Source organism: Sulfitobacter sp. SK025, assembly GCF_003352105.1.
GTDB lineage: Bacteria > Pseudomonadota > Alphaproteobacteria > Rhodobacterales > Rhodobacteraceae > Sulfitobacter > Sulfitobacter pontiacus.
On sequence record NZ_CP025808.1, the window covers coordinates 657,434 to 768,735 of the forward strand.

109 protein-coding genes, 1 tRNA gene and 1 riboswitch (2 of these 111 running past the window's edge) are annotated in these 111,302 nt (G+C 61.8%); of the genes, 67 read left to right on the forward strand and 43 right to left on the reverse strand.

What is annotated here, in order from left to right:
• Both C1J04_RS03070 and C1J04_RS03075 read right to left on the reverse strand, forming a co-directional pair.
• Positions 1 to 30 carry the beginning of a TRAP transporter substrate-binding protein gene (locus tag C1J04_RS03070; protein ID WP_005851174.1) on the reverse strand. It extends 1,008 nt beyond the left edge of the window, so the window shows 30 of its 1,038 coding nt (coding positions 1-30); it begins with the start codon at positions 28 to 30; the stop codon falls past the left edge of the window.
• 195 nt (positions 31 to 225) lie between these two features.
• Entirely contained in the window at positions 226 to 1,080 is an 855-nt protein-coding gene (locus tag C1J04_RS03075; protein ID WP_009825912.1) for a helix-turn-helix domain-containing protein, read from the reverse strand.
• 93 nt (positions 1,081 to 1,173) lie between these two features.
• Between C1J04_RS03075 and pobA the strand changes: the two genes are divergently transcribed.
• Positions 1,174 to 2,343, forward strand: a complete 1,170-nt coding sequence (gene pobA / locus C1J04_RS03080; RefSeq protein WP_009825913.1) for a 4-hydroxybenzoate 3-monooxygenase — start codon at positions 1,174 to 1,176, stop codon at positions 2,341 to 2,343.
• Between the two features lie 101 nt (positions 2,344 to 2,444).
• Here the strand turns inward: pobA and C1J04_RS03085 are convergent, their stop codons facing one another.
• From C1J04_RS03085 to C1J04_RS03105, 4 genes are all read right to left on the reverse strand, one after another.
• Positions 2,445 to 3,425 carry a zinc-binding dehydrogenase gene (locus tag C1J04_RS03085; protein ID WP_009825914.1) on the reverse strand — a complete coding sequence of 327 codons (981 nt, stop codon included), beginning with the start codon at positions 3,423 to 3,425 and terminating at the stop codon, positions 2,445 to 2,447.
• Between the two features lie 21 nt (positions 3,426 to 3,446).
• Positions 3,447 to 4,040 (reverse strand): TetR/AcrR family transcriptional regulator, encoded by a 594-nt coding sequence (locus C1J04_RS03090; RefSeq protein WP_009825915.1) that lies wholly within the window; start codon positions 4,038 to 4,040, stop codon positions 3,447 to 3,449.
• Between the two features lie 770 nt (positions 4,041 to 4,810).
• Positions 4,811 to 4,886: transfer RNA gene (locus C1J04_RS03100), tRNA-Ala, on the reverse strand.
• Between the two features lie 116 nt (positions 4,887 to 5,002).
• Positions 5,003 to 5,329 (reverse strand): TIGR02300 family protein, encoded by a 327-nt coding sequence (locus C1J04_RS03105; protein WP_005851186.1) that lies wholly within the window; start codon positions 5,327 to 5,329, stop codon positions 5,003 to 5,005.
• A 112-nt stretch (positions 5,330 to 5,441) separates the two neighbouring features.
• Here C1J04_RS03105 and C1J04_RS03110 point away from each other — a divergent pair, with 112 nt between their 5' ends.
• Both C1J04_RS03110 and C1J04_RS03115 read left to right on the forward strand, forming a co-directional pair.
• The gene (locus C1J04_RS03110) at positions 5,442 to 6,140 is read left to right on the forward strand and encodes a M48 family metallopeptidase (RefSeq protein ID WP_037954100.1); all 699 of its coding nucleotides are present in this window, start codon (positions 5,442 to 5,444) and stop codon (positions 6,138 to 6,140) included.
• Positions 6,141 to 6,196: 56 nt separating this feature from the next.
• Positions 6,197 to 6,847, forward strand: coding sequence for a GntR family transcriptional regulator (locus C1J04_RS03115; RefSeq protein ID WP_005851189.1), 651 nt, complete (start codon positions 6,197 to 6,199; stop codon positions 6,845 to 6,847).
• Positions 6,848 to 6,868: 21 nt separating this feature from the next.
• Here the strand turns inward: C1J04_RS03115 and C1J04_RS03120 are convergent, their stop codons facing one another.
• From C1J04_RS03120 to C1J04_RS03130, 3 genes are all read right to left on the reverse strand, one after another.
• A complete protein-coding gene (locus C1J04_RS03120) occupies positions 6,869 to 7,831 on the reverse strand; it encodes an acetyl-CoA carboxylase carboxyltransferase subunit alpha (RefSeq protein ID WP_005851191.1) in 963 nt (320 codons plus the stop codon).
• 64 nt (positions 7,832 to 7,895) lie between these two features.
• Positions 7,896 to 8,495, reverse strand: a complete 600-nt coding sequence (locus C1J04_RS03125) for a LysE family translocator (RefSeq protein ID WP_254693847.1) — start codon at positions 8,493 to 8,495, stop codon at positions 7,896 to 7,898.
• 104 nt (positions 8,496 to 8,599) lie between these two features.
• Positions 8,600 to 9,559: an L-malyl-CoA/beta-methylmalyl-CoA lyase gene (locus C1J04_RS03130; RefSeq protein WP_037943086.1), complete on the reverse strand. Its 960-nt coding sequence runs from the start codon at positions 9,557 to 9,559 to the stop codon at positions 8,600 to 8,602.
• Positions 9,560 to 9,808: 249 nt separating this feature from the next.
• On the opposite strand from C1J04_RS03130, the gene dgcN reads away from it, so the two are divergent.
• Genes dgcN through C1J04_RS03145 form a run of 3 tightly spaced genes read left to right on the forward strand, consistent with a single transcriptional unit; the run spans position 9,809 to position 12,685 of the window.
• Positions 9,809 to 10,810 (forward strand): N-acetyltransferase DgcN, encoded by a 1,002-nt coding sequence (gene dgcN, locus C1J04_RS03135; protein WP_037954561.1) that lies wholly within the window; start codon positions 9,809 to 9,811, stop codon positions 10,808 to 10,810.
• A 45-nt stretch (positions 10,811 to 10,855) separates the two neighbouring features.
• Entirely contained in the window at positions 10,856 to 11,821 is a 966-nt protein-coding gene (dgcA, locus tag C1J04_RS03140) for an N-acetyl-D-Glu racemase DgcA (protein WP_009825921.1), read from the forward strand.
• A 3-nt stretch (positions 11,822 to 11,824) separates the two neighbouring features.
• Positions 11,825 to 12,685, forward strand: a complete 861-nt coding sequence (locus C1J04_RS03145) for a D-amino-acid transaminase (protein WP_005851201.1) — start codon at positions 11,825 to 11,827, stop codon at positions 12,683 to 12,685.
• A 31-nt stretch (positions 12,686 to 12,716) separates the two neighbouring features.
• Here the strand turns inward: C1J04_RS03145 and C1J04_RS03150 are convergent, their stop codons facing one another.
• Complete coding sequence (locus C1J04_RS03150; RefSeq protein WP_009825922.1) at positions 12,717 to 13,031, reverse strand: DUF1244 domain-containing protein; 315 nt, start codon at positions 13,029 to 13,031, stop codon at positions 12,717 to 12,719.
• A 280-nt stretch (positions 13,032 to 13,311) separates the two neighbouring features.
• Here C1J04_RS03150 and pyk point away from each other — a divergent pair, with 280 nt between their 5' ends.
• The 4 genes from pyk (at position 13,312) to rplT (ending at position 15,742) form a co-directional block, all read left to right on the forward strand.
• Positions 13,312 to 14,757: a pyruvate kinase gene (pyk, locus tag C1J04_RS03155; RefSeq protein WP_005851205.1), complete on the forward strand. Its 1,446-nt coding sequence runs from the start codon at positions 13,312 to 13,314 to the stop codon at positions 14,755 to 14,757.
• Between the two features lie 44 nt (positions 14,758 to 14,801).
• The gene (locus C1J04_RS03160) at positions 14,802 to 15,029 is read left to right on the forward strand and encodes a hypothetical protein (RefSeq protein ID WP_005851207.1); all 228 of its coding nucleotides are present in this window, start codon (positions 14,802 to 14,804) and stop codon (positions 15,027 to 15,029) included.
• Between the two features lie 131 nt (positions 15,030 to 15,160).
• Entirely contained in the window at positions 15,161 to 15,361 is a 201-nt protein-coding gene (rpmI, locus tag C1J04_RS03165; RefSeq protein ID WP_005851209.1) for a 50S ribosomal protein L35, read from the forward strand.
• A 15-nt stretch (positions 15,362 to 15,376) separates the two neighbouring features.
• Positions 15,377 to 15,742 (forward strand): 50S ribosomal protein L20, encoded by a 366-nt coding sequence (gene rplT / locus C1J04_RS03170; protein WP_005851211.1) that lies wholly within the window; start codon positions 15,377 to 15,379, stop codon positions 15,740 to 15,742.
• A gap of 72 nt (positions 15,743 to 15,814) precedes the next feature.
• On the opposite strand, the gene C1J04_RS03175 is transcribed toward rplT, so the two are convergent.
• Complete coding sequence (locus C1J04_RS03175) at positions 15,815 to 17,038, reverse strand: YbfB/YjiJ family MFS transporter (RefSeq protein WP_254655142.1); 1,224 nt, start codon at positions 17,036 to 17,038, stop codon at positions 15,815 to 15,817.
• A gap of 138 nt (positions 17,039 to 17,176) precedes the next feature.
• Between C1J04_RS03175 and pheS the strand changes: the two genes are divergently transcribed.
• The 6 genes from pheS to mscL all read left to right on the forward strand — a co-directional run bounded on the left by pheS (position 17,177) and on the right by mscL (position 22,997).
• Complete coding sequence (pheS, locus tag C1J04_RS03180; protein WP_037954562.1) at positions 17,177 to 18,250, forward strand: phenylalanine--tRNA ligase subunit alpha; 1,074 nt, start codon at positions 17,177 to 17,179, stop codon at positions 18,248 to 18,250.
• Positions 18,251 to 18,315: 65 nt separating this feature from the next.
• Positions 18,316 to 18,597 carry a YrhK family protein gene (locus tag C1J04_RS03185; RefSeq protein ID WP_037954103.1) on the forward strand — a complete coding sequence of 94 codons (282 nt, stop codon included), beginning with the start codon at positions 18,316 to 18,318 and terminating at the stop codon, positions 18,595 to 18,597.
• 8 nt (positions 18,598 to 18,605) lie between these two features.
• On the forward strand, positions 18,606 to 19,457 hold the full coding sequence (locus C1J04_RS03190) for an alpha/beta hydrolase family esterase (protein ID WP_009825926.1): 852 nt from the start codon (positions 18,606 to 18,608) through the stop codon (positions 19,455 to 19,457).
• An 83-nt stretch (positions 19,458 to 19,540) separates the two neighbouring features.
• Entirely contained in the window at positions 19,541 to 21,940 is a 2,400-nt protein-coding gene (gene pheT / locus C1J04_RS03195) for a phenylalanine--tRNA ligase subunit beta (RefSeq protein WP_009825927.1), read from the forward strand.
• A gap of 16 nt (positions 21,941 to 21,956) precedes the next feature.
• Entirely contained in the window at positions 21,957 to 22,406 is a 450-nt protein-coding gene (locus C1J04_RS03200; RefSeq protein WP_009825928.1) for a YtoQ family protein, read from the forward strand.
• 159 nt (positions 22,407 to 22,565) lie between these two features.
• On the forward strand, positions 22,566 to 22,997 hold the full coding sequence (gene mscL / locus C1J04_RS03205) for a large conductance mechanosensitive channel protein MscL (RefSeq protein WP_009825929.1): 432 nt from the start codon (positions 22,566 to 22,568) through the stop codon (positions 22,995 to 22,997).
• Positions 22,998 to 23,069: 72 nt separating this feature from the next.
• Here mscL and ald read toward each other — a convergent pair whose 3' ends face one another.
• On the reverse strand, positions 23,070 to 24,188 hold the full coding sequence (ald, locus tag C1J04_RS03210) for an alanine dehydrogenase (RefSeq protein ID WP_009825930.1): 1,119 nt from the start codon (positions 24,186 to 24,188) through the stop codon (positions 23,070 to 23,072).
• A gap of 141 nt (positions 24,189 to 24,329) precedes the next feature.
• On the opposite strand from ald, the gene C1J04_RS03215 reads away from it, so the two are divergent.
• Positions 24,330 to 24,791: an Lrp/AsnC family transcriptional regulator gene (locus tag C1J04_RS03215; RefSeq protein WP_005851227.1), complete on the forward strand. Its 462-nt coding sequence runs from the start codon at positions 24,330 to 24,332 to the stop codon at positions 24,789 to 24,791.
• On the opposite strand, the gene trhA is transcribed toward C1J04_RS03215, so the two are convergent.
• Positions 24,788 to 25,438, reverse strand: a complete 651-nt coding sequence (gene trhA, locus C1J04_RS03220) for a PAQR family membrane homeostasis protein TrhA (RefSeq protein ID WP_009825931.1) — start codon at positions 25,436 to 25,438, stop codon at positions 24,788 to 24,790. The genes C1J04_RS03215 and trhA overlap by 4 nt on opposite strands.
• Positions 25,439 to 25,593: 155 nt before the next feature.
• Positions 25,594 to 25,800: a 30S ribosomal protein S21 gene (gene rpsU / locus C1J04_RS03225; protein ID WP_005851231.1), complete on the reverse strand. Its 207-nt coding sequence runs from the start codon at positions 25,798 to 25,800 to the stop codon at positions 25,594 to 25,596.
• 115 nt (positions 25,801 to 25,915) lie between these two features.
• Between rpsU and C1J04_RS03230 the strand changes: the two genes are divergently transcribed.
• From C1J04_RS03230 to C1J04_RS03245, 4 genes are all read left to right on the forward strand, one after another.
• Positions 25,916 to 26,614, forward strand: coding sequence for a COQ9 family protein (locus C1J04_RS03230; protein ID WP_009825932.1), 699 nt, complete (start codon positions 25,916 to 25,918; stop codon positions 26,612 to 26,614).
• A gap of 84 nt (positions 26,615 to 26,698) precedes the next feature.
• The gene (locus C1J04_RS03235; protein ID WP_009825933.1) at positions 26,699 to 27,424 is read left to right on the forward strand and encodes an energy-coupling factor ABC transporter ATP-binding protein; all 726 of its coding nucleotides are present in this window, start codon (positions 26,699 to 26,701) and stop codon (positions 27,422 to 27,424) included.
• Positions 27,399 to 27,995, forward strand: a complete 597-nt coding sequence (locus C1J04_RS03240; RefSeq protein WP_037943106.1) for an energy-coupling factor transporter transmembrane component T family protein — start codon at positions 27,399 to 27,401, stop codon at positions 27,993 to 27,995. The genes C1J04_RS03235 and C1J04_RS03240 overlap by 26 nt, the downstream gene beginning before the upstream one ends.
• Positions 27,996 to 28,096: 101 nt before the next feature.
• Positions 28,097 to 29,089, forward strand: a complete 993-nt coding sequence (locus tag C1J04_RS03245) for an NAD(P)H-quinone oxidoreductase (RefSeq protein ID WP_009825935.1) — start codon at positions 28,097 to 28,099, stop codon at positions 29,087 to 29,089.
• A gap of 67 nt (positions 29,090 to 29,156) precedes the next feature.
• Here the strand turns inward: C1J04_RS03245 and C1J04_RS03250 are convergent, their stop codons facing one another.
• Together C1J04_RS03250 and C1J04_RS03255 are read right to left on the reverse strand one after the other, a co-directional pair.
• A complete protein-coding gene (locus tag C1J04_RS03250) occupies positions 29,157 to 31,709 on the reverse strand; it encodes a hybrid sensor histidine kinase/response regulator (RefSeq protein WP_254693848.1) in 2,553 nt (850 codons plus the stop codon).
• Positions 31,710 to 31,727: 18 nt separating this feature from the next.
• On the reverse strand, positions 31,728 to 32,207 hold the full coding sequence (locus tag C1J04_RS03255) for a molybdopterin-dependent oxidoreductase (protein ID WP_009825937.1): 480 nt from the start codon (positions 32,205 to 32,207) through the stop codon (positions 31,728 to 31,730).
• 213 nt (positions 32,208 to 32,420) lie between these two features.
• On the opposite strand from C1J04_RS03255, the gene C1J04_RS03260 reads away from it, so the two are divergent.
• On the forward strand, positions 32,421 to 33,041 hold the full coding sequence (locus C1J04_RS03260; RefSeq protein WP_005851242.1) for a response regulator transcription factor: 621 nt from the start codon (positions 32,421 to 32,423) through the stop codon (positions 33,039 to 33,041).
• On the opposite strand, the gene C1J04_RS03265 is transcribed toward C1J04_RS03260, so the two are convergent.
• A complete protein-coding gene (locus C1J04_RS03265) occupies positions 33,034 to 33,678 on the reverse strand; it encodes a ribonuclease T2 family protein (RefSeq protein WP_009825938.1) in 645 nt (214 codons plus the stop codon). The two genes, C1J04_RS03260 and C1J04_RS03265, sit on opposite strands and share 8 nt — an antisense overlap.
• A gap of 128 nt (positions 33,679 to 33,806) precedes the next feature.
• Here C1J04_RS03265 and C1J04_RS03270 point away from each other — a divergent pair, with 128 nt between their 5' ends.
• From C1J04_RS03270 to aspS, 4 genes are all read left to right on the forward strand, one after another.
• Positions 33,807 to 34,568: a DUF1013 domain-containing protein gene (locus C1J04_RS03270; protein ID WP_009825939.1), complete on the forward strand. Its 762-nt coding sequence runs from the start codon at positions 33,807 to 33,809 to the stop codon at positions 34,566 to 34,568.
• A 108-nt stretch (positions 34,569 to 34,676) separates the two neighbouring features.
• Positions 34,677 to 35,780 (forward strand): endonuclease/exonuclease/phosphatase family protein, encoded by a 1,104-nt coding sequence (locus tag C1J04_RS03275; RefSeq protein WP_009825940.1) that lies wholly within the window; start codon positions 34,677 to 34,679, stop codon positions 35,778 to 35,780.
• A 246-nt stretch (positions 35,781 to 36,026) separates the two neighbouring features.
• Positions 36,027 to 37,205, forward strand: a complete 1,179-nt coding sequence (locus C1J04_RS03280) for a type III PLP-dependent enzyme (RefSeq protein WP_005851249.1) — start codon at positions 36,027 to 36,029, stop codon at positions 37,203 to 37,205.
• Between the two features lie 193 nt (positions 37,206 to 37,398).
• Entirely contained in the window at positions 37,399 to 39,249 is a 1,851-nt protein-coding gene (aspS, locus tag C1J04_RS03285) for an aspartate--tRNA ligase (protein ID WP_009825941.1), read from the forward strand.
• Positions 39,250 to 39,367: 118 nt separating this feature from the next.
• Here aspS and C1J04_RS03290 read toward each other — a convergent pair whose 3' ends face one another.
• Positions 39,368 to 39,652, reverse strand: coding sequence for a hypothetical protein (locus tag C1J04_RS03290; RefSeq protein ID WP_009825942.1), 285 nt, complete (start codon positions 39,650 to 39,652; stop codon positions 39,368 to 39,370).
• A gap of 42 nt (positions 39,653 to 39,694) precedes the next feature.
• Here C1J04_RS03290 and C1J04_RS03295 point away from each other — a divergent pair, with 42 nt between their 5' ends.
• A complete protein-coding gene (locus C1J04_RS03295; protein WP_009825943.1) occupies positions 39,695 to 40,420 on the forward strand; it encodes a GNAT family N-acetyltransferase in 726 nt (241 codons plus the stop codon).
• A gap of 7 nt (positions 40,421 to 40,427) precedes the next feature.
• Here the strand turns inward: C1J04_RS03295 and C1J04_RS03300 are convergent, their stop codons facing one another.
• Positions 40,428 to 41,147 (reverse strand): response regulator, encoded by a 720-nt coding sequence (locus C1J04_RS03300; protein ID WP_009825944.1) that lies wholly within the window; start codon positions 41,145 to 41,147, stop codon positions 40,428 to 40,430.
• Between the two features lie 134 nt (positions 41,148 to 41,281).
• Here C1J04_RS03300 and mce point away from each other — a divergent pair, with 134 nt between their 5' ends.
• Positions 41,282 to 41,686, forward strand: a complete 405-nt coding sequence (mce, locus tag C1J04_RS03305; RefSeq protein ID WP_005851258.1) for a methylmalonyl-CoA epimerase — start codon at positions 41,282 to 41,284, stop codon at positions 41,684 to 41,686.
• A 2-nt stretch (positions 41,687 to 41,688) separates the two neighbouring features.
• Positions 41,689 to 41,982 carry a DUF1467 family protein gene (locus C1J04_RS03310; RefSeq protein WP_009825945.1) on the forward strand — a complete coding sequence of 98 codons (294 nt, stop codon included), beginning with the start codon at positions 41,689 to 41,691 and terminating at the stop codon, positions 41,980 to 41,982.
• Here the strand turns inward: C1J04_RS03310 and C1J04_RS03315 are convergent.
• The 4 genes from C1J04_RS03315 to trpS form a co-directional block, all read right to left on the reverse strand.
• A complete protein-coding gene (locus tag C1J04_RS03315; protein WP_009825947.1) occupies positions 41,915 to 42,649 on the reverse strand; it encodes an EI24 domain-containing protein in 735 nt (244 codons plus the stop codon). The two genes, C1J04_RS03310 and C1J04_RS03315, sit on opposite strands and share 68 nt — an antisense overlap.
• On the reverse strand, positions 42,640 to 43,212 hold the full coding sequence (locus C1J04_RS03320) for a nitroreductase family protein (protein WP_009825948.1): 573 nt from the start codon (positions 43,210 to 43,212) through the stop codon (positions 42,640 to 42,642). Before C1J04_RS03320 ends, C1J04_RS03315 begins: the two co-directional genes overlap by 10 nt.
• Positions 43,213 to 43,223: 11 nt before the next feature.
• Positions 43,224 to 44,330, reverse strand: a complete 1,107-nt coding sequence (locus C1J04_RS03325) for a class II histone deacetylase (RefSeq protein WP_009825949.1) — start codon at positions 44,328 to 44,330, stop codon at positions 43,224 to 43,226.
• A gap of 136 nt (positions 44,331 to 44,466) precedes the next feature.
• Positions 44,467 to 45,483: a tryptophan--tRNA ligase gene (gene trpS, locus C1J04_RS03330; protein WP_009825950.1), complete on the reverse strand. Its 1,017-nt coding sequence runs from the start codon at positions 45,481 to 45,483 to the stop codon at positions 44,467 to 44,469.
• Positions 45,484 to 45,558: 75 nt separating this feature from the next.
• Between trpS and C1J04_RS03335 the strand changes: the two genes are divergently transcribed.
• Positions 45,559 to 46,245 carry a rhomboid family intramembrane serine protease gene (locus tag C1J04_RS03335; RefSeq protein WP_037954107.1) on the forward strand — a complete coding sequence of 229 codons (687 nt, stop codon included), beginning with the start codon at positions 45,559 to 45,561 and terminating at the stop codon, positions 46,243 to 46,245.
• 87 nt (positions 46,246 to 46,332) lie between these two features.
• Here C1J04_RS03335 and murJ read toward each other — a convergent pair whose 3' ends face one another.
• From murJ to C1J04_RS03350, 3 genes are all read right to left on the reverse strand, one after another.
• Complete coding sequence (gene murJ, locus C1J04_RS03340; protein ID WP_009825952.1) at positions 46,333 to 47,925, reverse strand: murein biosynthesis integral membrane protein MurJ; 1,593 nt, start codon at positions 47,923 to 47,925, stop codon at positions 46,333 to 46,335.
• Between the two features lie 108 nt (positions 47,926 to 48,033).
• Positions 48,034 to 50,817 (reverse strand): [protein-PII] uridylyltransferase, encoded by a 2,784-nt coding sequence (locus C1J04_RS03345; RefSeq protein WP_009825953.1) that lies wholly within the window; start codon positions 50,815 to 50,817, stop codon positions 48,034 to 48,036.
• A gap of 13 nt (positions 50,818 to 50,830) precedes the next feature.
• Positions 50,831 to 52,015 (reverse strand): penicillin-binding protein activator, encoded by a 1,185-nt coding sequence (locus C1J04_RS03350; protein WP_009825954.1) that lies wholly within the window; start codon positions 52,013 to 52,015, stop codon positions 50,831 to 50,833.
• Positions 52,016 to 52,104: 89 nt separating this feature from the next.
• Between C1J04_RS03350 and rsmI the strand changes: the two genes are divergently transcribed.
• From rsmI to C1J04_RS03370, 4 genes are read left to right on the forward strand one after another with little or no spacing between them, the layout of a single operon-like run.
• Positions 52,105 to 52,965 (forward strand): 16S rRNA (cytidine(1402)-2'-O)-methyltransferase, encoded by an 861-nt coding sequence (gene rsmI / locus C1J04_RS03355; protein ID WP_037954564.1) that lies wholly within the window; start codon positions 52,105 to 52,107, stop codon positions 52,963 to 52,965.
• Position 52,966: 1 nt separating this feature from the next.
• Positions 52,967 to 53,356 (forward strand): YraN family protein, encoded by a 390-nt coding sequence (locus C1J04_RS03360; RefSeq protein WP_005851276.1) that lies wholly within the window; start codon positions 52,967 to 52,969, stop codon positions 53,354 to 53,356.
• A gap of 58 nt (positions 53,357 to 53,414) precedes the next feature.
• Complete coding sequence (gshB, locus tag C1J04_RS03365; protein ID WP_009825956.1) at positions 53,415 to 54,350, forward strand: glutathione synthase; 936 nt, start codon at positions 53,415 to 53,417, stop codon at positions 54,348 to 54,350.
• Positions 54,347 to 55,264: an alpha/beta hydrolase gene (locus C1J04_RS03370; RefSeq protein ID WP_009825957.1), complete on the forward strand. Its 918-nt coding sequence runs from the start codon at positions 54,347 to 54,349 to the stop codon at positions 55,262 to 55,264. Before gshB ends, C1J04_RS03370 begins: the two co-directional genes overlap by 4 nt.
• Here C1J04_RS03370 and C1J04_RS03375 read toward each other — a convergent pair.
• Together C1J04_RS03375 and C1J04_RS03380 are read right to left on the reverse strand one after the other, a co-directional pair.
• Positions 55,230 to 56,744 carry a YifB family Mg chelatase-like AAA ATPase gene (locus C1J04_RS03375; RefSeq protein ID WP_009825958.1) on the reverse strand — a complete coding sequence of 505 codons (1,515 nt, stop codon included), beginning with the start codon at positions 56,742 to 56,744 and terminating at the stop codon, positions 55,230 to 55,232. The two genes, C1J04_RS03370 and C1J04_RS03375, sit on opposite strands and share 35 nt — an antisense overlap.
• Positions 56,745 to 56,864: 120 nt before the next feature.
• A complete protein-coding gene (locus C1J04_RS03380; protein ID WP_009825959.1) occupies positions 56,865 to 57,446 on the reverse strand; it encodes a histidine phosphatase family protein in 582 nt (193 codons plus the stop codon).
• A 173-nt stretch (positions 57,447 to 57,619) separates the two neighbouring features.
• Between C1J04_RS03380 and C1J04_RS03385 the strand changes: the two genes are divergently transcribed.
• The 8 genes from C1J04_RS03385 (at position 57,620) to C1J04_RS03420 (ending at position 65,074) form a co-directional block, all read left to right on the forward strand.
• Complete coding sequence (locus C1J04_RS03385; protein ID WP_009825960.1) at positions 57,620 to 58,507, forward strand: RNA polymerase factor sigma-32; 888 nt, start codon at positions 57,620 to 57,622, stop codon at positions 58,505 to 58,507.
• Positions 58,508 to 58,613: 106 nt separating this feature from the next.
• Positions 58,614 to 59,807, forward strand: coding sequence for a bifunctional phosphopantothenoylcysteine decarboxylase/phosphopantothenate--cysteine ligase CoaBC (gene coaBC / locus C1J04_RS03390; protein WP_009825961.1), 1,194 nt, complete (start codon positions 58,614 to 58,616; stop codon positions 59,805 to 59,807).
• 64 nt (positions 59,808 to 59,871) lie between these two features.
• On the forward strand, positions 59,872 to 60,321 hold the full coding sequence (dut, locus tag C1J04_RS03395; protein ID WP_037954570.1) for a dUTP diphosphatase: 450 nt from the start codon (positions 59,872 to 59,874) through the stop codon (positions 60,319 to 60,321).
• Between the two features lie 99 nt (positions 60,322 to 60,420).
• Positions 60,421 to 61,230, forward strand: coding sequence for a phosphonate ABC transporter ATP-binding protein (phnC, locus tag C1J04_RS03400; protein ID WP_009825963.1), 810 nt, complete (start codon positions 60,421 to 60,423; stop codon positions 61,228 to 61,230).
• Between the two features lie 67 nt (positions 61,231 to 61,297).
• Positions 61,298 to 62,209: a phosphonate ABC transporter substrate-binding protein gene (gene phnD / locus C1J04_RS03405; RefSeq protein WP_009825964.1), complete on the forward strand. Its 912-nt coding sequence runs from the start codon at positions 61,298 to 61,300 to the stop codon at positions 62,207 to 62,209.
• A 71-nt stretch (positions 62,210 to 62,280) separates the two neighbouring features.
• Positions 62,281 to 63,165: a phosphonate ABC transporter, permease protein PhnE gene (phnE, locus tag C1J04_RS03410; RefSeq protein WP_009825965.1), complete on the forward strand. Its 885-nt coding sequence runs from the start codon at positions 62,281 to 62,283 to the stop codon at positions 63,163 to 63,165.
• Entirely contained in the window at positions 63,162 to 64,460 is a 1,299-nt protein-coding gene (gene phnE / locus C1J04_RS03415; RefSeq protein WP_009825966.1) for a phosphonate ABC transporter, permease protein PhnE, read from the forward strand. The genes phnE (C1J04_RS03410) and phnE (C1J04_RS03415) overlap by 4 nt, the downstream gene beginning before the upstream one ends.
• Complete coding sequence (locus C1J04_RS03420; protein WP_009825967.1) at positions 64,460 to 65,074, forward strand: chloramphenicol acetyltransferase; 615 nt, start codon at positions 64,460 to 64,462, stop codon at positions 65,072 to 65,074. The genes phnE (C1J04_RS03415) and C1J04_RS03420 overlap by 1 nt, the downstream gene beginning before the upstream one ends.
• A 12-nt stretch (positions 65,075 to 65,086) precedes the next feature.
• Here C1J04_RS03420 and phnF read toward each other — a convergent pair whose 3' ends face one another.
• Positions 65,087 to 65,800: a phosphonate metabolism transcriptional regulator PhnF gene (gene phnF / locus C1J04_RS03425; protein WP_114865244.1), complete on the reverse strand. Its 714-nt coding sequence runs from the start codon at positions 65,798 to 65,800 to the stop codon at positions 65,087 to 65,089.
• A 102-nt stretch (positions 65,801 to 65,902) separates the two neighbouring features.
• Here phnF and phnG point away from each other — a divergent pair, with 102 nt between their 5' ends.
• From phnG to C1J04_RS03475, 10 genes are all read left to right on the forward strand, one after another.
• Complete coding sequence (gene phnG, locus C1J04_RS03430) at positions 65,903 to 66,358, forward strand: phosphonate C-P lyase system protein PhnG (protein ID WP_009825969.1); 456 nt, start codon at positions 65,903 to 65,905, stop codon at positions 66,356 to 66,358.
• On the forward strand, positions 66,358 to 66,918 hold the full coding sequence (gene phnH, locus C1J04_RS03435) for a phosphonate C-P lyase system protein PhnH (RefSeq protein WP_009825970.1): 561 nt from the start codon (positions 66,358 to 66,360) through the stop codon (positions 66,916 to 66,918). Before phnG ends, phnH begins: the two co-directional genes overlap by 1 nt.
• On the forward strand, positions 66,918 to 68,066 hold the full coding sequence (locus C1J04_RS03440; RefSeq protein WP_114865245.1) for a carbon-phosphorus lyase complex subunit PhnI: 1,149 nt from the start codon (positions 66,918 to 66,920) through the stop codon (positions 68,064 to 68,066). Before phnH ends, C1J04_RS03440 begins: the two co-directional genes overlap by 1 nt.
• The gene (locus C1J04_RS03445; protein WP_009825972.1) at positions 68,063 to 68,932 is read left to right on the forward strand and encodes an alpha-D-ribose 1-methylphosphonate 5-phosphate C-P-lyase PhnJ; all 870 of its coding nucleotides are present in this window, start codon (positions 68,063 to 68,065) and stop codon (positions 68,930 to 68,932) included. The genes C1J04_RS03440 and C1J04_RS03445 overlap by 4 nt, the downstream gene beginning before the upstream one ends.
• Complete coding sequence (gene phnK / locus C1J04_RS03450; RefSeq protein ID WP_005851310.1) at positions 68,929 to 69,699, forward strand: phosphonate C-P lyase system protein PhnK; 771 nt, start codon at positions 68,929 to 68,931, stop codon at positions 69,697 to 69,699. Before C1J04_RS03445 ends, phnK begins: the two co-directional genes overlap by 4 nt.
• A 5-nt stretch (positions 69,700 to 69,704) precedes the next feature.
• Positions 69,705 to 70,388, forward strand: a complete 684-nt coding sequence (gene phnL / locus C1J04_RS03455) for a phosphonate C-P lyase system protein PhnL (RefSeq protein ID WP_037954574.1) — start codon at positions 69,705 to 69,707, stop codon at positions 70,386 to 70,388.
• Positions 70,385 to 70,960: a phosphonate metabolism protein/1,5-bisphosphokinase (PRPP-forming) PhnN gene (phnN, locus tag C1J04_RS03460; RefSeq protein ID WP_009825974.1), complete on the forward strand. Its 576-nt coding sequence runs from the start codon at positions 70,385 to 70,387 to the stop codon at positions 70,958 to 70,960. Before phnL ends, phnN begins: the two co-directional genes overlap by 4 nt.
• Complete coding sequence (locus C1J04_RS03465; RefSeq protein ID WP_009825975.1) at positions 70,957 to 72,099, forward strand: alpha-D-ribose 1-methylphosphonate 5-triphosphate diphosphatase; 1,143 nt, start codon at positions 70,957 to 70,959, stop codon at positions 72,097 to 72,099. The genes phnN and C1J04_RS03465 overlap by 4 nt, the downstream gene beginning before the upstream one ends.
• A gap of 181 nt (positions 72,100 to 72,280) precedes the next feature.
• Positions 72,281 to 73,330 carry a HesA/MoeB/ThiF family protein gene (locus C1J04_RS03470; protein ID WP_009825976.1) on the forward strand — a complete coding sequence of 350 codons (1,050 nt, stop codon included), beginning with the start codon at positions 72,281 to 72,283 and terminating at the stop codon, positions 73,328 to 73,330.
• A gap of 87 nt (positions 73,331 to 73,417) precedes the next feature.
• On the forward strand, positions 73,418 to 75,433 hold the full coding sequence (locus C1J04_RS03475) for a M3 family metallopeptidase (protein WP_009825977.1): 2,016 nt from the start codon (positions 73,418 to 73,420) through the stop codon (positions 75,431 to 75,433).
• 114 nt (positions 75,434 to 75,547) lie between these two features.
• Here the strand turns inward: C1J04_RS03475 and C1J04_RS03480 are convergent, their stop codons facing one another.
• The 6 genes from C1J04_RS03480 to C1J04_RS03505 all read right to left on the reverse strand — a co-directional run bounded on the left by C1J04_RS03480 (position 75,548) and on the right by C1J04_RS03505 (position 82,231).
• Positions 75,548 to 76,480, reverse strand: a complete 933-nt coding sequence (locus C1J04_RS03480) for a 2-hydroxyacid dehydrogenase (protein WP_009825978.1) — start codon at positions 76,478 to 76,480, stop codon at positions 75,548 to 75,550.
• 7 nt (positions 76,481 to 76,487) lie between these two features.
• Positions 76,488 to 77,627, reverse strand: a complete 1,140-nt coding sequence (rodA, locus tag C1J04_RS03485) for a rod shape-determining protein RodA (RefSeq protein WP_005851324.1) — start codon at positions 77,625 to 77,627, stop codon at positions 76,488 to 76,490.
• Entirely contained in the window at positions 77,624 to 79,567 is a 1,944-nt protein-coding gene (gene mrdA / locus C1J04_RS03490) for a penicillin-binding protein 2 (RefSeq protein WP_005851326.1), read from the reverse strand. Before mrdA ends, rodA begins: the two co-directional genes overlap by 4 nt.
• Positions 79,568 to 79,577: 10 nt before the next feature.
• Positions 79,578 to 80,213: a hypothetical protein gene (locus C1J04_RS03495; RefSeq protein ID WP_005851327.1), complete on the reverse strand. Its 636-nt coding sequence runs from the start codon at positions 80,211 to 80,213 to the stop codon at positions 79,578 to 79,580.
• Positions 80,210 to 81,115 carry a rod shape-determining protein MreC gene (mreC, locus tag C1J04_RS03500; protein WP_009825979.1) on the reverse strand — a complete coding sequence of 302 codons (906 nt, stop codon included), beginning with the start codon at positions 81,113 to 81,115 and terminating at the stop codon, positions 80,210 to 80,212. The genes C1J04_RS03495 and mreC overlap by 4 nt, the downstream gene beginning before the upstream one ends.
• 69 nt (positions 81,116 to 81,184) lie before the next feature.
• On the reverse strand, positions 81,185 to 82,231 hold the full coding sequence (locus C1J04_RS03505; RefSeq protein ID WP_037944896.1) for a rod shape-determining protein: 1,047 nt from the start codon (positions 82,229 to 82,231) through the stop codon (positions 81,185 to 81,187).
• 174 nt (positions 82,232 to 82,405) lie between these two features.
• Here C1J04_RS03505 and C1J04_RS03510 point away from each other — a divergent pair, with 174 nt between their 5' ends.
• Positions 82,406 to 82,990, forward strand: a complete 585-nt coding sequence (locus tag C1J04_RS03510) for a VOC family protein (RefSeq protein ID WP_009825980.1) — start codon at positions 82,406 to 82,408, stop codon at positions 82,988 to 82,990.
• A 145-nt stretch (positions 82,991 to 83,135) separates the two neighbouring features.
• The gene (locus C1J04_RS03515; protein WP_009825981.1) at positions 83,136 to 83,999 is read left to right on the forward strand and encodes a porin; all 864 of its coding nucleotides are present in this window, start codon (positions 83,136 to 83,138) and stop codon (positions 83,997 to 83,999) included.
• 82 nt (positions 84,000 to 84,081) lie between these two features.
• On the opposite strand, the gene C1J04_RS03520 is transcribed toward C1J04_RS03515, so the two are convergent.
• On the reverse strand, positions 84,082 to 85,653 hold the full coding sequence (locus tag C1J04_RS03520) for a 2-isopropylmalate synthase (RefSeq protein WP_114865246.1): 1,572 nt from the start codon (positions 85,651 to 85,653) through the stop codon (positions 84,082 to 84,084).
• A gap of 265 nt (positions 85,654 to 85,918) precedes the next feature.
• Between C1J04_RS03520 and C1J04_RS03525 the strand changes: the two genes are divergently transcribed.
• Together C1J04_RS03525 and C1J04_RS03530 are read left to right on the forward strand one after the other, a co-directional pair.
• Positions 85,919 to 86,584, forward strand: a complete 666-nt coding sequence (locus C1J04_RS03525; protein ID WP_114865399.1) for an SDR family NAD(P)-dependent oxidoreductase — start codon at positions 85,919 to 85,921, stop codon at positions 86,582 to 86,584.
• Positions 86,578 to 88,107 carry a cryptochrome/photolyase family protein gene (locus C1J04_RS03530; RefSeq protein ID WP_009825984.1) on the forward strand — a complete coding sequence of 510 codons (1,530 nt, stop codon included), beginning with the start codon at positions 86,578 to 86,580 and terminating at the stop codon, positions 88,105 to 88,107. The genes C1J04_RS03525 and C1J04_RS03530 overlap by 7 nt, the downstream gene beginning before the upstream one ends.
• On the opposite strand, the gene C1J04_RS03535 is transcribed toward C1J04_RS03530, so the two are convergent.
• Positions 88,104 to 89,627 (reverse strand): MORN repeat-containing protein, encoded by a 1,524-nt coding sequence (locus tag C1J04_RS03535; RefSeq protein WP_009825985.1) that lies wholly within the window; start codon positions 89,625 to 89,627, stop codon positions 88,104 to 88,106. The genes C1J04_RS03530 and C1J04_RS03535 overlap by 4 nt on opposite strands.
• 173 nt (positions 89,628 to 89,800) lie before the next feature.
• On the opposite strand from C1J04_RS03535, the gene C1J04_RS03540 reads away from it, so the two are divergent.
• The 3 genes from C1J04_RS03540 (at position 89,801) to C1J04_RS03550 (ending at position 94,356) form a co-directional block, all read left to right on the forward strand.
• Entirely contained in the window at positions 89,801 to 91,459 is a 1,659-nt protein-coding gene (locus tag C1J04_RS03540) for an NAD+ synthase (RefSeq protein ID WP_009825986.1), read from the forward strand.
• A 77-nt stretch (positions 91,460 to 91,536) separates the two neighbouring features.
• Complete coding sequence (gltX, locus tag C1J04_RS03545; RefSeq protein ID WP_037954110.1) at positions 91,537 to 92,862, forward strand: glutamate--tRNA ligase; 1,326 nt, start codon at positions 91,537 to 91,539, stop codon at positions 92,860 to 92,862.
• 96 nt (positions 92,863 to 92,958) lie between these two features.
• The gene (locus C1J04_RS03550; protein WP_009825988.1) at positions 92,959 to 94,356 is read left to right on the forward strand and encodes an MATE family efflux transporter; all 1,398 of its coding nucleotides are present in this window, start codon (positions 92,959 to 92,961) and stop codon (positions 94,354 to 94,356) included.
• Here C1J04_RS03550 and C1J04_RS03555 read toward each other — a convergent pair.
• A complete protein-coding gene (locus tag C1J04_RS03555) occupies positions 94,336 to 94,890 on the reverse strand; it encodes a gamma-glutamylcyclotransferase family protein (RefSeq protein ID WP_037944899.1) in 555 nt (184 codons plus the stop codon). The two genes, C1J04_RS03550 and C1J04_RS03555, sit on opposite strands and share 21 nt — an antisense overlap.
• Before the next feature lie 152 nt (positions 94,891 to 95,042).
• Positions 95,043 to 95,129, forward strand: a riboswitch (glycine riboswitch).
• Positions 95,130 to 95,282: 153 nt separating this feature from the next.
• Between C1J04_RS03555 and gcvT the strand changes: the two genes are divergently transcribed.
• The 3 genes from gcvT (at position 95,283) to gcvP (ending at position 99,697) form a co-directional block, all read left to right on the forward strand.
• A complete protein-coding gene (gcvT, locus tag C1J04_RS03560) occupies positions 95,283 to 96,407 on the forward strand; it encodes a glycine cleavage system aminomethyltransferase GcvT (protein ID WP_037954112.1) in 1,125 nt (374 codons plus the stop codon).
• A 19-nt stretch (positions 96,408 to 96,426) separates the two neighbouring features.
• Positions 96,427 to 96,786 (forward strand): glycine cleavage system protein GcvH, encoded by a 360-nt coding sequence (gene gcvH / locus C1J04_RS03565; RefSeq protein ID WP_005851355.1) that lies wholly within the window; start codon positions 96,427 to 96,429, stop codon positions 96,784 to 96,786.
• A gap of 67 nt (positions 96,787 to 96,853) precedes the next feature.
• Positions 96,854 to 99,697 (forward strand): aminomethyl-transferring glycine dehydrogenase, encoded by a 2,844-nt coding sequence (gene gcvP / locus C1J04_RS03570; RefSeq protein WP_009825991.1) that lies wholly within the window; start codon positions 96,854 to 96,856, stop codon positions 99,695 to 99,697.
• Between the two features lie 66 nt (positions 99,698 to 99,763).
• Here gcvP and C1J04_RS03575 read toward each other — a convergent pair whose 3' ends face one another.
• Genes C1J04_RS03575 through C1J04_RS03585 form a run of 3 tightly spaced genes read right to left on the reverse strand, consistent with a single transcriptional unit; the run spans position 99,764 to position 103,881 of the window.
• Positions 99,764 to 100,639 (reverse strand): inositol monophosphatase family protein, encoded by an 876-nt coding sequence (locus tag C1J04_RS03575; protein ID WP_009825992.1) that lies wholly within the window; start codon positions 100,637 to 100,639, stop codon positions 99,764 to 99,766.
• 33 nt (positions 100,640 to 100,672) lie between these two features.
• Positions 100,673 to 103,201 carry an ABC transporter permease gene (locus C1J04_RS03580; protein WP_009825993.1) on the reverse strand — a complete coding sequence of 843 codons (2,529 nt, stop codon included), beginning with the start codon at positions 103,199 to 103,201 and terminating at the stop codon, positions 100,673 to 100,675.
• Positions 103,198 to 103,881: an ABC transporter ATP-binding protein gene (locus C1J04_RS03585; protein WP_009825994.1), complete on the reverse strand. Its 684-nt coding sequence runs from the start codon at positions 103,879 to 103,881 to the stop codon at positions 103,198 to 103,200. The genes C1J04_RS03580 and C1J04_RS03585 overlap by 4 nt, the downstream gene beginning before the upstream one ends.
• Positions 103,882 to 103,929: 48 nt before the next feature.
• Here C1J04_RS03585 and C1J04_RS03590 point away from each other — a divergent pair, with 48 nt between their 5' ends.
• Positions 103,930 to 104,580: an arylesterase gene (locus C1J04_RS03590; RefSeq protein ID WP_009825995.1), complete on the forward strand. Its 651-nt coding sequence runs from the start codon at positions 103,930 to 103,932 to the stop codon at positions 104,578 to 104,580.
• Between the two features lie 66 nt (positions 104,581 to 104,646).
• Here the strand turns inward: C1J04_RS03590 and C1J04_RS03595 are convergent, their stop codons facing one another.
• On the reverse strand, positions 104,647 to 104,853 hold the full coding sequence (locus tag C1J04_RS03595) for a cold-shock protein (protein ID WP_005851368.1): 207 nt from the start codon (positions 104,851 to 104,853) through the stop codon (positions 104,647 to 104,649).
• Positions 104,854 to 105,137: 284 nt separating this feature from the next.
• Between C1J04_RS03595 and C1J04_RS03600 the strand changes: the two genes are divergently transcribed.
• Entirely contained in the window at positions 105,138 to 106,460 is a 1,323-nt protein-coding gene (locus C1J04_RS03600) for an NAD(P)-dependent oxidoreductase (protein WP_009825996.1), read from the forward strand.
• Positions 106,461 to 106,480: 20 nt separating this feature from the next.
• Positions 106,481 to 107,785: an NAD-dependent dihydropyrimidine dehydrogenase subunit PreA gene (gene preA, locus C1J04_RS03605; RefSeq protein WP_005851372.1), complete on the forward strand. Its 1,305-nt coding sequence runs from the start codon at positions 106,481 to 106,483 to the stop codon at positions 107,783 to 107,785.
• Positions 107,786 to 107,800: 15 nt separating this feature from the next.
• On the opposite strand, the gene C1J04_RS03610 is transcribed toward preA, so the two are convergent.
• The gene (locus C1J04_RS03610) at positions 107,801 to 108,436 is read right to left on the reverse strand and encodes a TetR family transcriptional regulator C-terminal domain-containing protein (protein WP_009825997.1); all 636 of its coding nucleotides are present in this window, start codon (positions 108,434 to 108,436) and stop codon (positions 107,801 to 107,803) included.
• A 168-nt stretch (positions 108,437 to 108,604) separates the two neighbouring features.
• Between C1J04_RS03610 and C1J04_RS03615 the strand changes: the two genes are divergently transcribed.
• A complete protein-coding gene (locus C1J04_RS03615) occupies positions 108,605 to 109,855 on the forward strand; it encodes a Zn-dependent hydrolase (RefSeq protein ID WP_005851376.1) in 1,251 nt (416 codons plus the stop codon).
• A 93-nt stretch (positions 109,856 to 109,948) separates the two neighbouring features.
• Positions 109,949 to 111,302, forward strand: partial view of a dihydropyrimidinase gene (gene hydA, locus C1J04_RS03620; protein WP_009825999.1) — the 5' portion only. The gene runs 107 nt beyond the window's last position; the window shows 1,354 of its 1,461 coding nt (coding positions 1-1,354); it begins with the start codon at positions 109,949 to 109,951; the stop codon falls past the right edge of the window.

Consider the following 111,302-nt stretch of genomic DNA (forward strand, 5'->3'; position numbering starts at 1 on the left):
GGTGCGACGGTTCATATTGCCTTTTGTCATTCTATTTCCTCCCAGAAACTTCGGTTTCTCTTATCTGCGCGGCACGGGTTGCGCAGGCTCCCTAACGTCACCTTCACGTATCATTTGGGGCAGGTCAAACGGCTGTTAGCGATAACGGATAATAATTCTGACATTTGTCAGTTTTGTGAGCACTGATTTGCCGAGACTTCAACCTGCGGTCCTTTGGCCGCGATCTCAGGTTACGAATTGCTGGCGGTATTGCGATGGGGTCACCCCCTGCACGGTGCGGAAACGGCGCGAGAAATATGACGGATCGGCGAACCCCAGACGGTAGCCAACCTCGGCCACCGACAGGCGTGTAAAGGCCAGCATGCGGCAGGCTTCCTCGACATGGCGGGCTTCGATGTAGGCGGTGGCGGACAGCCCCTTTGCCGCGCGGCACAGGCGCGACAGATGTCCGGTGCTGATCCCGAGGGTGCTGGCAAAGTCCTTGGCCGTCCAGCCCGCACTGCCCGGATCGCCGATAAGCTGGTCGAGCCGCAACAGGCGATCATCTTGCGGTGCGTCGTTGCTGCGGTTTTGCGTGGTCCCCCATGCCGCGATGCTGGCCAGAACCGCATGCCCCAAGCCCACGGCAATCTGCGCCCGAAACGGCGCACCCGTCTGGGCCGCCACGGTTTCCAGCTGGGTCATCAGCGCGATCAGCGGGCCCGCGGCGCGACCAACCGTCGGCTTGGTCAGCGCCTGTGCGACCTCGGCATTGACGGGCCCGATGCTGTGCAGGATCGCAATGGGAAAGGATTGCACCATGCCTTGGGTATTGGGCGCGAAGTCGAAACTATGCACCATGCGGGGCGGGATAAAGACGACCGATCCCTGCGTCAGGGCAAATCGGTCGCCATCTATATTCGCCGTGCCACCCCCCGAAAGGATGTAGAGCACCTGCGCCAATTGCGCGTGCCGATGTGGCGCGATGTGCCACGCGTGATCCGGTGCGCGGTCCTTGATCCGTTCGCAATGGAGAACATCGGGAAAGCCTTTGGTTTCGCCAAAAAGCGCATAGCTGGGGATCGGGGAAAGCTCTGTCATGCACGGATTGTACCAGCAATTGCGCTAGCGATCCATTCATCATGCACGTTCCGTACAATAGGTTAACCCGAAAATCGGGCAGGGAGCAGCTGTATGAAAACGGAAGTCGTCATTATTGGCGGCGGGCCATCGGGCTTGCTGCTGTCGCAATTGCTGAACGACGCAGGCGTCAGCACTGTCGTGCTTGAAAGGACCACCCGTGAACACGTGCTGTCCCGCATCCGCGCGGGCGTGCTTGAAGACGGCACAATGAACCTGCTGCGCCATGCCGGTGTCGGTGCGCGGATGGACCAGCAGGGCTTGCCGCACAAAGGCTGCTACCTGACCGACAACGACCTGATGGTGCATATCGATTTCCACAAGCTCATCGGCAAGAAGGTCATGGTCTATGGCCAGACAGAGGTCACCCGCGATCTGTACGACGCACAGGACCGGATGGGCACCACGATCATTCACGAGGTCGAGGATGTGGTGATCGACGGTGCGGACAGCAATGCGCCCACGGTATCCTTCACCAAAGACGGCAAGCGGCAAGAGATCAGCTGCACTTACGTCGCGGGCTGTGATGGGTTCCACGGTGTCAGCCGCGCGACGATCCCCGCTGCCAAACGTCGGGAGTTTGAACGGGTCTACCCCTTTGGATGGCTGGGCATTCTGTCGCGCACGAAACCGGTGAACGATGAATTGATCTATGCCAGTTCGGCGCAGGGCTTCGCTCTGGCCTCCATGCGCAGCGCAAGCCTGAGCCGCTATTACATTCAGGTGTCGTCGACCGAAAAGGTCGAGGATTGGAGCGATGACCGCTTCTGGGAGGCGCTAAAGCAACGTTTGCCGCGACCTGTATCAGAGGCGCTCGTGACCGGCCCGTCGATCGAGAAATCCATTGCGCCGCTGCGCTCTTTCGTGAGCGAGCCTTTGCGGTGGGGAAACCTGTTTCTGGTGGGGGATGCCGCGCATATCGTACCGCCCACCGGTGCCAAGGGGCTGAACCTCGCGGTGTCCGATGTCTTCTATCTGCATGACGCGCTGATTGCCGCGTTGAAGCGAGGGGATCACAGCGGGGTTGACGGTTATTCCGCCCACGCGCTGTCGCGGATCTGGAAGGCGATGCGGTTCAGCTGGCAGATGACAACAATGCTGCATCAGTTCGAGGGCGAAGACAGTTTCGCCCCGCAGATGCGGCGGGCGTCGCTGGCCCATCTGGCGCAAAGCGAAACAGCACGGCGCGATCTGGCAGAGAATTATACGGGGCTGCCGTTCTAAAGATCGCGGCCGCCCAAACTAGGGTGCCGAAATGAAAGCAGGGCGACCCTTGATCCCGGATCAAGGGCCGCCCCGTTTGGTGCTGTGGTATTCGGCTGCGTTTAGCCGCGGATCATCACCTTGCCGGGGCGGCCCGGTGTCAGCGAGGCTTTCAGCGCAGCGGAGAGATCATCCAGCCCGAACTGCCCACCGTCTTCCAACACCAATTCGCCTTTGGCGACCAGCGTGACCAGTTCAGTGATCAGGCGCTTGCGCTCTTCGGGGTCCATGTCGCCGCTCACGCGGGAGCCCCAGAAGCCTTTGACGGTGATGTGCTTCATGATCAGCGCGCCAGAGTTCAGCGGCATCGGCGCACCGGTCGCGGTGCCGAACACGACAAGCTCTCCGTCCAGTCCCAGCAGATCGACCAGATCAGCCGAGATATCGCCCCCTACGGAATCGATTGCGGATGCGGCCCCTTTTTCGCCGATGATCTCGCGCGCTTTATCCTGCCAGCCCGCTTCCGAGGTCGACAGCACGTTGTCGATGCCCAGATCCGTCAGCTCTTTCACAGCGTCTTCGCGCCGCACGAGGTTCAGCAGGTTGATGCCGCGGCTTTTGGCGAGCGTGGTCATGATCTTGCCGACGGCCCCGTTTGCAGCGGTCTGGACGATCCAGTCGCCTTTCTGCGCCTTGAGCGTTTCCAGCAGAGAGATGGCGCTGAAGGGCATCGCGATCAACTGTGCGCCAGCAACGTCCGAGATCACGTCCGGCAGGGGCAGAACACCAGTGGCGGGGGCGACGAAGTATTCGGCCCATGTGCCATGCACGCCCGCAATCGACACACGCTGGCCGATCATCGCGTCGTCCACGCCTTCACCGACAGCCTCGACGGTGCCAAGCGCTTCGCTGCCGGCAATCGCGCCGGGAAGCTCGGGCTTGTAACCGTAGTTCCCGCGGATGGTCCAAAGATCGTGGTTGTGGATTGGCGACAGGGTCATCTTGACCAGAACCTCGCCCGCCCCTGCGGTGGGGGTGTCGACATCGGTCGCTTCGATGACGTCGATCGGTTCGCCAAAGCTGTTGTGCACTGCTGCTTTCATGGTGGTCTCGCTTTCTTGTGGTTATCGTATGGTTAGAAAATCGGTGGTTTCTGACAAAGCCTGCTGCAACGGGACCTGATCCTGCGACAGTTTCGACAGGATCGCGGCCCCCAGAAACTTGGCATAGAGCATCTGCGCTGCTGCCCGCGGATCATCGACCGGCGGGACTGAGCCTTCTTCCGCCCCGGCAACCAGCAGCTGCGCAATGCGGCCGACCAACTGCGCCACGCCATCATCCAAGATGCGGCGCATGTCGTCGGACAGATCGGCAACCTCGGCCCCAAGCTTCACAACGAGGCACTGGTTGGCGATGCCTTCGGAATGGGCATGGGCCAGCCACGCCGACCAGAACGACAGCAGCTTGTCACGGGCAGAACCCGGCCCGCTGCACAGCGCATCCATGCGCGCCAGATAATCGTCGACATAGTCGTGCAACAAAGCCTGGCCAAAGACATCCTTGGACGGAAAGTAATAATAGAACGACCCCTTGGGGACATCGCTTTCCCTCAGGATGCGCGCCAGGCCAACCGCGCCAAACCCGTGCTTGCTGATCAGCGCACGTCCGGCGGTCAGGATTTTTTGCCGCGTTTGATCTGATTTCTTTTGCTCTGTCATACGGGGGAGGTAAGAAGTAATAGACCGGTCGTCTAGTGGTGCGGCCAATTTAATTTTGTGCGCGGCTGCTCCTTGCCGTACAGCTTGGGATGGGGCGGCGTTTCAAGGGGCAGGGTGCGCAATGGGAAAGGTGTCGGACCGAGCGGTCATATGGGTGTTTTGCGTCTCAGGCGTGCTTTGTCTTGGGATCATCGCATTCCTTGCGGTGCAGCACTGGGTCGAAAGCATCCCCTTCGCCGACACATGGGCCTATTTCCGCAATTATCACCCAATCCGGCACAAGCTGCTCGTGGCGTTCGGATGGGTCTTCGCCGCCGTCAGCGTGACCGCGGGCGTTGTATACGTAGGTAGGCTTGCGATGCGTCGAAAACGCTGACGCGCGTCAGTCAGCCGCGCGATGTGCGTGACGTGTGTGCTGGAATATAGGGGGAAGTTTGGTGGAGCCTAGCGGGATCGAACCGCTGACTCAGAGTGTCCGCCTCGCGGACGCGCGTCAGTCAGCCTCGCGCGGTGCGTGACGTGTATGCTGGAATGTAGGGTGGTGTTTGGTGGAGCCTAGCGGGATCGAACCGCTGTCTCAGAGTGTCCGCCTCGCGGACGCGCGTCAGTCAGCCTCGCGTGGTGCGTGCCGTATATGCTGGAATGTTCGGTGAAGGTTTGGTGGAGCCTAGCGGGATCGAACCGCTGTCTCAGAGTGTCCGCCTCGCGGACGCGCGTCAGTCAGCCTCGCGTGGTGCGTGCCGTATATGCTGGAATGTTCGGTGAAGGTTTGGTGGAGCCTAGCGGGATCGAACCGCTGACCTCCTGCATGCCATGCAGGCGCTCTCCCAGCTGAGCTAAGGCCCCATCGTGGATCAGAGATCCGGGAAGTGTATCAACCGTTCAAGGCCGATGCGCCGCTGAATAGGCGGTCGCGAAGGCGGGATCAAGAGGAAAATCTATCCCGCCCTCGCAAAATTCAATCAATCTTCGTCGTCGGATGCAACGTCGGCGATTTCTTCGAGTGGAACGGTATCATCATCGTCGTCGTCATCGTCCAGGATGTCGTCGTCCAGATCCACATCTACATCGTCGTCATCTACCAATGTCTCGTCATCATCCACATCGCCCTTTTTGGCTTTGGCGGTGACGGCATCTTCGGCATCTGCTGCGATCATGCGGGATTTGGAGTTATCCACCTCGACCACTTCGCCGGAGTAAGGGCTGATGATCGGATCTTTGTTCAGGTCGTAGAACCGCTTGCCCGTTGTGGGGCACAGGCGCTTGGTTCCCCATTCTTCATTGGGCATCGAAGTCCCCTTTTTGAAAGTGTTGTTGCGTATAGATGATTCAGGCCAAGTGCCATATGAGATAGGCACTGTCAAAGGCAATCGCCACCCCATCGCGACCCGGAACCCTGAAATGCCTGATCCTGTCCTGCCCGGAAACCCGCCTATCCCGCTGATCCTGCGCCGCTCTGCGCGGGCGCGGCGGATATCATTGCGGATATCGCAGTTGGATGGGCGGGTGACGCTTACCATGCCGAAACGCTTGAAAGAGGCAGAGGGAATCGCCTTTGCCCGCGAGAAAGAGGCGTGGATTCGGCAACATCTGGACGCGCGTGGCGCTGATGTTCTGGTGGGCATCGGGGCAGAGTTTCCCTTGGGCGGTCGGATGCTGCGGGTGGAGGCCGGGCAGGGCAGACGGGTGGTGCTGGGGACCGATACGATTTCCGTGCCCGGCCCGGCGGCACGTGTGCCGACCCGGCTCGCTGCGCATTTGAAAGAGCTCGCGCGGGACCGGCTGACCGGGGCCTGCGACGATTATAGTGCGCTGCTGGGGCGGCCGTACAGCAAGCTAACCTTGCGGGATACGCGGTCACGGTGGGGGTCTTGCACCTCGGACGGGGGGCTGATGTTTTCGTGGCGCTTGATCCTGACGCCGCCCGATGTGCTGGATTACGTCGCTGCCCACGAGGTCGCGCATCTGGCGCAGATGAACCATTCGCCCGCCTTCTGGGCCGAGGTCGAGCGGATTTATGGCCCCTATCAAGAGGCGCGCGGCTGGCTGCGCACCCACGGCAGCGACCTGCACCGGTTCAAGTTTACCACGCAGGCATAGACCTCGCCCGCGTTTGCGACATTGACGCAGCGGCGATTCGTGATCACAACGGCGATATGAACCTGAACCCTCGCCCCCTTGATGCGCATCCTTTGGCCCATGACCGTGTCTATCGGCAGTTGCGGACCCGCATCATGCACGGCGATCTGGCCCCGGGGCAGGCGCTGACCCTGCGGGGAATCGGCAAGGAATACGAGGTGTCGATGACCCCCGCCCGCGAGGCCGTGCGACGGCTGGCAGCGGAAGGGGCGCTGACCATGTCGGCCTCTGGCCGGATATCGACGCCGGAGCTGAGCAACGAACGGATCGAGGAACTGGCCGCTCTGCGTGCCCTGATCGAGGTGGAGCTTGCGAGCCGCGCCCTGCCGCGGGCCCACCTTGCGCTGATCGACCGGATGCAGGCGATCAACAATGCCATCTCGGATGCGGTGATCCACCGTGACGCGGTGAGCTATATTCGCACCAATCTGGAGTTTCATCGCACGCTGTACCTGCGGGCGCAGGCCCCTGCGATGCTGGCGATGGCGGAAACGGTCTGGCTGCAGATGGGCCCGACGATGCGGGCGCTTTACGGGCGGCTCAGACGGACAGAGCCGCCGCACTTCCACAAGCTGATTATCGCGGCGCTGCGCGCGGGCGACGAACCCGGTCTGCGGCTGGCAGTGCGCACCGACGTGACCCAAGGTCTGCGGATGCTGGCGACGTGACGCGCCAGCGGGCGGCGTAGATTACGCCGCCAGCCCCTTGGCCCCGAGGTCGAGGAATTTCTTGCGACGATCTGCCACCAGCGCCTTCGGGTCTTTGCCCGACAGGTCATCCAGCATCGCGGCAATCGCCTTGCGCACCGATGCAATTGCCTCTTTCCGATCCCGATGCGCGCCGCCACGGGGTTCGGGGATGATGCGGTCGTTGACGCCCAGCTGTTTCAGATCTTGCGCGGTCAGGCGCAGCGCTTCGGCGGCCTCGCGCATTTTCTCGGCATCTTTCCACAGGATCGATGCACAGCCCTCGGGCGAGATCACGGAATAGACGGAATGTTCCAGCATGGCGACGCGGTTCGCCGTGGCAAAGGCAACCGCCCCGCCTGACCCACCTTCACCGATGATGACAGACACCAGCGGCACACCGATCTGCAAACATTTCTCGGTCGCGCGGGCGATGGCTTCGGATTGGCCACGCTCTTCCGCGCCTTTACCGGGGTAGGCACCGGGGGTGTCCACCAGCGTGATCACGGGCAGCCCGAACTTGTCGGCCAGTTCCATGAGTCGCACGGCTTTGCGGTAGCCTTCGGGGCGGGCCATGCCGAAATTGCGTTCGATGCGGGATTTGGTGTCGTTGCCCTTTTCATGGCCGATCACGACGACAGGCGTGTCGTTGAACCGTGCCAGACCGCCCATGACCGCAAGATCATCGGCAAAATTCCGGTCCCCCGCCAGCGGGGTGTATTCGGTAAAAAGGGCCTCGATATAGTCTTTGCAATGGGGCCGGTCGGGGTGACGTGCCACCTGACATTTGCGCCACGGCGTCAACGACTTGTACAGATCGTCAAGCATTTGGTGGGCTTTTTCGTCCAGCGTTTTGGCTTCGGCGCTTACGTCCATCCCTTCGGAGGACCGCGCCAGAGCGCGCAGCTCTTCCGCTTTGCCTTCAACTTCGGCCAGTGGTTTTTCGAAATCCAGATACTGTGTCATCACCTGCTCCGCGCTTTGTTCAGGGCTATATGGCGTTGATTTGCGGTCTTTGCAACGGAACCTGTCAGCTGGCCGGCCAAAGGGCGGGCAGCAGCGACGCCACGAGCAGCGCGGCCATTGTCACGTTAAACACCCGCAAACGCCGGGGATTGGTTAGAAAACGGGCCATCTGCCCGCCAAGAAGGGTCCAAAGGGTGACCGACGGCAGCGCCATCACCGCCACGACAAGCGCCGTGATCACCAGCGGCAATATGCCGGCAGAGGGCACGTAGATCGTGATGACGCTGAGCCCGAAGGCCCAGGCCTTGGGGTTGACCCATTGAAACCCCGCCGCTTGCAGAAAGCTCAGCGGTTTGGCGTTGGGGTCTGCGCTTTGCACCGGGGCGGCGGTGGCGATCTTATAGGAAAGGTAGATCAGATAGATCAGGCTCAGGATCTTGAGCACCGAATAGATGACGGGAAAGGCGTCAAACACGCGGATCAGGCCAAAGCCCACCAGCAGCAACATGACCATGAAACCAAGGGTGATGCCCATCATATGCGGGACCGTGCGCGCAAAGCCGAAATTTGCGCCCGATGCCATCAGCATCAGGTTGTTCGGCCCCGGCGTGATAGAGGTGATCAGCGCGAAAAGCGCGAGCGCAGAGAGGACATCGATGGTCATGCTGCCTTGATGCCCCAAGCCGCGGGGCATGCCAAGCCCGCTTTGCAGCGGGGGAGATGGCGCGGCGCGAGGGTCGCCTCGCGCCGCTGCTCAGTAGTGCGGGGTTAGCGCGAGGCGATCATTTCGGACTGGCGCACGATGACTTCGGCCTGTTTGATGCTGGCGATATCGACCAAACGACCCTTGTAGACGGTCGCACCTTCGCCGTTGGCCTTGGCTGTTTCCATCGCGGCCAGAATTTCGCGCGCTTCGGCGACGGCCTCGTCAGAGGGGGTGAACACCTCGTTCGCGACGGCAATCTGCTTGGGGTGAATGGCCCATTTTCCGACCATGCCTAGGGTCGCCGACCGGCGCGCCTGCGCGCGGTAGCCTTCGTCGTCCGAGAAATCACCGAACGGACCATCGACCGGCAACACGCCGTGGGTCCGGCAGGCGGCGACAATGGCGGTCTGCGCCCAATGCCACGGATCAGACCAATGCTTCGCGCCGTCGCGCAGCATGTAATAGTTTTCCTGCGTGCCACCGATGCCGGTCGTCTGCATCCCCATCGAGGCGGCAAAGTCGGCGGCACCAAGGCTCATCGCTTGCAGGCGCGGGCTGGCGGCGGCGATCTCTTCGACGTGGGCGATGCCTGCGGCCGATTCGATAATCACCTCGAACGAAATTTTCTTGGTGCGGCCCTTGGCGGTTTCGATCGCCGTAACCAGCGCGTCGACGGTATAGACGTCAGCGGCGCAGCCGACCTTGGGGATCATGATCTGGTCCAGACGCTCGCCCGCCTGCTCCAGCAAGTCGACGACATCGCGGTACCAGTAAGGTGTATCCAGCCCGTTGATCCGCACGGACAGTGTTTTGTCGCCCCAGTCTACATCGCTGATCGCCTTGATGATATTGGCGCGGGCGCTGTCCTTGTCCGTGGGGGCCACACTGTCTTCCAGATCAAGGTTGATCACATCGGCGTCAGAGCTTGCCATTTTTTCGAAGATTGCCGGGCGCGAACCGGGGCCGAACAATTGGCAGCGGTTGGGACGTGCAGGTGCTGTAGGCTGGATGCGAAAGCTCATATGCGGAATCCTTGGGTAATAAAGTTACGACTTGATTGCCTTGGGTGGTATTAAATTGCGCTGCGCCCTGCAAGGGTGATCTCGCACCTGCAGCATCGGGGGCTGAATTTCTGTGCACAGTTCTTGCTCGCATTGGCCAATACCTGCAAAATTCCCGCGCCGTCTCTTGCGTCTACCACTCATTTGCAACCTTATCGCGCCGAAAGGCTGCGAAACTGAGCCAAAGCCAAATTGCAGGAGCATGTGATCATGATCAAAACACCTTATCTTCTTTTTCTGGGCGATGCGCCGGATCACCTTGCGGTTAAAGTGGCGCAGGGCATCAAGGACTGGCGTCCTGAAAACGCCGTCGGTCAGCTGCGGCTGGACGGGTGCAAGGCGGATCTGGGTCTGACCGATATGACGCTTGCGCAAGCGAAAGAGGCAGGCGCGCAGACCTTGGTGATTGGCGTCGCCAACCGCGGGGGCACCATCAGCGCCACATGGCGCGCCGTGCTGGTCGACGCGCTGGAGGCCGGCTTCGATCTGGCATCCGGCTTGCATAACCTGCTGCGCAACGAGCCAGAGCTCGTGGCCGCCGCCGAGAAGCACGGGCGCAGCTTGCATGACGTGCGTATCCCGTCGGTGCAGTACCCGATTGCGAATGGCGTCAAACGCAGCGGCAAGCGCGTGCTGGCGGTCGGCACCGATTGTTCGGTCGGCAAGATGTATACCGCGCTGGCGCTGGACGCGGCGATGAAAGAGATGGGGCTGAAAAGCAGCTTCCGCGCGACGGGCCAGACCGGTATCCTGATCACCGGCGAAGGTGTTCCTTTGGATGCCGTGATCGCGGATTTCATGGCCGGCTCGATCGAGTATCTGACCCCCGACAATGACGATGATCACTGGGATATCATCGAAGGGCAGGGCAGCCTGTTCCACGTGTCCTATTCCGGCGTCACCATGGCGCTGATCCACGGCGGCCAACCCGATGCGTTGATCCTGTGCCACGAGCCGACCCGCAAGACCATGCGCGGACTGCCCGACTACACGCTGCCCACGTTGGAAGAAGTGCGCGATGTTGCACTGACGCTGGCAAAGGTTGCCAACGCAGGCTGTCAGGTGGTCGGTGTCTCGATCAATACCCAGCATCTGTCGGAGGCAGAGGCAGACGCCTATCTGGCCGAGGTTGAACAACGCTTGGGCTTGCCAGCCGTGGACCCGTTCCGCCAAGGTGCCGCGAGATTGGCGGAGGCTTTGGCAGCCCTCTGATCGGCCCTTCGGGGAGAGTTTAAGTGGCAAAATGAAGGAGCGGATATGCGTATTGAGGTAAGCCGGGATGTCTTTCGGCTGGCGCAGGTCTTTACCATTTCGCGTGGATCGCGGACCGAGGCGCAGGTGCTCACGGTGCGGATCACCGATGGCGGCGCGACGGGGTGGGGCGAATGTGTGCCCTATGCCCGGTATGGCGAGACGCTGGAGTCGGTCACGGCAGAGATCGAAGCGCTGAGCGGGCCGCTGACGCGTGATGCACTGTATGACCTGCTGCCGGCTGGTGCCGCGCGCAATGCAGTGGATTGTGCCCTATGGGATCTGCAAGCCAAGCAGGCGGGCAAACCTGTGTGGGAACTGGCGGGGCTGGCGCGACCGGAGCCCGAGATCACGGCCTTTACCCTGTCGTTGGATAGCCCCGAAAAGATGCGCGAACAGGCTGCCTTGCATGCGCATCGCCCGCTGTTGAAGATCAAGCTGGGCACGCCGGATGATATGCCCCGCCTTGAGGCCGTGCGCGCCGGTGCGCCTGATGCGCAGATCATCATCGACGCGAATGAGGGCTGGTCGGCCGCGGTATACGCCGATCTTGCCCCGCATCTGGTGCGGCTGGGTGTGTCATTGGTTGAACAGCCTTTGCCCGCAGGGGATGACGATGCGCTCGTCGGGATGGAGCGGCCCGTGCCGGTCTGTGCCGATGAAAGCTGCCATGACCGTGCGAGCCTTGCTGCGCTGAAAGGCAAATACGATGTGGTCAACATCAAGCTGGACAAGACCGGTGGTCTGACAGAGGCGCTGGCGCTGCGCGATGCGGCTGTCGCGCAGGGCTATGAGGTCATGGTGGGGTGCATGGTCGGGTCGTCGCTTGCGATGGCGCCGGCGGTGCTGGTGGCGCAGGGGGCAAAGGTCGTGGACCTTGACGGCCCGCTGCTTCTGGCCGAAGACCGCGAGAACGCTTTGACATTTGACGCCGCCGGGGTGCATCCGCCTGCGGCCAAGCTTTGGGGATAAGACATGCGGACTGTATATGTGAACGGCGAATACCTGCCCGAGACCGAAGCCAAGGTTTCGATCTTTGATCGCGGGTTTCTGATGGCGGACGGGGTCTATGAGGTCACCAGCGTGCTGGACGGCAAGCTGATCGACTTTGACGGCCATGCCATCCGGCTCAGCCGATCGTTGAACGAGCTACAGATGCGCAACCCGATCTCGAAGGAGGACCTGCTGGAGGTCCACCGCGAGCTGGTGCGCGTGAACGAGATCGACGAGGGGCTGATCTATTTGCAGATCACCCGCGGATCGGACGGGGACCGCGACTTTGCCTTCCCCGATCCCGAGACGACAGAGCCGACGATTGTCTTGTTTACCCAGTCCAAGCCGGGTCTGGCCGACAGCCCCGCCGCCAAGAAAGGTGCCAAGATCATCAGCATCGAAGACATCCGCTGGGGCCGTCGCGACATCAAGACGGTGCAGCTGCTGTACCCGTCGATGGGCAAGATGATGGCCAAGAAGGCGGGCTGCGATGATGCCTGGATGGTCGAGGACGGTTTTGTCACCGAAGGCACCAGCAATAACGCCTATATCGTGATGGGCAACAAGATCATCACCCGCGCCCTGAGCAACGAGATTTTGCACGGCATCACCCGCGCTGCGGTTCTGCGTTTCGCCAAAGAGGCGCAGATGGTGGTGGAAGAGCGTAACTTTACCATCCACGAAGCGCAGCAGGCGGATGAGGCGTTTACCACCTCCGCCAGCGCCTTTGTCATGCCCGTGGTCGAGATCGACGGCGTGGCCTTGGGCGATGGAACACCGGGCAAGGTCGCGCCGCGTCTGCGCGAGATCTATCTGGACGAGATGCGCAAGGCGGCGGTCTAACCCGCCTTGCCAAGGGGCTGGCTGCGCGCGGTCAGCCCTTTTCGCCGACGTTCTGTTCGAAGGCGACCTTGAACGCCTCTTTCTGCGCGTCCTTCGCGTCGGTCTGATAGTTGGCTTTCCATGCGTCCATGGTCATGCCGTAGAACAGCTCGCGCGCTTCTTCCTTGCCCATGTCGATCCCGCGTTCGTTTGCGGCTTCTTGATACCAGCGCGACAGGCAGTTGCGGCAAAATCCGGCCAGGTTCATCATGTCGATGTTCTGCACGTCCGTGCGGTCTTGCATCAGGTGCTGTTGCAGCCGGCGAAACGCCGCAGCCTGAAGTTCGATTTCCTGTTGTGTGGGCATTATGCTCTCCTGCGTGTGGGGTGGGGCCAAGCTATGGGCTGGCCGGTTAGGGTTCAAGGCGGCGGGCCGTGAATGTGGCGCGGCCTTCCGCCGCCCGCTGTCATCGTGCTGTCATACTGTGGTGGGCATAGACGGGGCGGGCGATCTTCGCTAAGTGTTAACGCTAACACATGTTAACGCTAACTTATTTACTATCCACTCTGACCGCCGCGCGTGTTAGACCCGTGGCAATGAGCGCAGGGGCTGCCAAAGCCCGCAGATGAAAAGGGACGTCACCAGTATGAAACGCACGCGGAATGTCAAAGTAGTTGCCACCTTGGGTCCGGCCTCGGACACGCACGAGACGATATCGGCACTGTTTCACGCGGGCGCGGATGTGTTCCGGTTGAACATGAGCCACGGCAGCCATGACGAAATCCGGATCAAGCACCAGATCATCCGCCAGATCGAAGAGGAAACGGGATCCACGATCGGTATCCTTGCGGATCTTCAGGGGCCAAAGCTGCGTGTGGGTGTCTTTTCAGGGGACAGCGAATTGCTGGTCGAGGGCGCGTCCTTCCGGCTGGATCTGGACGAGGCAGAGGGCAATGCCCGCCGCGTGTGCCTGCCGCACCCCGAGATTTTCCAGGCGCTTGAACCGGGCGCATCGCTGTTGGTCAATGACGGCAAGATCCGTCTGAAGGTCAAGGAATGCGGCCCCGATTTCGCGGAGTGCGAAGTGATGATCGGCGGCGTGATCTCTAACCGCAAAGGCGTGAACGTGCCGGATGTGGTGCTGCCGCTGGCCGCCCTGTCGGAAAAAGACCGCGCCGATCTGGAATTCGTGTGCGAGCTGGGGGTCGACTGGCTGGCGTTGAGCTTTGTGCAGCGCCCCGAAGATGTGACCGAGGCGCGCGACCTGGCCAAGGGCCGTGCCGCATTGCTGAGCAAGATCGAAAAGCCGTCGGCGGTGGACCGGTTCGAGGACATCCTGGCGGTGAGCGACGGTATCATGGTTGCGCGCGGTGATCTGGGGGTTGAACTGCCGGTGCAGAACGTGCCGCCGATCCAGAAACGACTGGTGCGCAAATGCCGTGCGGCGGCAAAGCCGGTGATCGTGGCGACGCAGATGCTGGAATCGATGATCGAAAGCCCGATCCCCACCCGGGCCGAGGTATCGGATGTCGCGACCGCCATTTATGAAGGGGCCGATGCGGTGATGTTGTCGGCGGAATCCGCGGCCGGTGCCTATCCGGTCGAGGCTGTGCGCACGATGGATAACGTGGCCACCGAGGTAGAGCAGGACCCGACCTACACCCAGATTATCGAATCGTCGCGCAAGGTGGACCGCATGACCGTGGCGGATGGTATCGTTGCCGCCGCACGCGAGATTGCGGAAACCGCGAACATCAAGGCGATCTGTTGCTTCACCCAAAGCGGGACCACGGCGCTGTTGACCGCACGTGAACGCCCGCGGGTGCCGATCATCGCGCTGTCACCTCTGGTCAAGACCGCGCGCCGTCTGGCGCTCACCTGGGGCGTCAATTGCGTTCAGACCGGCACGCTGGAACGCTTCAAGATGGCCGTGGTCAGCGCCGCACGCGTTGCCCGTGACGAAGGCTATGCCGGGCCGGAGGATATGATCGTTGTCACCGCAGGCGTGCCTTTCAACGTCGAGGGCAGCACAAATATCCTGCGCGTCGCACCCTGCGACGAACGATTGATTTTTAATACCGATCCGGAATAACCTCTGGTCAGGTAACAAGAATATATCGAGCAAGGGCAGGAATAATGGATACTGATCTGATTTTGGTGATTGGTCTTGCCCTTGCTGTGCTTTCTATCCCCTCTGTCGTGTCGGCCTTCTCTGATGGCCGTGCGCCGCGCGCGTCGGCGTTGACGGTGCTGATCGCGGGCGGGATGATCGTCTATGCCATCAACACCCATCCGGGCGGTTATGCGTTGGAAGATGTGCCAGACGCCGTTTTGCATGTGATTGCGCGCTACAAGTTCTGGTAAGCGCAGGCGTTTCGCGCTTTTGCCCTTGCTTTGGGCCCCTGTCCCTCCTATACGCCAGCTTCGTTCCGCGCGTCCGGCCTTCGTGGCATGCCGAGTCGCGCACTTACCGAACTCAAGTTAAGGAGACGGAAATGCCCAAGATGAAGACGAAATCGAGCGCCAAGAAGCGCTTTAAGATCTCGGCGACCGGCAAGGTCATCGGCGGTCAGGCTGGCAAACAGCATGGTATGATCAAACGGACGAAAAAATTCATCCGTGACGCGCGTGGGACAACAGCTTTGTCTGCACCCGACGCCAAGATCATCAAGGGCTTCATGCCCTACGACCGCTAAGATAGGAGAGCCGATATGTCCCGTACAAAAGGTGGTGTCGTTACCCACGCCCGTCACAAAAAGGTAATCAAAGCAGCCAAAGGTTACTATGGCCGCCGCAAGAACACCTTTAAGGTCGCCCGCCAGGCGGTCGACAAAGCCAACCAATACGCCACGCGCGACCGTAAGAACCGCAAGCGGAACTTCCGCGCATTGTGGATCCAGCGGATCAACGCCGCTGTGCGCAGCCACGACGAAGCACTGACATACAGCCGCTTCATCAATGGTCTGTCCCTGGCTGGTATCGAAGTGGACCGGAAGGTTCTGTCCGACCTGGCCATCAACGAGCCCGAAGCATTCGGTGCCATCGTGAAGCAAGCACAAGACGCACTGGCCGCGTAAGCGCCCTTTGCCGACCCCAAGTTTTAGAACGCCGCCCTGACATCGGGGCGGCGTTTTTCGTTTGTGCGGTGATCAGCCGGGGTCTTGTTGCGGCAGCGGTTTTTGAAACGCCACCACAGCGGCCCCTGTCAGCAGGATCGCAGCGGCAGCCAGCAGGCTGGACCCGATATTGCCCGTCAGGTCGCCCAAGGCACCGGCGGCGAAGGGGCCTGCGGTCTGCGCGATGGCAAAGACCACGGTGAACAGGCTCATCGCGGCGGCCCAGCTTTCGGCAGGCAGGTTCTGGCGGATAAAGCTGGTGATCGCGCCGGGGGCCATGAAGACGCAAAGCCCGAACACCACGGCTGAAATCACCACGGCCCCACCCGCAGGCAGGACGAGCGGCAGCGCCGATCCGATTGCGATGCCGGTCAGGATCATCGCCAAGGGCTTGCCCGAGGCGTGCCGCGCCAATACCCCGCGCCAGACGAAGGGCGAGGCGATCAGCGCCACCCCCATGATGATCCACACCGCCGAGATCAGCAGCGCGGGTGCCTGTTGATCCGTCATCCACGCAGACAGGAACGTCAGATAGACGATATAGCCCATGGCAAAACCGATGTAGCCTGCAAGCTCTCTCCAGATCAGGTGCAGCTTGATGCCGCCGGCTGCTGTGTTGCGCTGTGCAGGGACCGACAGACGCGCCGCGGCCCATAGGGACAGGGGCAGGCAGGCCACGCTGATCACGCCGATGATATACCAGCCATAGCGCCATGATCCGGTGCCCCAGAGCTCTATCATCAGGGGCAGGGACGCGCCTGCCAGCATGATCCCGATACCGCCCCCTGCGCCGAACAGGATCGCGATTGCCAGCGCATTGCGGCGCGCGTCGCCGGGAAACAGCCGCGCGGTCAGAACCCCTGCGGTGGAAAAGGACATCGCCCCGAACACCCCCGCCGCGATCCGCCAGAAGGTCTGCCAGCCCATCGTCGCCTCGTACCCCGTCGCCAACAGCGTCAGCGTCGTGGTCACCATGCCGAACCCGAACAACCGCGCAGGCGCGATGCGCCCGATCAGCAGCAGCGTCAGCACCGCGCCGATGATATAGCCGATGGCATTCGCCGTGTTCAGCCAGCCCGCCTGTGCATAGGTCCAGTCCAGCTCGGTCTTCATCGCGGGCAGGATCAGCCCGTAGGCAAAGCGCGCGAACCCGTTGGTGACCGTCACCCCCAGCGTCAGGCCAAGCAGCGCCAGCCAGGGCCGTGTGACAGGTCGGGGCAGGGACGGGTTGCCGCCGGGTTGTAAAATCTCTGCCACGCGCGGCACCCCCTTGATGGTTTGCGCCACTATGTGCCCGCGGTTTCAGCATCACAAGACCCGCTTCAAATGGCCCTGCCGCTTGTATTCGGGGCCAATTCTGCTAGCACCGGCCCGAGCAAAAGACATGAGGCCGATATGGACGACCTGAAAGCGAAATATCTGGGCCAGATCGCTGGTGCCGCCGACGAAGCCGCGTTGGAGGACATCCGTCTGGCCGCCGTGGGTAAAAAGGGCGAAGTCGCCCTGAAGATGCGCGAGCTGGGCCGTATGACGCCCGAAGAACGCCAGACGGTCGGCCCCGCGCTGAACGCGCTCAAGGACGAGATCAACTCCGCCATTGCCGCGAAGAAAGCAGCACTTGGGGATGCGGCCCTTGATGAACGTCTGCGCAGCGAATGGCTGGACGTGACATTGCCCACGCGCGCGACGCGTCAGGGCACGATCCACCCCGTCAGCCAGGTGACCGAGGAAGTGACCGCGATCTTCGCCGAGCTGGGGTTTTCGGTCGCCGAAGGTCCGCGCATCGACACCGATTGGTATAACTTCGACGCGCTGAACATCCCCGGCCACCACCCCGCACGCGCCGAGATGGACACGTTCTATATGGCCCGTGCCGAGGGCGACGACCGTCCGCCCCACGTGCTGCGCACCCACACCAGCCCCGTGCAGATCCGCACGATGGAGGCCGAAGGCGCGCCCCTGCGCATCATCTGCCCCGGCGGCGTCTACCGTGCTGACTATGACCAGACCCACACACCGATGTTCCATCAGGTCGAAGGTCTGGCGATCGACAAAGACATCTCTATGGCGAACCTGAAATGGACGCTGGAGGAATTCTTTAGCGCGTTTTTCGAGGTCGAGGGCATCAAGACCCGCTTCCGCGCCTCGCATTTCCCCTTCACCGAACCTTCGGCAGAGGTTGATATCCAGTGTTCCTGGGTCGACGGACAGCTGCGCATTGGCGAAGGCGACGGCTGGATGGAGGTGCTGGGCTCCGGCATGGTCCACCCGAAGGTGCTGCAAGCGGGCGGGATCGACCCGAACGAATGGCAGGGCTTTGCCTTCGGCATGGGCATCGACCGTATCGCGATGCTGAAATACGGCATTCCTGATTTGCGGGCATTCTTTGATTCTGACCTGCGCTGGCTGCGCCACTACGGGTTTGCAAGCTTGGATCAGCCGACGCTGCATGGTGGTTTGAGCCGCTAATCGATCGGCGCGGTGTCCGTCGCTGGGCACCGCGCCGCTTGTCCGGTGAACAAGGGCAGGGCCCGATGAAAATATTTCGCAATGAACGTCGGGACCAATCCGAGACGCACCGCAGGCTTTATGCACGGTTCGAGTTGGCCCATACGGTTGTCGATTTCATGGCCGCTTTTTGCTTTATTGTCGGGTCGGTCATGTTCTTTAGCGACGCTTGGCTTACGCCGGGCACATGGCTGTTCCTGATCGGGTCGCTGCTGTTTGCTGCCAAACCAACCCTGCGTCTGATCCGCGAGATCAAGCTTTATCGCGTGGGCGATGTGGACGATCTCGCGCATCGGTTTGAGGATTAGAGAAACCCGTGAGCCTCTCCGCCTTTTTCCACGCGCTGACCGCGCGGCCAAAAGCACTTGTTCAGGCCGCGATGCTGGCCTGCGCGCTGTCTGCCGCGCCAATGGTTGCCACCGCCCAAACCCTCCCGCCCTGCGGTGGGGATACCGTCTGCGAAATAGGTGACCGCAGCTACAACATCCTGATGCCCGATGATTGGGACGGCGTGACGCCCCTGCCTGTCATGATGCACTTTCACGCTTTCCTGCGGCGCGGGCGGACGGTGATCCACCATCCGCGTATCGGGTCCGAGACAAAGCCCCGTGGCGTGATGCTGGTAGCCCCGTCAGCGCAGCATCGGGCGTGGCGGTTCTGGCAGGATGACCCTGCGGATATCGCCTTTGCTGATGCGGTGCTCGCGGATGTGGCGAAACGCTATCCGGTGGATCAAAGCCAGATCTATATCTCGGGGTTCAGCTTTGGCGCGGCGATGGCGTGGCGCTATGCCTGTGCGCGCGGCGACCGGATCGCGGGGCTGATGACCATGTCGGGCACGATCAAACAGTCCAGCACCTGCGCCAATCCGCCGCGTCAGGTCCGCCATGTGCACGGGCTCAACGACCTGTGGATGAGCCTGCCGCGCGGGCCCGAACATGATGCCACCAATGTCGTCGCCCTGTGGCGCAAGGCGTTCCGCTGTGGCAAGGGCCGGCTGGATGGCGCGCTGACCCTCGCCCCGGGGGTAGAGTTCGCGCATTTCACCTGGGACAATTGCGCCGGCGACCGCAGCGTGACGCTGGACATCCATACCGGCGGACATTTCATCCCGACCGGATGGCTTGGCTACCAGCTGGACGGGTTGATGCCCAAAACACCGGGCTAGGCGCAAAACGCAGCCGCACCGCATTGAAACCGCGCCGATTAAACGCTACGCCCTAGCGCAAGCATTGCATGAGGATCACCGCCATGAAATTCACACTGTCCTGGCTGAAGGAACATCTCGACACCACCGCGTCGATCGATGAAATCACCTATGCGCTGACCGATCTGGGGCTCGAGGTCGAAGGCGTCGAAGACCGTGGCGCGAAGCTGGCGGAGTTTACGCTGGGCTATGTGCAATCGGCAGAAAAGCACCCCGACGCGGATCGTTTGCAGATCTGTCAGGTGGATACCGACGAAGGCGTGCAGCAGATCATCTGCGGTGCCCCGAACGCGCGTCAGGGCATCACCGTGGTTGTGGCGAAACCGGGCGTTTATGTGCCGGGCATTGATACCACCATCGGCGTTGGCAAGATCCGTGGCGTCGAAAGCTTTGGCATGATGGCGTCAGAGCGCGAGCTTGAACTATCCGAGGAACATGACGGTATCATCGAGCTGCCCTCGGGCAATGTCGGCGACCGTTTCATCGACTGGCTGGCGGAAAACGACCCCGCCAAGGTTGACCCCGTGATCGAGATCGCGATCACCCCCAACCGTCCCGATGCCTTGGGTGTGCGCGGGATCGCGCGTGATCTGGCGGCCCGTGGTCTGGGCACGCTGAAACAGCGCGATGTGCCCGCGGTCGAGGGGCAGTTCCCGTGTCCGATCTCTGTTTCGATCGACGAAGACACGCTGGACCAATGTCCGGTTTTCTACGGTCGTGTGATCCGCGGCGTCAAAAACGGCCCGTCGCCGGCGTGGTTGCAGGACAAGCTGCGCGCCATTGGCCTGCGCCCGATCTCGTTCCTCGTCGATGTGACGAACTTCTTCACCTATGACCGCAACCGTCCTTTGCACGTGTTCGACGCGGATAAGGTCGCGGGCAACTGCCTGCGCATCCATCGCGCCAAGGGCGGCGAGACGCTGGTGGGACTGGATGACAAAGAATACACTTTCAACGAAGGCATGACGCTGATTTCGGACGCTGAAAAGGTCGAAAGCATCGCGGGTGTGATGGGCGGCGCGGAAAGCGGCTGTTCCATGGACACGGTGAATGTCTTTGTCGAAGCGGCCTATTTCGATCCGGTGCGCACCGCCTACACGGGCCGCGCGCTCAAGATCAACTCGGACGCGCGCTATCGCTTCGAACGGGGGATCGACCCCGAATGGACGCCATATGCCATCGAACATGCGACCCGGATGATCCTGGACATCGCAGGCGGTGAGGCGTCAGAGGTTGTTGTCGCGGGCAAGGTTCCTGACTTTTCGCGGGCTTACAAGCTGGATGCCGCGCGCGTGCAGTCGTTGGTGGGGATGACCATTTCGGAAAGCGAGCAGCGCAAGACGCTGACGGCGCTTGGCTTCCGTCTGGAAGGCGACATGGCGCATGTCCCAAGCTGGCGCCCCGATGTGCAGGGCGAAGCCGATCTGGTCGAGGAAGTCGCGCGGATTGCGTCACTCACCAAGCTTGAAGGGCGCCCCTTGCCACGCCTGACGCCCGGCGTGCCCAAGCCCGTCCTGTCGCCGATGCAGCGCCGCGAGGCCATCGCGCGCCGCGCCTGCGCCGCATTGGGCTACAACGAATGTGTGTCTTACAGCTTTATCGATCAGGCGTCTGCTGCGCTGTTTGGCGGTGGCACCGATGACACCCGTCTGGAAAACCCGATCAGCAATGACATGAGCCATATGCGCCCGTCGCTGTTGCCCGCCTTGCTGCAGGCCGCGGCCCGCAATCAGGCGCGGGGCTTTCCTGACATGGCGCTGTTCGAGGTCGGCCCCGTCTTCACCGGCGGGGAGCCCGGCGATCAGCATCTGCAGATCAGCGGCCTGCTGACCGGCAGCACCGGCCCCAAAGATGTGCATGGGGCATCGCGTCCGGTCGATGTGTTCGACGTCAAGGCGGATATCGAGGCGGTCCTGTCCGCCATCGGTGCCCCCGCCAAGGTGCAGATCAACCGCAATGGCGCTGACTGGTTCCACCCCGGGCGTCACGGGCAGATCTGCCTTGGCCCGAAAAAAGTGCTTGGCGTCTTTGGTGAAATTCACCTGCGGGTGCTGGCGGCACTGGATGTGAAAGGGCCCGCGATGGGCTTCACCATCTGGCCAGCCGAGGTGCCCTTGCCGCGCAAGTCCGGTGCCACACGTCCCGCGCTGAACACCAGCGCGCTGCAAGCGGTTGAACGCGACTTTGCCTTTGTGGTGGATGCCGATGTTGACGCGCTGACCTTGGTCAATGCGGCGATGGGGGCGGACAAGGCCCTGATCGACGATGTGCGCGTCTTTGACGAATTCATCGGCGGTGCCTTGGGCGAGGGGAAAAAATCGCTCGCCCTCACGGTACGGATGCAGCCAAGCGACAAGACACTGAAAGACGCGGATATCGAGGCGGTTGGCACCAAGGTCATCGACAAGGTGACCAAAGCCAGCGGCGGCGTACTGCGCGGCTAAAGCGAACGGAGGCGGTATGACACTGCATGTATATCTCTCGGGTGAAATCCACACCGACTGGCGCGATCAGATCATCGATGGCGCGGCTGGGTTGGATGTTGTGTTCACCGGCCCTGTCACCGACCACGCGGCCAGCGACGACTGCGGTGTGGCGATTCTGGGGGCCGAGGAAAACAAGTTCTGGCACGACCGCAAGGGCGCACAGCTGAACGCGATCCGCACCCGCAAGGGCATCGAAGAGGCAGATGTCGTCGTCGTGCGTTTTGGCGATCAGTACAAACAGTGGAACGCGGCTTTTGATGCAGGCTATGCGGCGGCTCTGGGGAAATCTCTGGTGATCCTGCATGGGGACGACCACGCGCACGCGCTGAAAGAGGTGGACGCCGCAGCTTTGGCTGTCGCCCAAGAGCCCGCGCAGGTCGTGCAGATCCTGCGCTATGTGCTGACGGGCACCCTGCCAGAGTAAGCACGCTTTGCGCCGGATTGCGCGGTTTTCGCCTCTGTAAGGGGGAAAACCGTGCTTATCCGACAAAAACCCATCGTTATCTGGAAAACTTGTGCTAGCGCATGCGCAGTATGTCGTGCGACGTAGCAGGCACGGCTTTCAATCATACGAGGGACAGACATGATTCAAGAATTCAAGGATTTCATTGCCAAGGGCAATGTTATGGACCTGGCAGTCGGTATCATTATCGGCGCGGCGTTTACGGCTATTGTGACCTCGCTGGTCAGCGATCTGATCAACCCTGTGATCGGTCTGATCCTTGGCGGCGTTGATTTCACCAGCATGTATGTGGTGCTGTCCGGCGATGTGCCTGCGGGTACCGGTCTTGACGCGGCGCGCGAAACCGGCGCGGCGATCTTTGCCTATGGCGCGTTCATCACGGCCTGCATCAACTTCCTGATCATCGCTTTCGTGGTGTTCATGCTGGTGAAATCCGTCAACCGGCTGAAATCGCTGGCCGAACGCCCCGATGATGTCGCCCCCGAAGTGGCGACTGGCCCCAGCCAGTTGGACGTGCTGCTGCAAATTCGCGATGAGCTTGCCAAGAAGTAAGCGTTTCAACGGCGTGACACGAAAAGGCCCGCAGGTGCACTGCGGGCCTTTTGCGTGGTGCGTAGCGGGTGATTAACCGGCGATGGCCTGATCGGCGGTGATCGCCTCCATCCCGAGCGCTTCGGCCACGGCGGCGTAGGTCAGCTGACCTGCGTGCACGTTCAGACCTGCCTTGAGGTGGGGATCGTCGGCGCAGGCTTGCTTCCAGCCTTTATCCGCGAGTGCCAGCATGAATGGCATCGTGGCGTTGCCAAGCGCAATGGTCGATGTCCGTGCCACGGCACCGGGCATGTTGGCAACGCAGTAGTGCATGATGCCGTCCACTTCGTATACGGGGTCTTGGTGGGTGGTCGCTTTCGAGGTTTCAAAGCAGCCACCTTGGTCAATCGCCACGTCCACCAGCGCCGCGCCGGGCTTGAGCTCGGACAGTTGCGCGCGGCTGATCAGCTTGGGGGCGGCGGCCCCGGGGATCAGGACGGCGCCGATGATCATATCAGCCTCGCGCGCCAGTTCGATCGTATTGCCCGCCGAGGCGTAAGAGGTGTTGAACACGCCGCCATAGATGTCATCCAGATAGCGCAGACGGGGCAGGGACCGATCAAGCACGGTGACATCCGCACCCATACCAGCGGCAATGCGTGCGGCGTGGGTGCCGACAACACCGCCGCCGATCACGACCACACGCGCCGGACCAACGCCGGGGACGCCGCCCATCAGCACGCCGCGCCCGCCGTTGGCTTTTTGCAGCGTCCATGCGCCCACCTGCGGGGCCAGACGACCCGCGACTTCGGACATTGGCGCAAGCAGCGGCAAGCCACCATTGCGGTCGGTGACGGTTTCATAGGCGATACAAGTCGCCCCGGAGGCGAGAAGATCCTTGGTCTGTTCGGGGTCGGGGGTGAGGTGCAGATAGGTGAACAGAATCTGCCCTTCGCGGAGCATCTTGCGCTCGACCGCTTGGGGTTCCTTGACCTTGACGATCATGTCGGCGCTGTCGAAGACCTCTTGCGCGGTGGCAAGGATCGTCGCGCCTGCGTCGGTATAGGCGGCGTCATCAAAACCAGCGCCGATGCCGGCACCTGCTTCGATAACAACCTCATGTCCCTTGTTCACCGCCTCGTAAGCGGCATTCGGGGTCATGCCGACGCGGAATTCCTGTGGCTTGATTTCTTTGGGGCAACCGATTTTCATGAGTTCATCCTATTGAGGGTGCATTTGAATTACGGTACGCCCCTCGATACGCAATTGGGCACGGATTATGGGCCGGTATCCCCCTTGCTCTTCGAATACTCTGCTGCATATTGGTCATTTCACGCGAAAGTATTGCGCCACATGAGTCTAGACGACATTGATCGCCGCATCCTTACGGCCCTGCAACGCAACGGGCGGATGTCGAACTCTGACCTGTCGGAAAAGGTACATCTGTCGCCGTCGGCCTGTCACCGGCGCGTGCAGCGGCTGGAAGCCGAAGGGTATATCCGCGATTACGTCGCCCTGCTGAACCCGCGCAAGATGGGCGTTCCCACGACGGTGTTTGTCGAGATCACCCTACAAGGCCAAGCGGACGAGGTGCTGGACGCCTTTGAAAAGGCGGTCGCGCGTATTCCCGATGTGCTGGAATGCCACCTGATGGCGGGGGCCGCGGATTACCTGCTTAAGGTCGTGGCCGAAAATACCGAGGATTTCGCCCGCATCCATCGCCAGCATTTGGCGCGGTTGCCCGGTGTGGGGCAGATGCAATCCAGCTTTGCGCTGCGCACGGTGTGCAACACCACAGCGCTGCCAGTCGGTTAAATCGCGGACGGAAACAGCGCCATCCAGATGCCCGCGAACATCGCGATGCCGCCGATATTGACCCAAGCGTGCCATGTCGCATAGCGAAAGCGCATGGCGCGGCGCACATAAAAGCCGACGCCGATCACATAGGCAAATGCCCCGCCGATGATGCACCAGAGCGTTGCCAGCGGCACCCCTGTCAGGTCCGGCAGCGCGCAAAGGCCAATGGCGCCCAGCCCCAGATAGGATGCGGTGGACCACTTGCCCTGAACCTGCGGGTCGGTGATTTTTTTGTACATCGCCACCAACGCCAGCCCCCATGACACACAAAGCAGCGTGATCGTCCATGTCGTGCCGGCCTGCACGAAGAATGGCGTAAACGTGCCCGCGATACTGGGATAGATCGCCGCATGATCAATCCGCCGCATGAGTTTGCGCGCATCGTGCCACGGCGCGAAGTGGTAGGCGCAGGATGCAAGGTTCGATGCCAGCGCGCAAAGCACATAGACCACCACCGCGACCGTGACCGCCGTTTGCAGCGATGTGGCCGATTTCATCACCAACGCGCCGCCAGCCCCAAGAATCAGCGCAAGCCCCACAAGGTGGACGATCAGATCAGCCCGCCGGTGGATCGGGGCAACGCTGGGATAGGTGGGCTGGGTCATGGTCTGTCCTGTCTTTGGCCGCTTTGCGATACGCTCTGCCGTCGGGTCCTGTCTACTGTACCCATGCGTCACCACGCGCGCAGCGGCAGACAAAAGAAAACCCCCGGCACCGAAAGGTAACGGGGGTTCGTATTCTTATGCGTCGCTTGGATGATTTACATCATGCCTTCGCGCTGCAATTTCTTCCGTGCCAGTTTGCGGCTACGGCGGATCGCTTCTGCTTTCTCGCGTGCTTTTTTCTCGGAAGGTTTCTCGAAATGCTGCTTAAGCTTCATTTCACGAAACACACCCTCGCGCTGAAGTTTTTTCTTCAGGGCGCGCAGCGCTTGATCGACGTTGTTATCGCGAACACTAACCTGCATGTGGTTTTCACCACCTTTCTAGTTTGAAGTTGCAAGGATTTGCAGGAACTGGCCATATAGCAACCGAAACCTATATTGTCTAGAGCAAAGCCAATCACCCCTTCAGGAGGCCGCTATGACGAACACGTCCCAGACACCGAAAGAACAACTGCTGGATGCCGCGCTGATGCATGTCGCGTTTGACGGCTGGTCAGAGGCGACGTTCAAGGCTGCGGTCAGCGATACCGGCATGGACCCGACCGTCGCGCGTGCTGTCTGTCCGCGCGGTGCCGTTGATCTGGCCGTCGCCTATCACAAACGGGGTGATCAGCAGATGATCGACCGGATGAAGGCCGAAAACATGACCGAGATGAAGTTCTCGGCAAAGGTTGCCGCTATGGTCCGCTTCCGTCTTGAAGCCGCCACGGACAAAGAGGCGGTACGTCGTGGGACAACCCTGTTTGCCCTGCCACAATATGCGCCCGAGGGGGCCAAACTGGTCTGGGGGACGGCGGATGCCATATGGACTGCCTTGGGGGATACGTCCGAAGACGTGAACTGGTACACCAAACGCGCCACGCTGAGCGCGGTATATTCCTCGACCGTGTTGTTCTGGCTGGGCGATACAAGCGAGGGCCACGCAGAGACATGGGCCTTCCTTGATCGGCGGATCGAGAATGTGATGCAGATCGAAAAGGTCAAGGCGCAGGTGAACAGCAGCCCGACGCTCAGCATGTTGATGGCCGGGCCCAACTGGTTGCTTTCCCATGTAAAAGCCCCCTCGCGGCTGAACCGCAGTGATCTTCCGGGCAGCTGGGGCAGCCCGCGTCCCTAGGCTGGCTTTCCTCGCCAGACCATACCTGCTAGGTGCTGCGGCGTCCGCATCCGGCGCGGGCGCGGCTTATTGGTACTCACGCATATGCACCCGTTTCTGATCGATCTGGACAAGGTTTCCTACACCCCCGAAGGAACCTCGGTGCTATGTGATGTGACACTGCAGGCATCCGAGCGGCGGATTGGTATTGTCGGGCGGAACGGGTCCGGCAAGACATCTCTGGCACGGGTGCTGGCGGGGCTGGTGGCCCCGTCTTCGGGCAAGCTGCGGATCAACGGGGTGGATGTGGTCAAGGATCGCAAGGCGGCCTTGCGGCAGGTCGGCATCCTGTTCCAGAACCCCGATCACCAGATTATCTTCCCCACGGTGGAAGAAGAGATCAGCTTTGGCCTGACCCAGCTGAAACACACCGCAAAAGAGGCCGCAGAGAGAACGGCGGATATCCTCGCCCGCTTTAACCGCAGCCATTGGGCGAAGGCGGCGATCCATCAGCTATCTCAGGGGCAGCGGCAGCTGGTCTGTCTGATGTCGATCCTTGCCATGCAGCCGCGCCTGATCATCCTCGATGAACCTTTTGCGGGGCTGGATATCCCGACGATGATGCATCTCACGCGCGTGCTGCACGCGGTAGAGGCGCATCTGGTGCACATCACCCATGACCCCGCGCATCTGGCAACCTATGACCGGATGATCTGGATCGAACAGGGTCAGATCGTGCAGGACGGCGCGGTGCCTCAGGTGACCCAAGCCTTTGTGGCACAGATGCAAGAGATCGGGGAAAGCGATGATTTCACTCACCTCCCCGGTTGAGACCCGCGCCCACGGTTGGCCTGCGGGGGCAAAGCTGGCAGCGCTTTGCGTGGCGACGATGGGGCTATTCAGCCTGACCCACCCCGCGCTGCAGGCGGCGGCCTTGGCGGTGACCCTGCTGCTTTATGCGCTGCCGGGATGGCGGTTTTTCAAGGTGGGGCTGGCGCGCTTGCGGGTGCTGCTGCCCTTCGTTGTGCTGATCATGGTCTGGCATATCGTGACCCATGACATCATGGCGGGTGCGACCGTGACGTTGCGGATGATGACAGCGGTGGCGCTGGCGAATCTGGTGACCATGACGACCAAGCTGGCGCAGATGGTGGCTGTGGTGACATGGCTGACAACGCCGCTCCGCCGCCTTGGCATCCAGACCCGCGCGATCGAACTGGGCATCGCCCTCGTCATCCGCTTTACCCCCGTTCTGGCGCAAAAGGGCCAGTTGCTGGCGCAGTCATGGCGCGCGCGTTCCACCAAGCGGGTCGGCTGGCGGATGATCATCCCGTTTACCGTGCTGGCGATTGACGACGCCGAACATGTGGCCGAGGCCCTGCGTGCCCGTGGCGGGCTTTGACGTGAGCCTCTCCGCGACCTGACGCCTGTCAGTTCGCATTGTGTGTGCCGAAAACCGTGCCTATGGTGCGGCAAAACAGATTTACGGAGGAGACGTAGTCGATGACAGAAACCATGCGTGCGATAGAGATCACCAAGGCCGGCGGACCCGAAGTGCTGCAACCCACCGACCGCCCCATGCCGCAGCCGGCCCACGGGCAAGTCGTGATCAAAGTGGCCTATGCCGGTGTGAACCGCCCCGATGCGCTGCAACGCGCGGGCATGTATGCGCCGCCCCCCACTGCCAGCGATCTGCCAGGGCTTGAAGCCTCGGGCGTAGTGTCCGCCGTGGGCGAGGGCGTCAGCGGTCTGGCTGTCGGCGACAAGGTCTGCGCGCTGCTGCCCGGTGGCGGCTATGCGGAATATGTCGCGACGCCTGCGGCTCATTGTCTGCCGGTGCCCAAGGGCATGGACATGAAGCAAGCCGCCTGCCTGCCCGAAACATTCTTCACCGTCTGGTCCAATGTGTTCATGCGCGGTGGCCTGAAAGCGGGCGAACGGTTCTTGGTGCATGGCGGGTCGTCGGGCATCGGGACGACTGCGATCCAGCTGGCGCGCGAATTCGGCGCACGGGTTTTTGCGACGGCAGGGACCGACAGCAAATGCGACGCCTGCGCCAAACTGGGGGCCGAGGCCGCGATCAACTACCGTGACTCGGATTTCGTTGATGTGCTGAAAGCCGAGGGCGGGGCAGACCTGATCCTTGATATGGTCGGCGGCGATTACATCCCCCGCAACCTGCTAGCGCTGGCCGAAGACGGCCGTCTTGTGCAGATCGCCTTCCTCAGCGGGCCGAAGGTAGAGGTGAACTTTGCCACGCTGATGACACGCCGTCTGACGATGACCGGCAGCACCCTGCGTCCACAAAGCGATCTGGCCAAGGCCAAGATCGCGGAAGAGCTGCGCGAGAAGGTCTGGCCACTGCTGGACGCGGGCAAGATCGCACCGGTGATGGACAGCGAATACGCGTTCGAGGACGCGAGCGAGGCGCACGCCCGCATGGAGACAAGCGGCCATATCGGCAAGATCGTGTTGAAGGTTGACGCCAACGCCTAAGCGGCGGGCAATAATATGAGGCAAGGGGCGCTCTGATATCAGGGTGCCCTTTGTCGTTCAGGGGGCGTTACGCCGACAGGCGCGCCTCCCATGCGTCAAGGGTTTCGGCCCATGCCGCGGGCACTTCGGCGACCTGATCACGGGCCTTGTCCACGTCCCCCTGTTTGCAGTCCTGTTCGATGGTGGCGAGCAGGGCGTGCATACGCTCTGCGCCGAACATGCCGCACAACCCGGCAAGGTCGTGGGTCTTGCGTTGCAGATCATCGCGGTCCTCGGCCGAGGCTAGGGGCGGCAGTTGCCCCTCTACACGTTGGCGCAGATTGCCAATGCGATCGGCAAGCTTTTCAGGACCAAGCAGTTCGAACAATTCGTTCACCTGATTGGCGTTCAGTACCGGAGGCTGCGGCTCGGCGTGCGTCGCTTCAGCCGCATCAGAGGCACCGTCAGCGGCGGGCATCACAAGCTCGCTTAGCGCGGTTTTCAGACGGCGCGTGTTGATGGGTTTTTGCAGAAAGCCGGTCATCCCGCCCGCGGTAAAGGCCGCGCGTTCGTTGGGCAGGGCGTGGGCGGTCACGGCCATGATCGGGGTATCGGCATTGGGCCCGCCCCCTTGAAGGATCACCTGCGTGGCCTGTAGCCCGCTCATCCCCGGCATCGAAATATCCATCAGGATCGCGTCAAACCTCTGTTCGGCCGCACGATCGATGCCTTCGGGGCCGCTGCTGGCAAGGGTGACCTCGTGACCCAGACGGCCCAGCATCGCCTTAAGCAGATCGCGGTTGATCTCGTTATCGTCGACGACCAGCAGGTTCATCGCGGGGGTGTCTTCGGTATCAAGCTGCGGTTGGGCGACGGGCTGCGGGGCTTCTGTCTGCACGAAGTCTGCTGGCAGTCGCACGATAAACCGCGCGCCTTTGCCAACCTCCGAGACGCAGGTGATCGTGCCGCCCAGACGGTGCACCAGCCGACGGACGATGCCCAGCCCCAGACCGGTGCCCCCTGTGCGCCGCTCGTAGCGGCTGTCGAGCGATACGTAATCCTCGAAAATCCGCTTGAGGTCATCGGGCGGGATACCGGGGCCATTGTCTGCCACTTCGATATGCAGCATCGGCGCATTGTCCGTTTCCATGTCATAGGTCGCGCTGAGCACAATATCGTCGTCGGGGCTGAATTTGATCGCGTTGCTGATGAGGTTGACCAGAATCTGCTGCACCGCGCGCGGGTCTGTCAGGATGGGTGTGTCGGTCAGCCCGTCCTGATCCAGATGCAGGCGCGTGTCCGATGTCTTGGCCAGTGGCGTCATGGTGTTGACCATGCCGACGGTCAGCGCGACCATATCACTGGCTTGCAACTCGTTGTCGTTGGTTTCGGCCTCACTGCGTTCAATGGCTAGCACGTCGTCGATATGGCCCAGCAGGATGTCACCGGATTTCAGCGCGGCTTCAACGTATTTGCGTTGTTCGGCGTCCAGCTTATCGTCATGCAGCAAGTGGATGGCGGAGAGGATGCCGTTCAGCGGCGTGCGCATCTCGTGGCTCATCATCGCGAAGAAACGCGATTTTTCCTGATAGGCATCCAGTGCCTCGTCGCGGGCGCGGATGATCTCCTGCTCTTTTTGCAGTTTGTCGGTGATGTCGCGGATATATGTGACGAAAACCGGCGCGTCGTTTGATCGCGCCAGCGACACCGAAAGTTCGACAGGGAAGATGCGCCCGGTGCCGTCGATCATCTCTGTCTCGTGACGGCCGGTTTCTGCCAGCCGCGTTTTTCCCGTTGCGTTGAAATGGGCGAGGTTATCCCGTTGGCGATGGCGCAGTTTAGGGGGGACCAGCAGTTCGATGTAGCTGCGCCCAAGCGCATGATCGCGCGAGATGCTAAAGACCTCTTCGGCAGAGCCGTTGAAATCGATAATCTCGCCGTCCACCGACAGCACCATCACCGCATCAAGCGAGGCGCGTAGCATGGTCGCCAGTTGCGAATGGTTGCGTTCGACCTCGCGCGAGGCACGGTTGAGCGTGATCGTCTGGCGCGACAGCCGCAGGATCGCCACCAGCAGCGCAATGGTCACGGTCACCACGATCACCAGCAAGATCTCGATCAGCTGCGCGATCTCTTTGCGCTCGGCCTCTGCCGCTTTGGCGGCGAAGGAGATGGAGGCAAGCCCGATGTTGCGCGGCATATCCTCGACCGTGGCCAGCGCTTCCGATAGGGCGGGCACACCGGCGGCAAGCGCCTCATCGCTGCCGTCGATCAGGGGGATCTGTGTGTCCATAACCGCTTGTATCTTCTGGATTTCCCGGCTTAGGTCGCCGCTTTGCTGTACGCGTTCGGCGACTTCGGTGCGGCTGTAGAAGATGTCGAACCGTTTGCGCAGGTTCGCCAGATCGTTTTCGTCCCCGGACCGCGCCTGTTCAACGGCACCATCCAGTTTGAGAAAGTCGATTTCAAGCTGCGAGAACACCCATTCGGCATGATCCTGCTGCGCGCTGCCAAGGGCGCGCACGCGGTCCCAGACGTTGAACGCCAGGTAACCGGCAAGCAGGATGCCGACCATCAGCGCCAGGGCAAGAATATATCTTACCCTGTTGCGCTGTGGGCCGTCCTGCATCAAATCGGCCATGGTGAACATGCCTTGCGGTTACTTGATCGCCAGCCGGTTCAACTGCCAGATAGAACGGCTATAGATCGTTTCTGTCTGGTACTTTACGTCGCTGTCATAGGGATAGACAATCCATAGCGGACCTTTCCCGCGGCGCGACATCTCTTTGTCGTTGTTGGCATAGGCGATGATCGGCCCGTCGGACACCGCATCCTCCATCGGGATTTCGACCGCATAGTCGTTGATCGCGGTTGCTTCGATCATACCTTCGGACACGTCCAGCGTGTCCATCAGATCCTTGAGCGATACGCCCTGAAAGGTCTGCGCGCCTTCGGTCCAGATGGTTTCGGTCTCGAAGCTGGACGACGGCAGTTCTTTCAGCTGCTCCATCGTATAGGTGTGTTCCATGTCGCCTGCCGTGACGGTCAGAACGGCATCTTCTTGTGCACTCACAGCAGTGGCCAATGCGGCACCGCACAGTGCGGCGGTGATTGTCTTGGTGAAAGCTTGAAACGTCATAACTCGGTATCCTTCCCCTGTGTTTGTACATCAACCTTAGGTTAACGCCGTTTGGAGAGCGACTGAGATTAAGGGTATTCTTACTATACGAAGGTATAGCCGTCAAAAATTCGACACAGTTATCCTATCCTCATGTGTGCTATTATTCGCCCATAAGTTGGTCTACGACTACTTAAGCAGCATTGAGGTGGTGGCGAGGGAAGGAAAGAACTTATGGCATTACGGATACTGATTGCGGACGACCACGATATGGTCCGCGAAACGATTGCAATGTTTTTGGACGCGGATGGCGGGACAGAGACGGTTGCAGCAAGCGACCTGCCCGAAGCGATGGCCAAGATAGAGGCAGAGGGGCCGTTTGATCTGGTGCTGCTCGACTATACGATGCCCGGCATGAAGGGGCTTGAGGCGCTGCCTAAGGTCATGAAAGCCAACGAGGAAAAGCCTGTCGGTCTGATTTCGGGCACGGCAACGCGGTTGATCGCGGAACAGGCGCTGGCCATGGGCGCGATCGGTTTCCTGCCCAAGACGCTGCCTGCGAAATCACTGGTCAACGCGGTCCGCTTTATGGCCGCGGGCGAGATTTACGCGCCCGTCAACTTTATGTCTGGCAAGGACGATCCCGAAGAAACCGACTTTGAAAAGGCCCTGTCAGAGCGGGAGCGTCAGGTTCTGCGCGGCTTGATGGAGGCGAAATCGAACAAGGAAATCGCCCGCGACCTAGAGTTGCAAGAAGTCACGATCAAGCTGCACGTCAAAACGCTGTGCCGCAAGCTGGACGCCCGCAACCGCACCGACGCCGCAATGATCGCACGTAGTGCGGGGTTTATCTGATCGGGGTAAACAGCGCGTCGTCCAGCGTGCAATCCTTGATCACGTCGCGCCCGCAAGGCACTGGCTCCAGCGTTTTTGACAGGCATAGACGCACTTCTTGAATGTAGCCGCTTTTGCAGGTGACGGTAACGCCATCGGCCTCCATGGTCGGGTTTGCTTTCAGAAACGCTTCCTCCACCACCGAGGCGGGCAGGCGGATGTCGCCCGTGATCTTGCGAAAGACCGCGGGGCGGGTCACGACATCATAGGCCTGACGCGACAGATCGAAATATCCAGTGGCAGACAGGCCGGTACAGCTGCCGTGTTTCTTCCATTGATGCCACGCCAGACCGGGCGTCCCCATAATGTCAGCCATGGCGGCGGTCATGCCACGGGTGGGGGGCCGTTCGGCAGTGCGGCAGTAAGTTGGAAACCCCCGATGCAGCTGCGGCCAAAGCCCGTGCATGATCCAGCCGTGATCGTGGCGCGCGTCGCATTGCGCGGAATCGCGCGCATCGCCTTCCAGCGCGCACCAGTTGGGCGACCAGCTGAGCGCCAGCACGTAATAGTCGAATTCCCCTGCAATTTCGCCCTTGGCCGCCGCGGGGCGGGGCATCGGGGCCAGCAACAGACACAGGCACAGGATCAGCAATCGCATTGGGGTCTTTCCTTATTTTGCCGGTCCGAGTATAAGGCGTTCAAGTTCCCCCACAATGGAAACCGTTCTGCCCCGCAGGACAGCCTATTTCAGGCGACGGGGAAAGTGCGTTTTAAGGAGAGACCGACATGGCAAAACCGATTATGGCCCGCGCCACTGCCGTATGGCTGGTGGACAACACAACCTTGAGCTTTAAACAGATCGCGGATTTCGTGGAAATGCACGAGCTTGAAGTGCAGGGCATCGCGGATGGTGACGTGGCGCAAGGTGTGAAGGGCTTTGACCCGATTGCCAACAACCAGCTGACCGAAGAAGAGATCGAAAAAGGGCAGGCGAACCCGCTGCACAAGCTCAAGCTCAAGTTCAACGCGTCTGCCCAAGGCGAAGAGAAACGTCGCGGCCCGCGCTATACGCCGCTGTCCAAACGTCAGGACCGCCCCGCGTCGATCTACTGGCTGGTCAAGTTCCATCCCGAACTCTCCGACGGTCAGGTCAGCAAGCTGGTCGGCACCACCAAGCCAACCATTCAGGCGATCCGCGAGCGGACGCACTGGAACATTGCGAACATCCAACCGATCGATCCCGTGGCTTTGGGGCTGTGCAAACAGTCCGAACTGGACGCCGCCGTCCAGAAAGCCGCTGCCAAGAAAGCCGCCGAAGGTGGCTTGATGACCGATGACGAACGCCGCCGTCTGGTCAGCACCGAACAATCGCTTGGCATGGATACGGAACCGAAGATGCCGACCTCTATCGAAGGTCTGGAAACGTTCACCCTGTCCGGCAACCCTGCGGATGACGAAGAAAAAGACCACGGCGACTATTCTGACGCCGACAGTTTCTTCAAGCTGCCCGAGGGCGGTTCCGACGCGGATGAAGACGACGACAAGTAATTCGGTTCCGCCCTTCCGGCGGCTTCGGAACAAATCCGCTTAACCTCGTGTTGGGCTAGGGGTGCAGGGCAACCGCTCTGCGCCCCTTTTTTGACGTAGGGAGCATGCATGGTGGCGACGATATTACTCGGTCTGTTTTGGGGCGTTGTCGCACTCGTTGCTGCGATCAGCGTGCTTCCCTTTAGCAAGATACCGCACGGCGCGATCCGGGGGATGGCCTTCCCCCGTGAGCAGCTGTTTGTGTTGACCGTGGCGCTGGCTGCCGTGGCGCTGGTGCTTCTTGAACCTGACCATCGCAACCCGGCGCTGGCGATCCTCGCTGTGATTGCGGCGATCCACACGGGCTACATCCTGAAGTTCACGCCGCTCTGGCCGCGCCAATCGGTGGATGCGACCGAGGCACAGGCCGCTGACGTGGAAAACCGTGTCACCATCCTTGCGTCAAACGTGAAACAATCCAATCGCCAGTATCAGCGTCTGATCGACCTGATCCGCACCGAAGACCCCGATATCGCCGCCGCGCTTGAGGTGGACCCGGACTGGGTCGATGCGCTTTATGACGCGCTGAAAGACCAGTACCCCCATTGGGTGAAAGTGCCTAAGGATAACTCCTATGGCGTGGTCATGATGTCCAAGATGGAGCCGTCAGAGACGCAGGTGCGGGACCTGCTGGTTGATGATGTGCCGTCGATCCGGACCAAGGTCGCGATGCCGTCTGGGCGGATGTGGCGTTTGTATATCGTGCACCCCGAACCCCCCGTGCCCTATCACGACACCAAGGGCCGCGACGGAGAGATCGCGTTGGTCGGCATCGAAGCCAGCAAGGACGATCTGCCCGCGATCGTGACAGGCGATCTGAACGACGTTGCTTGGTCCACCACCACCCGCCGGTTTCAGCGGCTGTCGGGATTGCTGGACCCACGGGTCGGACGTGGGTTCTATAACACGTTTCACGCGGGTATTGCCTTCATGCGCTGGCCGCTTGATCATCTGTTCCATGATGCAGAGTTCCGCCTGATCCGTATGTCGCGCTTGCCCAATATCGGGTCCGACCACTTCCCGATCCTGTTCTCGCTTGCCCTGACAGGGGAGCCTCAGTCGAATTCCACGCCCGAACAAAGCGACGCCGAAGAGCGCGCGGAGGTGCGGGAAATGGCAGCCGAAGAACGCGAAAAGGACCGCGAAGCCATCGGCACGGATTGGGAAAAATAGCCCCGATCCGTCACCGCTCACCGGTACGCAGCGCTTTGCGTGCCGCCTTGAAAAACGAATTGTCGTATCGAGTATTTTGCCACTTGCGCGAATCTGAAAACAGCGTAAATGCGCGCTTACAGACGCCAACGCACGCGCCTCTGGCCGGTCCGTCTGTCCGCGGATTGACCCCGCGCCTATGCAGCGACGGTAACGTCTCTTGAAACGACATGTTAGGGTACTCCCGCCCTTCCTTGCTCTTTGGAGATGACCATGAACGCCACAGCTACCGCCACCGTGAACACATCCGCAGCATCGAACTATGACGAAGCGGCTGATTACATCTGGAACAACAGCTTCGACAAACCGACTCTCGTCGTCAGCCGCGCCCGTGTGGGTGTACAATACGACGCGCTGCAAGCCGGTCTGGGCGATGCGCGGATTCACTATGCGGTAAAGGCGAACCCCGCCCCCGAGATCATTCGTATGCTGGTCGAACGCGGCTCGGGCTTTGATGCGGCGTCGCGTCAGGAGATCGAGCTGTGTCTGTCCCAAGGGGCGGATCCTGCGAAAATCTCTTTCGGCAACACCATCAAACGCGGCGTTGATATCGCCTTTGCCCATTCCATCGGGGTGACCATGTTCGCCGCCGACTGCGAGGCAGAGCTCGACAAAATCGCAGAGCACGCCCCCGGCGCGCGCGTCTATATCCGTCTGATCGTCGAGAATTCCATGGCGGACTGGCCGCTGACCCGCAAGTTCGGCTGTGCGGGCTCGCTGCTGCCAAGCCTGCTGGAGTACACCAAATCCGTGGGGCTTGTGCCTTATGGTCTGTCGTTTCACGTCGGGTCGCAAACCCGTCGTGCCGAATACTGGCACCCCGTTCTGGATCAGGTCGCCCCGCTATGGCACGCCGCGAAAGAAGCAGGGCACGACCTGCAACTGCTTAACATCGGCGGCGGCTTTCCTGCCTATCACGGTGATCCGGTGGATGCGCCGCGCGGCTATGCCGCCGCAGTCGTTGCCGCCGTCAAAGAACGCTTTGGCGAGATTCCGGTCCTGATGGCAGAGCCGGGCCGCGGCATGGTCGCAGAGGCAGGGCATATCGCGGCCGAAGTGTTGCTGGTGTCGCGCAAATCGGCAGAGGCGGCCCGCCGGTGGGTCTATCTGGATATCGGGCGTTTTTCCGGTCTGGCCGAAACCGAGGGCGAGGCGATCCGCTATCAGTTTGTGACCCCGCATGACGGCAAGCCCGTCGGCCCCTGTGTGCTTGCCGGCCCGTCCTGCGACAGTGCCGATGTGCTTTATGAAAAAAATCCGGTTGACCTTCCACTTGACCTAAGGGACGGTGACAAAGTCATGATCAAGAACTGCGGCGCTTACACAAGCTCGTACAGTTCGGTCGGCTTTAACGGGTTTCCGCCGCTTGATGTATTGGTCCTGTAAGAGGATCATTAACGTCGCGCGGGAAGGGCCGTCTGCTTTGGGAGGAGCAGGCGGCCCATCTATTTTCAGCCCTATGGTTTAACGCGGGGGTTTTACCCGCGGTTTGTGCCGTTTTTACGGGAAACTCTTGACTTCCGCGGCCCCAAACGGTGTACCTGCCCCGAACAATTCTAGCCCTCGAAAGGGACCCGTCATGCACGCATATCGCAGCCATACATGCGCCGATCTGAGCAAGGAAAACGTTGGCGACAAGGTTCGCCTGTCCGGGTGGGTGCACCGTGTACGCGACCACGGTGGTATCCTGTTTATCGACCTGCGCGACCATTACGGCATGACCCAAGTGCTGTGCGACCCTGATTCCCCCGTCTTTGCCGAGGTGGAAAAGGTGCGGTCCGAATGGTGTATCCGCATCGATGGCGAGGTAAAGGCCCGCGACGCCGATCTGGTCAACACCAAGATCCCCACCGGCGAGATCGAAGTTTTCGTGCGCGACATCGAAGTGCTGGGGCCTGCGAAAGAGCTGCCTTTGCAGGTTTTTGGCGATCAGGAATACCCCGAGGAAACCCGCCTGCGCTATCGCTACCTCGATCTGCGTCGCGAAAAAATGCAGGACAACATGGTGCTGCGGTCCGATGTTGTGTCGTCGATCCGCAAACGCATGTGGGACCAGAATTTCAAAGAATTCCAGACGCCGATCATCACCGCGTCTTCCCCCGAAGGCGCGCGCGACTTCCTCGTGCCGTCGCGTCTGCACCCGGGCAAGTTCTACGCGTTGCCGCAGGCCCCGCAGCAGTTCAAACAGCTGCTGATGGTGTCCGGCTTTGACAAGTATTTCCAGATCGCGCCCTGTTTCCGCGACGAAGACCCGCGCGCTGACCGGTCGCCCACCGATTTCTACCAGCTCGACCTCGAGATGTCCTTTGTCGAACAGCAAGACGTGTTCGACACCATCCAGCCCGTGCTGACTGGCATTTTCGAAGAATTCGGCGGCGGCAAGGCTGTGGATCAGGAATGGCCGCAAATCTCTTATAAAGATGCGGCGCTGTGGTATGGCTCTGACAAGCCTGACCTGCGCAACCCGATCAAGATGCAGGTCGTGTCCGACCATTTCCGCGACTCCGGCTTTGCGATCTTCGCGAAACTGCTGGAACAGGAGGGCACCGAAATCCGCGCCATTCCCGCGCCCACAGGCGGCAGCCGCAAGTTCTGCGACCGCATGAACGCCTTTGCGCAAAAAGAGGGTCTGCCCGGCATGGGTTATATCTTCTGGCGCGAGAAAACCGCCGACAGCGTGGCACAGGAACTGGGCATCACGGTGAAAGAAGCCCAAGCCAAGCTGAAAGCCGGTGAGGTCGAAGGCGGCATGGAACCCGCAGGCCCGCTGGCCAAGAACATCGGGCCAGAGCGTACCGAGGCGATCCGCCAGCAATTGGGTCTGGACGTGGGCGATGCGGCGTTCTTCCTTGGCGGCAAGCCCAAGTCCTTCGAAGGCGTCGCGGGCCGTGCCCGTAACGTTATCGGTGCCGAACTGGGGCTGACGGATGAAAACCGTTTCGCCTTTGCCTGGATCGTCGATTTCCCGATCTACGAGAAAGACGAAGAAACCGGCAAGATCGACTTTGAACACAACCCGTTCTCTATGCCACAGGGCGGGATGGACGCGCTGATGGGCGACCCGCTTGAAGTGCTTGGCTACCAGTATGACCTTGCGTGCAACGGCTACGAACTGGTGTCCGGTGCCATCCGGAACCACAAGCCAGAGATCATGTTCAAGGCATTCGAGATCGCAGGCTACGGCAAGGACGAAGTCGAAAAACGCTTTGGCGGCATGGTGAACGCGTTCCAATACGGTGCCCCGCCCCACGGTGGTTGTGCCGCCGGTATCGACCGGATCGTCATGTTGCTGGCGGAAGAGGCGAACATCCGCGAGGTGATCCTCTTCCCGATGAACCAGCGCGCCGAAGACCTGATGATGAACGCGCCAAGCGAACCACAGTCGGATCAGTTGATGGAACTGGGTCTGCGGGTCATCCCGCAGGACTAAGCCCTGCAACATACCCATAGAAAAGCCCGTCTTGGATATGCCAAAGGCGGGCTTTTTCGTTTGAATCTCGTGGTGTCGGGCGGGCGCGGTCAATGTCAGGCCGGCCTGCGCCCAAAGGTCAGAAACCGGCTTGCGCAACCTCTACCACGGTCTGCGCGCCAAAGTCGCGCGCATGGGCAAAAGCCAGTGCCACGATCGCCACACCCACCACATTTGCCGCGAAGACGGTCCAGTCGAAACTGGTTTCCTTGGCGTAGATGCGACGCAGTTTGGTGAACATGATGTGGCCCTTGGGTTGGGTGACGTGGGTGGGTTGGTGGTTGCGGATGCCACCAGCCTCGCAGGCGTTTGTGGCAAAAACAGGACCTTTCTGCGCTCCAGTTTGGGTGATGTCATATGACATTCGGGTCTTGGCGCTGACAGCGCTTGGCCTTAACGTAAGTGCATGAAACAAGATGACCAGCCCCCCGGCCCACTTGGTGCCCCTGTTGCAGATTTTTCCGTCCCGCCGCGCCCGCCGCGGACGGTGATGACGGGCCGCTACGCCCAGCTTGAACCGCTGAACGCCGAGGCCCACGCCGCCCTGCTGTTCCGCGCCTTTGAAGGGCAGGATCAGCTTTGGCACTATATGTATGACGGGCCGTTCTCATCCTCTGCCCAGTTTCACCGCTGGGTGCGCGAGGTTGAAACCAAAGACGACCCGCTCTTCTATGCGATCAAGAACCTAGAGACAGGGCATATCGAAGGGGTGGCAAGCTATCTGCGCATCGCGCCAGAGGCCGGATCGATAGAGGTCGGGTCAATCACCTTTGGGCCCGCGTTGCAGCGCACGCGGGCGGCGACGGGTGCCATGTATCTGATGATGAAATGGGCGTTCGAGGCGGGATACCGTCGGTATGAATGGAAGTGTAACGCGCTGAACATGCCGTCGCGCCGTGCCGCGCAACGCTTGGGCTTCAGCTACGAAGGCATCTTCCGGCAGGCGGCTGTCGTTAAAGGGCGCAACCGCGATACGGCATGGTTTGCGGCAATTGACGCCGAATGGCCGGGCCTGCGTGAAGCCTTCGAGGCGTGGCTTTCCCCTGCCAACTTTGACGCAGAGGGTAAGCAGCGCGAACGGTTGGGCGATCTGACCAGCCTCGTGCGGGTGTCCAGTGACCCGCTGACGTGACCCGCGACTAGATCGCGATTTGCCGCATCAGGCGTTGGCGCAAGACCGATCGGATCACCCGTTGTTCTTCTATCGCCGGCAGGCCCAAGGTGCTGCGTGCTGCCAGCGCTGTCGCCGCCTGTTCCAGTGCTGCGTCCCGCGCACTGCGCGCCACGCCGGTCAGAAACTGAGCGACATATTCCAGCGTCTGAGGCGTACAGGGGCCGGACAGAACGTCGTCCATGTGCGCCATGTCATCCTGCAACGCGATGTTGTCGGGCGTGATCGTTTCATCGGCAAGCACGGACAGCCCCAGCGGACGGTGATGCTGGGGCAGGGCGGCCAGCACGACCTGTTGAAACTGTGACAAAGACTGCAACGGTTTGCTCATGAAACGGTCTGCCCCTGCGGCCAGCGCATCCGCCGCCAGATGGGTCTCCCCCGAAGTCGCCAGTAACGCATCAACGCGGGGCTGCGATTGTGCCAGTTCCGCAATCAGATCAATGCCGTTTCCGTTTGGTAACCCCAGATCGGCAATCACGATCGACGGGCGGTAGACCTGCAAATGCCGCCGCGCCGCGCGCAGGCTGTCGGCCCGTCTGATCCGCGCGCCAGAGCGGAGACAGAGCAGGCGCATCGCCTCGCAGGCAAAGCGGCTGTCTTCGATCACCAGAACCGTAAGGCCCAAAAGCGGGCGGTCGGCCGTGGGGGCGGGCAGGCTTTGGGCCTGATGTTCAAGCGTATCCATGATTCCTCCGTTATGCTTTGTGGGTGACCTATGGTTAGGCGCGCTTCGCTAATACGGTGTTAACGTGACGCATTGCTCTTGCGGCAGCGGCAGCCCATAAACCGGGTCAAATGTTGATTTGAGGGAGAAGAATGATGATCGGTCGCCTAAACCACGTAGCCATCGCCGTGCCGGACCTTGAGGCCGCTGCGGATCAATACCGCAACGCTTTGGGTGCGAATGTTGGCCCCGCGCAGGATGAACCCGACCACGGCGTCACCGTGATCTTTATCGAACTGCCCAATACCAAAATCGAACTGCTTTACCCGCTGGGGGACGATAGCCCGATCAACGGTTTTCTGGAAAAGAACCCTGCCGGTGGCATCCACCACATCTGCTATGAGGTCGAAGACATCATCGCGGCGCGGGATCGCCTGAAGGAAAGCGGCGCGCGTGTTCTGGGCAACGGAGAGCCCAAGATCGGTGCCCACGGCAAGCCGGTGATTTTCCTGCACCCCAAAGACTTTAACGGCGCGCTGGTCGAGCTGGAGCAGGTGTAACCATGGCCGTCATGTCAGGTATCGTTCTGTTCGCCGTGATCTGGTCGATGGTCTTTATGATCCTGCTGCCAGTACGGGTGCAGACCCAGGGGGATCTGGGCCAGATCGTCGAGGGCACCCACGCGGGGGCCCCCGAACATCACCACCTTAAAAAGAAAGCGCTGTGGACGACCGCTGTGTCGATCGTGCTATGGGCGATCATCGCGGGGATCATCCTGTCGGGCTGGTTCACCGTGGCGGATGTGGAGCAGTGGCTCCACGGGGCGCCGACGCCAATTGGTGGAACAAATGGGTAAAGGTCGCCGCCCCTAGGATCGGAAACACTAGATTCAGCAGCGGCACCGACAGGGGAATCGCCATCAACACGCCGGCGGCCCAGATTGTAAGGCCATGTTTCCCGCGCAGACGCTTTGCCTCGGTCCGGCCCACCCGCCGGATCGCGGCAAGCGTGAAATACTCGCGCCCCAGCAAGAAACCGTTCACGGTCCAGAAGATCAGGGGCGCGAAGGGGGCGAACATCAGGTAGAGCACCAACGCCACGACGTTCACGCCGATCAGCACCCCCATGAAGTTCACCGTATCGCGCAGCGCATCGCCAAAGGGCACGGGGGTGGCGGGGGGCAGATGGGGGTAGTGTTCGGCCTCTACCGCGTCGGCCACATCATCCAGAAACATCGACGTGATGGCCGAGGCGACGGGCACCATCAAGAACACCGACAGCACCATCAACAGCAGCGCTGCCCCCCAGCTGAACAGATCGTCAAGCCACGAAACCTCGCCCAGGACGGGCAGCCAGTTGTCCTCTCCGGTCAGCCAGTCGATCAGCCAGACAAAGCCCGCCGAGGCACCGACCAGCAGCAGCAACGCCAAGCCGACACCCAGCAGCAGCACGCGGCGAAAGCTTGGATCGCCGACCTGTCCGACCGCCAGCCCGAAGGCGCGAAAAATCTGTGCTATTGCCATGTGGTGATCGCCGTGATGTCGGGGCGCCCGCGCTCTGGCGGGGCGGAGGTTTCGGTGCCGATATGGATGATGCCGGCGATGCGTTCGTGTTCCGCGAGGTCGAAAGCCTTGGTCATGAAGGCGCGGTCGTGGCTGACCCAACCGCTCAGCCAGTTCGCGCCCCAGCCAGAGGCGAGCGCGGCATTGACCAGCGACAGGCAGACCCCGCCCACGGCATAGGTCTGTTCCAACGGCGGGATCTTGGGCGAGGGTTTCTGCACCTCGACCACCACAACCGCCAGATCGCCCTGATCAAATTGCCCGCGGCCCTTCTGGATCTGCTCGGGGTCGAGCGCCAGGGCGGTGCCGCGTGCCTCGGCGATGTCGGCCAGACGCGCCATCGCGGGCTTTTCGATCACGATAAATCGCCACGGTTCCAGCATCCCGTGATCCGGCGCGCGCGAGGCCACGGTCAACAGCTCGGTCAGCGTGTCGCGGTCGGGGACCGGTGTGGTCAGGGTCTTGGCAGGGCGCGAACGGCGGGTTTGCAGGAAATGCAGCGCGTCGGGATTGGGTGTCGGCATCGGGGTCTCTCTTATAGGTTCAGCTCTTGCGCCATGTCGTCAATGGACGCGCGCAGGAAAGCGTCGAATGCGGGGCTTGGCTGGCGGATGCGAAAGTTCTTCGCATGGGGATCTGGCGCTGTGATGTCACTGTCTGCGAGGGCTGCGATGGTGGCGTGGCCACAGAAGGGAACATAGGCCTCTGAATAGCCGCCTTCATGGACGAGCACCAGCTTGCCGCCGCAAAGTTTTTGCGCCGCGGCTTTGATCCGCTGTGTCATCTCGGCAAAGGTTTCCGCTGTGGCCTGCATGCGCGCCAGCGGATCCACGATAGAGGCATCGAAACCGCAGGCGACGATGATCATATCGGGTTGATACGCGTCGAGCGCGGGGAGCACGACGCGATCGAGCGCATGCAGATAGGCCGTATGCCCCGACCCCGCATGCATCGGCAGGTTGATATTGTAACCGGCTCCCGCGCCGTTGCCCCGATCCGCCAGCGCGCCGGTATCAAGCGGGTAATTCCCTTCTTGATGGAGCGAGATCGTCAGCACGTCGTCGCGGTCATAAAAGATCGCCTCGGTGCCATTGCCGTGGTGCACATCCCAGTCCAGCACGGCAACGCGGCGTACCAGCCCCTTGGCCTTTGCTGCCTCGATCGCGATGGCGATATTGGCGAGCAGGCAGAACCCGTTGGGGAAATCAGGCAGCGCATGGTGCCCCGGTGGACGGCTGAGCGCATAGGCATTGTCGAGGTCACCTTTGGCGACGGCCTCTACCGCGGCGATGGAGAGGCCCGCGGACAGCGCCGCAATCTCGAACCCGCCGGCGGCGAAGGGGGTGCGCAGCCCCAGCTCTCCACCGCCCGCGTCGGAAAGGCGTTTGAAGTCGTCGAGATAGGCAGCCGGATGGACCCGCAGCAGATCGTCGCGGGTGGCAGGTGCTGCGCTGCGCAGGTCGAGCTCGGCCATCAGGCCGGTGACCTCCATCAGATTGCGGAGGCGGCGTTTGGTCTCGGGGTTTTCCGGCAGGCCGCCCGCGGCCAGCGGCTGCACCAAGCCGCCCACGGGCATGGTAAAGGCATAGTTGCCACCTGCGTGCCAAAAGCAGCGTTCATCCATGAAAAAACCGGTGGTCATCGTCTATCCCCTTCGTGGTTCGGGCGAAGGCTGGCAAAACGCCAGAGGATTGTCCATGGGGGGCAAGGCCCGCAGCCGTGGTGCTGCGGGGGATCTGTGGAGCGAGTATTTGGGAAAGGGTGAAGGGCGGGCTGGTTTAGCCCACCATGCCCATAATCTCGTAGGTTTTCTTGAGGATCGGCGCGGTGATCTCGCGCGCTTGGGTCGCACCGTGGGCCAGAATGCGGTCGATCTCTGCCTCGTCAGCCATCAGCTCTGCCATGCGGGTGCTGATCGGGGCCATTTTGGCGACGGCGAGTTCAGCCAGTTTGGGTTTGAAGGTGCCGAACTGCTGGCCGCCCACATCGGCCAGAACCTGTTCAACGGTCTGGTCGTTCAGCGCGGCAAAGATATTCACCAGATTGCGCGCCTCTGGCCGGTCCTTGAGGCCGTCCACTTCGGAGGGGAGCGCATCGGCGTCGGTCTTGGCCTTGCGGATTTTCTTGGCGATGGTGTCGGCATCGTCGGTCAGGTTGATACGGCTGGCATCGGAAGGGTCGGATTTCGACATCTTCTTGGACCCGTCGCGCAGGGACATGACGCGGGTCGCAGCCCCTTCGATCACCGGTTCGGTCAACGGGAAGAAATCGACGCCGTAGTCATGGTTGAACTTGGCCGCGATGTCGCGCGTCAGTTCAAGGTGCTGTTTCTGGTCCTCGCCCACGGGCACATGGGTCGCGTGATAGATCAGGATGTCGGCGGCCATCAGCGCGGGATAGGCAAAGAGCCCCAGCGAGGCAGCTTCGGCGTTCTTGCCGGCCTTGTCCTTCCACTGGGTCATGCGGCCCATCCAGCCCATACGCGCCACGCAGTTGAAGACCCAGGCCAGTTGCGCGTGTTCGGGCACCTGGCTTTGGTTGATCAGGATGGATTTATCGGGGTCGATGCCCGACGCGATAAAACCGGCACAAAGCTCGCGCGTGCTACGCTTGAGGTCCGCAGGGTCCTGCCAGACGGTGATCGCGTGCAGATCGACCATGCAGTAGATCGACTGTACCCCCTTGTCCTGCGCATCGGCGAAACGTTTGAGCGCGCCCAGGTAGTTTCCAAGATGCAAATCGCCCGACGGCTGGATGCCGGAAAACACACGCGGGGTGAAAGAGGTGTCGGTCATTGGATGCTCCGATAAGGCTGGAAACTACGGCCAGATGGGCTTACCCATGCGCACCATGCCCGTCAAGGAGGCCCTATGGAAGACCCAGATTTTCACCCCCCCGTGAACCCGATGCCCGCAACCGTCACGCTGCTTTTTCTGGCGTTGGCGGGGATAGAGGTCGCGTTGTCGCTGGCCGAAGCCGGGATCATCGGCGGCCCTGCTGCTGTGGGCTGGCGTCTGGCGTTGATCCGCGACTATGGGTTTTCAGGCGATGTGTTCGATTGGATGGTCGCCAACATGCAGTTCCCCCTGCGCGACCTGTCGCGGGTGGTGAGCTATAGTTTCATCCATCTGGGCTTTACCCATGCGATCTTTGCCTGCGTGCTGTTGCTGGCGCTTGGCAAGATGGTGGCCGAGGCGATGGGGCAGCTGGCGTTTCTGGCGATCTTCTTTGTGTCGGGCATTTTCGGCGCGGTGGTCTATGCGCTGGTGCTGGATGATCCGGTCTGGCTGGTCGGTGCCTATCCGTCGGTCTATGGGCTGATCGGCGGCTATTCCTTTGTCATGTGGCGCAAGCTGGCGGTGCAAGGGGAACAGCAGTACCGCGCGTTTTCCCTGATTGCCGTGCTGATGGGGTTGCAGCTGATCTGGGGCGTGTTTTTTGACGCGGGCACCCAATGGGTGGCGGAGCTTTTGGGCTTTGCCTGTGGTTTCGCGCTGAGCTTTGTTTTCGCGCCGGGCGAATGGGGCAGGCTGCGGGAGCGTATTCGGCACCGGTGAGGCTTGCAGGCGGGTCAGGCAGACGTGACAGGCAGGGGGCCAGCCCCCTGACCCCCGGGATTTAATGCCATTTGGAAGCGGGTCGGGTTAGCCGCGTTTTAGGGCGCGTTTGAATTCGGCCAGTTTGAACGCACCGATGAGCTGGCCGGTGCCGAAGTAGCTGACGGCCGCCAGGGCAATGAGGATCACCAGGGCGACCCCGCGCCACCAGGCTTCGGCGAGCAGGGGTTGCAGGGCCAGGTTGCCGATCCAGAGCGCTCCGCCCATGACCGCCGCCGCCGCCATGATGCGCCAGATGCGTTTGTGAAAACGCGCATCGAATTTCGCGGCCAACCCGAAGCCACGTGCGCCATAGGCCAGCAAGGCAAACATCGCCCATCCCGCCAATGTCGTCGCGATGGCAGGGGCAATCCAGCCGATCACGGGGCTGAGGCCGACGGCCAGCACCACGTTCACCACCATTGCGACCACGGCAAAGTAGAAGGGGCGGCGGGTGTCTTCACGCGCGTAGTAAAGCGGTTGCAGGATTTTCTGCAGCACGAAGGCCGGCAGGCCGAGCCCGTAGATCGCCACCGCAATGGCGATGGCTGCGGCGTCATCTGTGGTTGTGGCCCCGCGTTGGAACAGCACCGTGGCCAGCGTGAAGGGGATCACCATCAACGCAACCGCCGAGGGGATGGTCAGCGCCAGCGACACCTCGGCGGCGCGGCTGATCTGAGTGTGCGATCCCTGTTCGTCTCCGGCCTTGAGCCGTCGTGACAGGTCGGGCAGCAGCACCACGCCAATCGCGATCCCCACCACGCCCAAGGGTAGTTGGTAGAGGCGGTCTGCGTAATTGAGCCAGGCCACGGCTCCTTCGTAGAAGCTGGCGACCTGACGGCCGACCAGCAGGTTGATCTGCATGACCCCGCCCGCCAGGGCCGCAGGGGCGGCGATGATGGCGAGGCGTTTCAGCTCGGGCGTCAGGCGGGGGCGGTGGCCGAAGGTCAGTGTGAAGCCTGCGCGTTTCGCGGCCCACCAGACCAGCGCCAGTTGCGCGATCCCCGCCAGCGGGACAGACAGCGCCAGCGTGTCGCCGATCTGCAGGCCAAGCGCCTTGTCGATGCCCATGCCGATCGCCTCTGATCCGTCGCGGCCAAGGGCGGCCCCGATAAGGACGGCGAGGATGAAGATGACGTTCAGCACCACAGGGGCTGCCGCCGCCGCCATGAAGCGGCCCGTGGCGTTCAGCACGCCCGATACAAGTGCCGCGAGGGAGATGAACAGGATATAGGGGAAGGCCAGCCGCCCATATTCGACCGCCAGATCGAACCGTTCGTCCCCCGCAAAGCCCGAGGCCATCAGCAGCACCAGCCCCGGCATCGCGACGATCCCGATGATGGTGAACAGCGTCAGGATGAACGCCATGCCGACGAAAGCATCCTGCGCGAATTTTTCCGGATCATCGCCGCTTTCGAGCTTTTTCGAGAACATCGGCACAAAGGCCATGTTGAACGCCCCCTCGGCAAAGAAGCGGCGGAACATATTGGGCAGGGAAAAGGCGACCAGAAACGCTTCGGCGGCGGGGCCGGAGCCAAGGTAGCCCGCGATCATCACATCACGCACGAACCCCATGACCCTGCTGAGGAGGGTCCAGATCCCGACGGTGAAGAAGCCGGACATAAGGCGGATAGGTTTCATGGTGGTGCTGCCCCGTAACTGCGGTGCAAATGGCCTAGCTGTTGGCGCCGCACTGCGCAATCAGGGAAATGCGAACACAGCCGTCATGCCCGCGCGAAAGCGCCGATGTCAGTCCTGTGCCCGTGCCACTCCGTCGATGATCGCCGCGCGCAACCGTTTCTCGAGCGTCTTCTGCTTGCTTTCGGTATAGTATTTCAACCCGAACATATCCTTGACGTAGAAGGTATCGACCACCTGTTCGCCATAGGTCGCGATCACCGCATTGGCGATATAGACGTTGGATTCAGACAGCGACCGCGTGAGGTCATAGAGCAGGCCGGGGCGGTCGCGGGTATCCACCTCGATAATCGTGTAGATCTCGGAGCCTTCGTTATCAAAGGTGATATGCGTGGGCACCTTGAACACTTTCTCGCGCTTTTTCACCTTGTCGCGGGATTTCAGCGCATCGCGGGCCAGAATTTCACCCTTGAGCGTCTTGGAGATCATCTGCCGCAGCCGTGGCAGGCGCGAGACGTCGTAGGGGTTGCCCTCGGCGTCCTGGATCCAGAACGCATCGGTCACCCAGCCGTCCTTGGTGGTATAGCTGCGGGCATCGACGACATTGGCCCCGACCAGCGCCAGCGCACCGGCGAGCCGTGCAAAGATGCCCGGGTGGTCAGCCATGACAAAGCAGGCGCGGGTGGCGTCGCGGTCATCGTCAGGGTGCAGGTCAATGCGGATTTCACCGTCCTGAATATCGCGGAGCTGTTCGGCGAATACTACCTGCGAGGCCGTGTGAAGCCCCTGCCAATAGGGGGGGTAGTGGCGTGCGGTCTCGGCCTGAAGATCCTTGCGCGGCCAATGGGCAAGGGCCGCACGCAGGGCCTTTTTGGCCCCCGCGCCGCGGTTCTCGCGGTTGAGGTCTTCGAGTCCGGTTTCAAGCGCGCGTTTGGTTTGCCGGTAGAGCCCACGGATCAGCACGGCTTTCCAGTTGTTCCAAGTGTTCGGGCCGACGCCGCGGATATCGCAGACGGTCAGCACACACAGCAGATCAAGCCGTTTGACGGTCTGCACCGCCTTGGCAAAGTCCCGCACGGTGCGCGGATCGGAAATATCGCGTTTTTGCGCCATATCCGACATCAGCAGGTGGTAGCGGACCAGCCATTCGACCGTGTCGACCTCGGCCTTGTTCAGGCCCAGACGGGGCGCGATCTTGCGGGCCATTTGGGCCCCGAGGATCGAATGGTCTTCGGGGCGGCCCTTGGCGATATCATGCAGCAAGAGAGCCACATATAGAACCTTGCGGTTCACCCCACGTTGCAGGATCGAGGAGGCGACGGGCAGGTCTTCTTCCAGCTCGCCCTTCTCGATCAGGGCAAGGTTTGTGATACACTGGATCGTATGCTCGTCCACCGTGTAGCTGTGATACATGTTGAACTGCATCATCGCCACGATAGGCTCAAACTCGGGGATGAAGGCCGACAGCACGCCCAGTTCGTTCATCCGGCGCAGGCCGCGTTCGGGGTTGCCGTGTTTCAGCATCAGATCAAGGAAGATCCGCCGCGCTTCGGGCGTGTTGCGCATGTCGTCGTCGATCAGGGCGAGGTTCGCTTTGACCAGACGCATCGCATCGGGGTGGATCAACATGCCGGTGCGCAATGCCTCTTCGAAGATGCGCAGCAGGTTCAGCTTGTCGCTGATAAACGCCTTGCCATCGGTGACCGCCAGCCGCCCGCCCACGACCTCATAGCCGTCCCGCAGCTTGGGGCGACGGCGAAAGATACGTTCGAGCAGCGGTTCCGCCTTGACGTGCAAGGCTTCGAGCTTGGTGAGGAAGATGCGCGTCAGCTCGCCCACTTCGGTGGCATGGCGGAAATAGGCCTGCATGAACACCTCGACCCCGCGGCGGCCCCGTGTGTCGCGGTATCCCATCGCCTCGGCCACGGCGACCTGCATGTCAAAGGTCAACTGTTCGGTCGCGCGTCCTGAAATGAGGTGCAGGTGTCCGCGTACCGCCCAAAGAAAATTCTCGGCCGCGACGAAGGTCTTGAATTCTTCCTCCAGAAACACGCCGCGGTCGACAAGATCGGCGGCATGTTCGACGCTGTAAATATGTTTGGCGATCCAGAACAACGATTGCAGATCGCGCAAGCCGCCCTTGGCCTCTTTGACGTTGGGTTCCACCACATAACGTAGACCCTGCTTGCGGTGCCGCGCGTCGCGTTCCTCCAGCTTGGCTTCGATAAAGCTGCGGCCGGTGCCTGCAAAAAGATCGGTCTTGAGCGTTTCATCCAGATCCTGCGCCAAAGCCACATCGGCGGCGATAAAGCGGTGCTCCAGCAGGGCGGTCTGGATCGTAAAATCCTCGCGGCCGAGGGTCACGCAGTCGCGGATGGTGCGGGTGGAATGGCCGACCTTCAACTTGAGATCCCATAGCATGTAGAGCATGGATTCGATCAGCTTTTCAGTGCGCTGGCTGGGCGTTTGGGGGATGAGGAACAGCAGGTCCACATCGGAATAGGGGGCCATCTCTCCGCGGCCATACCCGCCGACGCCGATCACGGCGAGCCGGTCGTTCGGGCCAAGCGTGTCAATCGGGTGGAGCCGTTGTCCGGCGATCTGCAGGGTCGTGCGGACAAGCTGATCTGTGAGGTAGCAATAGGCCGACGTCATGGGGCGCGCGTTGAAGGGTGACGCCGCAAAGGCGCGGGCGATTTCGGCGCGCCCGTTCTTTTGCGCGTCTTGCAGAACGGCGACGGCAGCGGCCTGAATCTCTGCCGGATCGGTCAAACCGTCCAGCACGTCCTTGAGCGCGGCGGAAACAGCCGCTTCGTCAAAGATGCGTTTGGGAGTGCTGATCAGGTGACGCGCGGTGGCCTCACCTGATTCTGCTGGTGCAACAAGGGGTTTCACAAAAGGCGGCCCCTTAGAAACCGGCCCCGCCAAAGGCTTGGGGGGCAGGGCTGATGATGACGACCTGCTGGTTGCGGATCGTGGCAATGGCAAGGCCGCGTTCGGCGGTGCCGTCCGCCTTGAGGCGGAACACGCCGCTCGCCCCGCGGAAGCCCGCGCCTTGGGTCAGACGTGCCGCGGACAACGCGTCGGATTTGCCGGATTTCGCCAAGGCCCCCACGGCGGCGATCCCGTCAAAGGCCAGACCAGCGATCGGGCCCGGTGTGTCGCCATAGGCTGCGGCATAGCGCTGCGAAAATGCGGTTGTCGCACCGGGATCGGGCAGGGCGAACCAGCCACCTTGCACGCCGGGCAGGGCCAGCGTTTGGGGCGGGATGTCCCAGCGGGTCAGACCGATGTACTGCGTGGTGGCACCGCTGATCCCTGCCTCTGGCAGCATCTGTGCGAAAAGCGGCAGCGCACTGGCTGAGGATGTCGTCAGGAAGACCGCATTCGCCCCGTTGCTTTCTACGGCAGCTTTCACGCGCGGCACGGCAGACATTACGGCTTCTTGGCTCAGCGCGTAATCAACCGTACCGGCAGAGGTCGCCCCGTTTGCGGCAATCGCCTTGAGGATGGCATCGCGGCCCAGCTGGCCGGCCAGATCCTGACCGTGCAGTACGAGGATCTTGTCTTTTCCGTTGCTCTTGGCGTAGCGGACCAGACGGTTGGAGGTGTCGTTAAAGTTCTGACCCAGCACAAAGACATTGCCGCCCGCGATGCTTGGGTTGTTCGAGAAGGACAGGACATTCACGCCCTGCGCGGCAACCGCGTTGCCCGCCGCATTTGCGGCCTCGCCATAAAGCGGCCCCAGAATGATCTGCGCCCCGTCGGTGACAGCCTGAGCCGCCGCGGTGCCCGCAGTGCCAGCATTGCCGCCCGTGCCATAGACCCGCAGGTCAATCTGCACGCCGCCCAGATCGCGGATCGCCAGACGCGCGGCGTTCTCAAGTTCTTGCGCCAGCAGGTTATCTGCCGCCGAACCGCCGCGCGGGATCAGCAAGGCCACCGGAATAGGTTTGCTCGAGTCGACTTTGGGGCCCTTGGACCCGTTCATATTGGTCATCGCCACAGGTTCACAGGCGGCAAGCGCCAATGCGATCAGTGGCAGGATCAAAAGCCGCAGTGGCTTGCGAAGGATGTTGAAAACAGCGATCATAACAGTGTCACTCCATTGGTGGCAGGTCGGCGGCGATGGCCCCGGGGACATATGCACTGATCATAGAGGGTGCGAAAGGCGGGTCCAGCTTGAATTACCAAAAGATTCCCCTTGCGGCGGGGCTTTATTTTGTCGGGGTGCCGATCGGCTCTGCCCGCGACATAACCTTGCGGGCGCTCGACGTGCTGGCCTCGGCTGATGTGCTGGCGGCGGAAGACACGCGGAGCCTGCGTAAGTTGATGGATATCCACGGGGTGCCTCTCAACGGGCGGCAGATTGTGGCGTTGCACGACCATTCGGGCAGTGGCGTGCAGGAAAAGCTTGTCGCCGCGATCCGCGATGGGCAATCCGTCGCCTATGCCTCTGAGGCTGGCATGCCGCTGATCGCGGATCCGGGGTTCGAACTGTCCCGCGGTGTGGGCGAAGCAGGGCTGATGCTGACCTGCGCCCCGGGCCCCTCGGCGGTACTGACCGCGCTGGCTTTGGCAGGGCTGCCGACGGATGCCTTCTTTTTCGCAGGGTTCCTGCCCAATGCGAAAGGCGCAAGGCTCACGGCGCTGCAGAAGTTGAAAGAGGTGCAAGGCACGCTGGTTTTCTACGAATCACCCAAGCGGGTGGGGGCGATGCTGCGCGATGCCGCACAGGCGCTGGGCGGGGAACGTCCGGCGGCTGTCTGTCGCGAGCTGACCAAGAAGTTCGAAGAAATTCAGCGCGGTACTCTAGATGAGTTGACCGAACACTACAGCGGTAAAGCCCCGAAGGGCGAGATTGTTGTGCTGATTGATCGCGGGCGTTTACCGGCTGTTAGCGAAAGTGATCTAACCTCTGACCTTGCGAACGCATTGGAAACGAATTCGATGCGCGATGCCGTCGATATGGTGGCGCAGGCATATGATGTGCCGCGCCGACAGGTGTATCAGGCGGCATTGGAACTGGGGAAAGAAACCTAAGATGACCGACACACTGACGACACTGGCGAAATCCGTTCAAGGGGCTGTTTCCTATCACGCAGGTCGTGCGGCTGAACTGCAGGTCTCGGATGACTACCGCCGCCGCGGCTTTGATCTGGCACATGAACGGTGGCGCGGTAAGGCGGGCGAAATTGATCTGATCATGCGCGACGGCGACGGGATCGTCTTTGTCGAAGTGAAGAAAAGCAAAAGCCATGACAGCGCGCTGCAGCGTCTGAACCGGAAACAAATGCGCCGTATCTATCGATCCGCCGAAGAATTCATTGGCGGCGAACCCAAAGGCGCGCTGACGGACGTGCGGTTTGACGTGGCGTTGGTCGATCAAACCGGTGACCTGCGGATCCTTGAAAACGCCTTCGGGCACGACTGACCCATTGCACCCCACGCCCTGCTGCGCCATCTAGAAAGGAACAACAGGGAGACCCCTTATGAAAATCGCCTTTCAGATGGACCCGATCGGGGACGTGAACATCAACGCGGACAGCAGCTTTCGCCTGGCCGAGGAAGCACAGGCGCGCGGGCACGCGCTTTTCTACTACACCCCCGATCACCTCGCCTATCAAGAGGGGCGCATAACCGCGCGGGGGCATGATCTGACCGTGCAACGGGTACAGGGTGATCACGCCACCTTGGGGCCTGAACGCGAGGTTGATCTGGCGGATTTCGACGTTGTCTGGCTGCGGCAGGATCCGCCGTTCGACATGCATTATATCACCTCGACCCATTTGCTGGACCGTCTGAAAGAGACAACGCTGGTGGTGAATGACCCGTTCTGGGTGCGGAACTACCCCGAAAAACTGCTGGTGCTCGATTTCCCGCAGCTGACCCCGCCGACCACAATCGCCCGTGATCTGGACACGATCAAAGCGTTCAAGGCGAAACATAAGGATGTCATCCTCAAGCCACTATACGGGAACGGGGGCGCGGGTGTCTTCCGTCTGGACACGAATGATCGCAACCTCAGCTCTTTGCACGAACTGTTCACCGGTTTCTCGCGCGAGCCGTTGATCGTACAGAAATTCCTGCCGGCTGTGTCCAAGGGCGATAAACGGGTGATCCTGGTGGATGGCGAAGCCGTCGGGGCCATCAACCGCGTCCCGGCAGAGGGGGAAACCCGGTCGAACATGCATGTGGGCGGCCGCCCCGAGAAGGTCGGCCTGACAGAGCGTGACCTTGAAATTTGCGCCGCCATCGGCCCGTTGCTACGCGAGAAAGGGCAGATTTTCGTCGGCATCGATGTCATTGGCGACTATCTGACAGAGATCAACGTGACCTCCCCCACGGGCATACAAGAACTGGAACGTTTCGACGGCACCAATATCGCGGCCAAGATATGGGAAGCGATCGAGCGTAAGCGCGCATGAGCTTGCTGCGCCCTCTGCTGAACGGCTATTTACGTTTGGTAGAGAAGCGCAAGCTGGCGCGCACGCGCGACGTGCTCAAGATACGTCGTGATTTCGCGAAAACCGCGCGGCTGCTGTTTCGGGCACCGCGCGGCACTCAGATCACCCGCAGCCGCTTGGTTGGCGCGGGCGATGTTCTGCGGGTGACCCCTGCGCAAACACGCTCTGATCTGGTGATCTTTTACATTCATGGGGGCGGTTTCGTGTTTGGCAGCCCCGATACCCACGGGGCGATGCTGGGGGCCTTGGCGCAGCGTCTGGGGGCTGTGGCGGTATTGCCCTACTATCGTCTTGCCCCCGAAGCGCCGTTTCCCGCCGCAATCGAAGATGTCGCCACGGCCTATCAGGCGTTGCTCGACAGCGGTGTGTCGGCGCAGAATATCATTGTCGGCGGCGATAGCGCTGGCGGCGCGCTGGCGTTCAATCTGCTTAGCCGGCTTTGTGCAGGCAGTGGCCCCCTGCCGCGCGCGCTTTTTGCCTTTTCACCGCTGACCGATTTTCTGCACGAGGGGGCCAGCTTTCGCGAGAATGCGGCACGAGAGGCCGTATTGCCCGCCGCGCAGGCCGGTCTTATGGCAGAGATGTATCTGGCCGGTGCCGACCCCCGAGATCCTGATATAAGCCCCTTGCTTGCGACCTATCCGGGGGCACCGCCAGTCTGGATCACCGTCGGGTCCACAGAGATTCTACGCGATGACGCGCGCCGGATGGCAGCGCATTTGCGGGATCAAGGTGTTAGCGCGTCGTTGGAAGAGAAGCATGACCTGCCCCACGTCTGGCCGATCTTCCACAATACCCTGCCCGAAGCACGGGTCACGCTGGACGCATTGGCGCGCTGGATCACGCAACTGCCACCGACGGCAACCGAAAGCTGAGCGCTTCGGCCAGATGCGGTTTGCGCACGTCGCCAGCCCCGTCCAGATCCGCGATGGTGCGCGCCACACGCAATACCCTGTGATACCCACGCGCCGATAGGTGAAACCGCTCTGCCGCGCGGGACAGCAGGTGCCGCGCCTCCGTATCCGGGGCGGCGATCTGTTCCAGTAGGTCCCCTTCGGCATCTGCGTTCAGGGCCGCTGTGGGATGGTCGGCAAACCGGTCGTGCTGGCGGCGGCGTGCGGCTTGCACCCTTTGGGCGACTTCCGCCGAGCCTTCCGCACTGGGGGGCAGGTCGAGGTCGGTATATCCCACGGGCGGCACATCGATGCGCAGGTCGAAGCGGTCACGCAGCGGGCCTGAAACGCGGTTCATATAATCCTCTCCGCAAGCGGGGGCTTTGCTACATGCGCGGGATGGATCGCTGAGATAGCCGCATTTGCAGGGGTTCGCTGCGGCGACGAGCATGAATTTGCACGGGTATTTCACATGTGCATTGGCGCGGGCGATCATCACCTCGCCCCTCTCAACGGGTTGGCGCAGGGTTTCCAGCACGGTGCGCGGAAATTCGGGGAATTCATCCATGAACAGCACGCCGTTATGGGCAAGGCTGACCTCTCCCGGTTTGGCCAGCCGCCCGCCGCCAATGATCGCCGCCATAGACGCCGTGTGGTGCGGTTCGCGGAACGGGCGCAGACGAGAGATGCCGCCGTCATCCAGAAGCCCGGCAAGCGAGTGGATCATAGAGGTGCTGAGCGCCTCTTGTGGGGTCAGCGGGGGGAGGATGGAGGGCAAACGCGCCGCCAGCATGGATTTACCCGAGCCGGGCGTGCCGACAAACATCAGGTGATGACGTCCCGCGGCCGCGATTTCCAAGGCGCGTTTGGCGCGTTCCTGACCTTTGACATCACGCAGGTCATGCTGGCTGGGGCTTTGCGAGACTTCGCCGGGGGTGGCAGGCGGCAGCGGGGTTTGGCCGGTATAATGCCGCACCACCGCGCCGAGGCTGGGGGCCGCGATCACCTGCGCATTGCCGACCCAAGCCGCTTCGGCACCAGAGGCAGCGGGGCACAGCAGGCTACGCCCGTTTTCCGCCGCAGCCATCGCCGCAGGCAGTGCGCCGATCACGGGGATCAGGCTCCCGTCCAGCGACAGTTCGCCCAAGGCGACGGTGCTTTGGATGACATCATTCGGCAGGATATCGATCGCCCCCAGCAGGGCCAGCGCGATCGGCAGGTCGAAATGGCTGCCTTCTTTAGGCAGGTCGGCAGGGCTGAGGTTGATCGTGATCCGTTTGCTGGGCAGGGCGATGGCCATCGCACCAAGCGCGGCGCGGACCCTTTCGCGCGCTTCCGACACCGCTTTGTCGGGCAGGCCCACGATTGAAAAGGCGGGCATACCGGCAGAGAGCGCGCATTGCACCTCGACGATGCGCGCGTCGATGCCCTGGAATGCGACCGTATATGCCCGTGCGACCATTCTACCCCTGATGCCTTGCGATACCTCAGGGGTAGGGCGGGGGTGTTTAATAAGCGTTAACGGGTGTGGAAAGCGCGGGATTTGAGTTTAATTGGCAAAATGAAGGTAGGGGCGGGGCCGTCAGACCTGATGGTTGATGGTGCCGATGTCCCACCCCTGCGGGGTGATGTGTATATCCGTGACCGACAGGTTGTCGATCTTATGGGCCATCGCGGCATGGGCATCCACGCCAAGCGCGCGCTGGACCTGTGTCAGGATCACGCCGAAATGCGCCACGGCGATGATATCTGTGTTCGGATGGGCGTGTGTGATCCGGTCAACGGCGGTGTTGATCCGGCGGGCCGCGTCGTTCCAGCTTTCGCCTTCGGGGGCGGCGATGTCACCCGGTGTGGTCCAATAGGCGCGGCTGAGCTCGGGGTGGCTTTGCGATACATCGCGGGCGTGCATGCCGTCCCACAGCCCGAAATCAAGCTCGCGCAGGTCGCGGTCATGGGGCAGGCGCAGGCGGCTGGCAGAGGCCAGCGTATCGGCGGTGGCAGAAGCGCGGATAAGGTCCGAGGATACCATCACGGCCCTCTGCGGGAGATGCGCGTTGAGCCGCCCGAGCTGTGCGACATCGGACAGATCGGCAGGGACATCGCGCCAGCCGACAAAGTTTTTCTCGTGGGTCGGGCCGTGGCGCACCCAATGCCAGATAGTCATGATCAGCGCGCCTTATTCGCCCAGTGGTTTGCGATCTATTTAGCGTCATTGTCACAAAGTCAAAGCAAGCTGCGCGGAAAAAAGCCGATTCTTTTTCGATTCCGCGTGAACCAACTGGCGGTTTTCCGCGTTTAGATGAAAAAGGCGCAGACAGATGTGCCTCAATAGTAGGGATGGACATCATGACGCTGGCGCAATCACGTGAATTTTCTTTGACCCGCACCGCAATGAAAGCAGAGCTTTTGGATGCGGAGACAGAACTGAAGCTTGCCTATGCCTGGCGGGACGAACGCGACGAGGAAGCGCTGCACCGGCTGATCACAGCTTACATGCGTCTAGCTATCTCGATGGCGGGTAAATTCAAGCGCTATGGCGCGTCGATGAACGATCTGATCCAAGAGGCCGGATTGGGCCTGATGAAAGCTGCCGACAAATTCGACCCCGACCGCGGGGTGCGCTTTTCCACCTATGCCGTCTGGTGGATCAAGGCGAGCATTCAGGACCACGTCATGCGCAACTGGTCGATGGTGCGCACCGGCTCTACGTCCTCTCAGAAATCGCTGTTCTTCAACATGCGCCGCGTACAGGCACGCCTTGAGCGAGAGGCCCAGGCCGCGGGCGAGACCCTGGACAAGCATCAGCTGCGTCAGATGATCTCTACCGAGATTGGCGTGCCGATGCATGACGTCGAGATGATGGAGGGGCGTTTGTCCGGCTCTGACTTCTCGTTGAACGCGACGCAATCCGCCGAGGACGAGGGCCGCGAGTGGATCGACGCGCTGGTCGATGATAGTGCGCAGGCCGCCGAACGTATCGAGGAAAGCCACGACACGCTGACGTTGCGCAGCTGGCTGTTGTCGGCGATGCAGGCCCTGAACGAACGCGAACAATTCATTGTGCGCGAGCGCAAGCTGCGCGACCAGCCACGCACGCTTGAAAGTCTGGGTGCCGAGCTGAGTCTGTCGAAAGAACGCGTGCGCCAGCTGGAGGCCGCGGCCTTTGGCAAGATGCGCAAAACGCTTGAGACACAATCCTCCGAGGTGCGCCACTTCCTGATGTGAGCCCCCAGATATGATCCCGCGTCTGCGCGCGCTGCCGCAGGAACGGGCTGGCGGAAAATGAACCGCCCCCCTATGGTCGGGACGAATACCGACGACGGGGGCGATCATGCTGGCTGGCAAACATATTCTGCTGATAATCGGGGGCGGCATTGCCGCTTTCAAATCCCTTGATCTGATCCGTCGCCTGCGCGAACGCGGGGCCACTGTGACGCCCGTGCTGACCCGCGCGGGCGAAGAGTTTGTGACGCCTTTGTCCGTTTCGGCGTTGGCGGGGCAGAAGCTGTATCGCGACTTGTTCGATTTGGGCGACGAGGCCGAGATGGGGCATATCCAGCTAAGCCGTGTCGCGGATTTGGTTGTGGTGGCCCCTGCCACGGCGGATCTGATGGCCAAGATGGCGAGCGGTGTGGCGAATGATCTGGCCTCTACCCTATTGTTGGCGACAGATACGCCGGTGCTGATGGCGCCGGCGATGAACGTGCGCATGTGGGACCACCCCGCGACGCAACGCAACCTTGCGACCCTGCGCGGTGATGGCATCCATGTGGTTGGCCCGAATGATGGTGATATGGCCTGCGGGGAATTCGGCCCCGGGCGCATGTCTGAACCGCTTGAGATCGTCGCGGCGGTCGAGGCGCAGCTGGCCGATGGTCCGCTAATGGGGCGACGTATTCTCGTGACCTCCGGCCCGACGCATGAGCCGATTGACCCTGTCCGCTATATCGCGAACCGGTCCTCGGGCGCGCAGGGCACAGCGATCGCGCGCGCGCTGGCGGCGTTGGGGGCTCAGGTGATCTTTGTCACTGGCCCTGCCGACGTGCCCCCGCCCGACGGGGTAGAGGTGATCCGCGTGCAAACGGCGCAGCAGATGCAGGAGGCGGTAGAGGCCGCCTTGCCCGTCGACGCAGGCGTTTTTGCCGCGGCGGTGGCGGACTGGCGCATGGCCAGTGCCAGTGATCGAAAGCTCAAGAAATCGAAAGACGGGCTGCCGGTACTGAGCTTTGCTGAAAATCCCGATATTCTGAAAACCGTCAGCGCGGCGGGGGCGCGGCGGCCCAAGTTGGTCGTGGGCTTTGCTGCCGAGACGAATGACGTCGTTGAAAATGCCACGGCGAAACGGCTGCGCAAAGGCTGCGACTGGATCGTTGCGAATGATGTCTCACCGGCGACAGGCATTATGGGAGGGTCGGAAAATGCTGTGACCCTGATCACGGATGCGGGTGCCGAAAGCTGGCCGCGTATGGGCAAGAATCAGGTGGCACAGAAGTTGGCCGCGCGCATTGCAGAAGCGTTGAGCTAGAGTTTTCTTGCCTTCGGCGAGGATTTAGAACCATTTGGAAAGCGCGCGTGCGGTGGAGCGGATGATGAGCGAGATCAAATTCAAACGGGTTAGCGGCAATGATGATCTGCCGCTGCCGTCCTACGCCACTGCCGGAGCGGCGGGAATGGATTTGCGGGCCTTTCTGCCCGACGGGCCGATGAAATTTGTAAAAGGGCAGATCAGTCTGATCTCTATCGGGTTCTCGGTCGAGCTGCCGCGCGGGACAGAGATGCAGATCCGGCCACGGTCGGGCCTGGCGTTGAAGCACGGGTTTCTGATTCCCAATGCGCCCGGCACAGTGGACGAGGATTACCGCGGTGAGGTGAAGGTCGGGCTGTACTATGTAGGGGATGCGCCTTTCGTTATCCGGCATGGGGATAGGATCGCGCAGGCTGTTATTGCGCAGGTTCAACAATACGCCTGTGTCGAGGTCGACGCTTTGTCCGATACCACGCGCGGGGACGGCGGATTCGGCTCTACCGGCCTGAAATAGACTAGGATCGTGAAAGGTTCCGCTGTCGTGAAACTTTCATAAAGCTGAAACGAATGTGAATTAATGCCGCCCTAGGTTCCCCGAAAAAAGGGGAACCGAATGCTTCAGCTTCAAGCCGTCACAAAAACATTTGGCGCGAATACAGCCGTTCACGCAGCGAGCTTTTCCGTCGACCGCCCGATGATGATTGGCATCATCGGCAGTTCCGGTGCCGGTAAGTCGACGCTGCTGCGGATGATGAACTGCCTGACCCCTGCCAGTTCGGGCGAGATTCTGGTCAACGGGCGCGACATCACCAAGCTGCGTGGGGCCGAGAAGCGCGACTGGCAATCCCATTGCGCGATGATCTTTCAGCAGTTCAATCTGGTGCCGCGTCTGGATGTGGTGTCGAACGTGCTGCACGGCACGTTGAACCGCCGGTCGACATTGGCGACGATGTTCAACCTCTACCCCGAGAACGACATCATCCGCGCCATCGATATTCTGGACCGTCTGGGCATTGCCGAGCACGCTCCCAAACGCGCCGAGGCCCTGTCGGGCGGGCAGCAGCAACGTGTCGCCATCGCGCGCGCGCTGATGCAGGACCCCACGATTATTCTGGCCGATGAACCCATCGCCTCGCTTGATCCGATGAACGCGCAGCTGGTGATGCAGGCGCTGCGGGATATCCACGAACAGGACGGGCGCATGGTGATCGCGAACCTGCACACGCTGGACACCGCGCGTCGCTATTGCGACCGCGTGATCGGCATGCGGCAGGGGCGCATCGTGTTTGACGGCACGCCCGCGCAGCTGACCACCGGTGTGGCGCGCGACATTTACGGGGCGGATGCCAGCTTTTCCGAAGCAACGACATCGACCCAGATCGAAACGCTGTCCGCCCGTCCCGAAACGGTGGCGGCGCAATAACCCCAATTATCTTTTCATCCCCAGCCTCCGATCCTCGGGGGCCTATCTGCAAAAAGAGAGACGACCGATGAACAAACTACTTGCTGCTGCTTTCGCGACGACCGCCCTTGCGACGGGTGCTGTCGCCCAAACCGAAGCCATTTCCGAATTCCGCATCGGTATTCTGGGCGGCGAGAACGCGCAGGACCGGATGAATTCGAACGAATGTATGCGCGCCATGACCGAGGATGCCTTGGGCGTCCCGACCAAGCTGTTCGCCCCTGCCGATTATAACGGCGTTATCCAGGGTCTGCTGGGTGGCACGCTGGACATGGCATGGTTGGGTGCTTCCTCCTATGCGGCAGTGTATCTGCAAGACGCCGAAGCGGTCGAGCCTGTGCTGGTGAAAATCAACGTGGACGGGTCCTATGGCTACCACTCCATCGGGTTTGCCCGCGCCGACAGCGGCATCACCAAGCTTGAAGACGTCAAGGGCAAGGTCTTTGGTTTCGGTGACCCGAACTCCACCTCCGGCTATCTGATCCCGTCGATCGAGATCCCCCAGATGGGCGAAGAGATCACCATGGAGTCCGGCGCGTATTTTGGCGAGGTCAAGTTCACCGGCGGTCACGAGCAGACCATCGTTGCGGTCAACAATGGCGACATCGATGCAGGCGTGACCTGGGCTGATGGTCAGGGCAACTGGGAAGACGGCTACAACTCCGGCGCGCTGCGCAAGGCCGTGGACGCAGGCCTGGTCGATATGAACGATCTGGTGGAAATCTGGCGTTCCAAGCCGATCCCTGAAGGCCCCGTCGTGCTGCGCACCAGCCTGCCTCAGGACGTCAAAGACAAGATGACCGCGCTGGTCGACAACCTGTACGAGAACGACCCCGACTGCGCCTATGGCGTGGCGGCGGGCGACAGCCTTGGGTTCGATCCGATCACCCATGACGCCTATGTGTCGATCATCGAAGCCCGCAAGGCAAAATCGAATTGATCCAAGTGATTTAAGCACTGTCGCTGGCTCCGATCCGCATCGGGGCCAGCATTTTTACGTAAGGGCTTCCCATGACCGCGACATCGCAAACCGACCCTGATCTGGCAGGGATTCAGGAAAACTATCTGGCACTGGCCCGATCAAAACGCTGGATGAATCTGGTGCTTCTGATCCTTTTCGTAGCGCTGCTGGTGGGTGGATTTAACACCGCAGGCAACCGCAATGCGGGCGGGTTCTGGGACGGCTTGCCGAATATTCTGGATTTCCCCGCGGATGTGATCGGCGAAGCGTTAGAACGCGGGCACCTGCTGCCCGGCTATATGGCGAAATACCTGCCCTCGCTGATAGAGACGGTGAATATCGCCGCCGCCTCGACCCTGCTGGGGGCGATGGTCGGGCTGTTCTTGTCGCTGATGGTCACGCGCGGGTTGGCTCCGGTGCCGTGGCTTGTGGGCCCTTTGCGCCGCGTATTGGATCTGCTGCGCGCCATACCCGAGATTGTCATCGCGCTGGTGCTGATCTTTCTGCTGGGGGGCGGGCCGGTGCCTGCGATGATCGCCATCGCGCTGCATACCATCGGTGCCTTGGGCAAATTGTTCTCGGAAGTGAATGAAAACGCATCGCTCAAACCGGTAGAGGGTCTTGCCTCTGTCGGGGCGGGGTGGAGCCAGCGCATGTGGCTTGGCGTGATCCCGCAGGTGGCCCCGAACTACATCAGCTATGCGCTCTTGCGGTTCGAGATCAACATCCGCGCCTCTGCGATCCTTGGCTTCGTCGGGGCAGGGGGCATCGGCTATGACCTGCGCAACACCATGAGCTGGGGGCAGGGCAAATTCGACGAGGCCGCTGCCATCTTCCTGCTGCTGTTCCTGACGATTGTGATCGTCGACCAGCTTTCTTCTGTTTTCCGTAACCGTCTGACCCACGGCCTGCCGAGCGCAAAGGTGACCCTATGACCGCGACCGCCCTTCACACCCAGACGATGGTCCATTTCTCGCGCAAGCGGATGGCTGCGCTGGCGCTGCCCGTGATCGTTCTGGCCTATTTCGTCTATATCTTCTTTGCCTTCGATATTCCGGGGCTGGGGGATCGGATCAACGTGGGCAATGCCCGCACGCTGGTGGCCGATGCCTATAGCTACAAGACCCATGTCACGCAGGATAACCGCGACGGCGCGTTTTCCGTCGCGATCGAAGGCGAGCGTAAGGGCGCATATGAAGCCGGCACGGCTCCCGATTGGGTCACCTTGGGGGATCGCCCTGTCGCGGATCTGGGGGGCGGTCATATCGTGACCTTTGGCCCGCAGGTCAGCTATGACATCCCGGGCTATGGCACGGTCAGGGCCGAGCCGGGGCAGCGCGGCGTTCAGGCGACATTCCCGCCCGGCGACATCCCCGACTATATCAGCGCGTCCAAGAACCGCGTGATGATCAACACCGAGGCAGGGCGGCTGACGATCACCCGCAACCGGACCGAGGTGTTCAAATACGACTACGGGTGGGAGCTGTTCTTTTTCACGCTCGACAGCCCCTACCACGGGCTGGGCCCGGTCGCGCTGATGGGGCGTGCGTTCAGCGGTGAAGCGGGTGCGATCTTCCATGACTTCTGGACCAACCGCATGTGGCGGCACAGTGATGTGGCCTGGGCGCTTTACGAGACTTTGCTGATGGCCTTTCTGGGCACATTCGGCGCGGCGATCATCGCCCTGCCGCTGGGGTTTCTTGCGGCCAAGAACTTTACCCCGCTGCGATCCTTGCGCTTTGCTGCGCGGCGGATGTTCGATTTCCTGCGCGGTGTCGATGGGTTGATCTGGACCATCGTCCTGTCGCGCGCCTTCGGGCCGGGGCCGCTGACCGGAGCCTTGGCGATCCTGCTGACCGACACAGGGTCTTTCGGCAAGATGTTCTCGGAAGCGCTGGAGAATGTGGACGGCAAACAGATCGAAGGCATCGCCTCTACCGGGGCCAAGCCGCTGCAACGCTACCGCTTTGGGGTGCTGCCGCAGATCGTGCCCGTGCTGCTGAGCCAGGTCCTCTATTTCCTTGAATCCAACACCCGCTCTGCGACGATCATCGGGGCGATCACCGGCGGGGGCATCGGTCTGCTGCTGACGCAAGCGATTGCCACACAGAAGGACTGGGAAGAGGTGACCTATTACATCGTGCTGATCGTGCTCATGGTCATGGCGATGGACAGTTTCTCGGGCTGGTTGCGCCGCAAGCTGATCAACGGTGACGAGGGCGGTCACTGATGCCGCGCCTGACTGCCGACAGCCCCTTCATCCATCCCGACTGCGAGATCAAAGATGCCACATTCGGAGCCTATACAGAGGTCGGGCGCGGGTCGCGGATCGCCCATAGCCAGCTTGGCGATTACAGCTATTGCGACCGCTACGCCGACATTGCCAACACCACCGTGGGCAAATTCTCGAACATCGCGGCCTATGTGCGGATCGGGGCCACAGACCACCCGATGGAAAAAGCCAGCCTGCATCACTTTCACTACCGCGCGGGCGACTACTTTGACGGTGCGGCTGACGATGACGCTTGGTTTGCACACCGCCGCAGCCGGCGCGTTACCCTTGGCCATGACACATGGCTTGGCAATGGCGCACAGGTGCGGCCAGAGGTAACGATCGGCCACGGCGCGGTCGTCGCGGGTGGGGCCATCGTGACCAAGGATGTTGCCCCCTATATGATCGTCGCGGGCATTCCCGCGGTGCCGCTGCGGGCGCGGTTCAGCGCGGGCATCGCTGACCGGATGATGGCGCTGGCATGGTGGGATTGGCCTCATGACGCCTTGCACCGCGCGCTGGATGATTTCCGCGCGCTGTCAGCCGAGGCATTTCTGGAGCGGTACGATTAACGCCACGCGATTTCAGGTATCTGCCAGTGTCAGGGTCACCTTGTCCCCTGCGAACCACGTGCGCCCGTATTCCAGCGGTTGCCCCTGATCATCCACATTCAGGTTGATCGTGCGCAAGATCGGCGCGCCCTCGGCCACCCGTAGGTGCAGCGCCTGGGTGGCGCTGGCGAGCTTGGCGTTGATGCGGGTTGATGAGCGGGTATAATCCGTCACGCCCCCGAGCCGCAGCGCCGCCGTCACCGATTGCGCCTGTTCAAGATGCGCCAGCATGTCGGGGAAGCGCGCGGCAGAGAAGACGCTGCGAAACAGCGCGATCACCTGACCGTCTGCAAAGGACAGCCCCTCGCAGACCTGCACCTGTGCGTTCTGCGCCAGCGCAAGTGCGTCGCTTTCTTCGGGGCGCGCTGTGCGGGTTTCCAACGTCAGGAACTCCTTGCTTGGCATCCGCCCCTGCGCCGACAGGTTCTGGTGAAACCGCACGCGGCGGCCGATGGGGTAATCGGTGGGCGTCGAGGTCACGAACACTCCTGCACCGCGCCGCGGCAACACCAGCCCTTCGCCCGCCAGCGCCTTGATCGCGTGCCGCACCGTGTGCCGGTTCACCCCGAACCGCGTCGCCAGCGCGCTTTCGGTCGGCAGCTTGTCGTCGGGGCCATAGACACCCGCTGCGATGTCGCTGCGCAGGCTATGGGCGATGGCGGTCCAGATCGGGGTGCGTTGGGGCATGTCACAAATATTTCGCAAAAGGAGGGCTTGGCGCTGATCGGCCTCACAGGTAGTATTTGTCTAGTTGTATAGACAACTCGAAAAGGTGTCTAGATGGATATAATGAACTCAGAAATCGACTCTCATGCGCCTCGTAAGGCATGGTTGGGTCTGCTTGCCAAATCCCCCGCCGCCGAGGTCGCGCGCCTTTGGGCTGCCTATGGCTCCCACCCTGATCACAGCATTCTGCGCGCGCCGGAAATTGGCGGCGTAATGGTGCGTGGTCGGGCAGGGGCCGTCGGCGCCGCGTTTAATCTTGGCGAGATGTCCGTCACCCGTGCGTCAGTCAAACTGGGCTGCGGTATGGTGGGTCACGGCTATGTGCAGGGCCGCAGCCAGGATCACGCGCTGCAGACGGCGCTGATTGACGCGCTGATGCAAACCGACGCGGCGGCGCAGGTAGAGGCCGCGATCCTCGCGCCCCTGCGCAAGGGGCGTGACACGGCCAAGGCCACCCGCGCGGCCAAGGCGGCAGCGACCAAGGTGGATTTCTTTACGATGGTACGAGGGGAAGACTGATGCAGACCCATGCTTTGGAGGGCGGCTTTACCGACGCCCCGATCGACGCCGCCCGCGCCTTTCGCGGGCTGATGACCGCCATGGCACGCCCGGGGACGATCTGTGACGTCTCTGGGGCCACACCGCCCGCCCCGCTTGGCGCGGCCGCGGGCACCGCGATCCTGACGCTGTGTGATCCCGATACGCCAATCTATCTCGGCACCGCTTTTGACACCCAAGACGTGCGCGATTGGATCACCTTTCAGACCGGCGCGCCCTTTGTGCCGCCCGCACAGGCGATGTTTGCCGTCGGGGCTTGGGATGAACTCCCGCTTTGCGAATTTGCCATCGGCACAGCCGAATATCCCGACCGGTCAGCGACTGTGGTTGTCGAGGTGCCAGACCTCACGTCTCTGGGTGCGACCCTAAGCGGACCAGGTATCAAGGATACCGCCAACCTGTCGCTGCCGGATACTGCCGCATTCCAACGCAACGCCGCGCTGTTCCCTCTGGGGCTGGATTTCATTTTCACCTGCGCAAACCGGCTTGCGGCGCTGCCACGCACGACGAGGGTCCGCTGATGTACGTTGCTGTCAAAGGGGGCGAGCGCGCCATCGACAACGCCCATGCCTGGCTGGCCGAGGAACGGCGCGGGGACCGTGATGTGGCGGAACTGGGGGTAGACCAGATCCGCGAGCAGATGACGCTCGCCGTTAATCGGGTGATGGCGGAAGGGTCGCTGTATGATCCCGACCTTGCTGCGCTGGCGATCAAACAATCGCGCGGTGATCTGATAGAGGCGATCTTTCTGATCCGCGCCTACCGTACCACGCTGCCGCGTTTTGGCGGCTCTAACCCGGTGGATACGGCCACCATGGCCTGCGACCGCCGCGTGTCGGCCACATTCAAGGATGCACCCGGTGGGCAAGTACTGGGGCCGACATTTGACTACACCCACCGTTTGCTGGACTTCAAACTCGCCGCCGATGGCGAGCTTGGCGAGATGCCGCAAACAGAGCCTAATGCAGGCGAAACGCCGCATATCATGGGGTTCCTTGATCGCGAGGATCTGATCCAGTCGGAACCCGCAGGGGCGGACACACCGGACGATCTGACCCGCAGCCCGTTGGAGCTTCCGGCGAGCCGTGCCCTGCGTTTGCAGGCTCTAACACGGGGGGATGAGGGGTTTATCCTTGGCATGGCCTATTCCACCCAACGGGGCTATGCGCGCAACCACGCCTTTGTGGCAGAGCTGCGCATCGGTGCGGTCGCGGTCGAGATGGAGATCCCCGAGCTCGGCTTTGCCATCGACATCGGCGAGATCACCCTGACCGAATGCGAAACCGTCAACCAGTTCAAAGGCTCGAAAACCGAACCGCCGCAATTCACGCGCGGCTACGGGCTGGTCTTCGGGATGACGGAGCGCAAGGCGATCTCTATGGCGCTGGTCGACCGCGCGTTGCGCTGGAAAGAATTGGGCGAGGATAACCTAGGCGCGCCCGCGCAGGACGAGGAATTTGTGCTGTATCACGCCGACAACATCCAGGCGACGGGGTTTCTGGAGCATATCAAACTGCCTCACTACGTCGACTTCCAATCCGAACTGGAGCTGATCCGCAAACTGCGCCGCGAGGCACAGGCATCAGAGCAGGCGGCGGGACAGACCGACGGGAAGGGCCCCTCCGGGGGGAGTTTAAAGGGCAAAATGAAGGAAGGGGTAGCGTCATGAGCGACTATAACTTCGCCTATCTGGACGAGCAGACCAAACGCATGATCCGCCGCGCTATACTGAAAGGATTGGCGATACCGGGGTATCAGGTGCCTTTTGCCAGCCGCGAGATGCCGATGCCCTACGGCTGGGGCACGGGCGGTGTGCAGGTTTCGGCAGCGGTACTGACGCCCGAGGACCGGTTCAAGGTGATCGATCAGGGCGCCGATGATACGACCAATGCAGTCTCTATCAGGCGGTTTTTCGAGAAAACGGCGGGTGTCGCCGTGACCGAGGCCACCACAGAGGCCAGCGTCATACAGACCCGTCACCGCATCCCCGAAACACCCCTGCGCGAAGACCAGATCCTTGTCTATCAGGTGCCGATCCCCGAACCCCTGCGGTTTCTTGAACCGTCAGAGGTCGAGACACGCAAGATGCACAGCCTTGAGGAATACGGATTGATGCACGTGAAACTTTACGAAGACATCAGCCAGCACGGCGCGATTGCCACGGCCTATGCCTATCCGGTGAAGGTCGAGGGGCGCTATGTCATGGACCCGTCCCCGATCCCCAAGTTCGATAACCCCAAGCTCGAGATGGCGGGTATCCAACTGTTCGGCGCAGGCCGCGAACAGCGCATCTATGCGGTGCCGCCCTATACGCAGGTGGTCAGTCTGGACTTTGACGATTATCCGTTCGAGCCGACCAAGGCGGATCATGCCTGTGACCTATGCGGCGCGACGGACAGCTATCTGGACGAGCTGATCATGGATGACGCCGGCGGGCGGATGTTCATGTGTTCGGATACGGATTACTGCGGCGCGCGGCGTGCGGCGGGGCATCTGGGGGCGCAGGGCACCCCCTTGGCGGAGGACGCGGCATGACCCCTTTGTTGCAAGTGGAAGGCATCGCCAAGATGTACGGCGCACGGATCGGCTGCACCGATGTGTCGTTTGATCTTTATCCGGGCGAGGTGATGGGCATCGTCGGGGAAAGCGGGTCGGGCAAGTCGACGCTTCTGAACTGTTTGGCAGGGCATTTGCAGCCTGACGCCGGGGCCGTCCGTTTCGACACCCGCGCCGAGGGCCTGCGCGATACGGTCACGATGAGCGAGCCTGAACGCCGCATGTTGTCGCGCACCGATTGGGCCTTTGTGCATCAGCACGCCCGCGACGGGCTGCGCATGAATGTCAGCGCAGGCGGCAATGTGGGCGAGCGGCTGATGGCCGTGAACGCGCGCCATTATGGCGACATCCGCGATAAGGCGATCGACTGGCTGGGCCGCGTCGAGATCAGCGCCGACCGGATTGACGACCGGCCCACGGCATTTTCCGGCGGCATGCAGCAGCGCTTGCAGATCGCGCGCAATCTGGTGACTGGCCCGCGGTTGGTGTTCATGGATGAACCCACCGGCGGTCTGGATGTCAGCGTGCAGGCGCGGCTGCTGGATCTGCTGCGGGGTCTCGTGCGCGAGATGGGGTTGAGCGCCATAATCGTCACCCATGATCTGGCTGTGGTGCGTTTGCTGGCCGACCGGCTGATGGTCATGAAAGACGGCCATGTGATCGAAAGCGGGCTGACCGATCAGGTGCTCGACGATCCGCAGCATGCCTATACGCAGCTTCTTGTTTCCTCTGTCCTACAGGTATGAACCCGATGATTACTGTTGAAAACGTGTCGAAATCTTTTGTGTTGCACAATCAGGGGGCTGCCGAAATCTCTGTTATGGCGGGGGCGTCGCTGTCGGTGGCACAGGGGGAGTGTATCGCTTTGGTCGGGGCCTCGGGGGCGGGTAAATCGACCCTGATGCGGATGATTTACGGCAATTACCTGACCCAGTCGGGGCGCATTATGGTGGGCGATCTGGATGTCGTGACCGCGGCACCAAGGCAGGTGATCCAGCTGCGCCGCACCACATTGGGCTATGTCAGCCAGTTCCTGCGGGTTGTGCCACGGGTATCGACGCTGGACGTGGTGGCAGAGCCGCTGATGGCCACCGGATCTGATCGCGCCAGTGCCGAAGCGCAGGCGAAAACCCTTTTGCAGAGACTGAATATACCCGAACGTCTGTGGCAGCTGAGCCCCACGACCTTCTCGGGCGGCGAGCAGCAGCGCGTCAATATCGCACGCGGTTTTGCCTACCCCTATCCCGCGCTATTGCTGGATGAACCGACCGCCAGCCTTGATCCCGTGAACCGCGCCACCGTGCTAAAGATGATCGCCGAGGCGAAGGCGCGTGGCGCTGCCATCATCGGGATTTTTCACGACCACGCCGCGCGCGACGAAATTTGCGACCGGCAGTTTGACGTGACCCGGTTCACCCCGGGGCTGGCCGCATGACGGGGCGGTTCATTGCAGTCGTCGGGCCTTCTGGTGTGGGGAAAGACAGCGTGATGGAGGGGCTGGCCGCGGCGGACCCGTCGCTTTGCCTTGCGCGGCGCGTGATCTCGCGGCCCGCAACCCTTGGCGGAGAAGCATTCGACGGCGTGTCGGAGCGTGCCTTTAGGAAGGCAGAGGATGACGGTGCGTTTATCCTCAGCTGGCATGCGCATGGTTGGCACTACGGCATCCCGCAGTCCGTCGCGCTAGAGGTGGCGCAGGGGCGCGATGTGCTGGTGAACCTGTCACGGGCCGTCCTGCCACAGGCACAGGCCCTCTTCGCGCGGTTTTGCGTGATTTTGCTGCGAGCGGATCATGACATCCTCGCCGCCCGTCTGACGGCGCGCAACCGCGAGGACGCCGCCGAGATAGAGCGCCGCCTGGCCCGTGCGGATTTCGCCATGCCCCTCGGTATTCCCCATCAGGTGATCGACAACAGCGGTCCCTTGGCGCAGACCATTGCCACGATACGCCAGCACCTTTCCCAGACAGCCTGCGACGCTGGCCAGTCCAATCAGAAGATGATGCCATGACCCAAGAGACAATTTTCGCCAACGCCCGCCTGATCCTGCGGGATCGCGTCGAGACCGGAACGCTCCGCATCGCAGACGGGGTAATCACCGACATCGATTTCGGCACCGCCGTGCCCAAAGGCGCGCAGGACATGCAGGGCGACTACATCGCGCCCGGTCTGGTCGAACTGCACACCGATAATCTGGAACGGCATATGTCGCCGCGCCCCAAGGTCGACTGGCCGCACCGCGCGGCCATCCTCGCCCACGACCGTGAACTGGCGGGCACCGGCATCACCACCGTGTTCGATGCGATCCGCGTCGGGTCGATGATCTCGGCCGAGCACCAGTACCAGAGATATGCGCGCGGCATGGTCGATACCATTCTGACGATGCGCGCCGCCAGAGCCCTGCGGATTAGTCACCACATCCACCTGCGGGCCGAGATCTGTTCGGAAACGCTGGCCGAAGAGCTGGCCGAATTCGGCCCAGAGGATCGCGTTGGCATCGTCTCTATGATGGACCACACGCCGGGTCAGCGTCAGTTCCGCGATCTGTCGAAATTCGAGGCGTATGTGCGCGGCAAACACAGCTTTGATGCCGCCGCCTTCCAGCGTCATGTGGACTATCTATACGACGTGCAAAAGCAATATGGCAAAACCCACGAGGCCGCGACCGTTGCTGCAGCCACCCGATATGGCGCAGCGCTTGCCAGCCACGACGACACCACCGCCGAGCAGGTCGAGACGAGCCACCGCTACGGCGTCCGGCTTGCCGAGTTTCCCACCACGATCGAGGCGGCGCATAGCTGTCATGCCAATGGGATCGCGACCATCATGGGCGCGCCAAACGTCATTCGCGGCGGGTCGCATTCGGGCAATGTCGCCGCCCTTGATCTGGCGAAGGCGGACCGGCTGGATATCCTGTCGTCCGACTACGTGCCCGCGGGCCTGTTGATCGCGGCATTGCAACTGGGGGATCTGTGGGGGGATCTGGCGCGCGGGCTCGCGACGGTCACCCACGCGCCTGCACAAAGCGTCGGGCTGACGGACCGCGGCACGATCAAGGTCGGCGCACGCGGCGATGTGATCCGGTTTGCGCGGCTCGACGGCTTGCCGATCCTGCGCGAGACATGGGTCGAAGGGCAGCGCGTCTTTTGACCTGATGCAGCGGCGCGACGCTTGCGGCGCTCTGGCGGGCAGGGCGTAGCTTTGGGGTTGGTGTCGGCGGAAAAATGCTTAGGTTGCCGCTTTAGGGTCTGAACACCCGGAAACAAAGCGGGGGCCTTATGCGCCAATCATTCATGCAACCACATCCCCATGTCACCGGCGGAGGCGTCTGATGCTGTTGGTGCTGGGACTGGCCGCGTTGATCTGGGGCGCGGGGGCTGCGTTCGGCCAGCCGCGCGACCGGCGCGTCGTGGTGTTGGGCATGCTGTTTGGTCTGGTGATCGGGTTGAACCTCTTGCTGCCCGCAGCGCACCCCTTGCGCGTGGCGACCGGCGGCTCGTCAGCCCCGTGGCTGCTGCTGACGGGATTTCTGCTGCTGATCTTTGGCTATAGCTGGGTGTTGAACCGCCTGCGCGCCCGCGCCGAACCGGTGGCCGCACCGACGCCCGCCGCGCAAACCGGCACATTCTCGGAAACGGAGCTGAACCGCTATGCCCGCCACATCGTGCTGCGCGAGGTCGGCGGACCGGGGCAGAAGGCGCTGAAGCAGGCGCGGGTGCTGGTCATTGGCGCGGGTGGGCTTGGCGCGCCGGTGCTGCAATACCTGACGGCGGCCGGTGTCGGCACGATTGGTGTGATCGATGACGATGTGGTCGAGAATGCCAATCTGCAACGGCAAGTGATCCACAAGGACAGCGCCATCGGCACGCCCAAGGTCTTTTCAGCGCAGGCCGAGATGGAGGCGCAGAACCCTTTTGTCACCGTGCGCCCCTATCACCGCCGCCTGACGGAAGACATCGCGGCAGAGCTTTTCGCCGACTACGATCTGGTGCTGGACGGCACCGACAATTTCGACACCCGCTATCTGGTGAACCGCACCTGCGTCGCCGCAGGGCTGCCGTTGATTTCAGGCGCACTGTCGCAATGGGAAGGGCAGCTCAGCATCTTTGACCCCTCCAAGGGCGCGCCGTGCTACCAGTGCATCTTCCCGCAGGCCCCGGCGGCCCATCTTGCCCCCAGCTGTGCGCAGGCCGGGGTGATCGGCCCCTTGCCCGGCGTGATCGGCGCGATGATGGCATCCGAGGCGATCAAGCTAATCACCGGTGCCGGTGCCCCGCTGCGTGGGCAAATGCTGATGTATGATGCGCTTTACGGCGAGAACCGCGTGATCGGCGTCTCCAAACGCGACGACTGTCCGATCTGCGGGAACGCGGGCGAATAGACGACCCGTCATGGCGGCTTGGTGCGCGGGTATTGCGATTGTATTGCCCCGCCGCAGTGCATAGCTTGATCCGTAAAGGAGACCGCCATGACAAACCCTTTGCTACAGGATTGGGACACCCCGTTTCAGATCGCCCCTTTCGACAAGATTTCCGACGATGATTTCGCCCCCGCGCTGGACGAGGCCCTGCAGACCCACCGGATGGAGATCGACGCCATCGCCGACTGCGAATACGATCCGACGTTTTCCAACACGATCGAGGCGCTCGAGGAAGCAGGCAGCCAGCTGGACCGCGTGTTGGGCGTGTTCTTCACCGTCGCAGGGGCCGACAGCAACCCCACGCGCGAAGACCTGCAGCGCAAATTCTCGCCGCTGCTGTCTGCGCATTTCTCTGACATCTCAAGCAACAAGGCACTGTTTGCGCGTGTGGCCTCCGTCTGGGAAAATCGCGACAGTTTCGATCTGACGCCCGAACAGGCACGGGTGCTGATGCTGACCCACCGCGGCTTTGTGCGCGCGGGCGCGGCGCTGGAGGGTGCGGATGATGCGCGGATGAAAGAGATCAAGAACCGGCTGGCGGTGCTGGGGACGCAGTTCACCCAGAACCTGCTGGCGGATGAACGCAGCTGGTTCATGCCGTTGGAGGAATCCGATCTGGAAGGGCTGCCCGACTTTGTCATCGATGCCGCCCGTGCGGCGGGCGAGGAGAAAGAGGCAGGCGCGCCGGTCATTACTCTTTCGCGGTCATTGATCACACCGTTCCTGCAATTCTCGCCGCGCCGCGATCTGCGCGAAAAGGCGTTTCTCGCCTGGCAGTCCCGTGGGGCCAATGGCGGCGAGACCGATAACCGCGCCATCGCTGCCGAGATCCTCGCCCTGCGCGAGGAACGGGCCAAGCTTCTGGGCTATGACAATTTCGCGGCTTACAAGCTGGAAACAGAGATGGCGAAAACACCCAAAGCGGTGCGCCAGCTGCTGATGGATGTCTGGACCCCGGCAAAGCGCCAAGCGCAGGCGGACGCCGAGGTGCTGACCCGTATGATGCATGACGATGGCGTGAACGCCGATCTGGCCCCGTGGGACTGGCGCTACTATGCGCAGAAACGGCGCGTGGCAGAGCATGATCTGGATGAAGCCGCGTTGAAACCGTATTTCCAGCTGGACCGGATGATCGACGCGGCCTTCGACTGCGCCACGCGATTGTTCGCTCTCGAATTCAAGCCCCTCGACGTGCCGCTCTATCACCCCGATTGCCGCGCGTGGGAAGTGACCCGCAATGGCGAACATGTGGCCGTGTTCATCGGTGACTACTTTGCCCGCGGATCGAAACGGTCGGGCGCGTGGTGCAGCGCCATGCGGTCTCAGGCGAAATTCCCCGACGTGCAGTCGCCCGTCGTGATCAACGTGTGCAACTTTGCCAAAGCCGCGCCCGCGCTGCTGTCCTATGACGATGCACGCACGCTGTTTCATGAATTTGGCCATGCGCTGCACCAGATGCTGTCGGATGTGACCTACGAATCCGTGAGCGGCACATCGGTCGCGCGTGATTTTGTCGAACTGCCCAGCCAGTTGTTCGAACATTGGCTCGAAGTGCCCGACGTGCTCAGCCAATTTGCCACCCACGCCAGAACAGGCGACCCCATGCCGCCCGAGATGCTGGAAAAGGTGCTGGGGGCCGCGAATTTCGACATGGGGTTCGCCACGGTCGAATATGTCGCCTCTGCGCTGGTAGACCTCGAATTCCACGACGGTGCGGCGCCTGCCGATCCGATGGAGAAACAGGCGCAGGTGCTGGCCGATCTGGGCATGCCGCCGGCAATCACCATGCGCCACGCCACGCCGCAGTTTGCCCATGTCTTTTCTGGCGACGGCTATTCCAGCGGCTACTACAGCTACATGTGGTCCGAGGTGATGGACGCAGACGCCTTCGCCGCCTTTGAAGAGGCCGGTAGCGCCTTTGATCCCGACCGCGCCGCCGCGCTAGAGCAGCACATCCTGTCCACCGGCGGCAGTCAGGACGCGGCGGAACTGTACAAGGCGTTCCGTGGCCGGTTGCCGGGGGTAGAGGCTTTGCTGAAGGGGCGCGGTCTGACAGCGGGCTGAGCGCCCGCGGCCGGCCTGCCTTCGGCGAGAGTTTAGGAGGCAAAATGAAGGGGCGCGCGGCTGCAGCTTCATTTTGCCAAATAAACTCAAATTCCGCCCTTGATACGGGGCGGGTCAGTAGCCTTTGGCGCGATCCACCAGATGCAGGAAATCCTCGCCTGCTTCGCCGCGGCGGATGTTTTCGACGATGGCCTGTGCAGCGGTTGTCGCGCGGGTCTCGGCGGCGATGTGGGGTGTGACGGTGACCTTGGGATGCGCCCAATAGGGGTGGTCTGCGGGCAGGGGCTCGACACGGAACACATCCAGCGTGGCATGGGCGATCTGGCCGCTGTCGAGCGCTGCCAGCAGCGCGTCGTCATCGATCAGCGCGCCGCGGCCGGGGTTGATGATACAGGCACCAGCGGGCATTTGCGCCAGCGTCTCGGCATTCAGCGTGTTTTCGGTATCGGGCGTGTTGGGCAACAGTAGCACCGCGATCTCGGCACGGCGCAGGGCATCTGCGCGCCCGGCGTCCCCATGCAGGCAGGTGACGCCCGCGATGTCCTTGGGGCTGCGCGACCAGCCGGTGACGTTGAACCCCAGATAGACCAGAGTTTCCGCCACCGCTGCGCCCAAGGCCCCCAGACCCAGAATAGTGACCTGTCGTTCCTGTGCCAGCGGTGGGGTGCGCGGGGTCCAATCGGTGTCCGTTTTGCGAATGTCCGCGTCCAGCCCCAGATGATAGCGCATCACATGGCCCGTGACCCATTCCACCATCCCCTTGGTCAGCCCCGGGTCCACCATCCGCGCCAGAGGAATCTTCAGCGTCGCGTTATTGGTGATGTTTTCCACCCCCGCCCAGAGGTTCAGCACCGCCTTGGCCCGCGGGTAGGGCGTGAAATCCTGCAAGGGGCTGTTGGGGGCATAGACGATGTAGTCCACGTCTTGCGGGGCGATATCCGTTGATAGGTGAGCCGCGATCCCCGCGGCATCAAGCGCTTGGCGCAGCGGCGTTTCATATGTCACCCAGCGTTCGGGGCGCGCGGCGAAAAGGATATTGAGGGGCATGGGCTTCCTATCTGGGGCGGTGGACATGGGCCGATTGTACAAGGCCAAAAGCCAACAGCAACACCAGCATCGCCGACCCGCCATAGCTGACCAGCGGCAAGGGAACCCCGACAACGGGCGCCAGCCCCATCACCATCGACATGTTCACCGCGAAGAACAAAAAGAAGTTCAGTGCGATGCCAAGGGTCAGCAGCGACGAGAAACGGTCCTTGTTGATCAGCGCTGCCGCGACGCAGAAGACGATGATCAGCGCATAGAGACCCAGCAGGGAGAACCCGCCGACAAAGCCGAACTCCTCGGCCAGGGTGGTAAAGATGAAGTCGGTGTGTTTCTCGGGCAGGAAGTTCAGGCGCGACTGGGTGCCTTGCATGAACCCGCGCCCCGTCCAGCCGCCGGAGCCGAGCGCGATCTTGGATTGCGTGATGTGATACCCCGCGCCCAATGGGTCGGTGCTGGGATCGATAAATGTGTCAATGCGCCGGAACTGGTAATCCTTGATCAGCTGCCACGGCGTGCCGCGGGACTGGAACACCGCCGTCACCAGTCCGACGGCTCCGGTGATGACCACGGCGAAATAGCCCCAGTGCACTCCGGCCAGAAACATCAGCCCGCCGCCCGCTGCCATCAGCAGGATCGCGGTGCCCAGGTCGGGCTGTTTCAGCACCAGTGCCGTGGGGATCAGGATCAGCAGCACCGGCAGCAGCACCCAAAGCGGGCGCGAGGTTTTCTTGGGCGGGAGCCAGTCGTAATAGGCCGCCAGCATCATCACCAGCGTGATCTTCATCAGCTCGGAGGGTTGCAGGCGAAACGATCCGATCTCGATCCAGCGCTGCGCGCCCATACCGACAGCGCCGAAAAGCTCTACCCCGATCAGCAGGATTACGGTCCCGAAATAGGCCACGCCTGCAAGGTTTCGCCAAAGCCAGATCGGCACCATCCCCGCGGCGATCATCAGCGCGATGCCAAGGGCAAAGCGTTTCATCTGCGGTTCGGCCCAGGGGGTAAAGCTGCCACCGGCCACGGAGTAGAGCATCAGGAACCCCACCCCCGAAACAGCGGCCAGCAGGATGGTCAGCGGCCAGTTCAGGTGCAGGATCTTGGCAAATCCCGTGGGGACATGTTTGACCGTATATTCAAGGTAGCTCATGCTTGGTCTTTCCCGCTGAAGTCCGCTTGGGGCTGGATCGCGCGCAGGGCTTTTTGCTGCTCGGCGATGCGGCCGCGGTCGGCGGTGGGGTAGGCCTCTAGGGGCGGTTCGCCGCCATATATCGCTTGCAGTATGACATCGCGGGCGATGGGGGCTGCTGCGGTCGATCCGCCGCCGCCGTGTTCCACCAGCACCGATACTGCATAGCGTGGCTTGTCATAGGGGGCGAAGGCGACAAACAGCGCGTGGTCGCGGCGTTCCCAGGGCAGGTCCTCGTTGCGGCTGACCCCGCGCGCGCGTTCGGCCGCGGTGATGTTGCGCACCTGGCTGGTGCCGCTTTTGCCCGCCATGCGCACACCCTCGGCGATGACGCGCGACCGGTAGCCGGTGCCGCGTCGGTCGTTTACCACCGAATACATGCCCTTGCGCACCTGCCGCATGTTGTTTTCGTTCATGCCTAAAGGCTCGCCCGCGCCGCTGGGTTGTTCGACACCGTCAATGGATTTGATCAGCCGCGGGACCACCGCGCGGTTGGTGGCGATCCGCGCGGTCATCACCGCCAGTTGCAGCGGCGAACTGAGGGTGAAGCCTTGCCCGATAGAGGCATTGACCGTGTCGCCGATCACCCATGAATCGCCTTTGGTCGCTTGCTTCCACTCTTTCGTGGGGGCCAGACCGGCGGCGACCGAGGACAGCGGCAGGTCGTGTTTCCAGCCCAGACCAAAGCGGTTCGCCATGGCCGAGATCTTCTCGATCCCGACTTTCATCGCCAGATCATAGTAATAGACGTCGCAGGATTGCTTGAGCGAGTTCTCGAGGTCGATCCAGCCGTGACCTGCGCGCTTCCAGCAGTGGAAACGGCGACCGCCGACCTCTAGGTGGCCGGGGCAATAGACGGTTTCTTCGGGACCGACGATACCCTCTTCGAGGGCGGCCATGGCCACGACCATCTTGTAGGTGGATCCGGGCGGGTAGGTGCCCTGCACGGTCTTGTTGACCAGCGGGCGGTATTCCGATTGCAGCAGCGGGTTATAATCGGCCGAGGATATCCCCCCGATGAACAGGTTCGGGTCGTAGCTGGGCGAAGACGCATTGGCGACCAGATCGCCGTTCTCGCAATCCATGATCACGACGGCAGCACTTTCGCTTCCCAGCCGGGCCTGCACAAAGTTCTGTAGCTTGGAATCGATGGTGAGCTGCAGATCCGCCCCCGATTGCCCTTCGCGGCGGGCTAGTTCGCGCATCACACGGCCGGTGGCGTTGACCTCGACCTGTTTGGTGCCGGCAGAGCCGCGCAACAGGGATTCCTGTCGGGCCTCTACGTTGATCTTGCCGATCTGGAACCGAGGGATGCGCAGCACGGCATCGGGGTTTTCCAGCGCATCCAGATCGGCTTGGCTCACGCGGCCTACACGGCCGACGATATGCGCAAAGTCCGACCCACGGGGATAGACACGGGTCAGGCCGACCTCGGGGCTGACACCGGGCAGGGCGGGGGCGTTGACCGACACGCGGCTTACCTCGTCCCATGTGACATCATCGGCGACGGTCACCGGCAGGAACGGGGCGGAGCGTTTGATTTCGGCCATCGCGCGGTCGCGCATTTCGGGATCAAGGTCGATGACCTTACCCAGCCGGTCCATCACCGCATCCACATCATCGGCATCCTCGCGTACGATCACGATCCGGTACGACGGCACGTTCTGCGCCAACCGCACGCCGTTGCGGTCAAAGATTTCGCCTCGTGCAGGCGGGATCAACCGGATGTTGATCCGGTTCTCTTCGGCGAGCAGGCGGAACTGGTCAGCCTGATCGACCTGCAAGTAATTCATCCGCGCGGCCAGACCGCCCATGAACAGCAGTTGCGCGCTGCCCAGCAAAACAGCGCGGCGGCTGAGCTTGGAGTGGCTGGCTTCGCTATCGGCCCTGCTGCGTCTCATCTTGGTCTCCTCATGAGCGGTTGCCCATACTGTCCAGATCGCCGGGGGCGGATTTGCGCACGCCCATCAGCGCATGGGTCACAAACACCACAGCCGGATAGGTCAGGATCGTGACGGCCAGTTCAAACAGGCTCAGCGACCATTGTGGCGGTGGGACCAGCAGCAACGATAGCACGATCCGGTTCAGCATCAAAATAGCGATCAGCCATACCGAGACCGCCAGCCATTCCGCGCCAAAGGTGCTGTCGCGCAGGGTGCGACCACGGGTTTTCATATTCTCGCATGCCAGCAACGCCAGCAGCGCCCAGAGGCCGGGCGGGCGTTGCAGCAACAGGTCCGTCAGCAGGAAGGCGACGGCGAGCAGCAGGGCGGGGACATAGTCGGGCCGCCGCACAGACCACGCCAGCGCAAAGGCGATCAGCAGGTCGGGGGCGATCCAGATGCGGTCGCTGCCTTGGTCCAGCAGGGCCCGAAGGCGCGCCTCTGCTGGGTCGATGGTGGCCAGTGGGGGCGACAGCTCGGGCGCGAAGAGCGCGATCGGCTGGGTATCAAGCGGCAGCAGATGGAAGAACAGCAGCACCACCGTCAGCGCCAGAAACGCCGCGCGCATCAGCCACAATCGCAGGGGTGACAGTTCGTCCATCATTCGGTCGCAGGATCAAAGGGCAGGGGCGCGATCATGCCGGTGGCGTCATCCCGCACCACGGCCGCATCCTCGTTCACTTTTTCGGAGCCATGGTGGCGCAGCACGCGCAGGAATTCGAGCCGCTCGAAATCCGCCGCAAGACGCACGCGCAGCCGCCCGCCGGGGTCGGCGGCGACCTGACCGATCAGGATACCCGCAGGAAACACGCCGCCATCGCCAGAGCTGCTGACCCGATCACCGGGACGCACGAGGTCGGGGTTCTCGAGAAAGTCAATCGGTGGCGCGGCGGAGTTGTCGCCCGCAATAATCGCCCGCTGTCCCGACGGCTGGATCACCGCCGGTATGCGGCTAGAGGTATCGGTCACCAGAATGACGCGCGCGGTGTTTTCGCCCACGCCGGAGATACGCCCTACCAGCCCGATGCCGTCCACGGTGGCCCAGCCATCGACAATGCCGTCACGGGCCCCGACGTTCAGCAGCACAGATTGGCGGAAGGGCGAACCGGAGTCCGCCTGCACCACACCGGTGATATGGGTCAAACGCGGATCAAGCCGCACCTTGTTCAGGTCCAGCAAACGGGCGTTTTCCTGTTCAAGCTGTAGCGCCGCTTCTTTCCAGGTCTGCATCTTGCGCAGCTCGGACCGCAGTTCCTGGTTCTGCACAGTCAGACGTTGATAGCTTTGGAAATCGCGGAACAGGTTCACCGTGCCGGTAACAGGGGTCATCGCCCAATCCAGATTGGGGACGATCCGGTCGGTGATCTGCGCGCGAAACCGTTCAACACGGGGGCTATCGATCCGCCACAGCAGAAAGATGCCCGCCAGCACCAGCACGATGACGGCCAGCAGCAAGCGGCGCAGCGGGCGCCCAAAATCGTTCGAAGAGGATCGGTCGATGGCCATGCGTTATACGTTTCCCACCGCGAGGGCAGCGCCGTCCTGCCGCATCACGGGCTGTTATAGCTGCGCTGATTAGCTGTCGTAGTCGATGGCGTGGCGCAGCTGCTTTTCATACTCCAGCGCTTTGCCGGTGCCCAAGGCCACGCAGTTCAACGGTTCATCCGCCACGGAAATGGCCAGCCCGGTCTGTTCGCGCAGCGCCAGATCCAGATCGCCCAGCAAGGCACCGCCACCGGTCAGCATGACGCCACGGTCCACGATGTCAGCCGCCAGATCGGGCGGGGTGGTCTCCAGCGCGGTCATCACCGCTTCGCAGATCTGCTGCACAGGCTCGGCCAGCGCTTCGGCGATCTGCGCCTGGGTCACTTCGATCTCTTTGGGGACACCGTTCAGCAGGTCGCGCCCACGGATCTGCATCGAGGTGCCGCGCCCGTCGTCGGGCATCCGTGCGGTCCCGATAGAGGTTTTCACCCGCTCGGCCGTTGTTTCACCGATCAGCAGATTCTGCTGGCGACGCAGGTAGCTGATGATCGCCTCGTCCATACGGTCGCCGCCCACACGGACAGAGCGTGCATAGACAATATCGCCCAAGGACAGCACCGCGACTTCGGTTGTACCACCCCCTATATCGACAACCATGTTCCCGGTCGGATCGGTGATCGGCATGCCCGCCCCGATGGCCGCGGCAATCGGTTCGGCAATCAGGCCGGCGCGGCGTGCGCCCGCAGACAGCACCGACTGACGGATCGCGCGTTTTTCAACAGGCGTCGCCCCATGCGGCACGCAGACGATGATCTTGGGCTTCGAGAAGGTGGACCGTTTGTGCACCTTGCGGATGAAATGCTTGATCATCTCTTCGGCGGTGTCAAAGTCGGCAATCACGCCCTCGCGCATGGGGCGGATCGCTTCGATGCTGCCGGGGGTCCGGCCCAGCATCAACTTTGCGTCTTCGCCCACGGCCAGCACCTTTTTGACGCCATCCTTGACGTGATAGGCGACAACCGAAGGTTCCGACAGGACGATGCCCTTGCCTTTGACATAAACCAAGGTGTTCGCGGTCCCGAGGTCGATGGCCATATCGGACGAGAACAAACCACGGAATTGATCAAAAACGGACATGGGCAGCAGGACCTTGCAAAAATTCATTTTGGCCCGTCGACTCTGACAAGTCACGGGCTAAACGGCTTATAGGCCGATGAGGTCAAAGACGAAAGGGGGGTTGACCTTTGTGGTGGCATGATGCCGCCACCGCGCTATGGTTTGCGGCAAGCCGGACAATAGGGGGAGAGAGAAATGCAGAAGATTCAAGTTATTGGTGTGCATCACATCACGCTGATGGGCGCGGACCGTCAGACCAGTATCGACTTCTGGGAGGGTCTGCTGGGCATGCCGTTCATCTTCGACCAGCCAAATCTGGACGATCCCGACGAAGGGCACCTGTATTTCGATCCCGGCGACGGCCGGTTGATCACCATCTTTACCAATGAAAACCGCAAACCCGTCTACAGTCGCACGCCGACGGATGCGGGCTGCGTGCATCACCTCGCGTTCGAGGTCGACCGCGCCATGTTTGATCAAGTGCTTGACCGGCTCAAGGAGCGGGGGATCGGCAACTCGGGCGTGAAGGATCGCGGGTTCATGCATTCGATCTACTTCAAGGACCCGCTGGGGTTCCTGATCGAACTGGCCTGCTACACCTTTATCCCGCCGCGCGGATCGTCCCACGCGGAGGTGATGCTAGAGGCGCATAAGCTGCGCGTCGCCCGCGGAGATCACCATATCGAACGCCAGCATCTGGCCGATGCCACAGTGATGATCGTCGAACGCTCGCAACGATCGCTGTCAGAGGATCGCAGCGCCAAGGATCCCTATCGCTAAGGGGCGTCGGGTACCGGTTCAGGCGGGTCAAAAATACCACAAGTAAACGGATCGTAACGGCGGTTTCGCTTGGGAGTTGCGGGCTGATTCCGCTGCGCCTAAGAGCCAAGGTACGAGCAACCGTAAATTGTGCGAAGGAACCAGCATGATCCGTAATATTTTTGTCGCCTCGCTTCTGAGCGTGACCGCAACCGCAGCTGCTGCCGAACTGACCTATGGCACGGCTTTCGCGAAATTCCACGACTTCGACGTTGACGGCGCAGGCACGATCGACGTGAAATCCTTTGGCGGCGGCATCGAATACCGCTACGACAACTTCATCTTCTCGGGTGAGCTGTCGAACATCTCTATCGAGGGTGTCGATATCGATCTGGGTACAGTGGGCGTCGAATACGCTCTGGCCAACGGCTTTAACATCGGCCTCGACTATTCGCGTTTTGACATCGAAGGTTTCGACGCGGATGTCACCAGCCTGTTCGGGTCGTATCAGTCCGGCGCGCATACCTTTGGTGCCGCGATCGGTGATTCCTCCGATCTGAATGACATGACCTTCAGCATCTTCGCCGCTTGGGATGTTACCCCCACCGGCACCGTCGGTCTGGACCTCGTTCACATCGAAAACGAGACGCTTTACGCCGCTTATGCCGATTATGATGTCGCGCAATACAATGTGCAGGCCGACCTGCTGAAACTGGATGATCTGAGCGTTGTCGCTGTCGCAGGCGGCTATGAATTCGCCAACGGCTTCTCTGCTATCGGCTCTGTCGGGTTCCTGGATCTGGGCCCCGAAGACGTGCGGTCGATCACCATCGGCGGTCAGTATGAATTCACCCCCGGTGCGAACGTAGAGCTGGCCTTGGGCCGTCTGGACTTTGACAGTGGCGAGGACGTGGACCAGCTGACTTTCGGCGTGAACTATGAACTGGGTCGCCGTACCTCCAAGCGTCGTTCGCTGGGCAACATCTTTTCAAGCGCGACCGGTACTTTTGCGGGTCTGACAGATTTTTAATCTGCGCTGACAGAACACCAGATACAGAAAAGGCCCCCGACTTCGGGGGCCTTTTTGCGTTCGTGGGGGAAGAGCGGGTGGGTTAGCCCACCACGTCTTTATAGCTGATCTCGCGCTTGTCGGTGCCGCCCTTCTCGCGGCGCACCAACAGACGGTTGAGCGCGTGGATATAGGCGCGGACCGATGCAACCACGGTGTCTGTATCCGCGGACTGACCGGTCACGATGCGCCCGTCTTCCTCGAGCCGGACAGAAACGGTGGCCTGCGCGTCGGTGCCTTCGGTCACGGCGTGCACCTGATACAATTGCAAGCGGGCCGTATGTTCGACCAGCGCCTTGATGCAGTTGAACGAGGCGTCCACAGGCCCGTCACCGGTTTGCGAGGTTGAGGTTTCCGTACCATCCACAGACAGCGACATCTCGGCCTTCTGCGGGCCTTCGGTGCCGCAGACAACGGTCATGCTATTCAGCACAATGCGGTCGCTTTCAGGATCGGTGGCGGTGCGCATCAAGGCGATGAGATCGTCGTCGTAGATCTCTTTCTTGCGGTCGGCCAGTTCCTTGAAACGGACAAACACGTCCTTGAGCTGGTTATCCCCCAGTTCATAGCCGAGGTTCTCCAGCTTCGAGCGCAACGCCGCACGGCCAGAGTGTTTGCCCATCACGATGTTGGTCTCGGTCAGGCCCACGTCTTCGGGGCGCATGATCTCGAATGTTTCGGCGTTCTTGAGCATGCCGTCCTGATGGATGCCGCTTTCATGCGCAAAGGCGTTCTTGCCGACGATGGCCTTGTTGAACTGCACGGCAAAGCCCGAAACAGCGGCAACACGGCGCGAGATATTCATGATCTTGGTGCTGTCGATCTTGGTCTGGAACGGCATGATGTCATTGCGCACTTTCAGCGCCATCACGACCTCTTCCAACGCGGTGTTGCCCGCGCGTTCGCCCAAGCCGTTGATCGTACATTCGATCTGGCGCGCGCCCGCTTCGACGGCGGCAAGGCTGTTGGCCGTCGCCATGCCAAGGTCGTTGTGACAATGAGTGGCAAAGACGATCTCGTCCGCGCCGGGGACATTTTCCAAGAGCTTGCGGATCAGATCGGCGCTTTCGCGCGGCGCGGTATAGCCGACGGTATCGGGGATGTTGATCGTGGTCGCCCCCGCCTTGATCGCGATTTCGACGACACGGTAGAGGTAATCAAGCTCGGTCCGCGTGGCGTCCATCGGCGACCATTGCACATTGTCGCACAGGTTGCGCGCGTGGGTCACCGTTTCGTGGATGCGCTCGGCCATTTCGTCCATCGTGAGGTTCGGAATGGCGCGGTGCAGCGGCGAGGTGCCGATAAATGTGTGGATGCGGGGCTGGGCCGCGTGTTTGACCGCCTCGTAGCAACGATCGATGTCGCCGAACTGGGCGCGGGCCAGCCCGCAGATGACCGAGTTCTTCGACAGCTTCGCGATTTCGCTGACGGCGGCAAAATCCCCTTCGGAGGCGATGGGGAAGCCGGCTTCGATCACGTCGACGCCCATCTCGTCCAGCAGGCCCGCGATCTCTATCTTTTCGGCGTGGGTCATGGTGGCACCGGGGGATTGTTCGCCGTCGCGCAATGTCGTGTCGAAAATCAAGACGCGGTCTTGTTGTGTGGTATCTGTCATCGTTTGGGTTCTTTCATTCTGCTGTATAAATCCGTGGCGCGCGGCACATCCCTCTGAGCGGGCGCGCCGGATGGCACGCTCAGAGGCGGATTAGCAGCAGTAGGTTGGCACGCAGGAAAGTCGCGCAGCGGCGCGGCAGGATCGCAATATGATCGGCGTGTGTCATGGCGACAAGTTATACCCGTGCATTCGCAAATGGGAAGGGGTTTTCTGCGCCCTTTTTTCCGCGCTTGAAGGTGGGCTGTTTTCCGCTACCTCCCCTTGCATGAAACAGGTTTTGATCATCGGGGCGTCGGGCGGTGTCGGTGCCGCCTTGGCCGCCGCTTACGAGGCGCGCGGCGATACGGTCACGCGGCTGTCACGGTCGGTCGATGGGTTCGACATCACGGACGAACGCAGTGTGGACCAGCACTTGGCCGCGCTGGACGGGCCGTTTGATGTGGTGCTGGTGGCCACAGGCGCGCTTGAGATTGACGGTGCCGCACCGGAAAAGACGATCAAGTCCATCAGCCAGAAGGCGATGTTGGACCAATTCGCGTTGAACGCCGTGGGCCCTGCACTGGTGTTGCGCCACGCGGGCGACCTGCTGCGGCGGGACGGGCCTTGTGTCTTTGCCGTATTCTCTGCGCGGGTCGGGTCGATCGGCGACAACCGCATCGGCGGCTGGATCAGCTACCGCAGCGCCAAGGCGGCGGTGAACCAGATCGTGCACACCGCCGCGATCGAACTGACGCGCAGTCACAAGAGCAGCATCTGCGTCGCCCTGCACCCCGGCACGGTCAAGACCGCCTTTACCGCGAAATACCTTGCCCGCCATCCCGCTGTCGCACCGTCGGAGGCGGCGGAAAATCTGCTGGCTGTGATCGACGGGCTGACACCTGCGGACACAGGGCAGTTCTTTGACTGGGCCGGAAAGCCGGTGCCATGGTAGGGCGTTTGGTGCTGGTTCTGGGCGACCAGCTGACAGAAACGCTCAGCGCCTTGGCGCAGGCGGATAAGGCGCGCGATACCGTCGTGATGGCCGAGGTCGCGGACGAGGCGGCCTATGTCCGGCATCACCCCAAGAAGATCGCCCTGATCTTTGCCGCGATGCGCAAGTTTGCCCATGCGTTGGAACAGGACGGCTGGACGGTCGCCTATACGCAACTGGACGATACGGATAACGCGGGCTCTATCGTGGGGGAATTGCTGCGCCGTGCCGCGCAGACAGGGGCAAGCGAGGTGCTGGCGACAGAGCCGGGGGAGTGGCGCTTGATCGACAAGCTGAAATACGCGCCGTTGAAGGTGCATCTGCTGCCCGACGACCGCTTTCTTGCCACTCATGCCGAATTCGAGGCATGGGCCGAAGGCCGCAAAGCGCTGCGGATGGAGTATTTCTACCGCGAGATGCGCCGCAAGACCGGCCTGCTGATGGCGGGGGACCAACCCGCTGGCGGCAAGTGGAACTTCGACCACGACAACCGCAAAGCCGCGCCCGAGGATGTCACCGTAGATGGCCCTCTGCGGTTCGACCCCGATGCCACCACCCGCGAGGTGCTGGAGCTGGTTCAAGCGCGTTTCGGCGATAACTTCGGCGCGCTAGAGCCTTTCTGGTTCGCCACCACCCGCGCCGAGGCGCTGCAAGCGCTGGACCATTTCATCGCGAACGCCCTGCCACGTTTTGGCGACTATCAAGACGCGATGCTGAACGAGAATGAATTCCTGTATCACGCGATCCTGTCGCCCTACCTCAACATCGGGTTGCTGAACGTGACCGAGATTTGCGAGGCCGCTGCCGACGCCTATGCCTCAGGTCACGCCCCGATCAACGCCGCCGAAGGGTTCATCCGGCAGATCATCGGCTGGCGCGAGTATGTGCGGGGCATCTATTTCCTTGAGGGGCCAGACTATACCGCCCGCAATATTCTGGGGCACGACCGCGACCTGCCGTGGTTCTACTGGGGTGGCGAAACGCAGATGAACTGTGTGGCCAAGGCCGTAGGACAGACCAGAACCCAAGCCTATGCGCATCATATCCAGCGGCTGATGGTGACAGGCAACTTTGCCCTGCTGGCGGGGATTGATCCGGCGCAGGTGCATGAATGGTATCTGGCGGTCTATGCCGACGCCTTTGAATGGGTAGAGGCCCCCAATACCATCGGCATGAGCCAATTCGCCGACGGCGGCGTCATCGCGTCCAAGCCCTATGTCTCGTCCGGGGCCTATATCAACCGCATGTCGGATCACTGCAAAAGCTGCCACTATTCAGTCAGCGCAAAGACGGGTGACACCGCCTGCCCGTTCAACCTGCTTTACTGGCACTTTCTGGACCGCCATCGCGACCGGTTCTCGAACAATCCGCGCATGGGCAATATGTACCGCACGTGGGACCGGATGGACGCCGACAAACGCAAGACAGTTCTGGCCGAAGGCGATGCCTTGCTCGCCCGTCTGGACGCGGGCGAAGTGATCTAGCCGTCGTTGCTTTCGGCCGCATCCGTACTGTCGGCGGGTGCCTCTGACGGAGTGTCGGCCTCTGTCGGTGCCTCATCCGTGGCGTCAGGCGTGGGCACCGCACCAGCATCCTCGGCAGGGGCTGTGCCCGTTTCTTGCAGCGCGCCGTTGACCCACTGGCCCGAGACTTCTTCGCCCGATTTATAGCGCATGGTGCCCTGACCCTGACGTTTGCCGCCCTCGAACGCGCCTTCGTAGATATCGCCGTTGGGGTAGGTGGCGGTGCCGGTGCCCTCGATCTCTCCGCCGGACCACTGGCCGTCATAGGTGAACCCATCGGGCATGGTGATCTTGCCCGTGCCGTCGCGTAGCCCGTCGACAAAGCCGCCGGTGTAGACGGTGCCATCGGGATAGGTCGCGGTGCCCATGCCGTTGCGTTGGCCGTCTTTCCAGCTGCCGTCATACTTATAGCCGTCGGCATAGGTCATCACACCCTGACCGTCGTTGCGCGCGTTCTTGAACCCGCCCTCGTAGACGATGCCGTTGGGGTAGGTCGCGCGGCCTTCGCCTTCGATCACGCCCGCGACCCATGACCCTTCGTAGGTTGATCCGTCGGGATAGGTGATCTTGCCCTCCCCATCGGCCAGATCATCGCGGAAACTGCCCTCGTAGACAGAGCCGTCGGGGTAGGTCACCTTGCCTGTGCCTTCGATCTGCCCGGCAACCCATGATCCGGTGTAGACATAGCCATCTGTGCCGGTGAACGTGCCCTGACCCTCGCGGCGGTCGTCCTCGAAGCCGCCCTCGTAGGTGTCGCCATTGGCATAGGTCACCTTGCCCGTGCCCTGGCGCTGACCGGCGACCAGATCGCCTTCGTAGACATCGCCATTGGGTTGGGTCAGCGTGCCGGTGCCGTCGATCTGCCCATTTTTCCACTGGCCGGTATAGGTCAGCCCGTCGGGCATGGTCAGCGTGCCCGTGCCATTGCGTTCGCCATCGGCGATGTCACCGTCATAGAGCGCGCCATCGGGATAGGTGATCTTGCCCACGCCCTGCTTGACGCCATCGACCCAGTCGCCCTGATATTCATACCCGCCGGGGGATTGCATGACGCCCTTGCCGTGGTGGTTGGCATTGCGGAACGACCCTTCGTAGCGCACCCCGTTGGCATAAAGCGCGATGCCCTGACCGGTGATCGCACCGGCCTCCCATTCGCCCTCATAGGTGCCGCCATCGGCAAAGGTGATCTTGCCGAAACCGTCCGGTTTGCCCTTTTCAAAGTTGCCCTCGTAGACAGACCCGTTGGGGAAACGCGCGACACCTTTGCCCTTGATCTCTCCGTCCACCCAGGCACCTTCGTATTCATAGCCGTTGGGCAGCGTATAGGTGCCGGTCCCGTGCTGTACGCCGTCCTTGAACGTCCCCTCATAGACGCCGCCATCGTCGTATTGCTTGCTTTGAACCTCTCCGTCCTGCGCAAGCGCGGGGAAGGGCAGCAGCCCAAGGCAAAGGATCAGCGGGGTCAGGGTCAATTTCGTCATACAGCAACTTTCAAAAGAGAGTGCGGCCAAGAGCGGCGGGCGAGTTTGTTAACGCTTAGCCTATTCAATGGCCTGCAAGGGGGCAATCGTCTTTTGCCCGGCGGTGCGCCTTGGCCTTTCACTTGGCGCGTGATCTGCTACATCACTTGCGTAGATTATCGAAGGACCGCCCTATGACATCGCGTTTTCGCATCACGCTTGGCCAGTTGAACCCCACCGTCGGGGATCTGGCCGGAAACGCAGACCTCGCGCGGGAGGCCTGGGCGCAGGGCAAAGAGGCGGGTGCCGATCTGGTAGCTTTGCCCGAGATGTTTCTGGCCGGGTATAACGCGCAAGATCTGGTGATGAAGCAGGCGTTCCAGCTGGATGTGATGACCCATCTCGAAGCGCTGGCGGCTGATTGTGCCGACGGGCCCGCGCTGGCCATCGGTGCGCCCTGGGTCGAAGGGGCCAAGCTCTATAATGCCTATCTGATCCTCAGAAACGGCAAGATCGCCAGCCGTGTCTTCAAGCACAACCTGCCGAACGAGACCGTGTTCGACGAGGTGCGCATCTTCGACAGCGCGCCTTTGGGTGGGCCGTACGCCGTTGGCGATACCCGCATCGGCAGCCCGATCTGCGAAGACGCATGGCACCCCGATGTGGCCGAAACGCTGGCCGAAACCGGGGCGGAGTTCCTGCTGGTGCCCAACGGATCGCCCTATTATCGCGGCAAATTCGAGACGCGGTTGAACCATATGGTCGCCCGCGTGGTCGAAACTGAACTGCCGCTGATCTACCTCAATATGGTGGGCGGTCAGGATGATCAGGTCTTTGACGGGGCGAGCTTTGCGCTGAACCCCGGCGGCAAGCTGGCGTTCCAGATGCCCGCCTTTGACGCGCAGATCGCGCATGTCGATCTTGAACAGACCCCCGAAGGCTGGCGCGTGGTCGAGGGCGAGAAGGCGCATATGCCGTCGGACCTTGAGCAGGATTACCGCGTCATGGTGCAGGGCTTGCGCGACTACATGGGCAAGACCGGGTTCAAGAAAGTGTTGCTGGGTCTGTCGGGCGGGATCGATTCGGCGATTGTGGCGACGATCGCGGTTGATGCGCTTGGCGCTGATAATGTGCGCTGTGTGATGCTGCCGTCTGAATATACCTCCCAAGCCTCGCTGGATGATGCTGAAGCCGTCGCCAAGGCGCTTGGCTGCCGCTACGATTATGTGCCGATTGCGCAAGGCCGTGCCGCGATCACCGACACGCTGGCCCCGCTGTTCGAGGGCACTAAGCCTGACCTGACCGAGGAGAACATCCAGTCGCGCCTGCGCGGTTTGCTGTTGATGGCGGTCAGCAACAAGTTCGGCGAGATGCTTTTGACCACGGGCAACAAGTCAGAGGTGGCGGTGGGCTATGCCACGATCTATGGCGACATGGCGGGGGGCTATAACCCCATCAAGGATATGTATAAAACCCGCGTCTTCGACAGCTGCCGCTGGCGCAACGAGAACCACCGCGACTGGATGAAGGGCCCAGAGGGAGAGGTGATCGCGCCGCGCATCATCGACAAGCCGCCCTCGGCCGAGCTGCGCGAGGACCAGAAAGACAGCGACAGCCTGCCCGACTATCCCGATCTGGACGCGATGCTGACGATCCTTGTGGATGATGACGGGTCCATCGCCGATTGCGTGGCGGCGGGCTTTGACCGCGAGGTTGCCAAAAAGGTCGAACACCTGCTCTATATCAGTGAATACAAACGGTTCCAGTCCGCCCCCGGCCCGCGTTTGACCAAGGGCGCGTTCTGGTTGGACCGCCGCTATCCCATCGTGAACCGCTGGCGCGACCCCAGTTGACCGCGCGGGCGACGCTGCACGTTATCTAGACAATGGTGCCGCGCTGTGACAAGCCAGCGGCCAATCAGGAGAACCCAATGACCATCACCCGCTTCGCCCCGTCCCCGACCGGCTATATCCACGTAGGCAACCTGCGCACGGCGCTGATGAACTATCTGATCGCCCGCAAGAACGGCGGAGAGTTCATCCTGCGGATCGACGACACCGACCCGGTGCGCAGCAAGGAAGAATACGTCGACGGTCTGAAAGAAGACCTGACATGGCTCGGCCTGCATTGGGACCGCGTTGAGCGTCAGTCCGAACGGTTGGACAAATACCACGCCGCCGCGGACGAGCTGCGCAAGATCGGGCGTTTCTATGAAGCCTGGGAAACCCCGACCGAGCTGGACCTCAAGCGCAAGAAACAGCTGAACATGGGCAAGCCGCCGGTCTATGACCGCGCCGCGTTGAACCTGTCGGATGCCGAAAAAGCCAAGCTGCGCGACGAACGCGGCCCCGGTGTGTGGCGTTTCAAGCTGGATCAGGAACGGATCGAGTGGAAAGACGGTATCCTGGGCGATATCTCGATCGATGCGGCGTCGGTGTCCGACCCTGTGTTGATCCGCGGCGACGGGCAGATCTTGTATACACTAGCGTCTGTGGTCGATGATACCGAGATGGGCGTGACCAATGTCGTGCGCGGGTCCGACCATGTGACCAACACGGCGACACAAATCCAGATCATGCAAGCGCTTGGCGGCACCGTGCCGACCTTTGCGCACCATTCGCTGCTCACCGGTCCGCAGGGCGAGGCGCTGTCGAAACGTCTGGGCGTGCTGGCGCTGCGCGACCTGCGTGAGCGCGGTGTGCATCCTTTTGCGCTGCTGTCGACAATGGCGCGCCTGGGCTCTTCGGACCCGATTGAACTGCGCACCGATATGGAGAGCCTGATCGACGGTTTCGACATTGAACGATTTGGCTCTGCGCCGACCAAATTCGACGTCGAGGACCTGTTCCCCATGACCGGCCGCTATCTGCAGACCCTCCCGCTTGAGGCCGTCGCAAGCGACATCGCCGCCCTCGGTGTGCCCGAGGACAAGGCCGCGCTGTTCTGGCAGGTCACCCGCGAAAACATCACCACGCTGCACGATCTGAAAGGCTGGTGGCAGATGTTCAGCGAAGGCGCAGAGCCTGTGATCGCAGACGAGGATAAAGAGTTCGTCGCCGAAGCCTTGGCGCTTCTGCCCGAGGGCGAGTTCGACGAAAGCACCTGGGGCACATGGACGGCCGCCGTGAAAGAGCAGACCGGCCGCAAGGGCAAGGGGCTGTTCATGCCGCTGCGTCTGGCGCTGACTGGCAAACCCCACGGCCCCGACATGGCGGCGGTGTTGCCGTTGCTGCAAGTCGTGAAGGCACGCGGGTGAAACGGGCCGGGTTCACGGGCGCAAGTTCGGGAGCCTTCGGCGAGAGTTTATCTGGCAAAATGAAGCCGCTGTCGGCTGACATAGGGCGCGTCCATCATGGTTGATGGGCGCGCCAAATTTTTGTCGGGCAATCTGTTCGGCCATGTCGCCAATATGTCTTTGCTGGCCTCTGTCGGGCTGGTGGCGGTGTTTCTTGTCGATTTCGTCGACATGATTTTCATCTCTATGTTGGGCAAGGCAGAGCTGGCGGCGGCCATCGGCTATGCCGGTGCGATCTTGTTTTTCACCACCTCCTTCGGGATCGGGTTGGGCATCGCGGCGGGGGCCTTGGTCGCGCGGGCCTTGGGGCAGGACAACGCGCAACTCGCGACAGAGAGGACAACTCATGCGCTGTGCTATGGCGCGGTCTTTGGCGTGATCTTTGCGCTTTGTGTGTTCCTGTCGCTGGATGTGCTGGTCGGCTGGGTTGGCGCAGGCGGTGAGACGGCGGCGCTGGCGGTAGATTTCCTGCAGATCGTCGTGCCGTCGGTGCCATTTCTGATGGTTGGTATGATGGGCAGCGCGATCCTGCGGGCCCATGGGGATGCACGGCGGGCGATGATGGCGACGATCGCGGGGGGCATCGTGAATGCCATCCTCGATCCGATCCTGATCTTTACCTTTGATCTGGGCCTGACCGGTGCGGCTTGGGCGTCTTTTGTGGCGCGGGTGGTGATTGCCTATACCGCCCTGATGCCAATTGTGCGCCACTATGGCGGGATCGCGATGCCGCGCCCCGCGGGGCTATGGTGCGATCTGATGCCTGTGTTGTCTATCGCGGTGCCCGCCATTCTGACGCAGGTCGCCACGCCGGTGGGGCAGGCCTATGTGACCCGTGCAATGGCGGCCTATGGCGAGGATGCTGTCGCAGGCATGGCGATTGTCAGCCGCATGATGCCCGTCGCCTTTGCCGTGATCTTTGCCCTGTCGGGGGCGGTAGGGCCGATCATCGGGCAGAACTTTGGCGCGGGCGATCTGGGGCGGGTCAAGCGGACCTATGCCGCGGGGGTCAATTTTGCCGCTTTGGTGATCGTCGTCATCTCGGCCGCGCTGTTTGCGTTCCGCGCGCCGCTGGCGGCGATGTTTGATGCGCAGGGGATCACCTTGACGTTGATCTATCTGTTCTGCGGGCCGCTGTCCCTGGCGTTCTTTTTCAACGGTGTGTTGTTCGTGTCGAATGCGGCGTTCAACAATATGGGCCACCCCTACTATTCGACCGTGACCAACTGGGGTCGCAACACGCTGGGGATGATCCCGCTGGTCTGGGGTGGCAGCCTGCTGTTCGGGGCCCCCGGTGTGCTGATCGGGCAGGCGGCGGCGGGGGTGCTGTTCGGGGCGCTGGCCTGGGTGCTCGCGCGGCGGATGATCGCGCAAGGGGGGCAGCGCAAACGCGCCAAGCCCGCAGCTTTCGCCCGCGACGGGCGGTTGATGTCGCTACTGCACCTGCGCCGATAGGCGGGTCAGATGCTGGTCGACCAGCGCGGTTTCCTGCGCGGTAAGCTCTTGCGCACGCGGATATTTCGGCGCGGCGCGGTCGTTCAGGATCGGCGTATCCCAGCCCCGCGTCGTGTCAAAGAAGCGCTGCACCCCGTCGATGCCATATTCGCGCAGGAACCCCTGCACCACCACATCAAGATAGCTGAGCAAGATGGTATGGTCGCCCGATGTCACATGGGTGTCTGTAGGCACGGAATAATGCGCCATATCGGGGGCCGGGATGATGTCATGCACCACCGCCCCGTTCGATCCGATGCGATCATAATTGGTTTCGCGCGTATCCAGCGCCACCCAATCGGCACCGGGGACCGCCGCGATCAACCCGTCGATCACGGTGCCCTCTTCGGGCAGCACGCTCAGGAACACATGCGCGGCACCTTCGATGCGCACCCAAAGCCGGTGCCAGCCGCGAAGCTGCGCCGGACGGGCGTCTGGATAGGCGTGGGTATTGCGGTTTACGAGGCTGCCGTAGCCGAAGAAATATGGTGTCATGCGGGTGTTTTGGCGCCGCTGCGCGATGATGTCCACATCTTGCACGCGCAGCACCCGACGAGCTGCCCAATATCGCGGCACCGGATGAAAGTTTTCGCGCCGCCCTATCAACTTTGCTTGACGCAACGCCGCGTTCCGGCATAGCACTTGCCCACACCGTTACGGGAGAACCGGCGCAAGCCGGTGCCGAAGGAGCAACCGCCCCGGAAACTCTCAGGCCAAAGGACCGCAACGGGACCTAACAACTCTGGAGAGTGACGCGACAGCGTCCGCCGAAGGGATAACGATCTCAGGCGAAAGGACAGAGGGGGCATTTGACAGGCTGCATTCCCGCGGTCTGCTGGGTGCCAGTATGGTCGATGGCCTTCTGGATAGGGAAAGGCCGCGTGACCATGAGCGATTTGCAACAGACACCGCTATACGATCTTCATCTGGAACTGGGGGGCAAGATGGTGCCCTTTGCGGGCTATTCCATGCCTGTGCAATATCCGATGGGCGTGATGAAAGAGCACCTGCACACTCGCGCCGCAGCGGGGGTCTTTGACGTCAGCCACATGGGGCAGGTGATGGTGACCGGCCCGTCGTGGGACGCTGTGGCGTTGGCGTTCGAGACATTGGTGCCGATGAATGTGCTGGGGCTGGAAGACGGGCGGCAGCGCTATGGGTTCTTCACCAATGACGCCGGCGGGATCGAGGATGACCTGATGTTCGCGCGCCGTGGGGATGACCTGTTTGTTGTGGTCAACGCCGCCTGCAAGGATGCCGATATCGCACGCATGAAAGCCGCGTTGGAGCCCGAGATCACCGTGACCCCGATCACCGACCGCGCGCTGGTGGCTGTGCAGGGCCCGGCGGCGGGGGCGGCTGTGGCGTCGCTTGATGCCGCTGCGGACGGAATGCGGTTCATGGATTTCGGCACATTGACGCTGGACGGGGTAGAGGTCTGGGCCTCGCGGTCGGGCTATACCGGCGAGGATGGCTTCGAGATTTCGGTGCCGGAGGCCCACGCCGAAGCGCTGGTCCGCCGGTTGCTAGAGATCGAGGGTGTGGAACCCATTGGTCTGGGCGCGCGGGATTCGCTGCGGCTTGAGGCGGGCTTGTGTCTTTATGGCAATGACATCGACGCGGGCACCAATCCGGTAGAGGCCAGCCTGACCTGGGCGATCCAGAAAGCGCGCCGCGCCGGTGGTGAACGCGCGGGCGGCTACCCCGGTGCCGATGCCGTTCAGGCGGCGTTTGACGATGGTGTCGACCGCAAGCGTGTCGGTCTGGCCCCCGAAGGCCGTGCGCCGATGCGCGACGGGACACCGCTGTTTGACGCGGCGACAGGGGGCACGCAGGTGGGCGAGGTCTCCTCGGGCAGTTTCGGGCCGACGGTAGGCGGGCCTGTCGCAATGGGCTATGTCAGTGAGGCGCAGGCGGGTATTGATACGATGCTGTGGGGCGAAGTCCGTGGCAAGCGTCTGCCGGTGACCGTTGCCAAGCTGCCCTTTGTTGCGGCGAATTTTAAAAGATAATCTAGCGAAGGATGAAAGAATGAAGTTTACCGAAGAGCACGAATGGCTGCGGGTTGAAGGCGACGAGATCGTCGTTGGCATCACCATTCACGCCGCCGAACAACTGGGCGACGTGGTGTTTGTCGAACTGCCCGACGAAGGCACGACCGTCAGCAAGGACGACGAGGTCGTCGTGATCGAATCCGTCAAGGCTGCGTCCGATATTCTGGCGCCGATCGATGGCGAGATCATCGAGGTCAACAGCACGCTGTCCGACAACCCCGCGATGGTGAATGACGATCCGCAGGGCGAGGCGTGGTTCTTCAAGATGAAGGCGTCCGATCCAAGCCAGATGGACGAGTTCATGGACGAAGCCGCCTATCAGAAGTTCATCGGGTAAATCCCGCTGCCCCCGTCGGAGCCTCCGGCGGGGATTTTTATACCATTTGGAAGAGGGGCCCCGCGCCATGGTTTTCAAACCGACCGAATATTTGCCGTATGATTTTGCCAATCGCAGACATATCGGGCCGTCCCCGGCAGAGATGTCGGACATGTTGAAAACCGTCGGCGCACAGAGCCTTGCCGCGTTGATCGATGACACGATGCCCGCGCAGATCCGCCAGAAAGAGCCGCTGGATTTCGGCAAGCCCATGTCAGAGCGCGAAGTGCTGGAATACATGCGCGTGGTGGCGGGCAAGAACAAGGTGCTCACCTCGCTGATCGGGCAGGGCTATCACGGCACGGTGACGCCGCCTGCGATCCAGCGCAATATTTTTGAAAACCCCGCATGGTACACGGCCTACACCCCCTATCAGCCCGAGATCAGCCAGGGGCGTCTTGAGGCGCTGTTGAACTTTCAGACCATGGTCAGCGATCTGACCGGGCTTGAGGTCGCCAATGCGTCCTTGCTGGACGAGGCGACGGCCTGTGCCGAGGCGATGACCATGGCGCTGCGCCTGTCGAAATCGAAGGCCAAGGCGTTCTTCGTCGACCGCGATTGCCACCCCCAGAACATCGCCGTGATCCAGACCCGCGCAGCCCCGCTGGATATAGAGGTGATCATCGGCGACCCTGACAAAATGGACGCGAGCGCTGTCTTCGGGGCGCTGTTCCAGTACCCTGGCACCTACGGCCATGTGCGCGACTTTACCGATCATATGGCCGCGCTGCATGAGGCCGGTGCCTTGGGTGTCGTATCCGCCGATCCGATGGCGCTGACGTTGCTGAAAGAACCCGGTGCCATGGGGGCCGATATCGCCGTCGGGTCCACCCAGCGGTTTGGCGTGCCCGAAGGTTATGGCGGTCCGCATGCGGCCTATATGGCATGCAAGGATGCCTATAAGCGCGCAATGCCGGGGCGGATTGTTGGCGTGTCAATCGATGCGCATGGCAACCGCGCCTACCGTCTGTCCCTGCAGACCCGCGAGCAGCACATCCGCCGCGAAAAGGCGACCTCTAACGTGTGCACGGCGCAGGCTTTGCTGGCGGTGATGGCGTCGATGTATGCGGTGTTCCACGGGCCAGAAGGCCTTAAGGCGATTGCCCAGCGTATTCACCGCAAGACCGTGCGTTTGGCCAAGGGGTTGGAGAGTGCCGGGTTCAAGGTCGATCCGAAAGTTTATTTCGACACGGTCACTGTCGACGTCGGCCCCTTGCAGGCGGCTGTGATGAAATCGGCGGTGGATGAGGGGATCAACCTGCGCCGTGTCGGCGAAACCCGGGTGGGCATCAGCCTTGACGAGCGGACGCGACCGGAAACCATCGAAGCGGTTTGGCGGGCATTTGGCCTGCGGCAGGCTGATGACGATTTCACACCCGAATACCGTGTGCCGAACGAGATGCTGCGCAGCTCTACCTATCTCACCCATCCGATCTTCCACATGAACCGCGCCGAGACCGAGATGATGCGCTACATGCGCCGTCTGGCCGACCGTGACCTGGCGCTGGACCGTGCGATGATCCCGCTGGGGTCTTGCACGATGAAGCTGAACTCGGCTGCGGAGATGATGCCCGTTAGCTGGCGCGAGTTCTCGATGATCCACCCGTTTGTGCCGCAGGATCAGGCGCTTGGCTATAAGCATATGATCGACGACCTGTCGGCCAAGCTTTGTGACATCACCGGGTATGACGCGATTTCCATGCAGCCGAATTCCGGCGCACAGGGGGAATATGCGGGTCTGCTGGCGATTGCGTCCTATCACCGTGCCAATGGGCAGGGGCATCGCAACATCTGCCTGATCCCCATGTCGGCCCATGGCACCAACCCCGCCAGCGCCAATATGGTCGGCTGGAAGGTGGTCGTCATCAAGACAGCGGCCAATGGTGACATTGATCTGGATGACTTCCGCGCCAAGGCGGAGAAGCACAGCGAGAACCTTGCCGGTTGCATGATCACCTATCCCTCGACCCACGGCGTGTTTGAGGAAACCGTGACCGAAGTGACCAAGATCACGCATGAGCACGGCGGTCAGGTCTATATTGACGGGGCGAATATGAACGCCATGGTCGGTCTGGCGCGTCCGGGTGATGTGGGCGGCGATGTCAGCCACCTGAACCTGCACAAGACCTTCTGCATTCCCCATGGGGGCGGTGGCCCCGGCATGGGCCCGATTGGCGTGAAATCACACCTCATCGCGCATGTGCCCGGTCATCCGAACGGCGGTGAGGGCGCTGTTTCGGCGGCGCCCTACGGGTCGCCATCGTTGCTGCCGATCTCGTGGTCTTATTGTCTGATGATGGGCGGTGACGGGCTGACGCAGGCGACGCGGGTGGCGATCCTGAACGCCAACTACATTGCCAAGCGGCTCGAAGGGGCGTTCGAGGTGCTGTACAAGGGGCCGACGGGGCGCGTTGCGCATGAATGTATCTTTGACGTGCGCCCGTTCGAGGATAGCGCAGGCGTGACGGTCGATGACATCGCGAAACGTCTGATCGACGCCGGCTTCCATGCGCCAACGATGAGCTTCCCTGTCGCAGGCACGCTGATGGTCGAACCGACCGAGTCGGAAACCAAGGCCGAGCTGGACCGTTTCTGCGACGCGATGCTCGCGATCCGTGACGAGATCCGCGCAATCGAGAACGGCGATATGCCGCGCGAGAACAACGCGCTCAAGAACGCGCCGCACACGGTCGAGGATCTGGTCGGCGAGTGGGATCGTCCCTACACGCGCGAGCAGGGCTGCTTCCCCCCCGGTGCGTTCCGCGTCGACAAATACTGGCCTCCGGTCAACCGTGTCGACAACGTGCATGGCGACCGCAACCTGATCTGCACCTGCCCCCCGATGGAGGAATACGCAGAGGCGGCTGAGTAAGCTGTTCCCTATATATGTGATCGAACGGGTGCGGGGGAAACCTCGCGCCCGTTTTGCATTGGGGGCTCAGTCGTCGGCGAGGAAGGCAAAGACCTTGCGCAGGCGGTTCCATGTCGTTTTGTCCGGCGCCACCAGAATATGCCCTGTGCGCAGCGTCGCGTCATAGGGGCCGCCCGACAGCATCTCGACATGGGCACCGGCTTGGGCGCAGATCAACGCGCCGGCAGCGTGGTCCCAAGGGTGCAGCGTCCCGCTGAGCACGAAATCGGCGTGCCCTTGGGCGACAGTACGGTATTCATGCGCCGAGCAACGTAGCGAGTTCACCTTGGCAAAGCTGGGCAATGTGGCCGCGACTTTGCCCCGCAGGTCTTTGCTGAAGTTCCCCAGCGGGACGAAACCGCTGAGGTCCTCGATCTGTTTGCCCATGCTGACCCGCAGCGGGCGCGACTGCCCAAGGGCGCGTTCAAAGCGCGGCGTGCTGGTGTCATCGCTGATCACCCAGTCGTCATTGACCGGGTCATAGATGACGCCGAAGGCCGGTTTGCCAAAGCGCGTGACCGCAAGGATCATGCCGAAGGTGGACAGCCCGTGGGCGAAATTCGATGTGCCGTCGATGGGATCGAGGATAAAGGCCAGCGGGGCGTCGGCGATCTTGTCCTGCAGGGCGGGGTCGGCCGATACGGCCTCTTCGCCAATGATCAGCGCATCCGGATAGGCCGCGGCGAGGGCGCGGGTGATCATTGCCTCGGCCGCCAGATCGGCAGCGGTGACCAGATCATGGGGGCCGGATTTGGTGTCGATGTCAGCGGGGGCGAGGTTGCGGAAACGCGGCAGCACCTCGGCCCGTGCGGCACGGCGCAGGACATTCACCACATGCGTTTGCTGGGCTGCCGTCAGAACGGGTGGCAGGGGGGCGGGCAGTGTCTGGGTGGTCTGCGTCATTGTTGTATCCCTCTTTCGGTCTATCGGTTCCATCTATTCGCGGGCGCGCAGCACCTGTGCGGGTCTGGCGTTCAAGGCTTTGATCGCAAAGCCAAGCGAGGCAAGGATCGACGCCAGCGCGCCACCAGTGACGATCAGCAGCGCCGAAGGCCAAACCACGGCAAAGCTGGTGTCCATCACAAAGCGGCTCACGGCCCATCCGCCCAAGATACCTGCCAGCAGGGCAACGGTACCGGCGAAGAGCCCCAGCAGAGCGGCACGCATCAGAAAGCTGGCGGCGATGCTGCGGCGCGAGGCCCCCAGGGTTTTCAGCAAAGCGGCCTCATAGCGACGGGCATCCGCCCCGGCGGCGGCTGCCCCGATCAATACCAGAAAGCCGGTCAGAAGAGTAGCCGCCGCGCCGTAGGATGTCGCCGCAGCCAACCCGCTAAGCACCGCTGCCACGCGGTCGATCGCGTCGCGCACGCGGATCGCGGTGATGTTGGGGTAGGCGGTGGCCAGATCGCGCAGGATCGGTGCCTCGGCCTCTGCATCGGCGTAGACGGTCGAGATATAGGTATGCGGCGCGCCGGTCAGGGCGGCGGGGTTCATAGTCAGGATAAACCCGATCCCCGCGGTCGAGAAGTCGACCTCTTGGAAGCTGGCGATGGTGCCGGTGATGTCGCGCCCCAGCACGTTGATGGTCAGCGTATCGCCAAGCTCTAACCCGATCTCCTCGGCCTCTTCGGCGGCAAAGCTAATGAGCGGCGGGCCGTCATAGTCAGGCGCCCACCATTCGCCCGCGGTGATCACCGTGTCGTCATCGGGGGCCTCGGCATAGGTTAGCCCGCGGTCGCCGCGCACCACCCAGTGATCGCCCGCGACCTCTTTGGCGGGCCTGCCGTTGATCTGGGTCACGACGCCGCGCAGCATTGGCGCGCTGTCGATGCGGCGCACCGCGGGGTCGTCGGTCAGCCGTTTGGTATAGCCGTCGATCTGGTCTTTCTGGATGTCGACAAAGAAATACGACGGGGCCACATCGGGCAGGTTGCCCGAGATCGCCTGCCGCAGGTTGCCGTCGATCTGCCCCACGGCGGCCAGCACCGACAGGCCGAGCCCCAGCGAGAGCACCACGGCCCCGGCACCTTCGCCACTGCCGCCAATCGCGGCCAAGGCCCAACGCAGCCGCGGTCGCCCCCGTGCCAGAACCGCGGCGCGTTGTGCGAGGAACCGCACCAGCAGCGCCGCCAGCGTGAGTATCCCGAGCGCGCCTGCGATGCCGCCCAATGTCCACAGCGTCAGCCACCAACTGCCATTGAACCACCCCGCCAGCGCGACCAGCAGCGCCACAGTCATCACGATAATCGCCACATAGCGCGGCGCCGGAAAACGCGCGGCCCCGTCCCATGCATCGCGAAACAGGGTCGCCGCGCGGATGTTCTCGCTGCGGGCCAGCGGCCACAGCGTGAAGGCAAAGGCAGTCAGCAACCCGTAAATCGCTGCCTCGGCCAAGGGTGCCGGATAGATGGCAAAGGCCGCAGGGATCGGCAGCCGCGCAGAGATCAGCGGCGCAAAGACCAGCGGGGCCACCGCCCCAAGCACCACGCCGATGGCGACGCCCAGAAGCGATAGGGCACCGATCTGCATGAAATATGTCTGGAAGATCGTCGCGCGGTCTGCCCCTAGCGCGCGGAGCACGGCGATCACCTCGGTCTTGCCGGTGAGGTAAGATCGGACCGCAGCCGATACGCCCACACCGCCCACAGCCAGACCGGATAGGCCCACAAGGATCAGAAACGCTGTCAACCGTTCGACAAAGCGCGACACCCCCGGTGCCCCGTTGCGCGCATCGGTCCAGCGCATCCCGCTGTTTTCGAACCGCGCACGGGCGGCAGAGCGCAGTTGATCAAGGTCGGTATCGGCTGGCAGCAGCATCCGGTATTTGGAGTTGAACAGCGTCCCTTCCGCCAGCAGGCCGGCCCCGTTCAGCGCCTCGGTCCGGAGCAGGGTGCGGGGCCCAAGGGCAAAGCCGCTGGCGGCACTGTCGGGTTCGCGCACGATCAGGGCGGAGAGGCGGAATTCCTTGACGCCAAGTTTGAAGGTGTCGCCGGGGGACAGGCCCAGACGGTCTGACAAGGCGCGCTCCATCACCGCGCCGGACAGGCCGTTTTCCAGCCCAAGCGCCTGTTCAAGCGGCATCGCCGGTTCCAGCACCATCTCGCCCACCAGCGGATAAAGATCATCAACCGCTTTCACCTGCGTCAGCGCACGGTCAGCGGCGGCCCCGTCACCCGCGACAGCCATGGACCGGAACTCGACAACCTCGGACACGGCGCCGGCTTGGCTCTCGATCCAGTCGCGTTCGTCATCGGTGGCGAAACGATAGGTGAAATCAATCTCGGCCGCGCCACCAAGCAGGGCCGCACCTTCGCGTTGCAAGCCGCCCTCGATCGCCGAGCGGACAGAGCCGACGGCAGCGATTGCCGCGACGCCAAGAGCGAGGCAGGCCAGAAACAGACGGAAACCCCGCAGCCCCCCGCGCATCTCGCGGCGGGCAAAGCGGCCGGCCAGACGCAGGCTCATGCGCCCGTCCCGCTGACGATCCGCCCGTCGGTCAGGGTGACGATCCGATCACAGCGCGCGGCCAATTCATCGGCGTGGGTCACCAACACCAAAGTCGCGCCATGTTTTTCCCGCAGATCGAACAACAGCTCCATGATCGCGGCACCATTGGTACTGTCGAGGTTCCCTGTCGGCTCATCCGCCAAAAGGATCGCCGGACGCGGGGCAGAGGCGCGGGCCAATGCAACCCGCTGCTGTTCGCCGCCCGACATCTGTGCCGGATAGTGGTTGAGCCGGTGCCCCAGGCCCACCGCGTGCAATTCCGCCTCCGCCCGGTCAAAGGCGTCGGCGACGCCGTTCAGTTCCAGCGGGGTGGCGACGTTTTCCAGCGCGGTCATGGTGGGGATGAGGTGGAAGGACTGGAACACGATGCCCATCCGCCCGCGGCGAAATTTGGCCAGACCATCTTCGGACAGGGTGCTCAGGTCTTCGCCCAAGGCGCGCACCGATCCGCCGGTCGCACGCTCCAGCCCGCCCATGACCATCAGCAGCGACGACTTGCCCGACCCCGACGGGCCGGTAAAGGCGACCGTCTCTCCTTGTGCGACGTCCAGGGTGATCCCATGTAGGATATCGACCTTTCCGGCGTTGCCATTCAGTTTCAGGGATGCATCTTGAAGCTGGAACACCGGGTCGGTCATAGGGCTGCCTTTTGAAATACGGTCCCTGTTGGATATGGAGGTTCGACCATGATGCGCAAGGTTACGACGGCACTTGTTCTGGTAATATCAGGCCCCGCACTGGCGGAACCGCTTGTTATTGCGGCATTGGGCGACAGTCTGACGCAGGGCTACGGCCTGCCCGCCGAGGACGGGTTCGTGCCACAGTTGCAAAACTGGCTGGATCAGAACGGTGCGGATGTGACGGTGATCAACGCCGGTGTGTCGGGGGATACGACCGCTGGCGGGTTGGCGCGGGTCGCCTGGACCATGACGCCCGAGGTCGATGGCATGATCGTGACCCTGGGTGGGAATGACCTGTTGCGCGGGATCGACCCCGCGGTCAGCCGCGCCAATCTGGATGGAATCATGAAGGCCGCCCAAGACGCCGAGGTAGAAGTGCTGCTGGTCGGCATGACCGCGCCGGGCAACTTTGGCCCTGACTATAAAACCGCCTTTGACAGCATCTATCCCGATCTTGCCGCGCAATATGACGCGAGCCTGATGGGCAGCTTCTTCGACGGCCTGTCCGACAATGGCGAGACGCCAGATCTGGCGCAGGCACGCGGGTTTTTCCAGGCCGACGGGGTGCATCCGAACGCGCAAGGCGTCACGAGAATCGTTGATGCTTTGGGTCCGAAAGTGCTGACGCTGATCGATCAGATCAACGAAAACGAGTAGTTTTGCACAAAAAACGGGCACCGAAGCGCCCGTCGTCAAAAATATTATGAACCGGTTTTGGGCCGGTTAGGCCAATGCGATATTCGCGGCGCTTTCGCGGCCATCACGGCCCGCTTCTACGTCGAATGTCACCTTCTGGTTATCGGCAAGCCCGGTCAGGCCAGCGCGTTCAACCGCCGAGATGTGAACAAAGATATCTTTGCCGCCACCATCAGGCGCGATAAAGCCGTATCCCTTTGTGGTATTGAACCATTTTACGGTGCCAGTCGCCATGCCCCGTTTCTCCTCGTGTTTGTCCTGCCCACATTATGCGGCAGCGTGGCTCGGTCAGAACTTGATCGCACCAGCGCCAAAGGGCTGAGGGGTCGAAAGTCTTTCGCGTCGCACCTCTGACTTTGGCGCCAAATAGGACAAAATCAAGAGTTTTTGCCCCGAAACGCGTAACCGGCGGGCATTTGCGCAAGAAATTTCACAGTTATGAAATAATTTTACCAGTTGATAAAAAAATCATTCCGTGGGAGCGTTTCAGCATAAATAGTGACAGCAGGGATAAAAAAATGTCGCAGAAAATCTTTGAACCGGGGGTGGCTGCCGGACGGCTGGACGCCGACGCCTATGCCGCGCAGTTTTCCGATTTGCACCCGCCACTGGATGTGCATGAAGCGCTTGTCGCGGCGGACCGATGCTACTTCTGTCACGACGCGCCGTGCATCACGGCCTGCCCGACGGATATCGATATTCCGCTCTTTATCCGGCAGATCGCCACGGGCACACCCGATGCCGCCGCCAAAACGATCCTGAGCCAGAATATCATGGGCGGCATGTGTGCCCGCGTTTGCCCGACCGAACAGCTTTGTGAGCAGGCCTGTGTGCGCGAAGTGGCCGAGGGCAAGCCGGTCAAGATCGGCGAGCTTCAGCGCTATGCCACCGACCATCTGCAAGCACAGGGCGCGCATCCGTTTGAACGCGCGGCCTCGACGGGCAAGCGCGTGGCCGTTGTCGGTGCAGGTCCGGCGGGGCTGTCTTGTGCGCACCGTTTGGCGATGATGGGGCATGATGTCACCGTTTTTGACGCGCGGCCCAAGCCCGGCGGCCTGAATGAATACGGGATCGCTACCTACAAGACACCCGACGGCTTCGCGCAGGCAGAGGTGGACTGGCTGCTCAAGATCGGCGGCATCACCGTACAGAACAACGCAGCCCTTGGGTCGGCGATGACGCTGGACAGTTTGCGGGCCGACTATGACGCCGTGTTCCTTGGTATGGGCCTTGGCGGTGTGAACGCCTTGGGGGCCGAGGGCGAGGATAAGACCGGCGTGCTGGATGCGGTCGACTTCATCTCTAATCTGCGTCAGGCGAGCGATGTGGCTGCGGTCCCGATCGGTCGTGACGTGGTGGTGATCGGCGGCGGGATGACCGCGATCGATGCCGCCATTCAGGCGAAACTGCTGGGCGCGCTCAATGTGACGCTGGTCTATCGTCGCGGGCGCGACCGGATGAACGCCAGCGTGTTCGAGCAGGATCTCGCGGCCTCTAAGGGCGTGCGGATCGTGACCCATGCCACGCCGGTCGCCGTGATCGGCAACGGTGCGGTACGCGAGATCGAATTCGAATATGTCGACGACCAGATGAATGGCACGGGCCAAACCCTGCGCCTGCCCGCGGATCAGGTGTTCAAAGCCATCGGCCAGACCCTTCAAGGCGACGCGCTGCCCACGCTGGAGGCGCGCAAGATCAAGGTGGATGGCACCGGACGCACCAGTGTCGACGGGGTCTGGGCCGGTGGCGATTGTGCGAGCGGCGGCGATGACCTGACCGTGACCGCTGTCGCCGAAGGGCGCGACGCGGCGATGGACATTCACATGGTATTGATGGGCTAAGCCCCTACAGGAGAACGCAAATGGCTGATCTAAGAAGCGACTTCGTGGGCATCAAAAGCCCCAACCCGTTCTGGCTGGCATCCGCGCCACCCACGGACAAGGAATACAATGTGCGCCGCGCCTACGAGGCTGGCTGGGGCGGGGTGGTGTGGAAAACACTCGGTATGGAGGGCCCGCCCGTCGTCAACGTCAACGGCCCGCGTTATGGCGCGATCTGGGGCGCGGACCGGCGGCTGCTGGGGCTCAATAACATCGAGCTGATCACCGATCGCCCGCTGGAGGTGAACCTGCGCGAGATGAAAGCGGTGAAACGTGATTACCCCGACCGCGCACTGATCGCGTCAATCATGGTCCCGTGCGAGGAGGAAGCGTGGAAAGCGATCCTGCCGCATGTGGAGGAAACCGGTGCCGACGGGATCGAGCTGAACTTCGGCTGCCCGCATGGCATGGCGGAACGTGGCATGGGATCGGCTGTGGGGCAGGTGCCGGAGTACATTGAAATGGTCACCCGCTGGTGCAAGCAATACACGCGCATGCCGGTGATCGTGAAGCTGACGCCGAACATCACGAATGTGCTCTACCCCGCCGAGGCCGCCAAACGCGGCGGCGCGGATGCGGTGAGCCTGATCAACACGATCAACTCCATCACCTCGGTCGATCTGGACCTGTTCGCGCCCGAACCGATGATCGACGGGAAAGGCACGCACGGCGGCTATTGCGGGCCGGCGGTAAAGCCGATTGCCTTGAACATGGTGGCGGAAATCGCGCGCAACCCCGAGACGGCGGATATGCCGATCAGCGGCATCGGCGGCGTAACCACATGGCGCGACGCGGCAGAGTTTCTGGCCCTTGGCGCGGGCAATGTGCAGGTCTGCACGGCGGCGATGACCTATGGTTTCAAGGTTGTGCAAGAGATGATCTCGGGCCTGTCGGAATATATGGACGACAAGGGGATGACCTCGGTCGATCAACTGGTGCGCCGTGCGGTGCCGAATGTGACCGACTGGAACCAGCTGAACCTGAACTATGTCGCCAAGGCCAAGATCGATCAGGATCTGTGTATCTCCTGCGGGCGCTGCTTTGCCGCCTGCGAAGACACCTCGCATCAGGCGATTGCCATGTCCGAAGATCGCACCTTCAGCGTGATCGACGACGAATGTGTGGCGTGCAACCTCTGCGTCAATGTTTGCCCGGTCGAGGATTGTATCTCGATGGTGGAGCTGGCCCCCGGCACCACGGACCCGCGCACGGGCAAGCCCGTCGATCCGAATTACGCCAACTGGACGACGCACCCCAACAACCCCTCCGCCACTGCGGCTGAGTGACCTTTGCCCCCGCCGCTACTGTTGAGGCGCGGCGGGGGTCAACAACGTCGAGAACATCAGCCGCAGATGGTCCGACGCCTGCTGGTGCTGATCGGCATCGCCGTCCAGCAGCAGCGCGACTTGCGGCGCGAAATCAGCATAGTGTTGCGTGGTCGACCAGATCGAGAAAATCAGATGGCGCGGGTCCATCCGCGCGATCTTTCCCGCCGCCATCCAATCGGAAATAACGGCGCATTTCTCGTCGAACAGCGGTTTCAGATCGCTTTGCAAGCGCGGCTCCATATGGGGAGCGCCGCGTAAAATTTCACCAGCAAACAAGCGGCTTTCACGGGGCAGATCCCGCGCCATATCCAGTTTGCGCTGCACATAATCCAACAGCTCTGTGCGCGGGTCACCATCGGCGTCCAACTCGACCAGCGGGTCGAGCCATGTCTCCATCAGCTGGCTCAGCAGGGTCGTGTGGATTTCTTCCTTCCCGCTGAAATAATACAATATATTCGGTTTGCTCAGCCCCGCCTCGCTGGCGATCTGATCCAGCGTGGCCCCGCGAAACCCGTAGGTTGAAAACACGTCAAGCGCCGCATCCAGGATCACACGGCGGTTGCGCCTTTGGATTCGGCTGGGCTTTTTCTTGGCGGTTGTCTCGGGCATGGCGCGGTCCCTTTCGGTGTAAGTGCCTGAAAATGCGGCACCCACTTAAGACGGGTGGCCCCAAGGGAAAGCATTTCTTGACAGACTTAACCCTAGCCGCAATCGTGGATTTACCAAATGGTAAAAATTTACGCCTTGCACAAGGTAGAAAACGCAAAGGAAACCGCTATGGCCGCGCCCGGTGAAAACCTGAAGATCAACCCGGATCGTTTGTGGGACAGTCTGATGGAGATGGCCAAGATCGGCCCCGGTGTGGCGGGGGGTAACAACCGCCAGACGCTGACCGACGAAGACGCCGAAGGTCGCGCCCTGTTCCAGAAATGGTGCGAGGAGGCGGGCTGCACCATGGGCCTTGATACGATGGGCAACATGTTCGCGCAGCGCGATGGCACCGACCCCGATGCGCTGCCGGTCTACGTCGGGTCGCATCTGGATACGCAGCCCACAGGCGGCAAGTATGACGGCGTATTAGGCGTGCTTGGCGGGCTGGAACTGCTGCGCACGATGAATGACCTGGGGATCAAGACGAAACACCCCGTGGTCGTGACCAACTGGACCAACGAAGAGGGCACCCGCTATGCCCCCGCGATGCTGTCGTCTGGCGTTTTTGCCGGCATCCACACGCAGGAATGGGCCTATGCCAAGACCGACGCCGAGGGCTTGCGCTTTGGTGACGAGCTCAAGCGGATCGGCTGGCAGGGCGACGAAGAGGTCGGCGCGCGCAAGATGCATGCGTTTTTCGAGCTGCACATCGAACAGGGCCCGATCCTGGAGGCCGAAGGCAAGGACATTGGCGTCGTGACCCACGGGCAGGGGCTGTCGTGGACCCAAGTCACCGTGACCGGCAAGGATGCGCATACCGGATCAACACCGATGCCCATGCGCAAGAACGCCGGCCTCGGCATGGCGCGTATGCTTGAAGCGGTGGACCAGATCGCATGGTCGCACGCACCGCATGCGGTGGGTGCCGCGGGGCATATCGAGGTTTACCCGAACTCGCGCAACGTGATCCCGGGGCAGGTGATCTTTACCGTCGATTTCCGGTCGCCCGATCTGAGCGTGATCGAGGATATGGAAAAACGCCTGCGCGTCGAGGGTCAGAAGATCGCCGATGACATGGGGCTTGAGGTCGCTTTCGAAAAGGTCGGTGGCTTTGATCCCGTCGCCTTTGACGAAGGCTGCGTCTCGGCCATCCGTTCCGCGGCAGAGCGGTTGGGGTATAGCCATATGGACGTCATCTCGGGGGCGGGTCACGATGCCTGCTGGATCAACGGGGTGGCCCCGACCGCAATGGTCATGTGCCCCTGCGTGGATGGGCTGAGCCATAACGAGGCCGAAGAGATCACCAAGGAATGGGCCAAGGCCGGTGCCGATGTTTTGCTGCATGCGGTGCTGGAAACGGCAGAGATTGTGGGCTGAACCCGTCGGGGACCTGAGCGGGCGCGCCCTGGGTGCCAGCCCCCAGACCCCCGGGATTTGAACCATTTGGAAGACAGATAGGGGAGAGGACAGATGAGCAAGGTTATCAAGGGCGGCATGGTCTGCACGGCGGATCGCACCTGGAAAGCAGACGTGTTGATCGAGGGCGAGATCATCAAGCAGATCGGCGAGGATCTGATAGGTGACGAATATATCGACGCCGAAGGGGCCTATGTCATCCCCGGCGGGATCGATCCGCATACCCATCTTGAGATGCCCTTTATGGGCACCACAGCGGCCGAGACATTCGAGACAGGCACCTGGGCCGCCGCCGTGGGCGGGACCACGATGATCGTCGATTTCTGTCTGCCAGGGGCGGACGGGTCGATCAAGAACGCGATCAATGAATGGCACCGCAAATCCGCGCCGCAGATCTGTTCTGATGTCGGCTATCACATGGCGATTACCGGCTGGAACGAGAATGTCTTTGACGAGATGAAAGACGCCGTCGACATGGGGGTGAATTCATTCAAGCACTTCATGGCCTATAAGGGGGCCCTGATGGTCGAGGATGACGAGATGTTCGCATCCTTCCAGCGCTGTGCCGAACTGGGTGCGCTGCCGATGGTGCATGCCGAAAACGGCGATCTGGTCGCGGCCCTGCAGGAGAAGTATTTCAATCAGGGGATCACGGGGCCGGAGGGGCATGCCTATTCCCGCCCGCCCGAGCTGGAGGGCGAGGCCGCCAACCGCGCGATCACCATTGCCGATACCGCCGGCGTGCCGCTTTATATCGTGCATGTCTCTTGCGAGCAGACACACGAAGCGATCCGCCGTGCGCGGCAAAAGGGGATGCGGGTGTACGGCGAGCCGCTGATCCAGTTCCTGACCCTGGACGAGAGCGAGTATTTCAACACCGATTGGGACCACGCCGCGCGCCGTGTCATGTCGCCGCCCTTCCGGTCCAAGGACCATCAGGACAGTCTATGGGCGGGCTTGCAGGCGGGGTCGTTGCAGGTGGTTGCCACGGATCACGCTGCGTTTTCGACCGAGCAGAAACGCGCGGGCCGCGATGATTTCCGCATCATCCCCAACGGGTCCAACGGGTTGGAGGAACGTCTGGCGGTGCTCTGGACCGAAGGGGTCGAAACGGGCCGTCTGACGCCCAATGAATTCGTCGCTGCCACCTCGACCAATGTGGCGAAGATCCTGAATATCTATCCGCGCAAGGGCGCGATTGTCGAAGGCGCCGACGCGGATATCGTGGTGTGGGATCCCAAGATCAGCAAGACGATTTCGACGGCGAACCACCACTCCATTCTGGATTACAACGTCTTTGAAGGCTTCGAGGTGAAGGCACAGGCGCGCTATACCTTAAGCCGTGGCGAGGTCATCTGGGCCTGGGGGCAGAACTCGCAGCCCAACCCCGGACGCGGGCGCTTTGTGC

Excerpts from the sequence above, each read along its gene's own strand:
- C1J04_RS03075 (WP_009825912.1), bottom strand. The coding sequence starts at position 1,080 with ATGACAGAGCTTTCCCCGATCCCCAGCTATGCGCTTTTTGGCGAAACC.
- pobA (WP_009825913.1), top strand. The coding sequence starts at position 1,174 with ATGAAAACGGAAGTCGTCATTATTGGCGGCGGGCCATCGGGCTTGCTG.
- C1J04_RS03085 (WP_009825914.1), bottom strand. The coding sequence starts at position 3,425 with ATGAAAGCAGCAGTGCACAACAGCTTTGGCGAACCGATCGACGTCATC.
- C1J04_RS03090 (WP_009825915.1), bottom strand. The coding sequence starts at position 4,040 with ATGACAGAGCAAAAGAAATCAGATCAAACGCGGCAAAAAATCCTGACC.
- C1J04_RS03105 (WP_005851186.1), bottom strand. The coding sequence starts at position 5,329 with ATGCCCAATGAAGAATGGGGAACCAAGCGCCTGTGCCCCACAACGGGC.
- C1J04_RS03110 (WP_037954100.1), top strand. The coding sequence starts at position 5,442 with ATGCCTGATCCTGTCCTGCCCGGAAACCCGCCTATCCCGCTGATCCTG.
- C1J04_RS03115 (WP_005851189.1), top strand. The coding sequence starts at position 6,197 with ATGAACCTGAACCCTCGCCCCCTTGATGCGCATCCTTTGGCCCATGAC.
- C1J04_RS03120 (WP_005851191.1), bottom strand. The coding sequence starts at position 7,831 with ATGACACAGTATCTGGATTTCGAAAAACCACTGGCCGAAGTTGAAGGC.
- C1J04_RS03125 (WP_254693847.1), bottom strand. The coding sequence starts at position 8,495 with ATGACCATCGATGTCCTCTCTGCGCTCGCGCTTTTCGCGCTGATCACC.
- C1J04_RS03130 (WP_037943086.1), bottom strand. The coding sequence starts at position 9,559 with ATGAGCTTTCGCATCCAGCCTACAGCACCTGCACGTCCCAACCGCTGC.
- dgcN (WP_037954561.1), top strand. The coding sequence starts at position 9,809 with ATGATCAAAACACCTTATCTTCTTTTTCTGGGCGATGCGCCGGATCAC.
- dgcA (WP_009825921.1), top strand. The coding sequence starts at position 10,856 with ATGCGTATTGAGGTAAGCCGGGATGTCTTTCGGCTGGCGCAGGTCTTT.
- C1J04_RS03145 (WP_005851201.1), top strand. The coding sequence starts at position 11,825 with ATGCGGACTGTATATGTGAACGGCGAATACCTGCCCGAGACCGAAGCC.
- C1J04_RS03150 (WP_009825922.1), bottom strand. The coding sequence starts at position 13,031 with ATGCCCACACAACAGGAAATCGAACTTCAGGCTGCGGCGTTTCGCCGG.
- pyk (WP_005851205.1), top strand. The coding sequence starts at position 13,312 with ATGAAACGCACGCGGAATGTCAAAGTAGTTGCCACCTTGGGTCCGGCC.
- C1J04_RS03160 (WP_005851207.1), top strand. The coding sequence starts at position 14,802 with ATGGATACTGATCTGATTTTGGTGATTGGTCTTGCCCTTGCTGTGCTT.
- rpmI (WP_005851209.1), top strand. The coding sequence starts at position 15,161 with ATGCCCAAGATGAAGACGAAATCGAGCGCCAAGAAGCGCTTTAAGATC.
- rplT (WP_005851211.1), top strand. The coding sequence starts at position 15,377 with ATGTCCCGTACAAAAGGTGGTGTCGTTACCCACGCCCGTCACAAAAAG.
- pheS (WP_037954562.1), top strand. The coding sequence starts at position 17,177 with ATGGACGACCTGAAAGCGAAATATCTGGGCCAGATCGCTGGTGCCGCC.
- C1J04_RS03185 (WP_037954103.1), top strand. The coding sequence starts at position 18,316 with ATGAAAATATTTCGCAATGAACGTCGGGACCAATCCGAGACGCACCGC.
- pheT (WP_009825927.1), top strand. The coding sequence starts at position 19,541 with ATGAAATTCACACTGTCCTGGCTGAAGGAACATCTCGACACCACCGCG.
- C1J04_RS03200 (WP_009825928.1), top strand. The coding sequence starts at position 21,957 with ATGACACTGCATGTATATCTCTCGGGTGAAATCCACACCGACTGGCGC.
- mscL (WP_009825929.1), top strand. The coding sequence starts at position 22,566 with ATGATTCAAGAATTCAAGGATTTCATTGCCAAGGGCAATGTTATGGAC.
- ald (WP_009825930.1), bottom strand. The coding sequence starts at position 24,188 with ATGAAAATCGGTTGCCCCAAAGAAATCAAGCCACAGGAATTCCGCGTC.
- C1J04_RS03215 (WP_005851227.1), top strand. The coding sequence starts at position 24,330 with ATGAGTCTAGACGACATTGATCGCCGCATCCTTACGGCCCTGCAACGC.
- trhA (WP_009825931.1), bottom strand. The coding sequence starts at position 25,438 with ATGACCCAGCCCACCTATCCCAGCGTTGCCCCGATCCACCGGCGGGCT.
- rpsU (WP_005851231.1), bottom strand. The coding sequence starts at position 25,800 with ATGCAGGTTAGTGTTCGCGATAACAACGTCGATCAAGCGCTGCGCGCC.
- C1J04_RS03230 (WP_009825932.1), top strand. The coding sequence starts at position 25,916 with ATGACGAACACGTCCCAGACACCGAAAGAACAACTGCTGGATGCCGCG.
- C1J04_RS03235 (WP_009825933.1), top strand. The coding sequence starts at position 26,699 with ATGCACCCGTTTCTGATCGATCTGGACAAGGTTTCCTACACCCCCGAA.
- C1J04_RS03240 (WP_037943106.1), top strand. The coding sequence starts at position 27,399 with ATGATTTCACTCACCTCCCCGGTTGAGACCCGCGCCCACGGTTGGCCT.
- C1J04_RS03245 (WP_009825935.1), top strand. The coding sequence starts at position 28,097 with ATGACAGAAACCATGCGTGCGATAGAGATCACCAAGGCCGGCGGACCC.
- C1J04_RS03250 (WP_254693848.1), bottom strand. The coding sequence starts at position 31,709 with ATGGCCGATTTGATGCAGGACGGCCCACAGCGCAACAGGGTAAGATAT.
- C1J04_RS03255 (WP_009825937.1), bottom strand. The coding sequence starts at position 32,207 with ATGACGTTTCAAGCTTTCACCAAGACAATCACCGCCGCACTGTGCGGT.
- C1J04_RS03260 (WP_005851242.1), top strand. The coding sequence starts at position 32,421 with ATGGCATTACGGATACTGATTGCGGACGACCACGATATGGTCCGCGAA.
- C1J04_RS03265 (WP_009825938.1), bottom strand. The coding sequence starts at position 33,678 with ATGCGATTGCTGATCCTGTGCCTGTGTCTGTTGCTGGCCCCGATGCCC.
- C1J04_RS03270 (WP_009825939.1), top strand. The coding sequence starts at position 33,807 with ATGGCAAAACCGATTATGGCCCGCGCCACTGCCGTATGGCTGGTGGAC.
- C1J04_RS03275 (WP_009825940.1), top strand. The coding sequence starts at position 34,677 with ATGGTGGCGACGATATTACTCGGTCTGTTTTGGGGCGTTGTCGCACTC.
- C1J04_RS03280 (WP_005851249.1), top strand. The coding sequence starts at position 36,027 with ATGACCATGAACGCCACAGCTACCGCCACCGTGAACACATCCGCAGCA.
- aspS (WP_009825941.1), top strand. The coding sequence starts at position 37,399 with ATGCACGCATATCGCAGCCATACATGCGCCGATCTGAGCAAGGAAAAC.
- C1J04_RS03290 (WP_009825942.1), bottom strand. The coding sequence starts at position 39,652 with ATGTCATATGACATCACCCAAACTGGAGCGCAGAAAGGTCCTGTTTTT.
- C1J04_RS03295 (WP_009825943.1), top strand. The coding sequence starts at position 39,695 with ATGAAACAAGATGACCAGCCCCCCGGCCCACTTGGTGCCCCTGTTGCA.
- C1J04_RS03300 (WP_009825944.1), bottom strand. The coding sequence starts at position 41,147 with ATGGATACGCTTGAACATCAGGCCCAAAGCCTGCCCGCCCCCACGGCC.
- mce (WP_005851258.1), top strand. The coding sequence starts at position 41,282 with ATGATCGGTCGCCTAAACCACGTAGCCATCGCCGTGCCGGACCTTGAG.
- C1J04_RS03310 (WP_009825945.1), top strand. The coding sequence starts at position 41,689 with ATGGCCGTCATGTCAGGTATCGTTCTGTTCGCCGTGATCTGGTCGATG.
- C1J04_RS03315 (WP_009825947.1), bottom strand. The coding sequence starts at position 42,649 with ATGGCAATAGCACAGATTTTTCGCGCCTTCGGGCTGGCGGTCGGACAG.
- C1J04_RS03320 (WP_009825948.1), bottom strand. The coding sequence starts at position 43,212 with ATGCCGACACCCAATCCCGACGCGCTGCATTTCCTGCAAACCCGCCGT.
- C1J04_RS03325 (WP_009825949.1), bottom strand. The coding sequence starts at position 44,330 with ATGACCACCGGTTTTTTCATGGATGAACGCTGCTTTTGGCACGCAGGT.
- trpS (WP_009825950.1), bottom strand. The coding sequence starts at position 45,483 with ATGACCGACACCTCTTTCACCCCGCGTGTGTTTTCCGGCATCCAGCCG.
- C1J04_RS03335 (WP_037954107.1), top strand. The coding sequence starts at position 45,559 with ATGGAAGACCCAGATTTTCACCCCCCCGTGAACCCGATGCCCGCAACC.
- murJ (WP_009825952.1), bottom strand. The coding sequence starts at position 47,925 with ATGAAACCTATCCGCCTTATGTCCGGCTTCTTCACCGTCGGGATCTGG.
- C1J04_RS03350 (WP_009825954.1), bottom strand. The coding sequence starts at position 52,015 with ATGATCGCTGTTTTCAACATCCTTCGCAAGCCACTGCGGCTTTTGATC.
- C1J04_RS03360 (WP_005851276.1), top strand. The coding sequence starts at position 52,967 with ATGACCGACACACTGACGACACTGGCGAAATCCGTTCAAGGGGCTGTT.
- gshB (WP_009825956.1), top strand. The coding sequence starts at position 53,415 with ATGAAAATCGCCTTTCAGATGGACCCGATCGGGGACGTGAACATCAAC.
- C1J04_RS03370 (WP_009825957.1), top strand. The coding sequence starts at position 54,347 with ATGAGCTTGCTGCGCCCTCTGCTGAACGGCTATTTACGTTTGGTAGAG.
- C1J04_RS03375 (WP_009825958.1), bottom strand. The coding sequence starts at position 56,744 with ATGGTCGCACGGGCATATACGGTCGCATTCCAGGGCATCGACGCGCGC.
- C1J04_RS03380 (WP_009825959.1), bottom strand. The coding sequence starts at position 57,446 with ATGACTATCTGGCATTGGGTGCGCCACGGCCCGACCCACGAGAAAAAC.
- C1J04_RS03385 (WP_009825960.1), top strand. The coding sequence starts at position 57,620 with ATGGACATCATGACGCTGGCGCAATCACGTGAATTTTCTTTGACCCGC.
- coaBC (WP_009825961.1), top strand. The coding sequence starts at position 58,614 with ATGCTGGCTGGCAAACATATTCTGCTGATAATCGGGGGCGGCATTGCC.
- dut (WP_037954570.1), top strand. The coding sequence starts at position 59,872 with ATGAGCGAGATCAAATTCAAACGGGTTAGCGGCAATGATGATCTGCCG.
- phnC (WP_009825963.1), top strand. The coding sequence starts at position 60,421 with ATGCTTCAGCTTCAAGCCGTCACAAAAACATTTGGCGCGAATACAGCC.
- phnD (WP_009825964.1), top strand. The coding sequence starts at position 61,298 with ATGAACAAACTACTTGCTGCTGCTTTCGCGACGACCGCCCTTGCGACG.
- phnE (WP_009825965.1), top strand. The coding sequence starts at position 62,281 with ATGACCGCGACATCGCAAACCGACCCTGATCTGGCAGGGATTCAGGAA.
- phnE (WP_009825966.1), top strand. The coding sequence starts at position 63,162 with ATGACCGCGACCGCCCTTCACACCCAGACGATGGTCCATTTCTCGCGC.
- C1J04_RS03420 (WP_009825967.1), top strand. The coding sequence starts at position 64,460 with ATGCCGCGCCTGACTGCCGACAGCCCCTTCATCCATCCCGACTGCGAG.
- phnF (WP_114865244.1), bottom strand. The coding sequence starts at position 65,800 with ATGCCCCAACGCACCCCGATCTGGACCGCCATCGCCCATAGCCTGCGC.
- phnG (WP_009825969.1), top strand. The coding sequence starts at position 65,903 with ATGAACTCAGAAATCGACTCTCATGCGCCTCGTAAGGCATGGTTGGGT.
- phnH (WP_009825970.1), top strand. The coding sequence starts at position 66,358 with ATGCAGACCCATGCTTTGGAGGGCGGCTTTACCGACGCCCCGATCGAC.
- C1J04_RS03440 (WP_114865245.1), top strand. The coding sequence starts at position 66,918 with ATGTACGTTGCTGTCAAAGGGGGCGAGCGCGCCATCGACAACGCCCAT.
- C1J04_RS03445 (WP_009825972.1), top strand. The coding sequence starts at position 68,063 with ATGAGCGACTATAACTTCGCCTATCTGGACGAGCAGACCAAACGCATG.
- phnK (WP_005851310.1), top strand. The coding sequence starts at position 68,929 with ATGACCCCTTTGTTGCAAGTGGAAGGCATCGCCAAGATGTACGGCGCA.
- phnL (WP_037954574.1), top strand. The coding sequence starts at position 69,705 with ATGATTACTGTTGAAAACGTGTCGAAATCTTTTGTGTTGCACAATCAG.
- phnN (WP_009825974.1), top strand. The coding sequence starts at position 70,385 with ATGACGGGGCGGTTCATTGCAGTCGTCGGGCCTTCTGGTGTGGGGAAA.
- C1J04_RS03465 (WP_009825975.1), top strand. The coding sequence starts at position 70,957 with ATGACCCAAGAGACAATTTTCGCCAACGCCCGCCTGATCCTGCGGGAT.
- C1J04_RS03470 (WP_009825976.1), top strand. The coding sequence starts at position 72,281 with ATGCTGTTGGTGCTGGGACTGGCCGCGTTGATCTGGGGCGCGGGGGCT.
- C1J04_RS03475 (WP_009825977.1), top strand. The coding sequence starts at position 73,418 with ATGACAAACCCTTTGCTACAGGATTGGGACACCCCGTTTCAGATCGCC.
- C1J04_RS03480 (WP_009825978.1), bottom strand. The coding sequence starts at position 76,480 with ATGCCCCTCAATATCCTTTTCGCCGCGCGCCCCGAACGCTGGGTGACA.
- rodA (WP_005851324.1), bottom strand. The coding sequence starts at position 77,627 with ATGAGCTACCTTGAATATACGGTCAAACATGTCCCCACGGGATTTGCC.
- mrdA (WP_005851326.1), bottom strand. The coding sequence starts at position 79,567 with ATGAGACGCAGCAGGGCCGATAGCGAAGCCAGCCACTCCAAGCTCAGC.
- C1J04_RS03495 (WP_005851327.1), bottom strand. The coding sequence starts at position 80,213 with ATGATGGACGAACTGTCACCCCTGCGATTGTGGCTGATGCGCGCGGCG.
- mreC (WP_009825979.1), bottom strand. The coding sequence starts at position 81,115 with ATGGCCATCGACCGATCCTCTTCGAACGATTTTGGGCGCCCGCTGCGC.
- C1J04_RS03505 (WP_037944896.1), bottom strand. The coding sequence starts at position 82,231 with ATGTCCGTTTTTGATCAATTCCGTGGTTTGTTCTCGTCCGATATGGCC.
- C1J04_RS03510 (WP_009825980.1), top strand. The coding sequence starts at position 82,406 with ATGCAGAAGATTCAAGTTATTGGTGTGCATCACATCACGCTGATGGGC.
- C1J04_RS03515 (WP_009825981.1), top strand. The coding sequence starts at position 83,136 with ATGATCCGTAATATTTTTGTCGCCTCGCTTCTGAGCGTGACCGCAACC.
- C1J04_RS03520 (WP_114865246.1), bottom strand. The coding sequence starts at position 85,653 with ATGACAGATACCACACAACAAGACCGCGTCTTGATTTTCGACACGACA.
- C1J04_RS03525 (WP_114865399.1), top strand. The coding sequence starts at position 85,919 with ATGAAACAGGTTTTGATCATCGGGGCGTCGGGCGGTGTCGGTGCCGCC.
- C1J04_RS03530 (WP_009825984.1), top strand. The coding sequence starts at position 86,578 with ATGGTAGGGCGTTTGGTGCTGGTTCTGGGCGACCAGCTGACAGAAACG.
- C1J04_RS03535 (WP_009825985.1), bottom strand. The coding sequence starts at position 89,627 with ATGACGAAATTGACCCTGACCCCGCTGATCCTTTGCCTTGGGCTGCTG.
- C1J04_RS03540 (WP_009825986.1), top strand. The coding sequence starts at position 89,801 with ATGACATCGCGTTTTCGCATCACGCTTGGCCAGTTGAACCCCACCGTC.
- gltX (WP_037954110.1), top strand. The coding sequence starts at position 91,537 with ATGACCATCACCCGCTTCGCCCCGTCCCCGACCGGCTATATCCACGTA.
- C1J04_RS03550 (WP_009825988.1), top strand. The coding sequence starts at position 92,959 with ATGGTTGATGGGCGCGCCAAATTTTTGTCGGGCAATCTGTTCGGCCAT.
- C1J04_RS03555 (WP_037944899.1), bottom strand. The coding sequence starts at position 94,890 with ATGACACCATATTTCTTCGGCTACGGCAGCCTCGTAAACCGCAATACC.
- gcvT (WP_037954112.1), top strand. The coding sequence starts at position 95,283 with ATGAGCGATTTGCAACAGACACCGCTATACGATCTTCATCTGGAACTG.
- gcvH (WP_005851355.1), top strand. The coding sequence starts at position 96,427 with ATGAAGTTTACCGAAGAGCACGAATGGCTGCGGGTTGAAGGCGACGAG.
- gcvP (WP_009825991.1), top strand. The coding sequence starts at position 96,854 with ATGGTTTTCAAACCGACCGAATATTTGCCGTATGATTTTGCCAATCGC.
- C1J04_RS03575 (WP_009825992.1), bottom strand. The coding sequence starts at position 100,639 with ATGACGCAGACCACCCAGACACTGCCCGCCCCCCTGCCACCCGTTCTG.
- C1J04_RS03580 (WP_009825993.1), bottom strand. The coding sequence starts at position 103,201 with ATGAGCCTGCGTCTGGCCGGCCGCTTTGCCCGCCGCGAGATGCGCGGG.
- C1J04_RS03585 (WP_009825994.1), bottom strand. The coding sequence starts at position 103,881 with ATGACCGACCCGGTGTTCCAGCTTCAAGATGCATCCCTGAAACTGAAT.
- C1J04_RS03590 (WP_009825995.1), top strand. The coding sequence starts at position 103,930 with ATGATGCGCAAGGTTACGACGGCACTTGTTCTGGTAATATCAGGCCCC.
- C1J04_RS03595 (WP_005851368.1), bottom strand. The coding sequence starts at position 104,853 with ATGGCGACTGGCACCGTAAAATGGTTCAATACCACAAAGGGATACGGC.
- C1J04_RS03600 (WP_009825996.1), top strand. The coding sequence starts at position 105,138 with ATGTCGCAGAAAATCTTTGAACCGGGGGTGGCTGCCGGACGGCTGGAC.
- preA (WP_005851372.1), top strand. The coding sequence starts at position 106,481 with ATGGCTGATCTAAGAAGCGACTTCGTGGGCATCAAAAGCCCCAACCCG.
- C1J04_RS03610 (WP_009825997.1), bottom strand. The coding sequence starts at position 108,436 with ATGCCCGAGACAACCGCCAAGAAAAAGCCCAGCCGAATCCAAAGGCGC.
- C1J04_RS03615 (WP_005851376.1), top strand. The coding sequence starts at position 108,605 with ATGGCCGCGCCCGGTGAAAACCTGAAGATCAACCCGGATCGTTTGTGG.